The 82,727-nt window shown below is 70.1% G+C and carries 84 protein-coding genes (1 of these 84 running past the window's edge); 30 read left to right on the top strand and 54 right to left on the bottom strand.

Features of this window, described 5'->3' with window-relative positions:
• The 4 genes from QQZ13_RS12630 to QQZ13_RS12615 form a co-directional block, all read left to right on the top strand.
• Positions 1-1,003, top strand: a 1,003-nt coding sequence (locus QQZ13_RS12630) for an iron ABC transporter permease (RefSeq protein ID WP_284529590.1), incomplete at its 5' end; no start/stop codon positions are given.
• Positions 1,003-2,055, top strand: coding sequence for an iron chelate uptake ABC transporter family permease subunit (locus QQZ13_RS12625; protein ID WP_284529588.1), 1,053 nt, complete (start codon positions 1,003-1,005; stop codon positions 2,053-2,055). The genes QQZ13_RS12630 and QQZ13_RS12625, both read left to right, overlap by 1 nt.
• A complete protein-coding gene (locus QQZ13_RS12620) occupies positions 2,052-2,861 on the top strand; it encodes an ABC transporter ATP-binding protein (protein ID WP_284529586.1) in 810 nt (269 codons plus the stop codon). The genes QQZ13_RS12625 and QQZ13_RS12620 overlap by 4 nt, the downstream gene beginning before the upstream one ends.
• 55 nt (positions 2,862-2,916) lie before the next feature.
• Positions 2,917-3,825, top strand: coding sequence for a siderophore-interacting protein (locus QQZ13_RS12615; protein WP_284529585.1), 909 nt, complete (start codon positions 2,917-2,919; stop codon positions 3,823-3,825).
• Positions 3,826-3,828: 3 nt separating this feature from the next.
• Here QQZ13_RS12615 and QQZ13_RS12610 read toward each other — a convergent pair whose 3' ends face one another.
• The 7 genes from QQZ13_RS12610 to sufB all read right to left on the bottom strand — a co-directional run bounded on the left by QQZ13_RS12610 (position 3,829) and on the right by sufB (position 10,552).
• Positions 3,829-5,199 (bottom strand): MFS transporter, encoded by a 1,371-nt coding sequence (locus QQZ13_RS12610; RefSeq protein ID WP_284529584.1) that lies wholly within the window; start codon positions 5,197-5,199, stop codon positions 3,829-3,831.
• Positions 5,196-6,389 (bottom strand): MalY/PatB family protein, encoded by a 1,194-nt coding sequence (locus tag QQZ13_RS12605; RefSeq protein WP_284529582.1) that lies wholly within the window; start codon positions 6,387-6,389, stop codon positions 5,196-5,198. The genes QQZ13_RS12610 and QQZ13_RS12605 overlap by 4 nt, the downstream gene beginning before the upstream one ends.
• Positions 6,390-6,451: 62 nt before the next feature.
• Entirely contained in the window at positions 6,452-6,781 is a 330-nt protein-coding gene (locus QQZ13_RS12600) for a metal-sulfur cluster assembly factor (protein ID WP_284529580.1), read from the bottom strand.
• Between the two features lie 9 nt (positions 6,782-6,790).
• The gene (gene sufC / locus QQZ13_RS12595) at positions 6,791-7,576 is read right to left on the bottom strand and encodes a Fe-S cluster assembly ATPase SufC (RefSeq protein ID WP_284529579.1); all 786 of its coding nucleotides are present in this window, start codon (positions 7,574-7,576) and stop codon (positions 6,791-6,793) included.
• Positions 7,577-7,590: 14 nt separating this feature from the next.
• The gene (locus QQZ13_RS12590) at positions 7,591-7,920 is read right to left on the bottom strand and encodes a non-heme iron oxygenase ferredoxin subunit (protein WP_284529577.1); all 330 of its coding nucleotides are present in this window, start codon (positions 7,918-7,920) and stop codon (positions 7,591-7,593) included.
• Complete coding sequence (gene sufD, locus QQZ13_RS12585; RefSeq protein ID WP_284529576.1) at positions 7,917-9,134, bottom strand: Fe-S cluster assembly protein SufD; 1,218 nt, start codon at positions 9,132-9,134, stop codon at positions 7,917-7,919. The genes QQZ13_RS12590 and sufD overlap by 4 nt, the downstream gene beginning before the upstream one ends.
• Positions 9,134-10,552 (bottom strand): Fe-S cluster assembly protein SufB, encoded by a 1,419-nt coding sequence (gene sufB / locus QQZ13_RS12580; protein ID WP_284529575.1) that lies wholly within the window; start codon positions 10,550-10,552, stop codon positions 9,134-9,136. Before sufB ends, sufD begins: the two co-directional genes overlap by 1 nt.
• A 290-nt stretch (positions 10,553-10,842) precedes the next feature.
• On the opposite strand from sufB, the gene QQZ13_RS12575 reads away from it, so the two are divergent.
• Entirely contained in the window at positions 10,843-11,844 is a 1,002-nt protein-coding gene (locus tag QQZ13_RS12575; RefSeq protein WP_284529574.1) for a heme A synthase, read from the top strand.
• A 115-nt stretch (positions 11,845-11,959) separates the two neighbouring features.
• Positions 11,960-12,385 carry a dinucleotide-utilizing enzyme gene (locus tag QQZ13_RS12570; RefSeq protein ID WP_284529573.1) on the top strand — a complete coding sequence of 142 codons (426 nt, stop codon included), beginning with the start codon at positions 11,960-11,962 and terminating at the stop codon, positions 12,383-12,385.
• A gap of 117 nt (positions 12,386-12,502) precedes the next feature.
• Here QQZ13_RS12570 and QQZ13_RS12565 read toward each other — a convergent pair whose 3' ends face one another.
• Entirely contained in the window at positions 12,503-13,423 is a 921-nt protein-coding gene (locus QQZ13_RS12565) for a heme o synthase (RefSeq protein ID WP_284529572.1), read from the bottom strand.
• Between the two features lie 214 nt (positions 13,424-13,637).
• On the opposite strand from QQZ13_RS12565, the gene tkt reads away from it, so the two are divergent.
• Genes tkt through pgl form a run of 6 tightly spaced genes read left to right on the top strand, consistent with a single transcriptional unit; the run spans position 13,638 to position 21,775 of the window.
• Complete coding sequence (gene tkt / locus QQZ13_RS12560) at positions 13,638-15,737, top strand: transketolase (protein ID WP_284529571.1); 2,100 nt, start codon at positions 13,638-13,640, stop codon at positions 15,735-15,737.
• On the top strand, positions 15,734-16,858 hold the full coding sequence (tal, locus tag QQZ13_RS12555; protein WP_284529570.1) for a transaldolase: 1,125 nt from the start codon (positions 15,734-15,736) through the stop codon (positions 16,856-16,858). The genes tkt and tal overlap by 4 nt, the downstream gene beginning before the upstream one ends.
• The gene (locus QQZ13_RS12550) at positions 16,855-18,483 is read left to right on the top strand and encodes a glucose-6-phosphate isomerase (protein WP_284529568.1); all 1,629 of its coding nucleotides are present in this window, start codon (positions 16,855-16,857) and stop codon (positions 18,481-18,483) included. Before tal ends, QQZ13_RS12550 begins: the two co-directional genes overlap by 4 nt.
• Positions 18,484-18,496: 13 nt before the next feature.
• Positions 18,497-20,044 (top strand): glucose-6-phosphate dehydrogenase, encoded by a 1,548-nt coding sequence (zwf, locus tag QQZ13_RS12545; RefSeq protein ID WP_284529566.1) that lies wholly within the window; start codon positions 18,497-18,499, stop codon positions 20,042-20,044.
• Complete coding sequence (locus QQZ13_RS12540) at positions 20,041-20,988, top strand: glucose-6-phosphate dehydrogenase assembly protein OpcA (protein ID WP_284529564.1); 948 nt, start codon at positions 20,041-20,043, stop codon at positions 20,986-20,988. Before zwf ends, QQZ13_RS12540 begins: the two co-directional genes overlap by 4 nt.
• A 7-nt stretch (positions 20,989-20,995) precedes the next feature.
• On the top strand, positions 20,996-21,775 hold the full coding sequence (gene pgl / locus QQZ13_RS12535) for a 6-phosphogluconolactonase (RefSeq protein ID WP_284529562.1): 780 nt from the start codon (positions 20,996-20,998) through the stop codon (positions 21,773-21,775).
• A gap of 27 nt (positions 21,776-21,802) precedes the next feature.
• Here the strand turns inward: pgl and QQZ13_RS12530 are convergent, their stop codons facing one another.
• The 11 genes from QQZ13_RS12530 to QQZ13_RS12480 all read right to left on the bottom strand — a co-directional run bounded on the left by QQZ13_RS12530 (position 21,803) and on the right by QQZ13_RS12480 (position 33,688).
• Positions 21,803-22,159 carry an RNA polymerase-binding protein RbpA gene (locus tag QQZ13_RS12530; RefSeq protein WP_284529560.1) on the bottom strand — a complete coding sequence of 119 codons (357 nt, stop codon included), beginning with the start codon at positions 22,157-22,159 and terminating at the stop codon, positions 21,803-21,805.
• Positions 22,159-22,407, bottom strand: coding sequence for a preprotein translocase subunit SecG (gene secG / locus QQZ13_RS12525; protein ID WP_284529606.1), 249 nt, complete (start codon positions 22,405-22,407; stop codon positions 22,159-22,161). The genes QQZ13_RS12530 and secG overlap by 1 nt, the downstream gene beginning before the upstream one ends.
• A gap of 109 nt (positions 22,408-22,516) precedes the next feature.
• A complete protein-coding gene (tpiA, locus tag QQZ13_RS12520) occupies positions 22,517-23,305 on the bottom strand; it encodes a triose-phosphate isomerase (protein ID WP_284529558.1) in 789 nt (262 codons plus the stop codon).
• On the bottom strand, positions 23,296-24,510 hold the full coding sequence (pgk, locus tag QQZ13_RS12515) for a phosphoglycerate kinase (protein ID WP_284529557.1): 1,215 nt from the start codon (positions 24,508-24,510) through the stop codon (positions 23,296-23,298). The genes tpiA and pgk overlap by 10 nt, the downstream gene beginning before the upstream one ends.
• A gap of 9 nt (positions 24,511-24,519) precedes the next feature.
• The gene (gene gap / locus QQZ13_RS12510; protein WP_284529556.1) at positions 24,520-25,530 is read right to left on the bottom strand and encodes a type I glyceraldehyde-3-phosphate dehydrogenase; all 1,011 of its coding nucleotides are present in this window, start codon (positions 25,528-25,530) and stop codon (positions 24,520-24,522) included.
• A 105-nt stretch (positions 25,531-25,635) separates the two neighbouring features.
• The gene (locus tag QQZ13_RS12505; protein WP_284529555.1) at positions 25,636-26,271 is read right to left on the bottom strand and encodes a superoxide dismutase; all 636 of its coding nucleotides are present in this window, start codon (positions 26,269-26,271) and stop codon (positions 25,636-25,638) included.
• 134 nt (positions 26,272-26,405) lie between these two features.
• Entirely contained in the window at positions 26,406-27,383 is a 978-nt protein-coding gene (gene whiA / locus QQZ13_RS12500) for a DNA-binding protein WhiA (RefSeq protein WP_284529554.1), read from the bottom strand.
• A 60-nt stretch (positions 27,384-27,443) separates the two neighbouring features.
• Positions 27,444-28,313, bottom strand: a complete 870-nt coding sequence (gene rapZ, locus QQZ13_RS12495; RefSeq protein ID WP_284529553.1) for an RNase adapter RapZ — start codon at positions 28,311-28,313, stop codon at positions 27,444-27,446.
• 55 nt (positions 28,314-28,368) lie between these two features.
• On the bottom strand, positions 28,369-30,273 hold the full coding sequence (gene uvrC, locus QQZ13_RS12490; protein ID WP_284529552.1) for an excinuclease ABC subunit UvrC: 1,905 nt from the start codon (positions 30,271-30,273) through the stop codon (positions 28,369-28,371).
• 1 nt (position 30,274) lies between these two features.
• Entirely contained in the window at positions 30,275-33,169 is a 2,895-nt protein-coding gene (gene uvrA, locus QQZ13_RS12485; RefSeq protein ID WP_284529551.1) for an excinuclease ABC subunit UvrA, read from the bottom strand.
• Positions 33,170-33,241: 72 nt separating this feature from the next.
• A complete protein-coding gene (locus QQZ13_RS12480) occupies positions 33,242-33,688 on the bottom strand; it encodes a MarR family winged helix-turn-helix transcriptional regulator (protein WP_284529549.1) in 447 nt (148 codons plus the stop codon).
• Between the two features lie 31 nt (positions 33,689-33,719).
• On the opposite strand from QQZ13_RS12480, the gene QQZ13_RS12475 reads away from it, so the two are divergent.
• A complete protein-coding gene (locus QQZ13_RS12475; protein ID WP_284529548.1) occupies positions 33,720-33,956 on the top strand; it encodes a hypothetical protein in 237 nt (78 codons plus the stop codon).
• 7 nt (positions 33,957-33,963) lie between these two features.
• Here QQZ13_RS12475 and QQZ13_RS12470 read toward each other — a convergent pair whose 3' ends face one another.
• Together QQZ13_RS12470 and uvrB are read right to left on the bottom strand one after the other, a co-directional pair.
• On the bottom strand, positions 33,964-34,386 hold the full coding sequence (locus tag QQZ13_RS12470; protein ID WP_284529547.1) for a VOC family protein: 423 nt from the start codon (positions 34,384-34,386) through the stop codon (positions 33,964-33,966).
• A 25-nt stretch (positions 34,387-34,411) separates the two neighbouring features.
• Positions 34,412-36,481 (bottom strand): excinuclease ABC subunit UvrB, encoded by a 2,070-nt coding sequence (gene uvrB / locus QQZ13_RS12465; RefSeq protein ID WP_284529546.1) that lies wholly within the window; start codon positions 36,479-36,481, stop codon positions 34,412-34,414.
• A gap of 276 nt (positions 36,482-36,757) precedes the next feature.
• On the opposite strand from uvrB, the gene QQZ13_RS12460 reads away from it, so the two are divergent.
• Entirely contained in the window at positions 36,758-37,369 is a 612-nt protein-coding gene (locus QQZ13_RS12460) for a DUF4126 domain-containing protein (RefSeq protein WP_284529545.1), read from the top strand.
• On the opposite strand, the gene coaE is transcribed toward QQZ13_RS12460, so the two are convergent.
• Positions 37,351-37,983, bottom strand: coding sequence for a dephospho-CoA kinase (gene coaE, locus QQZ13_RS12455; protein WP_284529544.1), 633 nt, complete (start codon positions 37,981-37,983; stop codon positions 37,351-37,353). The genes QQZ13_RS12460 and coaE overlap by 19 nt on opposite strands.
• A 290-nt stretch (positions 37,984-38,273) precedes the next feature.
• On the opposite strand from coaE, the gene QQZ13_RS12450 reads away from it, so the two are divergent.
• The 5 genes from QQZ13_RS12450 to QQZ13_RS12430 all read left to right on the top strand — a co-directional run bounded on the left by QQZ13_RS12450 (position 38,274) and on the right by QQZ13_RS12430 (position 41,388).
• Positions 38,274-38,837 (top strand): hypothetical protein, encoded by a 564-nt coding sequence (locus QQZ13_RS12450; protein ID WP_284529543.1) that lies wholly within the window; start codon positions 38,274-38,276, stop codon positions 38,835-38,837.
• A gap of 64 nt (positions 38,838-38,901) precedes the next feature.
• Positions 38,902-39,432: a signal peptidase I gene (locus QQZ13_RS12445; RefSeq protein WP_284529542.1), complete on the top strand. Its 531-nt coding sequence runs from the start codon at positions 38,902-38,904 to the stop codon at positions 39,430-39,432.
• Complete coding sequence (locus tag QQZ13_RS12440) at positions 39,429-39,965, top strand: LPXTG cell wall anchor domain-containing protein (protein WP_284529541.1); 537 nt, start codon at positions 39,429-39,431, stop codon at positions 39,963-39,965. Before QQZ13_RS12445 ends, QQZ13_RS12440 begins: the two co-directional genes overlap by 4 nt.
• Positions 39,962-40,510: a hypothetical protein gene (locus QQZ13_RS12435; protein WP_284529540.1), complete on the top strand. Its 549-nt coding sequence runs from the start codon at positions 39,962-39,964 to the stop codon at positions 40,508-40,510. Before QQZ13_RS12440 ends, QQZ13_RS12435 begins: the two co-directional genes overlap by 4 nt.
• Positions 40,507-41,388 carry a response regulator transcription factor gene (locus QQZ13_RS12430; RefSeq protein ID WP_342395268.1) on the top strand — a complete coding sequence of 294 codons (882 nt, stop codon included), beginning with the start codon at positions 40,507-40,509 and terminating at the stop codon, positions 41,386-41,388. Before QQZ13_RS12435 ends, QQZ13_RS12430 begins: the two co-directional genes overlap by 4 nt.
• Here QQZ13_RS12430 and QQZ13_RS12425 read toward each other — a convergent pair.
• The 4 genes from QQZ13_RS12425 to QQZ13_RS12410 form a co-directional block, all read right to left on the bottom strand.
• Positions 41,378-42,571 (bottom strand): hypothetical protein, encoded by a 1,194-nt coding sequence (locus tag QQZ13_RS12425; protein ID WP_284529539.1) that lies wholly within the window; start codon positions 42,569-42,571, stop codon positions 41,378-41,380. The two genes, QQZ13_RS12430 and QQZ13_RS12425, sit on opposite strands and share 11 nt — an antisense overlap.
• On the bottom strand, positions 42,568-44,205 hold the full coding sequence (locus QQZ13_RS12420) for a cell wall metabolism sensor histidine kinase WalK (protein ID WP_284529538.1): 1,638 nt from the start codon (positions 44,203-44,205) through the stop codon (positions 42,568-42,570). Before QQZ13_RS12420 ends, QQZ13_RS12425 begins: the two co-directional genes overlap by 4 nt.
• Before the next feature lie 98 nt (positions 44,206-44,303).
• The gene (gene rpsA / locus QQZ13_RS12415) at positions 44,304-45,755 is read right to left on the bottom strand and encodes a 30S ribosomal protein S1 (protein WP_284529537.1); all 1,452 of its coding nucleotides are present in this window, start codon (positions 45,753-45,755) and stop codon (positions 44,304-44,306) included.
• A gap of 198 nt (positions 45,756-45,953) precedes the next feature.
• Positions 45,954-46,394, bottom strand: a complete 441-nt coding sequence (locus QQZ13_RS12410) for a YchJ family protein (protein ID WP_284529536.1) — start codon at positions 46,392-46,394, stop codon at positions 45,954-45,956.
• A gap of 82 nt (positions 46,395-46,476) precedes the next feature.
• On the opposite strand from QQZ13_RS12410, the gene QQZ13_RS12405 reads away from it, so the two are divergent.
• From QQZ13_RS12405 to QQZ13_RS12390, 4 genes are all read left to right on the top strand, one after another.
• Positions 46,477-46,998: a hypothetical protein gene (locus QQZ13_RS12405; protein ID WP_284529535.1), complete on the top strand. Its 522-nt coding sequence runs from the start codon at positions 46,477-46,479 to the stop codon at positions 46,996-46,998.
• 242 nt (positions 46,999-47,240) lie between these two features.
• Entirely contained in the window at positions 47,241-47,729 is a 489-nt protein-coding gene (locus QQZ13_RS12400; RefSeq protein WP_284529534.1) for a hypothetical protein, read from the top strand.
• Positions 47,730-47,785: 56 nt separating this feature from the next.
• On the top strand, positions 47,786-48,061 hold the full coding sequence (locus QQZ13_RS12395; protein WP_284529532.1) for a hypothetical protein: 276 nt from the start codon (positions 47,786-47,788) through the stop codon (positions 48,059-48,061).
• Positions 48,062-48,099: 38 nt separating this feature from the next.
• Complete coding sequence (locus QQZ13_RS12390) at positions 48,100-49,017, top strand: 5'-3' exonuclease (protein WP_284529530.1); 918 nt, start codon at positions 48,100-48,102, stop codon at positions 49,015-49,017.
• Between the two features lie 45 nt (positions 49,018-49,062).
• On the opposite strand, the gene QQZ13_RS12385 is transcribed toward QQZ13_RS12390, so the two are convergent.
• The 3 genes from QQZ13_RS12385 to trpD form a co-directional block, all read right to left on the bottom strand.
• Positions 49,063-50,055 (bottom strand): PHP domain-containing protein, encoded by a 993-nt coding sequence (locus tag QQZ13_RS12385; protein WP_284529529.1) that lies wholly within the window; start codon positions 50,053-50,055, stop codon positions 49,063-49,065.
• A gap of 62 nt (positions 50,056-50,117) precedes the next feature.
• A complete protein-coding gene (locus QQZ13_RS12380; protein WP_284529528.1) occupies positions 50,118-50,609 on the bottom strand; it encodes an aromatic ring-opening dioxygenase LigA in 492 nt (163 codons plus the stop codon).
• Between the two features lie 108 nt (positions 50,610-50,717).
• Positions 50,718-51,770: an anthranilate phosphoribosyltransferase gene (gene trpD / locus QQZ13_RS12375; RefSeq protein WP_284529526.1), complete on the bottom strand. Its 1,053-nt coding sequence runs from the start codon at positions 51,768-51,770 to the stop codon at positions 50,718-50,720.
• A 153-nt stretch (positions 51,771-51,923) separates the two neighbouring features.
• Between trpD and QQZ13_RS12370 the strand changes: the two genes are divergently transcribed.
• The 5 genes from QQZ13_RS12370 to QQZ13_RS12350 all read left to right on the top strand — a co-directional run bounded on the left by QQZ13_RS12370 (position 51,924) and on the right by QQZ13_RS12350 (position 56,807).
• Positions 51,924-52,559 carry a heme-copper oxidase subunit III gene (locus tag QQZ13_RS12370; protein WP_284529524.1) on the top strand — a complete coding sequence of 212 codons (636 nt, stop codon included), beginning with the start codon at positions 51,924-51,926 and terminating at the stop codon, positions 52,557-52,559.
• 21 nt (positions 52,560-52,580) lie between these two features.
• The gene (locus QQZ13_RS12365; protein WP_284529523.1) at positions 52,581-53,384 is read left to right on the top strand and encodes a cytochrome c; all 804 of its coding nucleotides are present in this window, start codon (positions 52,581-52,583) and stop codon (positions 53,382-53,384) included.
• Between the two features lie 36 nt (positions 53,385-53,420).
• Positions 53,421-54,500 (top strand): ubiquinol-cytochrome c reductase iron-sulfur subunit, encoded by a 1,080-nt coding sequence (locus tag QQZ13_RS12360; RefSeq protein ID WP_284529522.1) that lies wholly within the window; start codon positions 53,421-53,423, stop codon positions 54,498-54,500.
• On the top strand, positions 54,497-56,320 hold the full coding sequence (locus QQZ13_RS12355) for a ubiquinol-cytochrome c reductase cytochrome b subunit (RefSeq protein ID WP_284529521.1): 1,824 nt from the start codon (positions 54,497-54,499) through the stop codon (positions 56,318-56,320). Before QQZ13_RS12360 ends, QQZ13_RS12355 begins: the two co-directional genes overlap by 4 nt.
• 79 nt (positions 56,321-56,399) lie before the next feature.
• A complete protein-coding gene (locus QQZ13_RS12350; RefSeq protein WP_284529519.1) occupies positions 56,400-56,807 on the top strand; it encodes a rhodanese-like domain-containing protein in 408 nt (135 codons plus the stop codon).
• A gap of 26 nt (positions 56,808-56,833) precedes the next feature.
• Here QQZ13_RS12350 and QQZ13_RS12345 read toward each other — a convergent pair whose 3' ends face one another.
• From QQZ13_RS12345 to QQZ13_RS12320, 6 genes are all read right to left on the bottom strand, one after another.
• Positions 56,834-57,628, bottom strand: a complete 795-nt coding sequence (locus QQZ13_RS12345; protein WP_284529517.1) for a PP2C family serine/threonine-protein phosphatase — start codon at positions 57,626-57,628, stop codon at positions 56,834-56,836.
• 4 nt (positions 57,629-57,632) lie between these two features.
• Positions 57,633-58,067, bottom strand: a complete 435-nt coding sequence (locus tag QQZ13_RS12340) for a cytochrome c oxidase subunit 4 (RefSeq protein WP_284529516.1) — start codon at positions 58,065-58,067, stop codon at positions 57,633-57,635.
• The gene (ctaD, locus tag QQZ13_RS12335) at positions 58,068-59,831 is read right to left on the bottom strand and encodes a cytochrome c oxidase subunit I (RefSeq protein ID WP_284529515.1); all 1,764 of its coding nucleotides are present in this window, start codon (positions 59,829-59,831) and stop codon (positions 58,068-58,070) included.
• Positions 59,831-60,730, bottom strand: coding sequence for a cytochrome c oxidase subunit II (coxB, locus tag QQZ13_RS12330; RefSeq protein WP_284529514.1), 900 nt, complete (start codon positions 60,728-60,730; stop codon positions 59,831-59,833). Before coxB ends, ctaD begins: the two co-directional genes overlap by 1 nt.
• Before the next feature lie 127 nt (positions 60,731-60,857).
• Positions 60,858-61,223 carry an iron-sulfur cluster insertion protein ErpA gene (gene erpA / locus QQZ13_RS12325; RefSeq protein WP_284529513.1) on the bottom strand — a complete coding sequence of 122 codons (366 nt, stop codon included), beginning with the start codon at positions 61,221-61,223 and terminating at the stop codon, positions 60,858-60,860.
• Between the two features lie 113 nt (positions 61,224-61,336).
• A complete protein-coding gene (locus tag QQZ13_RS12320) occupies positions 61,337-62,731 on the bottom strand; it encodes a dipeptidase (protein WP_284529512.1) in 1,395 nt (464 codons plus the stop codon).
• Between the two features lie 48 nt (positions 62,732-62,779).
• Between QQZ13_RS12320 and QQZ13_RS12315 the strand changes: the two genes are divergently transcribed.
• Positions 62,780-63,346 (top strand): DUF3043 domain-containing protein, encoded by a 567-nt coding sequence (locus QQZ13_RS12315; protein ID WP_284529511.1) that lies wholly within the window; start codon positions 62,780-62,782, stop codon positions 63,344-63,346.
• Between the two features lie 21 nt (positions 63,347-63,367).
• Here the strand turns inward: QQZ13_RS12315 and QQZ13_RS12310 are convergent, their stop codons facing one another.
• From QQZ13_RS12310 to dnaE, 5 genes are all read right to left on the bottom strand, one after another.
• Complete coding sequence (locus QQZ13_RS12310; RefSeq protein WP_284529510.1) at positions 63,368-64,390, bottom strand: quinone-dependent dihydroorotate dehydrogenase; 1,023 nt, start codon at positions 64,388-64,390, stop codon at positions 63,368-63,370.
• A gap of 64 nt (positions 64,391-64,454) precedes the next feature.
• On the bottom strand, positions 64,455-64,922 hold the full coding sequence (gene nrdR, locus QQZ13_RS12305; protein WP_284529509.1) for a transcriptional regulator NrdR: 468 nt from the start codon (positions 64,920-64,922) through the stop codon (positions 64,455-64,457).
• Positions 64,923-64,934: 12 nt separating this feature from the next.
• Positions 64,935-66,248, bottom strand: coding sequence for a histidinol dehydrogenase (hisD, locus tag QQZ13_RS12300; protein ID WP_284529508.1), 1,314 nt, complete (start codon positions 66,246-66,248; stop codon positions 64,935-64,937).
• Positions 66,249-66,335: 87 nt separating this feature from the next.
• Positions 66,336-67,352, bottom strand: coding sequence for a hypothetical protein (locus tag QQZ13_RS12295; RefSeq protein WP_284529506.1), 1,017 nt, complete (start codon positions 67,350-67,352; stop codon positions 66,336-66,338).
• 59 nt (positions 67,353-67,411) lie between these two features.
• The gene (gene dnaE, locus QQZ13_RS12290) at positions 67,412-70,927 is read right to left on the bottom strand and encodes a DNA polymerase III subunit alpha (protein ID WP_284529505.1); all 3,516 of its coding nucleotides are present in this window, start codon (positions 70,925-70,927) and stop codon (positions 67,412-67,414) included.
• Positions 70,928-71,048: 121 nt separating this feature from the next.
• On the opposite strand from dnaE, the gene QQZ13_RS12285 reads away from it, so the two are divergent.
• The gene (locus tag QQZ13_RS12285) at positions 71,049-71,522 is read left to right on the top strand and encodes an NUDIX domain-containing protein (protein WP_284529504.1); all 474 of its coding nucleotides are present in this window, start codon (positions 71,049-71,051) and stop codon (positions 71,520-71,522) included.
• A gap of 2 nt (positions 71,523-71,524) precedes the next feature.
• Here the strand turns inward: QQZ13_RS12285 and QQZ13_RS12280 are convergent, their stop codons facing one another.
• From QQZ13_RS12280 to murD, 14 genes are all read right to left on the bottom strand, one after another.
• A complete protein-coding gene (locus QQZ13_RS12280; RefSeq protein ID WP_284529503.1) occupies positions 71,525-71,974 on the bottom strand; it encodes a hypothetical protein in 450 nt (149 codons plus the stop codon).
• Complete coding sequence (locus QQZ13_RS12275) at positions 71,971-72,540, bottom strand: GNAT family N-acetyltransferase (RefSeq protein WP_284529502.1); 570 nt, start codon at positions 72,538-72,540, stop codon at positions 71,971-71,973. The genes QQZ13_RS12280 and QQZ13_RS12275 overlap by 4 nt, the downstream gene beginning before the upstream one ends.
• A gap of 59 nt (positions 72,541-72,599) precedes the next feature.
• Positions 72,600-73,520 carry an RluA family pseudouridine synthase gene (locus tag QQZ13_RS12270; RefSeq protein ID WP_284529501.1) on the bottom strand — a complete coding sequence of 307 codons (921 nt, stop codon included), beginning with the start codon at positions 73,518-73,520 and terminating at the stop codon, positions 72,600-72,602.
• 1 nt (position 73,521) lies between these two features.
• On the bottom strand, positions 73,522-74,100 hold the full coding sequence (locus QQZ13_RS12265) for a signal peptidase II (protein ID WP_284529500.1): 579 nt from the start codon (positions 74,098-74,100) through the stop codon (positions 73,522-73,524).
• Positions 74,101-74,136: 36 nt separating this feature from the next.
• Positions 74,137-74,748 (bottom strand): DivIVA domain-containing protein, encoded by a 612-nt coding sequence (locus tag QQZ13_RS12260; RefSeq protein ID WP_284529498.1) that lies wholly within the window; start codon positions 74,746-74,748, stop codon positions 74,137-74,139.
• Between the two features lie 136 nt (positions 74,749-74,884).
• A complete protein-coding gene (locus tag QQZ13_RS12255) occupies positions 74,885-75,187 on the bottom strand; it encodes a YggT family protein (RefSeq protein ID WP_284529496.1) in 303 nt (100 codons plus the stop codon).
• Positions 75,188-75,189: 2 nt separating this feature from the next.
• Entirely contained in the window at positions 75,190-75,648 is a 459-nt protein-coding gene (locus tag QQZ13_RS12250; protein WP_284529495.1) for a cell division protein SepF, read from the bottom strand.
• A 32-nt stretch (positions 75,649-75,680) separates the two neighbouring features.
• Complete coding sequence (locus QQZ13_RS12245) at positions 75,681-76,367, bottom strand: YggS family pyridoxal phosphate-dependent enzyme (protein WP_284529494.1); 687 nt, start codon at positions 76,365-76,367, stop codon at positions 75,681-75,683.
• Complete coding sequence (ftsZ, locus tag QQZ13_RS12240) at positions 76,368-77,507, bottom strand: cell division protein FtsZ (protein ID WP_284529493.1); 1,140 nt, start codon at positions 77,505-77,507, stop codon at positions 76,368-76,370. It lies immediately after the preceding gene.
• Positions 77,508-77,711: 204 nt separating this feature from the next.
• Positions 77,712-78,707 carry an FtsQ-type POTRA domain-containing protein gene (locus QQZ13_RS12235; protein WP_284529492.1) on the bottom strand — a complete coding sequence of 332 codons (996 nt, stop codon included), beginning with the start codon at positions 78,705-78,707 and terminating at the stop codon, positions 77,712-77,714.
• Positions 78,708-78,710: 3 nt separating this feature from the next.
• Positions 78,711-80,123 (bottom strand): UDP-N-acetylmuramate--L-alanine ligase, encoded by a 1,413-nt coding sequence (gene murC / locus QQZ13_RS12230; RefSeq protein ID WP_284529491.1) that lies wholly within the window; start codon positions 80,121-80,123, stop codon positions 78,711-78,713.
• A 65-nt stretch (positions 80,124-80,188) separates the two neighbouring features.
• Positions 80,189-81,292, bottom strand: coding sequence for a glycosyltransferase (locus tag QQZ13_RS12225; protein ID WP_284529489.1), 1,104 nt, complete (start codon positions 81,290-81,292; stop codon positions 80,189-80,191).
• Positions 81,293-81,302: 10 nt separating this feature from the next.
• Complete coding sequence (gene ftsW / locus QQZ13_RS12220) at positions 81,303-82,589, bottom strand: putative lipid II flippase FtsW (RefSeq protein ID WP_284529487.1); 1,287 nt, start codon at positions 82,587-82,589, stop codon at positions 81,303-81,305.
• A protein-coding gene (murD, locus tag QQZ13_RS12215) for a UDP-N-acetylmuramoyl-L-alanine--D-glutamate ligase (protein WP_284529486.1) crosses the window boundary here: on the bottom strand, positions 82,549-82,727 show its final stretch. Its footprint extends 1,384 nt past the window's final position; 179 of the gene's 1,563 nt are visible here — the last part of the coding sequence; its start codon lies off the right edge, out of view; its stop codon occupies positions 82,549-82,551. Before murD ends, ftsW begins: the two co-directional genes overlap by 41 nt.

The raw sequence follows: 82,727 nt of genomic DNA, 5'->3' as shown, positions 1-82,727 counted from the left end.
CGGGCGCCGCGAGATCGTGCTCGCCGTCGGAGTGGCCGCGGTCCTGCTGTCGGTCCTCCTCTCGCTCGCGTTCGGCTCCCGCCCGGTCTCCGCTGCCGAGGTGGTCGAGGGCATCACGGCCTGGGTCCGGGGCGAGACGCCGACCGACATCGGCGCGCTCGCGGTGCAGAGCCGGGTGCCCCGCACAGTGCTGGCCCTGCTCGCCGGAGCCGCGCTCGCCCTCTCGGGTGCGCTCATGCAGGCCATCACACGCAACCCGCTCGCCGATCCCGGCATCCTCGGCGTCAACACCGGTGCGGCACTGGCCGTCGTCGTCGGCATCGCTTTCCTCGGCATCACGAGCATGTGGAGCTACCTCGGCCTCGCACTCGCCGGGGCATTCGTGACGGCGCTGTTCGTGTACTTCGTCGGCTCCGTCGGCCCCGGCGGCACCACTCCCATCAAGCTCGCCCTCGCGGGCGCCGCCACGACGGCCGCACTGTCGTCGCTGGTCTCCGCCATCCTGCTGCCCCGCCAATCCGTCATGGACGAGTTCCGCTTCTGGCAGGTCGGCAACGTCGGCCGTGCCGCCTGGGAGACGATGGCCGTCGTCACGCCCGTGCTGATCCTCGGCGCGGTCGTCGCGATCCTCTGCGCCAGCGCCTTGAACGCGCTCGCCCTCGGCGACGACCTCGCCGTGGGGCTCGGCGTGCGGGTCGGCCGCGTGCGGATCATCGCCGCGATCACCGGCGTCGCCCTCTGCGCCGCCGTCACCGCCGTCGCCGGCCCGATCGGGTTCGTCGGGCTGATGGTCCCCCACGTCGTCCGCCTGCTGTCGGGCGCCGACCAGCGCTGGCTCCTCCCCCTGTCCGCACTCGGCGGCGCGGTGCTCCTCGTCCTCGCCGACACCGTCGGCCGCGTGATCGGCTCACCCGGCGAGGTCGAAGCGGGCATCATCACGGCGTTCCTCGGAGCGCCCGTGCTCATCGTCATCGCCCGCCGCGCCCGGATGAAGGCGCTGTGATGCCGGTCCTCCCCGTCGCGACCACCGCGCAGCTCACCGGAGTGCGCGACGCCCGCCTCCGCCGCGAGCGCCGGCGTCGCATCGCGCTGTCGATCCTCGCCCTCACCGCTGTCGTGCTGACGGGCGCGATGCTGATGCTCGGGAACACGCTCTACTCCCCCGCCGAGGTCATCGGCGTCATCCTCGGTCAGGACGTCCCCGGCGCCTCCTTCACCGTCGGCACGCTGCGCATCCCCCGCGCCCTCACCGCGCTCCTCGCCGGCATCGCCTTCGGCGTCGCCGGCGCGACGTTCCAGACGATGCTGCGCAACCCGCTGGCCAGCCCCGACGTCATCGGCATCACCTCGGGAGCCAGCGCCGCCGCGATCCTCTCCCTCATCGTCCTCGGCTGGGGAGGGGGCGCGACCGTCACCCTCGCCCTCGTGGCGGGGATCGCCACGGCCGTCGTGATCTACGTCGCCGCCCGCGGCGGCGAGTCCACCGGCGGCCGTCTGATCCTCATCGGCATCGGCGTCGGCGCCATGCTGGACGCCATCGTCGCCTACCTCCTCGTGCGCGCCGACGTGTACGACGTCGCGGTCGCCGCGCGCTGGATGGCCGGCAGTCTCAACGGCACGCGGATGGAGCAGATCCCGCCCCTCGCGATCGCCGTCGTGATCCTCGTCCCCCTGGTCGTCGCCCTGGGCCGCGACCTGCGGGCTCTCGAGCTGGGCGACGCGTCGGCGACGTCGCTCGGCGTCCGCGTCGACCGCACCCGCGTCCTGCTGGTGATCGCCGCCGTCGCCCTGGCGTGCTTCGCCACGGCCACGACCGGCCCCATCGCGTTCGTCGCCTTCCTCGCGGGTCCGATCGCCGCGCGCATCGTCGGCCCGGGGTCCCCCGTCATCATCCCCGCCGCCCTCACCGGCGCCTGCCTCGTGCTCGCCGCCGACCTGCTCGGCCAGTTCGCATTCGACACGAAGTTCCCCGTGGGCGTCATCACCGGCATCCTCGGCGCGCCCTACCTCATCTACCTGCTGATCCGAACCAGCCGACGCGGAGGCTCCTCATGAACGCGCAGCACGTCATCCGCACCGAGGCACTCGTGGCCGGCTACGGCGGCGCCACCATCGTCGACGGGATCGACCTCGACATCCCCACCGGGCGCATCAGCGTGATCGTCGGCGCCAACGCGTGCGGCAAGTCGACCCTGCTGAAGACCATCTCGCGGCTGCTGCCGGCACGCGCCGGCGCCGTCCTGCTCGACGGCAAGCGGATCGAGGACATCCCGACGAAGGAGCTCGCCCGCACCCTGGGCCTGCTCCCGCAGCAGCCCGTCTCCCCCGAGGGCATCGTGGTCGCCGAGCTCGTGGGCCGCGGCCGCCACCCGCATCAGAAGCTCTTCCGCTCGTGGACGACCGACGACGACCGGGCGGTGACGGAGGCGCTCGCCGCGACGGGGATCCTCGACCTCGCCGACCGGGCGGTCGACGAACTCTCCGGCGGACAGCGACAGCGGGTCTGGATCGCGATGGCGCTCGCCCAGGAGACCGACATCCTGCTCCTCGACGAGCCGACGACCTTCCTCGACGTGTCGCATCAGGTCGAGGTGCTGGACCTCCTCGCCGATCTGAACGCCGCGCGCGGCACGACCATCGTCATGGTGCTCCACGACATCAACATGGCCGCGCGGTATGCCGATCACCTCTTCGCGCTGCGCGGCGGACGCCTCATCGCCAGCGGCGCGCCCGCCGACATCGTGGACGCCGAGCTCGTGCGCGAGATCTTCGACCTCGACTCCCTCGTCATCACCGACCCCGTCTCGCACACCCCCCTCGTCCTCCCGCGCGGACGACACCACGTCGCCGCCGCTGGCTGAACCCGACCGACTCACCCCGGACCGGTTCGCCCGGCCGACCCCACAAGGAGCGCACATGGCACGCACCGACCCGTACGACTTCTTCCGCGTCCGCGTGGGAGCCATCGCCGATCTCACGCCGAGCTTCCGTCGCTTCACCTTCGTGGGGGACGATCTCGAGTTCTACGGCGATCCCGGCTACGACCAGCGGATCAAGGTCGTGTTCCCCACCCCGGGCACGCCGCTGGACGCGATGCCCACGGGCGACGACTGGTACGAGCAGTGGCGCCAGCAGGACGAGTCGACCCGGCTGCCGTTCCGCACCTACACGACGCGTGCCGTGCGCCGGGAGCAGCGGGAGGTCGACGTGGACATGGTCGCCCACGACGTCGTCGGCCCCGCGTCGGCCTGGATCGCCCAGGCGCGCGTCGGCGACGAGGTGCTCATCCTCGCGCCGACCACCTCGCACGGCGACGTCAGCTTCGGCATCGACTTCGTCCCTCCGAAGCGCTCCGACGCCATCCTGCTCGCCGGCGACGAGACCGCCGCCCCGGCGATCGCCGTGATCCTCGAGCAGCTTCCCCCCGAGGCGCGCGGCGTGGTCGTGCTGGAGGTCCCCCATCCGGACGACCTCGCCTACCTTCCCGCCCATCCCGGGTTCCGCATCGAGGCCGCCGCCCGTCGCGACGAGGCCGCCCGCCACGATCATCTCGTCCCGGCCGTGCAGGCGGCCGCGGCCGCGCTCGCTCCGGCGGGGACGGGGGCCGCCGTCGAGGAGATCGACATCGACCGGGAGATCCTGTGGGAGGTCCCTCGCACCGCCAAGGGCGGCGCCGCGCTCAAGAGCGCACCGCTCTACTCGTGGATGGCGGGAGAGGCCGGCGCGATCAAGGCGCTCCGCCGCCACCTCGTCACCGAGGTCGGCGTCGACCGGCGTGCGATCGCCTTCATGGGCTACTGGAGGCTCGGCCGCGCGGAGAACTGACCGTCACGCGTCAGCGTCGGGCCGGTCCGCGCGGCCCAGCCGGAGCCCCGGCACGAGAGCGAGGAGCGACAGCGCCGTCGCGAGCAGGAACACCACCGGGAAGGCGGCGCCGGTGCCGGTCAGCGCGACGAACGTGAGCCCCATCGCCGCGATCGCCGCCGACGCGCCCACCGAGTCCGAGATCGACAGGGCGGACGAGTTGAACCCCTGGTCGCGCGGCGTCGAGTACGCCAGGGTGAGCACCGTCAGCCGCGGATACATGAGACCCATGCCGCCGCCGGCCAGAGCCCACCCGGCGATGACGACCGCAGCCGGCAGCGCGAACGCCGCGGTCGCCGCGGCGATCAGGGTCGCGGCCGCGAGCTGCGCGGTCCCGATCATTGTGATGCGGGTGCTCCCGAGCCGATCGCCGTAGCGACCCTGCACCTCGGCGCCCGCCGCCCACAGGAGGGCGGCCGCCGTGAGGCCGAGCCCCGCCCACGTCGAGGAGAAGCCGTAGCCGTCGATGAGCAGGTAGGGCACGTAGATCTCGGCACCGAACAGGGCGCCGGCGATCAGCCCGCGCATGAGGATGACGCTCGGCAGGCCCCGCGCCGCACGCAGGGTCCCCTCGGGCAGGAGCGGCCGCGCCGCCACGACGATGAGGACGAGAGCGGCCGCGATCACCGCGGGGGCCCAGGGGCCGGCCTCGCCCGCCAGGCTGAGTCCGAGCGCGCCCGTCGCGACCAGAACCGCCCAGACCAGGCGGCGCGCGACGGGTGCCGTCGACGGGCTCTCCGTCCGCAGCGGAAGACCGCGCAGCCGCAGGTAGACGAGCGTGAAGGCCGCCCCGGTGAGCAGCGCCACGCCCAGGAACACCCACCGCCAGTGCAGATAGTCCGCGATCGCGCCCGCCAGCACCGGGCCGACGATGGAGGGCACGACCCACGCGGCGGAGAACGCCGCGAACACGCGCCCGTGGAGCGCAGCCGGGTACACGCGCGCGACCACGACGTAGAGGGCGACGGTCTGTCCGCCGGTGCCGAGACCCTGCACCAGCCTGCCGACGACCAGCACGCCCATGTCGGCGGCCGCGCCGGCGACGACGAGACCCACGATGAAGAGTGCGACGGAGGTGGCCAGCGGCAGCACCGGGTCGGTCCGATCACACCATGCACCGACCGCGACCATCCCGATGACGCTCGTCGCCAGCGTTCCGGCGAAGGCGACCGCGTAGAGCCCTGCGCCGTCCAGGTCCGCACTCACGACGGGCATCACGGTGGTCACCGCGAGCGCCTGGGTCGCCGCGAGGAAGATCATCGCGACCGCGCCGGCGGTCACCCAGGCGTAGCGCGGATCCCAGATCCGCTCGGCGCCGCTCGTCGGCGCACTCACGATGACGCCGCGAGGGCTCCGATGCGCGTGACCGCGGTCTCGAGGATCTCAGCGGAGCAGCCGAAGTTCAGCCGGACGTGACCGACGCCCTGCGTGCCGAACAGCGGCCCATGATGCAGGGCGACCTTGGCCTCGGCGAGGATGCGCCGCGCCGGGTCCTCACCCCACCCGTACGCGGACACGTCGATCCAGGCGAGGTACCCGGCGGCGGGGAGGCGGTAGCGGGCGAGCGGGAGATGCTCGGTCAGGAGGTCGGCGAGCAGCCGGCGGTTGCCGTCCAGGGTCGCGTTCAGCCGGGCGAGCCAGGTGTCGGACTCCTCGCTGAACGCGGCCACGCCGGCGATCGCGCCGAACAGACCCGTCCGCCACTCGACCTCGGGCCACAGGCCCCTCAGGACCCGCGAGGTGCGGTCCGAGGCGGTGACCATGACCGCGCATTTGAGGCCGGCGAGGTTGTACGCCTTCGACGCGCTCGTGACCGCATAGCCCACCTCTGCCGCCGCGTCCGAGGCGGCGAGGAACGGCGTGAACGGGCCGTCGTGGACGAGGGGCGCATGGATCTCGTCGCTGATCACGACCGCGTCGTGCTCGCGCGCGATGTCGGCCAGCCGCGCCAGGCTCTCGCGGGTATGGACCGTGCCCGTCGGGTTGTGAGGGTTGCACAGGAGCACGGCGCGCGCACCGCCTGCCAGCGATGCGGCGATGCCGTCGAGGTCGAGCGACCAGCCGTCACCGTCGTCGACGAGCGGCACCTCCTCGACCACTCCGCCCGCCTCGGGGATGCACATCGAGAACGGCGGGTACACGGGCGGCGCGATGATGACGCGGTCGCCCGGCCGGATCGTCGCGCGCAGCAGCTCGACCACGCCCATCATGACGTCGCCCGTCGTCCGCACCCGCGTCGGGTCGACCTGCCACTGCCACCGGCGCGCCGCGTAGCCGGCGAAGGCGCCGCGGATGCCGGGGTCGGGCGAGGTGTAGCCGGTGTCCCCGAGGGCGACCGCCTGCTGCAGTGCGGCGGTGATGGGCTCGGCGAGGGCGAAGTCGGTCTCGGCCACGAACATCGGGATGACGTCCTCGCCGTACGAGCGCCACTTGGTGCTCGTCCGGCGACGCAGCGTCTCCAGCGGAAGCGGAGCCAGCGGCTCCACGACGACGGACGATGGGGCGGAGGACGGGACGGCGTTCACCCCTCGACCCTATCGGCGGTGTCGAAGGCTCCGGCCGTCCGTGACGCCCCGCGTCTGCCCGGTCAGATGGCGAAGCCGAGCGCGCGCATCATGTCGCGTCCGTCGTCGGTGATGCGCTCCGGACCCCACGGCGGCATCCAGACCCAGTTGATGCGGAACCGGTCCACGACGTTGTCGAGCGCCTGCGCGGTCTGCTCCTCGAGCACATCGGTGAGCGGGCATCCGGCCGACGTCAGCGTCATGTGGATGACGAGCGCGTCGTTCTCGTCGTCCCAGCTGAGGTCGTAGATGAGGCCCAGGTCGACGACGTTGATCCCGAGCTCGGGATCCATGACGTCCTTGAGCGCCTCGGTGACCTCGTCGTTCTTCTCCGGGCTGAGCGTGGCGGTCATGCGTCGATCCTAAGCCTCGACGGCGTCGGCCGGCTCGGTGGAATCCGCGTCGAGGTAGCGGTCGTAGCCCTCGTCCTCGAGGCGCTCGGCGAGCTCGGGCCCGCCCTCCTCGGCGATACGGCCCTTGACCATCACGTGGACGTAGTCGGGCGTGATGTAGCGGAGGATACGCGTGTAGTGGGTGATGAGCAGCACGCCGAGGTTGGTCTCGCCCTTCGCGCGGTTCACGCCCTCGGAGACGATCTTGAGCGCGTCGACGTCGAGGCCCGAGTCGGTCTCATCGAGCACGGCGATCGCGGGGCGCAGCAGTTCGAGCTGGAGGATCTCGTGACGCTTCTTCTCGCCGCCCGAGAATCCCTCGTTCACGTTGCGCTGGGCGAACTTCGGGTCCATGCGCAGATTCTTCATCGCGCCCTTGACGTCCTTGGTCCAGGTGCGGATCGCGGGCGCCTCGCCGTCGATCGCCGTCTTGGCGGTGCGCAGGAAGTTGGTGACGGTGACGCCGGGAATCTCGACCGGGTACTGCATCGCGAGGAACAGCCCGGCGCGGGCGCGCTCGTCGACGGACATCGCGAGGACGTCCTCGCCGTCGAGGGTGATCGAGCCCGAGGTGACGGTGTACTTCGGGTGACCGGCGATCGTGTAGGCGAGGGTCGACTTGCCCGAGCCGTTCGGGCCCATGATCGCGTGGGTCTCGCCGGTGCGCACCGTGAGGGTCACGCCGTTGAGGATCGGAGTCGTGCCGGCGTCGGTCTCGACCGTCACGTGGAGGTCGCGGATCTCGAGAACAGCCATGTCAGGTTCCTTCTTCAGTTCACTTCTTTGGTGACGGCCGGGTCGATGAGGATGTCATCGCCGTCGATCGTCACGTCGTAGACGGGCACCGGCTCGTACGCCGGAAGGTTGAGGGGACGGCCGGTCCGCAGGGAGAACGCCGAGCCGTGCGCCCAGCATTCGAGGGTCTCGCCCTCGACGAAGCCGTCGGACAGCGAGATGTCGCCGTGCGTGCACGTGTCGCCGATGGCGTGCACCTCGCCGTTGGCGTCGAGGACGACCGCCATCGGCACGCCGTCCACCTCCACGCGCACGGCGGTGTCCTGCTCGAGGTCGCTGAGGTTCAGCACCTTCTGGGCGGTCATGCCTGCGCTCCCTCGGCCAGTTCGGCCTCGATGGCGGCGATGAGCTCGTCCTCGAGGGCGGGGATGCCGGTCTTCTGCACGATCTCGGTCAGGAAGCCGAGCACGACCAGGCGACGCGCCTCGTCCTCCGCGATGCCGCGGGCCTGCAGGTAGAACAGCTGCTCGTCGTCGAACCGGCCGGTGGCGCTCGCGTGGCCCGCTCCCCGGATGTCGCCGGTCTGGATCTCGAGGTTCGGGATCGAGTCCGCCCGCGCACCGTCGGTGAGGACGAGGTTGCGGTTGGCCTCGTAGGAGTCCGTGCCCACGGCGTCGGGTCCGATGAGCACGTCGCCGATCCACACGCTCCGGGCGCCCGCGCCCTGCAGCGCGCCCTTGTACAGGACGTCGCCGACGGTCTGGGGCCCCTTGTGGTGGAGGTAGACCTGGCTCTCGAAGTGCTGCCCGGCGTCGGCGAAGGAGAGACCGTACAGCTTGCCGTCGGCGCCGGCGCCGGCGAGCTCGACGGACGGGTTGACGCGGACGACCTTGCCGCCGAGGGTGACGACCATGTGGGTGAGCGTGGCGTCGCGGTCCACGCGCGCCTGATGGGAGGCGAGGTGGACGGCGTCGTCGTCCCAGCGCTGCACGCTGATGACGGTGAGCGCCGAGCCGTCGCGGGCGATGATCTCGACGTTCTGCGCCTGCTGAGCGGTGCCCTCGTGCCGGAGCACGACCGTGCCGCGGGCACCCGCCTCCGCCTCGATCACGACGTGCGCGTGCGCGAGGCCGCCGGTGCCGGTGAGGCGCACGACCACGGGCTCGGTCAGCTCGACCCCGGCCGGGATGCGGATGAGCGGCGCGTCGGCCTCCTGCGTCCACGCGATCGCGCTGGCGATGTCCTCGGGTCGGAACACCTCGCCGCGCGGGGCCTCCCCCGGCGCGAGGCGGAGCTGCACGACCTCGTCGGGCGCGGTGACCTCGACCGAGATCACGCCGTGCGGGCCGGCCTCGTCGCGCAGCAGCGGCTGGACCAGGTCCATCGGCGTGTGCTTCCAGTTGACCTCACGGCCGGTGGGGGCGCCGAAGTCCGCCGGATCGAACGACGTCGGCCGCTCGGAACGGGTCTGCACCGGCACGAAGGCGGTGCCGGCCGCTTTGGCCGCAGCCAGTTTCGCCGCAGGGTCGATGTGGCCCTGGGACGCGGGGGCGCCGGGGGCCTGTGTCGCTGTCGTCATCAGCCGACGGATCCTTCCATGCCCATCTCGATGAGCTTGTTCAGTTCGAGGGCGTACTCCATGGGCAGTTCGCGCGCGATGGGCTCGATGAACCCGCGCACGATCATGGCCATCGCCTCGTCCTCGGGCATGCCGCGGCTCATGAGGTAGAACAGCTGCTCTTCGCTGACCTTCGAGACCGTGGCCTCGTGGCCGAGCTGCACGTCGTCGACGCGGATGTCGATCGCCGGGTAGGTGTCCGACCGCGAGATGCTGTCGACGAGGAGCGCATCGCACCGCACCGTGTTCGCGGAGTGGTGGGCGTTCGCGTCGACGCGGACCTCGCCGCGGTAGCCCGCGCGGCCGCCGCCGCGCGCGATCGACTTCGAGACGATCGAGGACTGCGTGTAGGGCGCCATGTGGATCATCTTGGCGCCGGCGTCCTGGTGCTGCCCGGGACCGGCGAAGGCGACGGACAGCGTCTCGCCCTTGGCGTGCTCGCCCATCAGGTAGATCGACGGGTACTTCATCGTCACCTTGGAGCCGATGTTGCCGTCGACCCACTCCATGGTCGCGCCCTCGTGGGCGACGGCCCGCTTCGTGACGAGGTTGTAGACGTTGTTCGACCAGTTCTGGATCGTCGTGTAGCGCACGCGGGCGTTCTTCTTGACGATGATCTCGACCACGGCCGAGTGCAGCGAGTCGCTCTTGTAGATCGGCGCCGTGCAGCCCTCGATGTAGTGCACGTAGGAGCCCTCGTCGGCGATGATCAGCGTCCGCTCGAACTGGCCCATGTTCTCGGTGTTGATGCGGAAGTACGCCTGCAGCGGGATCTCGACGTGGACGCCCGGCGGCACGTAGACGAACGAGCCCCCCGACCACACGGCCGTGTTGAGCGCGGCGAACTTGTTGTCGCCGGCGGGGATCACGCTGCCGAAGTACTCCTCGAAGAACTCGGGGTGCTCCTTGAGCGCGGTGTCGGTGTCCATGAAGATGACGCCCTGGTCCTCCAGCTCCTGCTGGATCTGGTGGTAGACCACCTCGGACTCGTACTGGGCGGCCACACCGGCGACCAGGCGCGCACGCTCGGCCTCGGGGATCCCAAGCTTCTCGTACGTGTTCTTGATGTCGTCGGGGAGGTCCTCCCACGACTGCGCCTGCTTCTCCGTGGAGCGCACGAAGTACTTGATGTTGTCGAAGTCGATGTCGGACAGGTCGGCGCCCCAGGTGGGCATCGGCTTGCGACCGAAGAGCTGGTGGCCCTTCAGCCGGGTCTTCAGCATCCATTCCGGCTCGGACTTGAGTGCGGAGATGTCCCGCACCACGGCCTCGCTGAGCCCGCGCCTGGCGCTGGCTCCCGCCGCGTCCGTGTCGTGCCACCCGAACTCGTAGACGCCGAGGCCCTCGAGCTCCGGACGGTCGATCAGCACATCCGACATGTTCTCCTCCTCTTCGGCCGCAACGGTGTCATCCGCCCCGGCATTTCCCCTGTCCTCGCCTGTCTCACGATGGAGGATCGTGGACGAGGTGGGGGTGCCGCTTCTCGGGCCGTTCATGGTGTCGTTCCGACCGGACGGGCCGGGCGGAACCGGCGCTGACGACGCGCCTAGACTTGGGGAGACGGACCGCGCACCGCGCGACCGTCTCAACCCCTCGAGTCTACAGGCAACGCCCGACGTGTGGCGTGGCCCCAGCCCCTTTCGGGGCCGCATCACAGGAGGCGACGCGCATGTCCCAGGCGACCAGCGACGCGGCGACCGAGCCGCAGACCGGCCGGCCGGGACCGTGGCGGCGACTGCTCGAGCGCCTCCCGCACCGCATCGGGCGGGGTACTCGCGTGCTGGCGTGGCTGGTCCTGGCCAGCAACATCCTGATCGTCGGCACGGGCGGCCTCGTGCGCCTCACCGGCTCGGGCATGGGCTGCGAGACCTGGCCGTACTGCACCGCCGACTCGCTCGTGCCCACGCGGGAGCTCGGCATCCACGGCCTGATCGAGTTCGGGAACCGCACCCTGACCGGCGTCCTGGTGATCGTGGCGCTCCTCGCGTTCCTGTCGGTGGCGCGTCTCACGCCGCGGCGCCCGGACCTCACCGGCCTCACGCTCGCGGTCGGCGGCGGGATCATCCTCCAGGCGGTCATCGGCGGGGTCACGGTGTGGATGCACCTCCACCCGAGCATCGTCGGCCTGCACTACCTCATCTCGGCCGCGCTCGTCGCCGTCTCCGCCGTGTACGTGCACCGCGTGCACGCCGTCCCCGGACCGCGTCGGCGGCTGGTGACGCCCGGGTACGCGGCGCTCGTGCACCTCACCAGCGCTGCCGTCCTCGTGACGGTGGTCGTCGGCATCCTGCTCACCGGAGCGGGCCCGCACGCCGGCGACGACGAGGCCGCGCGCAACGGACTCGACCCCGTCTTCTGGCAGCACGTCCACAGCTGGCCGGCCTATGCCACCCTCGCCCTCACGCTCGCGATCGTCGCCCTGTCCTTCCGCATGCCGCGGGAACTCGGCCTCCCCCGATGGACCGCCCTGCTGCTCGCCGTCGAGGTGGTGCAGATCGCCGTGGGCCTCTGGCAGGCGCGGACCGGGCTTCCCATCGTGCTCGTGAACATCCACATGGTGCTGGCGGTGTGCCTCGTCGCAGCGATGACGGCCGTGGTCCTCCACCTGAAGGCCCCGGTGACCACGCAGGAGCGTGCGAGCGCGGAGGAACGGCGCACAGCAGCCTCATAGGCGACGCATCGGACCCACACGGTTCGAGCCCGCACAGTGGCGGAGGCCGCGAAATCGCGGCGCCGTCGTCCGGGACCCCCGTCCCGTCGACGGTCTCGACACCCGAGGAGCATCAATGTCCACTCGTCCCCGTCTGACCCGCAGCGTCCCCTACTGGCTGCTGATCGCCGGATCCCTCGCATCCAGCGCCGGCGGCGCGTACCTGCTGCTCGACCGGCTCGGCGGAATGGACGCGCGCCTGACCGACGGCACCGCCACGAGCAACGACGTCTATGTCGGGCAGATCTGGGCGGTCCTCGGCGCGATCCTGATCGGTGCCGGCCTCGTGGGCCTCGCCCTGGCCCTCACCGTCGGCGCCCTGCGCTCGCTCGCGCCCGCACCGGCCGTCGACCTCGTCGAGCCGCCCGCGTTCGACGAGGACGACGCCCCGGCCGCGCAGCCCGCCGACTCCACCGATGAGTACGGCTACGAGCCGGAGCTCGGCTACGAGCCCAACGAAGCCGCCGACGCCGAGCGCGAGACCGCGCCGGTCACCCGCTGACCCGCTGACACCGCGGAGGAGCTCCGCACCGGGGAAGGCTCGCGTCCCTGCGCGCCCCTCCGTGTGCGGGTCTCCCCCGTCGCGGAATCGGCCGCGGCCGACGACCGGTCGGACCGGTCAGAAGGGCAGGAGCGGGTCGACCGCGATCGCCACGAACAGCAGCGTGAGATACGTGATCGACGCGTGGAACACACGCATCGGCCGCGGCTGCTCGCCCCGGACGGCCCGGTTGTAGAGCACGTGCGACTCGACGATGAACCATCCGCCGAACACCAGCGCCGACACGGTGTAGACGAGCCCCATGGGCGCGACCGGGATCAGCAGGAGGGACGAGGCCACCGTGGCCCAGGCGTAGAGGATGACCTGCAGACCCACCTGGGAGCCGCCGCGCGTGGCGCCGAGCATCGGCACGTCGACGTCGGCGTAGTCGCCCTTGTACTTCATCGACAGGGGCCAGTAGTGCGGCGGCGTCCAGAGGAACACGAGCAGGAAGAGGATGAACGGCGTCCAGGTGAGCGAGCCCGTGACCGCCGACCAGCCGATCAGCACCGGGAAGCACCCCGCGATGCCGCCCCACACGATGTTCTGCTCGGTGCGCCGCTTCAGGACGATCGTGTAGATCACCACGTAGAAGAAGATCGCGAAGACGCTGAGCGCCGCGGCGAGCCAGTTCGTCGTCAGCAGCAGCCACACGGTGGAGGCCACCGCCAGGGTCCATGCGAAGACGAGCGCTCCGCGCGGCGACACCTCGCCGGTCACCAGCGGCCGCTTCTCGGTCCGGTGCATGAGCGCGTCGATGTCGCGGTCGAGGTACATGTTGAAGGCGGCGGCCGAGCCGGCGCTCAGGGATCCGCCGATCACAGTGGCGAGCACCAGCCACAGGTCCGGCAGCCCGTCCTGGGCGAGGATCATCACCGGAACCGTCGTCACGAGCAGGAGCTCGAGCACGCGCGGCTTGGTCAGCTGCACGTACGCGCGGACCGTTCGGCCGAGGGAACGCTGCGGCGCCGTGCGCCCGCGCGTCGTCGTGATGTCCATCGCCCCCACTGTCCGGTCAGGTCCGCCCAGTCTATGGCATTTTCCCCGGCCCATCGGGCGGGGAAGGCGGCACGAAAGGCGTCACGGAGCGCGACACATGGCCTCCGGAGCATGCCGCTTCGATATGCTGGAGGCACCTGCGCGCGCGACAGCGCTCCTCCCCCTTCTCGAGGCTTCCGATAGGTCGCGCACGTGCCACGAAGAAAGGCGAAGAGTGTCAGAGCTGCTGTGGGACGAGATCGATCGGCGCGCGGTTGACACCGCCCGAGTGCTGGCTGCGGATGCGGTGGAGAAGGTCGGCAACGGCCACCCCGGCACCGCGATGAGCCTGGCGCCCGCCGCCTACCTGCTCTACCAGCGCGTCCTGCGACACGATCCGACCGACGTCGACTGGCTGGGGCGCGACCGCTTCATCCTCTCCGCCGGGCACTCCTCCCTCACCCAGTACGTGCAGCTCTACCTCGGCGGCTTCGGCCTCGAGCTCGACGACCTGAAGTCGCTGCGCACGTGGGGATCGCGCACCCCGGGCCACCCCGAGTACGGACACACCAAGGGCGTCGAGATCACCACCGGGCCGCTCGGCCAGGGTCTGGCCTCGGCCGTCGGCTTCGCCTACGCGGCCCGCTATGAGCGCGGCCTGTTCGACCCCGAGGCGGCCGCCGGCACCAGCCCGTTCGACCACTTCGTGTACGTGATCGCCGGCGACGGCGACCTGCAGGAGGGCGTCACGGCGGAGGCCGGCTCGCTCGCCGGTCACCAGCAGCTGGGCAACCTCATCGCGATCTACGACTCGAACCAGATCTCGATCGAGGACGACACCAACGTCGCCTTCACCGAGGACGTCCAGAAGCGCTACGAGGCCTACGGCTGGCACGTGCAGACGGTGGACTGGAAGAAGACGGGCGAGTACGTCGAGGACGTCGCCGAGCTGTTCGCCGCCGTCGAGGCCGCGAAGGGCGAGACCGACAAGCCGTCGCTGATCATCCTCAAGACGATCATCGGCTGGCCGTCGCCGGGCAAGCAGAACACCGGCAAGATCCACGGATCGGCGCTGGGCGCCGACGAGCTGGCCGCCACGAAGAAGGTCCTCGGCTTCGACCCCGAGCAGTCCTTCGTCGTCGCCGACGACGTGATCGCGCACACCCGCGCGCTCGCCGAGCGCGCAGCCGAGACCCGTGCCGCTTGGCAGGACTCCTTCGACGCCTGGGCGGCCGCGAACCCCGAGCGCAAGGCGCTCCTGGACCGCCTGGAGGCCGCGGAGCTCCCCGCCGACCTCGAGGCGCCGACGTTCGAGGCGGGCAAGGAGGTCTCCACCCGCGCGGCCTCGGGTCAGGTCATCAACGCGCTCGCCGCGCAGCTCCCCGAGCTGTGGGGCGGTTCGGCCGACCTCGCCGAATCGAACCTCACGACGATCAAGGACGCGAAGAGCTTCATCCCCGCCGAGTGGTCCACCCACGAGTGGTCCGGAGACCCCTACGGCCGCGTGCTGCACTTCGGCATCCGCGAGCACGCGATGGGCGCGATCGTCAACGGCATCAAGCTGCACGGCCCGACCCGCCCCTTCGGCGGCACCTTCCTGATCTTCAGCGACTACATGCGTCCCGCCGTGCGCCTGGCGGCGCTCATGGACATCCCCTCGATCTTCGTGTGGACGCACGACTCGGTCGCCCTCGGCGAGGACGGCCCGACGCACCAGCCGATCGAGCAGCTCGCCGCGCTGCGCCTCATCCCGAACTTCACCGTCGTCCGGCCCGCCGACGCGAACGAGACCTCGGCCGCCTGGCTCGAGATCGTCCGCCGCACGTCGGGCGGACCGGTCGGCATCGCGCTGACCCGCCAGAACATCCCGGTCTTCCCCCGCGGCGAGGAGGGGTTCTCGACCGTCGACGGGGTCGCCAAGGGCGCCTACGTCCTGATCGACGCCGCCGGCGATGCGCCCGACGTCATCCTCGTGGCCACCGGCTCCGAGGTGCAGCTGGCGGTGACCGCACGCGAGACCCTGGCGGCCGAGGGCATCGATGCGCGCGTCGTGTCGGCCCCCTCGCTCGAGTGGTTCGCCGAGCAGGATGCGGACTACCGCGAGTCGGTGCTCCCGTCCGCCGTCACCGCCCGCGTCTCGGTGGAGGCCGGCGCGACGCCGCTGTGGCGCACCATCGTGGGCGACCACGGCCGCTCGGTCGGCATCGACCACTTCGGCGCGTCGGCCGACTACAAGACCCTGTTCGAGAAGTTCGGCGTCACCGCCGAAGCGGTCGCTGCGGCAGCACGTGAGTCTGTCCGCGAGGTCCGCGCAACTGTCAAGGAGAACGCATGACCACCCCCACTCAGCAGCTCTCGGCCGCCGGCGTCAGCATCTGGCTCGATGACCTGTCGCGTTCGCGCATCACCTCGGGCAACCTGGCCTCGCTGATCGAGACGCGCACCGTCTCGGGTGTGACCACCAACCCGTCGATCTTCCAGGCCGCGATCGGCAACGCCGACGACGACTCCTACCAGGAGGCCCTCGCGGCGCTGGCCGCCGACGGCGCCGACGCGGACGCGGCGATCTTCGCGCTCACCACCGACGACGTGCGCAACGCGGCGGACATCTTCCGCCCCGTGTACGACGCCACGGGCGGCGTCGACGGCCGGGTCTCGATCGAGGTCTCCCCCGATCTCGCGCACGACACCGCCGCGACGATCGAAGAGGCCAAGAAGCTGTGGGCCACGGTCGACCGCGAGAACGCGCTCATCAAGATCCCCGCGACCAAGGCCGGCCTCCCCGCCATCACCGAGGTGATCGCGGCCGGCATCTCGGTCAACGTCACGCTGATCTTCTCGCTGGAGCGCTACGCGGAGGTCATCGACGCGTACCTCAGCGGTCTCGAGAAGGCCCGCGCGGCCGGCATCGACCTCGGCACGATCCACTCCGTCGCCTCCTTCTTCGTGTCGCGCGTGGACACCGAGGTCGACAAGCGCCTGACGGCGATCGGAAGCGAGGCGGCGCTCGAGCTGAAGAGCCTCGCCGGAGTCGCCAACGCCCGCCTCGCCTACGAGCTCTTCGAGAAGGAGTTCGCCCAGGACCGCGCCGCCGACCTGGTCGCCGCGGGTGCGAACGTGCAGCGTCCGCTGTGGGCGTCGACCGGCGTCAAGGACCCGGCGCTGCCCGACACCCTGTACGTCACCGAGCTCGTCGCCCCGGGAACCGTGAACACGATGCCCGAGAAGACCCTCGAGGCGACCTTCGACCACGGCGTCGTCTCCGGCGACACGATCACGGGCGCCTATGCCGGCGCGCACGACGTCTTCGACCGGCTCGCGGCCGTCGGCGTGGACTTCGCCGATGTGACGCAGGTGCTGGAGGACGAGGGCGTGGAGAAGTTCATCGTCTCCTGGCACGACCTCCAGTCCACCGTCTCCGCCGCGCTCGCGGCGACGCCGGAAGACGCGCGTTGAGCTTCGAGATCCACGTCTCCGGACACGTCAAGCAGGTCGTCGACGAGACCCTGCCGGGTCTGGTCGAGGACCTCGTCGCCAGCGGGATCACCGCGGGCGACGCCGACCTGTGGGGCGCCGAGGCGTCCGACGAGGCGTCACGCCGACTCGGCTGGGTGCAGGCGGTCTCCGTCTCGCGTCCCCTCGTTCCCGAGATCGAGGCGCTCCGCGACGACCTGCACGCCCGCGGGATCACGCGCGTCGTGCTGGCCGGCATGGGCGGCTCGTCGCTCGCGCCCGAGGTGATCGCCCAGACCAGCGGCGTTCCCCTGGTCATCCTCGATTCGACCTCTCCGGGCCAGGTTCTCGCGGCCATCGACGGCGACACCGAGACCGGCGGCCTCGCCGAGACCGTGCTCGTGGTGTCGTCGAAGTCGGGTTCCACGGTCGAGACGGACTCCGCGCGCCGCGCGTTCGCAGCGGCGTGGAGCGATCTCGGCATCGACCCCGCCGACCGCATCGTGGTGGTCACCGACCCGGGCTCGCCGCTCGAGGCCTCCGCGCGCGAGGCCGGATACCGGGTGTTCACGGCCGACGCCACGGTCGGCGGACGCTACTCGGCCCTCACCGCCTTCGGCCTCGTGCCCGCGGGCCTGGCCGGCGCGGACGTGTCGGAGCTGCTCGACGAGGCCGAGGCGACGCTGCTCGAGGTCGCCATCGACGACGTCCGCAATCCCGCACTGGTCCTCGCCGCCGCGATCGCCGGGACCGATGCGTCGGGGAGCCGGCGCGACAAGCTCGGGCTCGTGAGCGACGGCACGCACATCGTCGGGCTGCCGGACTGGATCGAGCAGCTCGTCGCCGAGTCGACGGGGAAGGCGGGCACGGGGATCCTCCCCGTCGTGCTCCTTCCCGTGTCGCCCGAGGTCGAGCAGACGCCCGAGGACTTGCAGATCCTGCGCATCGTGGACGATGCCGAGCACTTCCGCGTCCTGGAGCAGAACCCCGACGAGGTCCTGATCAGCGGCTCGCTCGGCGCCCAGTTCGTCGTCTGGGAGTACGCCACGGCGATCGCTGGCCGGCTGCTCGGCATCAACCCGTTCGACCAGCCCGACGTCGAGTCCGCGAAGGAGGCGACCCGCGGCCTGCTGGACGCGCGTCCCGACGCCGGTGCGCCGGCTTTCGTCGAGTCCGGCGTGGAGATCCGCGTGACCGACCCCGCCCTGGCATCGTCGGGCACGCTCGAGGGCGTCCTGGACGCCCTGTGGGCGCGTCTGTCGCCGAACGGCTACGTCGCGATCCAGGCGTACGTCGACCGTGGCGCACTGCCGCAGCTCGCCGGCCTCCGTGAGCTCGTGGCCGCCGACAGCGGACGCCCCACGACGTTCGGCTGGGGCCCGCGCTTCCTGCACTCGACCGGCCAGTTCCACAAGGGCGGACCGGCCGAGGGCGTCTTCGTGCAGATCCTCGAGTCGGCCGACGTCGACCTCGAGATCCCCGGCCGTCCGTTCACCTTCGGCGAGCTGATCCGCGCGCAGGCCGCCGGCGACGCGCAGGTGCTCGCCGCGCACGGTCGCCCCGTCGTCACCCTGACCCTGACCGATCCCCAGGTCGAGGTCCTCGCGCTGTTCGAAGCAGCCCAGTAGGAAGCACCCACCGATGACTGTCGAGATCTCGCGCGGACACAACCCGCTGCGCGACCCCGATGACCGCCGCCTCAACCGCATCGCCGGCCCGAGCGCTCTGGTCATCTTCGGCGTGACAGGCGACCTGTCGCGCAAGAAGCTCATGCCCGCCGTGTACGACCTGGCCAACCGCGGCCTGCTCCCGCCCGGGTTCGCCCTGGTGGGCTTCGCGCGCCGCGACTGGGAGGACCAGGACTTCGCGCAGGTCGTCTACGAGGCCGTGCGTCAGAACGCGCGCACGCCTTTCCGCGAAGAGACGTGGAAGCAGCTGCTGCAGGGCATCCGCTTCGTGTCGGGCGAGTTCGGCGACGCCGACGCGTTCCGCCGCCTGCGCGAGACGGTGGAGCGCCTGGACCGGGAGCGCGGGACGATGGGCAACCATGCCTTCTACCTCTCGATCCCGCCGCGCGACTTCCCCATCGTCGCCAAGCAGCTGAAGGACTCGGGACTCGTCGACGACGCCAACGACGACGACAGCTGGCGCCGGGTCGTCATCGAGAAGCCGTTCGGCAGCGATCTGCAGTCGGCTCGTGAGCTCAACGCCGCGCTGGAGGTCGCCTTCCCGGCCGACTCGATCTTCCGGATCGACCACTACCTGGGCAAGGAGACGGTCCAGAACATCCTCGCGCTGCGTTTCGCCAACGAGCTGTACGAGCCGATCTGGAACGCCAACTACGTCGACCACGTGCAGATCACGATGGCCGAGGACATCGGTGTCGGCGGCCGGGCGGGCTACTACGACGGCATCGGCGCGGCGCGCGACGTCATCCAGAACCATCTCCTGCAGCTGCTCGCGCTCACCGCGATGGAGGAGCCGATCTCCCTCGACGCGACGCATCTGCGCGCCGAGAAGGAGAAGGTGCTCGCCGCGGTGAAGCTGCCCGACGACCTGTCGACGGCGACCGCACGCGGTCAGTACGCGGGCGGATGGCAGGGCGGCGAGAAGGTGAGCGCCTTCCTCGCCGAGGAGGGCATGAACCCGCAGTCGACGACCGAGACCTACGCCGCGGTCAAGCTCGAGATCGCCACACGACGGTGGTCGGGCGTACCCTTCTACCTGCGCACCGGCAAGCGGCTCGGCCGCCGTGTCACCGAGATCGCGGTCGTGTTCAAGCGCGCTCCGCAGCACCTCTTCCTGCGCAACCAGACGACCGAGCTCGGCCAGAACGCGCTCGTCATCCGTGTGCAGCCCGATGAGGGCGTGACGATCCGCTTCGGATCGAAGGTGCCCGGCGCCGCGACGGAGGTGCGCGACGTCACCATGGACTTCGGGTACGGCCACGCGTTCACCGAGTCCAGCCCCGAGGCGTACGAGCGCCTCATCCTCGACGTGCTCCTGGGCGATCCGCCGCTGTTCCCGCGGCACGAGGAGGTCGAGCTGTCTTGGCGCATCCTCGATCCGATCGAAGAGTACTGGGCGGGCCTGGACGAGCCGCTGGAGCAGTACTCCCCCGGCTCGTGGGGCCCGACGTCCGCCGATGAACTCTTGGCCCGTGACGGCCGCGTCTGGAGGCGCCCGTGATCGTCGACCTGCCCGACACCACCGTGTCGAAGATCGCCCGCTCTCTCGTGAACGTCCGCGAGGAGGGCGGCGCGGTCGCCCTCGGCCGTGTGCTCACCCTCCTGATCATCACGACGCACGGTCTGGAGGAGGAGGCGATCGAGGCCGCGAACGATGCGTCGCGCGAGCATCCCATGCGCGTCATCGTCCTCATGACCCAGCCCGACGGGCCGTCCAAGCTCGACGCGCAGATCCGCGTGGGCGGGGATGCCGGGGCGAGCGAGGTCGTGGTGCTCCGCGCGTCGGGAGAGGCCGCGAGCAACGACGAGAGCCTCGTGACGGGCCTCCTGCTCCCCGACGCCCCCGTCGTCGCCTGGTGGCCCGACAACCCGCCGACCGAGCCGGCGGCGTCGCCCATCGGCCGGATGGCGCAGCGGCGCATCACCGACGCGGCGACCAAGCCGTATGCGAAGGACCGGCTCTCCAAGCTCGGCCCCAACCACGCGCCCGGCGACACCGACCTCGCATGGACGCGTCTGACGCACTGGCGGGAGCAGCTCGCCGCCGTCCTGGACCAGCCGCCCTACGAGCCGGTCACGGCCGTCGAGGTCGTCGGCAGCGGCAGCTCGCCGTCGACCGGCCTGCTCGCGGCCTGGCTGCGGCTCAAGCTCGACGTGCCCGTGGACTGGCGCTACGCCCGCCCCGAGGAGTGGGCGCACGGCATCCAGCGCGTGCGCCTGACGCGGGCGTCGGGCGACATCGTGCTGGAGCGCAGCAACGACCTCGACGCGACGCTCACCCAGCCCGGCCAGCCCTCGCACGACATCGTGCTGCCGCGCCGCACGCTCCGCGAGTGCCTCGCCGAGGAGCTGCGTCGTCTCGATCCCGACCTCCTGTATGGTCGAGTGATCACGGCAGGGTGGGAGCTCCTCGGACCGCCCGATTCGCCCGAGGGGACGACGTAGGAGTCGCATGTCAGTTTTCTCGACGGAGAAGCGGGTCGTCATCAGCCCCGACGCCGACAGCCTGGCGAGCGCGGTGGCGCGCCGTCTTCTCGACCGTCTCATCCGACGCTCCGCCGCCGGGAAGACCAGTCACATCGCACTGACCGGCGGGCACATCGGAACCGACGTCCTGCGCGCCGCAGGGACGGACCCGCGCCGCGCCGACGTGGACTGGTCGACGGTCCACTTCTGGTGGGGCGATGAGCGGTTCGTCGCGCGCGACGACGAGGAGCGCAACGAGAACGGCGCCCGGCGCGCGCTGCTCGACCGCATCGCGGTGCCCGCGGAGAACGTGCACGCGATGGCCGCGGCCGGCGAGGGGCTCGACCTCGACGCCGCGGCGGCCGCGTACGCCGACGAGCTCGCCCGCTATGCCGCGGACGGTCAGGACTGGCCGAAGTTCTACATCTGCTTCCTCGGCGTCGGACCCGACGGTCACATCGCCTCGCTCTTCCCGGACCGCGCCGAGATCCAGATCACGGATCAGGCCGTCGTGTCGGTGCGCGACGCGCCCAAGCCTCCGGCCGACCGCATCACGCTGACGCGCCCGGTGATCAACTCGGCGCGATGCGTCTGGATGGTCCTCTCGGGCGTCGACAAGGCCGCGGCGCTCGGTCTGGCACTGGCCGGGGCGAGCTACGACAGCGTCCCCGCCGCCGGGGCCAAGGGACTGAAGAAGACGATGCTCTTCGTCGACGAAGCGGCTGCGCAGCAGGTGCCGCCGGAGCTCATCGACCCCGAGTTCTGAGCCGGGCGCCGGAGACCGGCCGGAGAATCAGTCCTGGCCGCGGCGCTCGCGGAGCTGCTGCAGCGCGTCACCGAGGAGAGCCTCGGCCTCTTCGTCGGTGCGGCGCTCCTTCACGTAGGCGAGGTGCGTCTTGTAGGGCTCGGTCTTGGCGACCGCCGGCGGGTTGGCCTTGTCGCGGCCGGCGGGAAGTCCGGAGTGGGGCGAGTCGATGACCTCGGGGATCTCCTCCTCGGCGATCCCGGCCGCGAAGTAGCGGACGGTCTCGTTGCCGAGCGCGTCCCAGTAGGACACGGCGACGCGGTCGGCGTGGTGCCCGTGGTCCTGCTCGCCCATGGGGCCGGCACCCACCCGGGTGCCGCGGATCGCGTTGCCTCCGGTGGCCATCAGATGCCCTGGAACTTCGTGATGAGACCGAGAGCGACGATCGCGACGAACCAGACGAGGGCGAGCACGATCGTGAACCGGTTGAGGTTGCGCTCGGCGAGGCCCGAGGATCCGAGGGCGGAGCTCATGCCGCCGCCGAACATGTCGGACAGGCCGCCACCGCGACCCTTGTGCAGGAGGATCAGGAGCGTCAGCAGGAGGCTGGTGATCCCCAGCAGCACCTGCAGCACGAGCGCGATGATGTCCACAGTCGAGTTGCCTTTCGCGGCGCCCATGGAGGCGCACAAGGGTCGAGTATACCGGCTGGTGCGGCACGAGTCGGCGCCGCACCAGCCGGAACGTCGCGGGGTCTGCCTGTCAGACCCCGACGTGCTTCTGGTAGCGGATGATCGCCGCGAACTCGTCGGCGAGTAGACTCGCTCCCCCGACGAGGGCGCCGTCGACATCCGGCTCGCGCATGAAGCTGGCGATGTTGCCGGACTTCACCGAGCCGCCGTACAGCACACGGGTGCGCTCCGCCGCCTCGCCGCCGAGGACGTCGGCGATGACCTCGCGCAGGGCCGCGCAGACTTCCTGAGCCTGCTCGGGCGAGGCGACCTGCCCCGTGCCGATGGCCCACACCGGCTCGTACGCGACGACCACGTCCGCGTCGGCGGGGACACCCTGCAGTGCCGCGCGCAGCTGGGCGACCGAGACCGCCGTCGGCCCCGACTGCTCGCGCTGCTCGAGCGTCTCGCCGACGCAGACCACCGGTACCAGGCCGTGTCGCAGGGCCGCCTGCACCTTGGCCGCCACGAGCTCGTCGCTCTCGTGGTGGTACTCGCGGCGCTCGGAGTGTCCGATGATCACGTAGCCCACGTCGAGCTTCTTCAGGAACGCGCCGGAGACTTCGCCGGTGTAGGCGCCGGCATCGTGCGCCGAAAGGTCCTGCGCGCCGAGCGCGAACGGGATCTTGTCGGCGTCGAGCAGGGTCTGCACCGTGCGGATGTCGGTGAACGGCGGGAACACCGCCACCTCCACGGTGTCGTCCTCGTGCTTGGCGTCCTTCAGCGTCCAGTGCAGCTTCTGGACGAACGCGACCGCCTGCAGGTGGTCGAGGTTCATCTTCCAGTTGCCGGCGATGAGGGGCTTTCTGATCACTGCCATCCGAGGATCTCCAATCCGGGAAGCTTCTTGCCTTCGAGGAACTCGAGGCTTGCACCGCCACCGGTCGAGATGTGACCGAAGGCGTCGTCGGGGAAGCCGAGCTGGCGCACGGCGGCCGCCGAGTCTCCCCCGCCGACGACGGACAGCCCGTCGACCTCGGTGAGCGCCTGGGCCACGGTCTTCGTTCCCGCGGCGAACGCGGGCATCTCGAACACGCCCATCGGGCCGTTCCAGAAGACGGTCTTCGACCCGCGGACGGCCTCGGCGAACAGCGCCGCCGTCTCGGGTCCGATGTCCAGGCCCATGCCGTCGGCCCCGAACGGGGTGTCCTCCAGCGCGTCCGCGGCGGCGACCACGTGGTCGGCGTCGGCGGCGAAGCCGGCGGCCATGACCGCGTCCACCGGCAGGAGCAGCTCGACGCCGCGCTCCTGCGCGTCGGCGATGTAGCCCTTCACCGTGTCGATCTGGTCGGCCTCGAGCAGGCTCTTGCCCACCTTGTGACCCAGCGCCGCGAGGAAGGTGAAGAGCATCCCCCCGCCGACGAGGATCTTGTCGGCGCGCGGCAGCAGGTGCTCGATCACACCCAGCTTGTCGCTGACCTTGGAGCCGCCGAGGACGACGGCATAGGGACGCTCAGGCTTCTCGGTCAGGCGGTCGAGCACGTCGACCTCCTTCTCGATGAGGTAGCCCGCGGCCGACGGGAGCAGCTCGGCCAGGTCGTAGACCGATGCCTGCTTGCGGTGCACGACGCCGAACCCGTCGGAGACGAGCGCGTCTCCGAGCGCTGCCAGCTCCGCGGCGAAGGCGGCGCGCTCCGCGTCGTCCTTGGCCGTCTCGCCGGGGTTGAAGCGGAGGTTCTCGATGACGGCGATGTCGCCGTCCTCCAGGGCCGCGACCGCTTCCTGCGCGGAGGTGCCGACGGTGTCGCGCGCGAACGCGACGGGCTTGCCGAGCAGCTCGGACAGCCGCTGGGCGACCGGCTCGAGGCTGTACTTCGGGTCGGGCGCGCCGTCGGGGCGGCCGAGGTGGGAGCAGGCGATGACGCGCGCACCCTGGTTGATGAGGTGGTTCAGGGTCGGAAGTGCCGCCCGGACACGCCCATCGTCCGTGATGACGCCGTCCTTCAGGGGGACGTTGAAGTCAACACGGACGATGACGCGCTTTCCGGCCAGCGAACCCAGGGAATCGAGGGTGCGCAGCGCCATGGCTCTACCTCAGAGCTTTTCGGCGACGAGCTCGGTGAGGTCGACGAGGCGGTTCGAGTAGCCCCACTCGTTGTCGTACCAGGACGACACCTTGACGAGGTTGCCGCTCACGTTGGTCTGACCGGCGTCGAACACCGACGAGTGCGGGTCGAGCTGGATGTCGCTGGAGACGATCGCGTCCTCGTTGTACTTCAGGAAGCCGACGAGCTCGCCCTCCTCCGCGGCCTTCTTGTAGGCGGCGTTGATCGTCTCGGCCGTGAGGCCCTCGGTCGGCGTGATGATCGTCAGGTCGACGATGGAGCCGGTGGGGACGGGCACGCGGTACGACGAGCCGCTGAGCTTGCCGTTCAGCTCGGGGAGAACCAGGCCGATCGCCTTGGCGGCACCGGTCGAGGCCGGGACGATGTTGATCGCCGCGGCGCGAGCACGGTGGAGGTCGCTGTGCGGGCCGTCCTGCAGGTTCTGGTCGGCGGTGTAGGCGTGCGCCGTCATCATGAAGCCGCGCTCGATGCCGAAGTTGTCGTTGAACACCTTGGCGAGCGGAGCGAGGCAGTTGGTCGTGCACGACGCGTTGGAGATGACGTGCATCGTCTCCGGGTCGTACGAGCCGTCGTTGACGCCCATGACGAACGTGCCGTCCACGTCGGTGCCCGGCGCCGAGATGATGACCTTCTTCGCGCCGCCCTCGATGTGCTTCTTGGCGTCGACGGCCTTGGTGAAGCGCCCCGTGGACTCGATGACGATGTCGACGCCGAGCTCGCCCCACGGCAGGTTCGCCGGGTCGCGCTCTTCGAAGACCTTGATGGCCTTGCCGTTGACGGTGATCGAGTCCGCGTCGTACGAGACGTCGGCGTCGAGGCGACCGCCGACCGAGTCGTACTTGAGGAGGTGCGCGAGCGTCTTGTTGTCGGTGAGGTCGTTCACCGCCACGATGTCGAGGTCCGCGCCCTGCTCCAGCGCGGCGCGGAGGAAGTTGCGTCCGATGCGGCCGAAGCCGTTGATTCCGATCTTGACAGCCACGGAATGTCTCCTGAGTGTGTCGTGCGCGAATGCGCGGTTGTTGCGGTTTCGAACAGTGGACAACGGCGTCCTGCCCGGTCGTCTAAGAAGCGACGACCGAGACGATCATGACAGTACCAGCAGCCCCGAGGTCTTCTCGCGAGCCGTGTCAAAGCGGGCCTGGACGTTGCCCCAGTTGGCGATGTTCCACGCGGCCTTGACGTAGTCGGCCTTGACGTTCAGGTAGTCGAGGTAGAAGGCGTGCTCCCACATGTCGAGCTGGAAGATCGGGATGGTGCCCTGCGCCGTGTTCGACTGCTGGTCGAAGAGCTGCTGGATGATGAGCTGTGCCCCGATCGGGTCCCAGCTGAGCACCGCCCAGCCCGAGCCCTGGATGCCGGTGGCAGCGGCGGTGAAGTGGGCCTGGAACTTCTCGAAGCTGCCGAAGAACTCGTCGATCGCCGCCTTGAGCTCACCCTCGGGCTGTCCGCCGCCGCCGTTGCCGGCCGGGGCGAGGTTGGTCCAGAAGATGGAGTGGTTGACGTGGCCGCCGAGGTTGAACGCGAGGTCCTTCTCGAGTTTGTTGACGTTGGCGAGATTGCCCGACTCGCGAGCCTCGGCCAGCTGCTCGAGCGCCGTGTTGGCTCCGGTGACATAGGCCTGGTGGTGCTTGGAGTGGTGCAGCTCCATGATCTTGCCGCTGATGCTCGGCTCCAGCGCCGCGTAGTCGTAGGGGAGCTCGGGAAGCGTGTAGGTGGCCATGTTCTCTTCTTCCTGTCGGTGCCGCACCGGGGCGCGGCGTGGTGACATCGTGTCGGACGGGATCATCCCCATCCTATTGATCCCCAACACCGGACACAGGGGGTTGCTTCCCGTCGGAGGCCGGTGTTACCGGGTCAATCCTCGAGACCGGCGGGGACGGCGGACTCCGTGTCGGGGATGCCCTCGGCAGCGGCCTTCTTGTCGGCCATCGCCAGGAGTCGTCGGATGCGCCCGGCCACCGCGTCCTTCGTGAGCGGCGGATCCGCGTGATGCCCGAGCTCGTCGAGGCTCGCATCGCGGTGGGCCAGCCGGAGGTCACCCGCCTCTCGGAGGTGGTCGGGAACCTCGTCGCCCAGGATCTCGAGCGCGCGCTCCACCCGGGCGCACGCCGCCACCGCGGCCTGGGCCGACCGGCGGAGGTTCGCATCGTCGAAGTTGACGAGGCGGTTGACGCCGGCGCGCACCTCCCGGCGCTGGCGGAGCTCCTCCCACGCGCTGGCGGTGCGGGCGGCCCCCATCTCCGCGAGGGCCGTGCGGATCGCCTCGCCGTCGCGCACCACGACGCGCGGCGCACCGCGCACCTCCCGCGCCTTCGCCGCGATCCCGAGGCGGTGAGCGGCCCCCACGAGGGCCATCGCGGCTTCGGGCGACGGGCAGGCGATCTCGAGCGCGGCCGAGCGCCCCGGCTCGGACAGCGCGCCCGAGGCGAGGAAGGCACCGCGCCAGATCGCCGCGAGGTCGCCGCGGGAGCCCGTGGTGAGACGGTTCGGCAGGCCGCGGACGGGGCGGCGCCGCTGGTCGAGGAGGCCCGTCTGGCGCGCGAGGGTTTCGCCGCCGTCGATCACGCGGACTGCGAAGTGACCGCCGGCGCGTCCGCCGGAGGCCTGGACGTGGGCGAGTTCGGGCCGCACGCCGTAGATCTCCATGAGCTCGCGCGCCACCCGACGGGCCAGCGCCTCGGTCTCCAGCTCGGCTTCGACGGCCACACGACCGGCGATGGAGTGCAGCCCTCCGGAGAATCGGAGCAGCGCGGTCAGCTCAGCCACGCGGGCCGTGGGCCGGGGGTCACGCACCGCCGCCAACTCGATCTTCACGTCAGCGGTCAACGGCACGGCGGTCCTTCGGTCGGGGGCGGGGAGGTCACGCGGGGTGAGCCGCGGAGAGGTTCCAGCCTACTCGCGGCCCAGGTCTCGGTGTTTCACGCGGACGGCCACACCGGGCACGTCGGCGAGGCGGCGGGCGAGCTCGTTGACCGTCACGACGGACCGGTGCTTGCCGCCCGTGCAGCCGACGGCGACCACCGAGTGCTGCTTGTTCTCTCGCTGGTACCCCTCGAGCACGGGGCGCAGCGCCGCCGCGTAGGCCTCGATGAACTCGACGGCGCCCTGCTGCGAGAGGACGTAGTCGCGAACGGTCTCGTCCTCGCCGGTGTGCGGACGCAGCTCGGGGACCCAGAACGGGTTGGGCAGGAAGCGCATGTCGGCGACGAGGTCCACGTCGGTGGGGAGGCCGTACTTGAAGCCGAAGCTCATCACCGTGACCGTGTGCCGTGCCTCGCCCTGCTCGCGGAACAGGTCCAGGATCCGGGTGGCCAATTGGTGGATGTTGAGCTCGCTCGTGTCCACGATGAGGTCGGCGCCCTCGCGGATGGCGGCCAGCTGCTCGCGCTCGCGACGGATGCCGTCGAGGATCGTGCCGTCGCCCTGGAGGGGATGCGGGCGGCGCACCGACTCGAACCGGCGGACCAGCACGTCGTCGGAGGCATCCAGGAACAGCACCCGAAGGGGCCGCCCGGCGCGCAGCGCCTGGGTGACCGCGGGGAGGGCGCCGAACAGCTCTCGACCGCGCACATCGACGACGGCCGCGACCTTCGGCATCGCGCCGGCGGCGGCCTCGGACATCTCCAGCATGGGGCGGAGCATGAGCGGCGGGAGGTTGTCGACGACGTACCAGCCGATGTCCTCGAGGGCGTTGGCGGCGGTGGTGCGTCCCGCGCCGGACATGCCGGTGACGATCAGGACCTCGCCTGCCGCGTCCGTCACGTGATCTCCCGTTCTCGTCACCCCCAGCCTACCGACTGCCGGCGGGCGCTTCCGCTCAGCCGGCGGCGAGATGCCGGTGGATCGAGGCCGCCAGCTTGGGCCCGATGCCGGGCAGCTCGGCGATCTCCTCGGGGGACGCCTGACGCAAGGCCGTCACCGATCCGAAGTGCCGCAGCAGCGCTTTGATCCGGGCGTCCCCCAGACCCGGCACCTCGCTGAGGACCGAGCTGATGTCCCGCTTGCGCCGCTTGCGCTGATGCGTGATGGCGAAGCGGTGGGCTTCGTCGCGGAGCCGTTGGAGCAGGTAGAGGGCCTCGGAGGTGCGCGGCAGGATCACCGGGTACTCCTCCCCCGGCAGCCAGACCTCCTCCAGGCGCTTCGCGATCCCGCAGAGTGCGATGTCCTCGTGGCCCGCGTCGCGCAGCGCACGAGCGGCCGCCTCCACCTGGGGCTGCCCGCCGTCGACGACCAGGAGCTGCGGGCGGTAGGCGAATCGCGGGCGCTTGCGCGAGGTGACGACGGGGGCCTCTTCACCGTCGGCGGTCGGATCGGCCTCGGCCTCCTCGCGCTCGTCGGCGTCGACGTGAGCCAGCCGCCGGCGCAGCACCTGATAGATCGAGTCGGTGTCGTCGGTGGTCTCCGGCACGCCGAACGAGCGGTACTGGTCCTTGCGGGCCAGCCCGTCCTCGAAGACCACCATCGAGGCGACCACGTTCGTCCCGCTGAGGTGCGAGACGTCGAAGCACTCGATCCGCAGCGGCGCCTCGCTCATGCCGAGCGCCTCCTGCAGATCGGTGAGCGCGCGCGTGCGGGCGGTGTAGTCGCTCGTCCGGCGGGTCTTGTGCAGCAGCAGCGCCTGGCGGGCGTTGAGGTTCGCGGTCTTCATGAGTTCGGCCTTGCGCCCGCGCTGGGCCACCTGCACGGAGACCCGCTTGCCGCGTCGCGACTGCAGCCATGCCTCGAGCTCGGCGGCGTCCTCGGGGAGGGTCGGGACGAGCACCTGACGCGGGATGTCGGCGGCCGGCGCATCGCCGTAGGTGCGCTGCAGTACCTGATCGACCAGGTCCGCGCCCGAGATGTCGAGCTCCTTGTCGATGGTGGTGGCCCGCACTCCGCGCACCCGTCCGCCGCGGATCACGAAGTGCTGCACCGCGGCCGACAGCTCGTCCTCTGCGATGCCGAACAGGTCGGCGTCGGTGTCCTCGGCGAGCACGAGTGCGCTGCGGTTGAGGACGGCGTCGATGGCCTGGAGCTTGTCGCGGTACACCGCGGCCGACTCGTAGTCCATCGCGGCGGCCGCCTCGCGCATGCGCGCACTGAGCTCCCGCGTGAACCGCTGGTCTCCGCCGGACATGAACGCCACGAAGTCGTCGACGATCGCCCGGTGCTCCTCGATGCTGACCCGCATCGAGCACGGTCCGCCGCATCGGCCGATCTGGCCGGGGAAGCAGGGCCGCCCGGTGGACATCGCCTTCTTGTACGAGGCGTCACTGCAGGTGCGGATGGGGAAGACCTTGATCATCAGGTCGATCGTGTCGTGCACGGCCCAGACCTTCGGATACGGCCCGAAATACTTGGCCCCCGGAATGCGCCGGTTGCGCGTGACGATCACCCGCGGCGCCTCGTCGGCGAGCGTGACGGCCATGTAGGGGTAGGACTTGTCGTCCTTGTACCGCACGTTGAACGGCGGCGAGAACTCCTGGATCCACATGTACTCGAGCTGGAGCGAGTCCACGTCCGTCGCCACGACCGTCCACTCGACGGATGCGGCCGTCGTCACCATCCGGCGGGTGCGCTCGTGGAGCGTGCGCAGCGGGGCGAAGTAGTTGGACAGGCGAGCCCGGAGGTTCTTCGCCTTGCCCACGTACAGCACCCGGCCGTCGGCATCGCGGAAGCGATAGACACCGGGATCGGTGGGGATCTCCCCCGGCTTCGGCTTGTACGGCAGCGCCGAGGCCATCTCAGCCCGCCTTGCGCGCAGTCGCCGTCCTGCTCGCCGGGAGGATCTCGGCCAGGAACGCGCCGGTGTGGCTCTCGGGTACGGTCGCCACCTGCTCGGGGGTGCCCGTGGCGACGATCTGCCCGCCGCCGGCCCCTCCCTCGGGTCCCAGATCGATGACCCAGTCGCTCGACTTGATGACGTCGAGGTTGTGCTCGATCACGATCACGGTGTTGCCCTTGTCGACCAGCCCGCCGAGCACCTCGAGAAGACGGCTGACGTCCTCGAAGTGCAGACCCGTGGTCGGCTCGTCCAGCACGTAGATGCTGCGTCCGTTCGACCGACGCTGCAGCTCGGTCGCCAGCTTCACCCGCTGGGCCTCCCCACCCGACAACGTGGTCGCCGACTGTCCCAGCCGCACGTATCCCAGCCCCACGTCGACGAGCGTCTTCAGGTAGCGGTGGATGGCCTGGATGGGCTCGAAGAACTCGGCGGCCTCGGCGATCGGCATGTCGAGCACCTCGGCGATGTTCTTGCCCTTGTAGTGGACGGCCAGGGTGTCGCGGTTGTAGCGCTTGCCGTGGCAGACCTCGCAGTCGACGTAGACGTCGGGCAGGAAGTTCATCTCGATCTTGATCGTGCCGTCACCGGAGCACGCCTCGCAGCGCCCGCCCTTGACGTTGAAGCTGAACCGTCCCGGTTGGTAGCCGCGCGCCTTCGCTTCGGGCGTCTCGCTGAACAGCGTGCGCACGCGGTCGAACACGCCGGTGTAGGTGGCCGGGTTCGATCGGGGGGTGCGACCGATCGGCGCCTGGTCGACGTGCACCACCTTGTCGAGGTTGTCGAGGCCGGTGACCCGCGTGTGCTTGCCTGCGACCCGGCGCGCGCCGTTGAGCTTCGTGGCGAGCACTTCGTAGAGGATGCCGTTCACGAGCGTCGACTTGCCCGACCCGCTGACTCCGGTCACCGCCGTGAGCACTCCGAGCGGGAAGTCCACCGTCACGTTCTTGAGGTTGTTCTCGCGAGCGCCGACGACCGTGACCATGCGCTTCTTGTCGATCTTGCGCCGACGGGTGGGAGTCTCGATGGAGCGACGACCGCTGAGGTAGGCCCCGGTGAGCGAGCGCTCCTCCTGAAGCAGCGACGCGAGCGGTCCCGAGTGGACGACTTCGCCACCGTGCACACCCGCGCGAGGTCCGATGTCGACCACCCAGTCCGCCGCGTCGATGGTCTCCTCGTCGTGCTCCACGACGATCAGCGTGTTGCCGAGGCTCTTCAGCCGCACGAGCGTCTCGATGAGCCGCCGGTTGTCGCGCTGATGCAGTCCGATGGACGGCTCGTCGAGCACGTACAGCACGCCGGTGAGTCCCGAGCCGATCTGAGTGGCCAGACGGATGCGCTGCGCCTCTCCGCCCGACAGCGATCCTGCGGAGCGGCTGAGGCTCAGATAGTTGAGGCCGACCTGGATGAGGAAGTCGAGCCGGGCGCGGATCTCGCGCAGCACCGCCGCGGCGATGTGTGCCTCGCGGTCGGTCAGCTCGAGGTCGGCGAAATAGGCCTGCGCCTCGCCCAGGCTCATGCGCGAGGCGCCGGCGATCGACTGCCCGTGCACGAGCACCGCGAGGACCTCGGGCTTCAGGCGGTCGCCGTTGCAGACCGGGCACGGCACCTCACGCAGGTACTCCGACCAGCGCTGCCGCTGGGTGTCGGACTCGGCCTGGCTGTACTGGCGCTCGATGTAGGGGATGACGCCCTCGAAGCCGGAGGTGTAGCGCATCTCGCGGCCGTAGCGGTTCTTCCACCGCACCGTGACCTTGAAGTTCTCGCCGCGCAGCACCGCATCCTTCACACGATCGGGAAGGTCGCGCCACGGGGTGTCGAGCGAGAAGTCGAGGTCGTCGGCGAGCCCCACCAGCAGGCGCTCGTAGTACTGGAAGAGCCCCTTGCCCTGGGTCGTCCACGGCAGGATCGCTCCCTCGTTGATCGACAGTTCGTCATCGCCGAGCAGCAGGTCGACGTCGACGGACATCCGGGTGCCGAGCCCCGAGCACGCGGGGCACGCACCGAACGGGGCGTTGAACGAGAAGGTGCGAGGCTCGATCTCGGTCAGCTGCAGCGCGTGGCCGTTGGGGCACGCGAGCTTCTCCGAGTAGTTCTGCCACGCGGCGTCGCCCTCTTCGTCGACGAAGTTGACCTGCATGACTCCGCCGGCCAGACCCAGCGCCGTCTCGACGGAGTCCGTGATGCGGCCGAGCAGATCCGGAGCCGCCACCAGCCGGTCGACCACCACGGCGATGTCGTGCTTGTAGCTCTTCTTGAGCACCGGAGGCTCGGCCAGCTGGACGAGCTCGCCGTCCACGACCGCACGTGCGTACCCCTTCGCGGAGAGCTCCTTGAAGAGGTCGACGAACTCGCCCTTCTTCTGCGTCACGACGGGAGCGACGATCTGGTACCGCGTCCGCTCGGGCAGCTCCGCGAGCTGATCGGCGATCTGCTGCACGGTCTGACGCTGGATCCGCTCGCCGCACTCGGGGCAGTGCGGCACGCCGATGCGCGCCCACAGCAGACGCATGTAGTCGTGGATCTCGGTGATCGTGCCGACGGTCGAGCGCGGGTTGCGGTTGGTCGACTTCTGGTCGATCGAGACCGCGGGGCTGAGGCCTTCGATGAAGTCGACGTCGGGGCGATCGACCTGGCCGAGGAACTGGCGGGCGTACGAGCTCAGGGACTCGACGTAGCGGCGCTGCCCCTCGGCGAAGATCGTGTCGAAGGCGAGACTGGACTTGCCCGACCCGGAGAGTCCCGTGAAGACGACGAGCGAGTCGCGAGGGAGATCGAGGTCGACGTCCTTGAGGTTGTGCACGCGGGCACCACGGACACTGAGTTTCGACGGGGAGGCGACGGGGACGATGGGCACCGCACAAGTCTAGGTCGGGCCTGCGACATCGGCTCCGGGGTCAGCCCACGGCGTACGACATCGGCGCCGGCGTCAGCCCACGGCGTCCGAGCGGCGCCCGGCGAACCGGGTCAGCGCGTCGCGCAGGGACGCGACGGCGGCGGCATCGATCCCGGTCCTGGCGAGGATCTGCCCGGGCACCTCCAGCGCCTGTGCGCGCAGGGCGCGACCCTCGTCGGTGAGGCCGATCTCGAGCACGCGCTCATCCTCCGCGGCCCGTCGACGGACGACCCGCCCCTGCCCCTCGAGCCGCTTCACGAGCGGGGACAGGGTCGCGGGCTCCATGGCCAGCTCGTCCGCGAGGGCCGCCAGCGACCGAGGCTCCTGCTCCCAGAGCGCGAGCATCACCAGATACTGGGGGTGCGTCAATCCCAGGGGTTCCAGGACCGGCCGATAGATCGCGACCACGTTGCGTGCCGCCGTCACGAGCGCGAAGCACAGCTGGTTCTCCAGCGCGAGCAGGTCTTCCCGGGTCTCCACGCACCGAGCCTATCAATTAGTTAGTACACTAATGATCATGACACGAAGTGATGCGAAGCCGCTGCGTACCCGGGTGCGCGAGGCGGGCGGGTGGTATGCGTACCTGAACAGCCGCCTGATCCGCATCGCGGGGCCGGCGTCGGTCGGACCGTACGACACCGAGCCGGAGCCCGAGCGCACGGAGCGGGCTTGTCCGCTGTGCGGGGCGCCGATGTCGCAGCACACGTTCGACCGGTCCGGGCCGAAGCCGCTCATGCACTGTCCGTGACGCGCGTTCAGGGCAGCGTGACGGAACCGTCCGCGCCGATCTGCCATGCGGGGTTCACCGCCACCTCCCACGGGTGGCCGTCGGGATCGACGAACACCCCCGAGTAGCCGCCCCAGGCAGTCGGCGCCCCGACACGAGCGATCCGCGCTCCGGCTGCCTCGGCTGACGTGAGCACGCCGTCGACGTCGTCGGGAGCGTCCACGTTGTGCGCGAGCGTGACGCCGCCCCATCCCCCGGTGTCCGCCACTCCGGAGTCGGCGGCCAGCGCCGCCCGGGACCAGAGGGCGAGCACCATCCCGCCGCTCTGGAAGAACGCGACCTCGCCGTCGACGGACGAGGGATGCGGGGTCCACCCCATCGCCCGGTAGAACGTGATCGAACGGGCGAGGTCGTCGACGCCCAGCGTGATCAGGCTGATGCGCGGCTCCACGGGCTCCTCCTCGACGCGATCGCGGTCACGCGTGGCCCGCGCGCTCCATCGCTCGCAGCTCCTTCTTGAGGTCCTGGACCTCATCGCGGAGGCGCGCCGCCAGCTCGAACTTCAGTTCGCCGGCCGCGGCGAGCATCTGGTTGGAGAGGTCCTCGATCGTCGCCTCGAGCTGGTTCGCGCCCTCGGCGGCGATCCCCTCGCGGCGAAGTCGCGGGGTCGGGCTCTTCCCCTTGCCCGACTTGTTCTTCTTCGACAGCAGCTCCTGCGTGTCGGAGGCCTCCCGCGCCAGCACGTCGGTGATGTCCGCGATCTTCTTGCGCAGCGGCTGCGGATCGATGCCGTGCTCCGTGTTGTACGCGATCTGCTTCTCGCGGCGGCGATCGGTCTCCTCGATGGCCGCGCGCATGGAGTCGGTCATGTTGTCGGCGTACATGTGGACCTCACCCGACACGTTTCGCGCCGCACGGCCGATGGTCTGGATGAGCGAGGTTCCCGATCGCAGGAACCCCTCCTTGTCGGCGTCGAGGATCGCGACGAGCGACACCTCGGGGAGGTCGAGGCCCTCGCGCAGCAGGTTGATGCCCACCAGCACGTCGTAGACGCCGGAGCGCAGCTCGGTCAGCAGCTCGACTCGCCGGAGGGTGTCCACATCGGAGTGCAGGTAGCGGACGCGCACGCCGTGCTCCCCCAGGAAGTCGGTGAGCTCCTCCGCCATCTTCTTCGTCAGCGTCGTGACGAGCACCCGCTCATCCCGCTCGACGCGGATGCGGATCTCCTCGAGCAGGTCGTCGATCTGGCCCTTGGACGGCTTGAGCACGATGTGCGGGTCGACCAGCCCGGTCGGGCGGATGATCTGCTCCACCACGCCGTCGGCGATGCCCATCTCGTAGCGCCCCGGCGTCGCCGACAGATAGACGGTCTGCCCGATGCGCTGCTTGAACTCGTCGAAGCGCAGGGGACGGTTGTCGAGGGCGCTCGGCAGGCGGAAGCCGTGATCCACGAGGGTGCGCTTGCGCGAGGCGTCGCCCTCGTACATCGCCCCGATCTGGGGGACGGTGACGTGCGACTCGTCGATGACCATCAGGAAGTCGTCGGGGAAGAAGTCGAGCAGGGTGTGCGGCGGCTCTCCCGCCGCGCGGCCGTCGAGGTGCCGCGAGTAGTTCTCGATGCCGGAGCAGAAGCCGAGCTGCTGGAGCATCTCGAGGTCGAAGGTCGTCCGCATCCGGAGGCGCTGGGCCTCGAGGAGCTTGCCCTGGCCCTCGAGCTCCTTGAGCCGGTCGGCCAGCTCGGCCTCGATGGTGCCGATCGCGCGCTGAACGGTGTCGGTCCCCGCGACATAGTGCGACGCGGGGAAGATCGGGACGCTGTCGAGCTTCTGCACGACTTCGCCCGTGAGCGGGTGGAGCATGTACAGCGCCTCGATCTCGTCGCCGAACAGCTCGATGCGCACCGCGTACTCCTCGTACACGGGGATGATCTCGATCGTGTCGCCGCGCACGCGGAAGTTGCCGCGGGAGAAGTCCACGTCGTTGCGGTTGTACTGCATCGCGATGAACTTGCGGATGAGGGCGTCGCGGTCGTAGCGCTCGCCGACCTGCAGTGCCACCATGGCGCGCATGTACTCCTCGGGCGCGCCGAGACCGTAGATGCACGAGACGGTGGAGACGACCACGACGTCCCGCCTGCTCAGCAGGGAGTTCGTCGTGGAGTGGCGGAGCCGCTCGACCTCGGCGTTGATCGAGGAGTCCTTCTCGATGAACGTGTCCGTCTGCGGCACGTACGCCTCGGGCTGGTAGTAGTCGTAGTAGCTGACGAAGTACTCCACCGCGTTGTTCGGCATGAGGTCGCGGAACTCGTTGGCCAGCTGCGCCGCGAGCGTCTTGTTGTGCGCGAGCACCAGGGTCGGCCGCTGCACCTGCTCGATGAGCCAGGCGGTGGTCGCCGACTTCCCCGTGCCGGTGGCTCCCAGCAGAACGACGTCGGTCTCACCGGCGTTGATGCGCGCGGCCAGATCGGCGATCGCCTGCGGCTGGTCGCCGCTGGGCATGTACTCGCTGACGACCTCGAAGGGCCGGACGGATCGCGTGGTCTGCATCAGTCCAGCGTATGCCGGGCCACCGACACCGCGGCCGGTGTTCGCCGAGGGCGACGAGCGTCAGGCGTCCTCGTCCTCGCCCGACTCGAAGTCTCCGGTCGCGAAGTCGTCCCACTCGACGTCGGGGTCCGACATCCGACCGTTCCTGCTGCTCGTCGCCATGGGCCCGCTCCCCTCCACCCTCACGTGCTCCGAACGGTACGCCGGCCACGTGAACGGCGGATTGCGCCGCCGTATCCCGTCCGTGTCGCGGGCCCCGCCGCGTACCCTGGCATCGTGGTCGAACTCCTCGTCGGATCGGGACTGGCGGCAGCCGCGGGCTTGAACGCCTGGATGCCGCTGTTCCTGCTGGGCCTCGCCGACCGCTTCGTGGCGGCCGTCGAGCTTCCCGCCGCGTGGTCGTGGCTCTCCAGCGATGTCGCCCTCTGGATCACCGGCGTCCTCCTCGTGGTCGAGTTCGTGGCCGACAAGGTCCCGGCCGTCGACTCCGTGAACGACATCCTCCAGTCGGTCGTGCGACCCGCCTCCGGCGGCATAGCCTTCGGCGCGGGGGCCACCAGCGAGACCGTGCGCGTGGAGGACCCCGCCGCACTGCTGGTCGACAACGCCTGGGTCCCGATCGCCGTCGGCGTCGTGATCGCGCTCCTGGTGCACGTGCTCAAGGCGTCGATCCGCCCGATCGCGAACCTCGCCACCGCCGGCGTGGCGGCGCCGGTCGTGTCCACCGTCGAGGACGTGTCGGCGCTCGCCCTCATCCTCTCCGCGATCTTCCTGCCGGTGCTCGCCGGCGTGCTGCTCGTGGCCCTGCTGGTCACCGGCTTCCTGGTGCTGCGTCGCCGACGGCGAGGGCGCACCGCGGGCCCGGCCGATCAGCCGGCCGTCGGCTGAGAGGCACCCCCGGCCGACTCCGTCCGCAGCCTCTCCCACAGGCGGTCGGTCTGCGCGATCGTGTCCTCGAGCGATCCGCCGGTGTCGATAACGACGTCGGCGATCGCCAGGCGCCGATCGTCCGATGCCTGCGCGGCGATCCGCGCCTGCGCCTCCGTCTCGCTCATCCCCCGCAGCTCGACGAGTCGCCGCGATCGCACGGCCGCCGGCGCATGGGCCACCACCACGAGGTCCCAGGGGTCGTCGACCCGGGCCTCGACGAGCAACGGCACGTCGTACACGACGACGGCGCCGGGATCCGACGCGAAGACCTCGGAGAAGCGTCGTGCCGACTCGGCCCGGACGGCCGGATGCACGATCGCGTTCAGCCGGGCGAGCGCCTCGGGATCCTCGAACACGATCGCGCCCAGCGCCGCACGGTCCAGCTCGCCGTCACTGCGCAGCACCCGCTCACCGAACTCGCCGACGATCGCCGCGAGCACCGGCGATCCGGCGCGCTGGGTCTCCCGCACGAGCGCATCGGCGTCGATGACCACCGCCCCCCGCTCGGCCAGCCGGGCCGCGATGGTCGATTTTCCGGAGGCGATCCCGCCGGTCAGTGCGATGAGAGACATGGCTACGAGGATGCCATGACGATTCGCTGATGATGTGCTCTGACAAGGCGAAGGGACGGCTGAGGCGCACTTGAGCCAAACCTGAGGGTGGCCCCCTAACGTCAGTGATGCAGGCGACGAACCCGAATCGCAGCCCGCCGGGAAGGGCCCGAACCCGACTCGAACATCAACACAGTCCGGACTGCCCGAACAGCCCGATCTGCCCCCGCCCCGGCGCACCCGAAGCGCCGGGGAGGGAGGCCGGTCCGGCGTGCCCGCAGCCGGCAGGACAGCCTGAAAGGCCCCCCGAAATGACCACGCAGGACATCACCACCACCGCCACTCAGCCCGAAGAGCGCAAGAGCAAGCGCCGCGCCGTTCTGGCCTTCACCCTCGCCGCCCTCGCCGTCGGCGGCATCGGCGCCGCGGCCACCAGCGCCGCCTGGACCGACAACGTCTTCTTCTCGGCCAAGGCCGAGGCCGCCACCTTCAACCTGCAGGGCTCGCTCAACGGCACCACCTGGCAGGAGTCGGACAACAGCGGCTCCATCCAGCTGGTCGTGCCGGCCTCGAGCCTGGCCAACCTGCTGCCCGGCGAGACCCGCACCATCAACCTCTACGTCAAGAACCTCGGCACCGCGGCCGCGTCGCTGACCTCGTCGGTCGCCTGGGCGACCTCGCCCGCCTCGACCTTCACGGCCAACCCGGGCACCACGGTGGAGGGCCTCGCCACGACGCTCACCCCCGCCGGCGGAGCGACCGAGAGCGACCAGTTCCAGCTCAAGGTGACCACCGACAGCGCCTGGGCCGCGTCCAACCAGGGCAAGTCGGGCACGATCGTCGTCACGGTCGCCGGCACCGCCGTCGCGCCGTAATCGCCCACGCACCTCGCACTCACCGCAGACCCACCGCAGCACCCGGACCAGAAGGAGGAAGACGATGCAGCTCCTGCGCCGCCTCGCCGACATCGCCCTCTGGCTCCTCGCTGCGGTGGGTCTGGCCTGCGCCCTGATCTGGGGCGCCACGGCTCTCGGGATGATCAAGCCGCTGATCGTGATCTCCGGCTCGATGGAGCCCGGAATCATGACCGGTGACCTCCTCGTCGATGTGCCGGTCGACACCGCCGACCTGTCGGTCGGCGACGTGGTGAGCCTTCCGTCCGACCTGACGCACAACCTCGTCACGCATCGGATCGAGAAGATCGTCGATCTCGGCGGCGGCGAGTACCAGATCTCGCTGAAGGGCGACAACAACGCCGCCTCGGACGCCCTCGACTATTTCGTCGGCGACCAGGTGTGGCAGCCGGCGGTGCAGCTCAGCGGGTGGGGAACCGCTGTGCAGCGCCTCACGACGCCGGCTGTCGCCCTTCCGCTGGTGATCGGGCTCGTCGCGCTCCTCGGGATCGCGCTCCTCCTGCCGGCTCCCGCGCGCCGCACGCGCCGCCCGGCTGCGGACCCGGTGCTGCCATGATCGGCCTCCGCACGCGTCTGGTCGCGCTGGCCGGTGTGGTGGGCGCCGCGGTCGCCGTGGCCGTGGTCGGTCCGGCCGCCTCGGCCCAGACGCTGCCGCTCACCTACGACCTCGGCGTCGTGCTCCCCGGCGAGTCCCGGACGATGGAGCGCGAGATCGAGATCCCGCGTCACGCCTCCGTCGCGGCCGCCGACTTCGGGTCTGGCGCCAGCGCGGACGGGTGGGACGCGCGTCTGTGCGCCGACCGCTGCATCGCGGTCGACGCCCTGGCCGGCGAGACGCTGTCCGCCGGTCGCTATCGCCTCATCGTCACGCTCACCATGCCTGCCGACGGTGCGATCGCACTCGAGTCGTCGGCGCGGGGATCGCTGACGCTCATCGACGCCGGCGTGGGGGACGCCGACGCCCTCCCCAACACGGGTGGCACCCTGCCGGTCGCGAGCATGGCCGTGGGGGCGGCGCTCGCGTCCGGTGGGACCCTGCTGCTCATCGCCGGCCGCCGCCGGTCCCGCCGCCAGGAGGTCGGGTCGTGACCCGCGTGCGTCTGCGCGCGCGGGTGGCCGCCGTGGCCGCCGCACTGCTGATCGTCGTCGGGGCGGGCGCCGCCGCCGGTGCCGTTCAGGACACGCATGCCGCATGGAACGACAAGTCCTTCGCGTCGGCGGTCGCCACGGGCGGCACGTGGTCCGCACCCACCAGCTACGGCTGCACGGCGATGAACGCCGACGGCAGCGTGAAGAACGGCGGCCGCTGCACGGTCACGTCGGTGACGGCGGACGAGTGGGGCACCGCCCCCAACCGCCAGCGCGGCTACACCGTCGGCTTCAACACCAACGCCGGCAACGGATACGTGCAGTTCACCATCAGCCTCGCCGTCGCGGGCGCATCGTCGAACTTCTCGTGGAGCACGGCCGGTCTCGTCGGCAACGGGCAGGCCATCCCCACGAACGGCTGGACCTGCGCCCAGCTGCCGACGCTGACCGCGAAGACGCCCACGAACTGGGGATGGGGAAGCTCGAGCCAGATCTACTTCCAGGTGGTCGAGAACCGCTCGTCGACCGCCGTGAGCTGCGGATGAGCGTCCCGACACAGCCCGTCCCCGTCCCGTTCCGGCACGTCTTCTGGGATATCATCGCGGATGCCGGTCACGTGAACATGTTGCCCGACCGGCAGTCGGAGGGATTCCCGTTGCCGGACTCACAGGTCGCCGTCGTGATCGAAGACGATCCGGATATCCGTGCTCTCGTCACCGACGTCCTCGATCAAGCGGGCTTCCGCGTGTTCTCCGCCGGCAACGGCGTCGAGGGGCTGGACCTCATCAAGACGCACCAGCCGATCGTGACGACGCTCGATGTGAGCCTGCCCGGCATGGACGGGTTCGAGACGGCGCGCCGGATCCGGTCGGTGAGTGGCACGTACATCGTCATGCTGACCGCGCGCGCCGACGAGATCGACACGCTGCAGGGCCTTCAGGCGGGCGCCGACGACTACGTCACCAAGCCCTTCCGCCCGCGCGAGCTGCGTGCGCGGATCGAGGCCATGCTGCGACGCCCGCGCACCTTCGGGCTTCCCGACCTGCCGGCGGGCGTCGAGGCGACGGTCCCGAACATCCCCGCCCCTGCTCCGGACGAGGCGGGATGGCTGGAGCACAAGGGGCTCCGGCTCCACCCCGACATGCGCGTCGCGGTGGCGGACGAGGAGACGCTCGACCTCACGCGAAGCGAATTCGACATCCTGCACGATCTGCTCAGCGCCGGCCGCCGCGTCGTCGGCAAGAACGAGCTGGCGCTGATGCTCCGCGGCGAGAGCCACCTCGGCATCGGCTTCGTCAGCGAGCACGACACCCGGGCGATCGAGGTGCACGTCGCGAACCTCCGCCGCAAGCTCGGCGAGTCGGCCGCGCAGCCCCGCTGGATCGAGACGATCCGCGGCATCGGCTACCGCCTCACCCTCTGACGCGGCCCATCCCCTCCTCGGAGTCCGACTCGGCGACGATCACCGACGCGTCCGGGTCGGTCGAGGATCGCTTGGCCGCGCGCTGCGCAGCGTCCACGAGCGTCTTCGGGTCGTAGCCCAGGTCGTCGCTCAACGCGACGCCGATGCCGACGACCGGGATGACAGCGCTCCCTCGGGCGGCGAAGTCGTCGAGCAGCCGCCGCTGCACGCGGCTTGCGACCCGGGGGGCGTCGGCACGTGAGACGGGCTCGAACGCGATGAGCATCGCGTCGTCGTCGGCCGGCCCCACGAGCGAGAAGGTGGGCGCGTAGCGCCGCACGCCCGAGCGCCAGAGCTCGGAGATCGCCTCCTGCTCCCCCGTGCCGAACGCGAGACCGATCTGGGAGAGATCGTCGATGCGCAGCGCGACGACACCGAAGAGCTCGTCGGCCGCGCGCGCCCGCGACAGCACGCTCGGCAGCGCGGCGCTCAGCGACGCGGCGCTGAGGATCCCGTCCGGCGACACGTGCAGGGTCGAGTGTCCCCCGTCGTGCCGCACCGTGACCCGGCCGCTGCGCAGCATCGTCGCCGTCGTCAGGGCCACGATCGTGAGCACGATCGACACGAGTCCCGTGATGCTCGATGAGAACCAGGTGGTGAAGATCTCGCCCTGCGGACCCTCCGTCGCCAGCACGACGGCGCGGGCGTAATAGTAGAGCGCGACGAGTGCGAGCACGATCGTGAAGCCCATCGAGCTCAGGAGCGCCCCCATGGCGCCGCGGCGGGACTCGACGGCGGCCAGCAGAGCGAAGGACGCGACTCCGATGAACATCGTCACCGACCCCGCCCACTCGTCGGCATCGGGACCGGGGAGAAGCGTCGCGAGGAACTCGATGCCGACCGACACGGCGACGACGATCCCCGCGGTGCGGATGCGTCGGCCGTTGAAGGTGCGCGCCCCCAGCCAGAAGAAGCCTCCCGTCGCCACCAGGGCCGAGTTGCCGATGGCGATCGCCACCCACGGCTCGTCGGAGGCCTGCCACACGAGGTAGGCGGTGACGGTGAGCATGCCGCTCAGGAACGCCAGCGCCCACACCCGTCCGGCGCCGACTTCCCGGCGAAGCAGCGTCTCGACCAGGTAGAGCACTCCGGAGGTGATCGTGACCAGCGCCACGATCAGGTTCACGGTGAACAGATCGATCACGATCCCTCATCCTCTCTGGCCGAGGTGGCCGGAAGCCGCACGATGAAGGTGGCTCCTTCGTCGAGCGTGGTGCGCACGGTGATCTCCCCGCCGTGCGCCCGGACGATCTCGCGGCTGATGGCCAGCCCGAGCCCGCTGCCGTGGGTGGTGGAGTTGCGCACCAGTCCCGAGCGGAAGAAGCGCTCGAACAGGCGGGGCAGCTCGCTCTCGGGGATCCCCGGCCCGTTGTCGCTGACGGCCAGCCAGACGTGCGTGCCATCGCTGGTCAGCCCGACGTCGATACGGCCGCCCGGATTGTTGTACTTGATCGCGTTGGAGAGCAGATTGTCGATGACCTGACGCATCCGCAGCGGGTCCGCGAGGGCACGCACCTTCTCCACGGCGTCGAGCGCCACCGTCACACGGCGCTCGACCGCCCGCGGCATCGCCGCCTCCACCGCGGCCTCCACGACGACGGACAGATCCGTGGGCTCGGGTCGGAGCGTCAGCTCGACCCCGCGATGCGACGCCGCCGACGCCGTCAGGAGATCGGCGACGAGATCGAGCAGCCGGCTGGAGTTCCGCTCGACCACCTCCAGGCTGCGCCGGCTGACCGGGGAGAGGTTCGGGTCGTCGAGGGCCAGCTCGACGTATCCCATGATCGAGGTCAGCGGCGTGCGCAGCTCGTGGGAGACGGATGCCACGAGGTCCTCGCGCGCGCGCAGAGCGAGTTCCTCGGCCGTGACGTCGAGGGTGACGATGATCATGCCGGCGTCGGAGAGGTCCTTGTCGTAGAGCCGCCGCGCCGTCGACTTGAGCGCGCGCCGGCGCTCCTCTCCGGGATCCCCGTGCCACACCAGGGCGTTCTCGAACTCCTCGCCGCGCCGGGCGCGTGCCAGCGGGAGATCCTCGTCGCCGATCGGGGTGATGCCGTCGGCCGCGTACGCGCGCGAGGTGTCGGCGCGCGCCCGCTGCAGACGCCCGTGGGCCTCGTTGGTCACGACGAGGGATCCCTCGGGGGTGAGCCGGATCACCCCGAAGTCGACCGCCTGCAGCACCTCGGTGACCAGATCCTCCTGGCTGCGTGCGCGCTCCACCGAGCGCTGGAGGTACTGGGACTGCTTGTCCAGCAGCACGCGCTGGGCGAGGGTGCGCTTCGATGCGAGCGCGGCCACCGTCGCCAGGCCCGCGATCATGACCGGGAACAGGAAGGTCGTCGGACCGATCTCCTGCTGCGGGTCGGTCCAGACGAGGCTCCAGAACGAGACCGAGATGAGCGTGACGCCGAGCACCGCTCCCCAGCCGCCGAAGGCTGATCCGATCCAGATCGCGGGGAACGCCCACAGCAGCCCCAGCGAGGCCTCCGGCGCCGCGGCCCGCAGGAGCGTGATGGCGGCGATGTCCACGAGCGGCAGGATGAGGATCGCCAGCGCGGGAAACGTGTTCCACGGCAGGATGAAGGCGGCACCGGTCGCCACGAAGACGATCGCCACCCCCAGCATGAGCAGCGTGCCGTCGGCGACCTTGTCGAAGAGCACGACCAGCACAGCCGCCAGGAGCACGACCGCCCCGAGCAGGACCTGGTTCAGCAGGAGCGATCGGTCGCGACCGCGACCGATGAGGCTCGGTGCCGCCGCTGGTCCGGGGATGGTCACACAGAGACGTTACAGCCCGATCCCCCCGCATACGCGGAAGGGGGCCGTGACCTGACGGTCACGGCCCCCTTCGGAGCGATTCGGCTCAGCTGATCAGATCAGCGGCCGGAGAGCTTCTCGCGCAGCGCGGCGAGGGCCTCGTCGTCGGCCAGCGTGCCGCCGACGCTCGAGACGTCGGACGAGAAGGACGACCCACCGGCCTCGGCCGGCGCCGCAGCCTCGGCCTCGAGAGCCTTGGCGACAGCGGCCTTGTGAGCCTCCCAGCGACCCTGGGCAGCGGCGTACTCCTGCTCCCACTTCTCGCGCTGAGCGTCGAAGCCCTCGAGCCAGGCACCCGACTCGGGGTCGAAGCCCTCGGGGTACTTGTACTCGCCGTTCTCGTCGTACTCGGTCGCCATGCCGTACAGCGCCGGGTCGAACTCGGTGCCGTTGGGGTCGACCGACTCGTTGGCCTGCTTGAGCGACAGCGAGATGCGGCGACGCTCGAGATCGATGTCGATGATCTTGACGAAGACCTCTTCGCCGACCGACACGACCTGCTCGGCGAGCTCGACGTGCTTGCCCGACAGCTCCGAGATGTGCACGAGGCCCTCGATGCCGTCGGCGACGCGGACGAACGCGCCGAACGGGACGAGCTTGGTGACCTTGCCCGGAGCGACCTGACCGATCGCGTGCGTGCGGGCGAAGACCTGCCACGGGTCCTCCTGCGTCGCCTTCAGCGACAGCGAGACGCGCTCGCGGTCCAGGTCGACCTCGAGGATCTCGACGGTGACCTCCTGGCCGACCTCGACGACCTCGGACGCGTGCTCGATGTGCTTCCACGAGAGCTCGGAGACGTGCACGAGGCCGTCCACGCCGCCCAGGTCGACGAACGCACCGAAGTTGACGATCGACGAGACGACGCCCTTGCGGACCTGGCCCTTGTGCAGGTTGTTGAGGAACGTGGTGCGCGACTCGGACTGCGTCTGCTCCAGCAGGGCGCGGCGCGAGAGCACGACGTTGTTGCGGTTCTTGTCGAGCTCGAGGATCTTCGCCTCGATCTCCTGGCCGAGGTACGGCGTGAGGTCGCGGACGCGGCGCAGCTCGATGAGCGAGGCCGGCAGGAAGCCGCGGAGGCCGATGTCGACGATGAGTCCACCCTTGACGACCTCGATCACGGAGCCGGTGACCACACCGTCGTTCTCCTTGATCTTCTCCACGTCGCCCCATGCGCGCTCGTACTGGGCGCGCTTCTTGGACAGGATCAGGCGGCCTTCCTTGTCCTCCTTCTGGAGGACCAGGGCCTCGACCTCGTCGCCGACCTTGACGACCTCGTTCGGGTCGACGTCGTGCTTGATCGAGAGCTCGCGCGAGGGGATGACGCCCTCGGTCTTGTATCCGACGTCGAGGAGGACCTCGTCGCGGTCGATCTTCACGACGGTGCCTTCGATGAGGTCTCCGTCGTTGAAGAACTTGAGGGTCTTCTCGACCGCGGCCAGGAAGTCTTCAGCAGATCCGATGTCGTTGATGGCGACCTGCTTGGTGGCCGGGGCGGTCGTTGCGGTAGTCATGTAGTGGGTTGTCCTTGTTGGGTTGGGTGTCGGGCTGCGCGCCTGGGACGTGGTGCCCCGGCATCCGTCCGAGGACGAGCGGATGCCACGGTCGCAGCGATGTGGATGGGATTGCGTGTCACGAAGGCATGGCGAAACCGCCAGGTGAGTGACACTCCAGAGTATCAGAACGACCGCCGCCGTGGCAGGGGCGGTCGCCTAGCCGACCTCGCCGTCCACGTACCACCAGCGTCCCTCTTGGAAGACGAACCTGCTGCGCTCCGCGAGCTCCCCCGAGGATCGTCCGTCGCGCCACCGCGCACGGAAGGCGACCACGCCGCGCCGGTCACCGGGCTCTCCCCCGACGACCTCGTCGATGGTGAGCGACGACCACTCCAGGTCGTCGTCGAGGTCGAGCCTGGTCGGCCGGGTCGAGGGGTGCCACGTGTCCTCCAGGTGCCGGCGCGCCCCGAGCGCGAACGCGGTGTACCGCGAGCGCATGAGCGCGAGCGCCGTCGGCGCCGCGGCACCGCCGAGGACCGGCCCGCAGCAGTCGCCGAAGCGTCCCGCCCCGCACGGGCACGCGTCGGCGTCCGCAGGAGTGCGCCGGGCGCCGGCGCCGAAGGCGGATCCGGAGAGCGACGAGGAGCGGGCGGCCATCCTCCGACTCTACGGCGCCACCGCCCCTCGCCCTGTGGATAACCGCAGCAGGCGCCCGCAGCTCCTGACTACCGTGACGGCCATGGGGGAAAGGCATGCGGCGAAGGCGGCGGCGGGGCTCTGGTGCACCGCCGTCGCCGTCGCGTTGATCGGCTGCGCGCCGGACCCGACTCCGACTCCCCTGCCGACCGCGACCGGCTTCGCTTCGGAGGCGGAAGCCTTCGCCGCCGCCGAGGCGACCTACCGCGCCTACGTCGACGCGGTAAACGCACGACGTGCGGATCAGCGCGCGCCCGACCCGGTGTCGTATCTCTCCGGCGCTGCTCGGAAGTCAAGCCTGGAGGCGCGGCGTCGATTCTCCGCCGAGGGCATACGCCTCGTTGGCAAGACTTCGGTAACCGACGTTATCGGCCTCACTTCCACACACGACGAAGCGACGATTCAAGTATGCGTGGACAGCTCGGGGACTCGGCTTCTTGACTCGAGAGGCGTGGACATTACGCCCGCGGAGCGCTCGCCGTCCGGTTCTCTCGAAATCGACTTGGCTTGGCGAGCGGATCGATTCTTTATCGTCGACAGCCGCGAGAGCTCGGCATCGTGCTAACCGCGACGCTTCTGCTAGCCATCGCGACGGCAAGTGTCTGCTCGCTCGACGAGAAGGACGCAGGTCTCTGCGGATCGAAGTCGAGCATCAGCGAAGGCGAAGTGCATGTGTCAGCCGAGAAGCTGGGCGAATCCGACCGACCAGGTGACGGGGGCACCAGCGACCCCGTCTCGGATGTAGGTGAACCCGAGTCCGAGACGTGCGACAGTCCGCTGAACCGGTGCAGCACCTACGAGGTGGTGATGCGCCAGGAGACCACGCTCACCGACGTCGCGTCCTTCGCGCCGCGGCTGGCAGCCCCGGTCCCCGAGCCCGACGGTGTGGGCATCGCCGGACTCCCCCTCAACGTCGTCACGGTCGCCCGCACGCACACGCGCACCGGAGAACTGTTCGACATGCCCGTGACGGTCCGCTTCCGTCCGGTGTCGTTCACGTTCGACTACGGCGACGGAGCGACGCGGGAATCCCCGACCGGGGGCGTCACGTGGCGGCAGCTGGGTCTCGCGCAGTTCACTGCGACCGACACGAGCCACACCTACCGGGAACGCGGCGAGTACGTCATCACCAGCGTCGTGCACTTCGCCGCGGACGTCGACTTCGGCACCGGCTGGATCCCCGTCGACGGCCCCCTCGCCGTCCCCGCCGGGGCCACCACCGTGGATATCCTCGAGGCGCGGACCGCGCTCGTGGAGCGCACCTGCCACGAAGACCCGAACGGCATCGGGTGCTGACCGCCGAACCGGCGCCGCGCCGGACTCGCCAGGGTGCGATCTCCGCGCTCACGATCATGTCGGCTTCGCTGAGCGCGTCGGCTTTGCTGCTGTGGGCGCTCGCCTACGCCGGACCCATCGGGATTCTCATCAGCTTCCTCCTGATCCCCGTGCACGCCTTCCTCGCCGTCAAGCTCGTGGGCGACGTCGCCCTGTCGGCTCTCGCAGCCGCGCGACGATCGCGGCGGGCGATGTGGGCCAACGCGATCGTCACGGTGATCGACGCCGCGCTCGTCGCCTGGGGCCATGCCTACGGCTTCTCCGAGCTCGTCATGATGATCGCGCACGGGTGACGCCTCGCTCGCCAGACCGTCCGTGCCAGGATGACAGCGTGACCGACCGACTGATGCTGCTCGACACTGCCTCACTGTACTTCCGGGCCTTCTACGGCGTACCGGACACCGTGAAGGCCCCCGACGGCCGCCCGGTCAACGCGGCACGCGGTCTCCTCGACATGATCGCCAAACTCGTCGCCACCTACGAGCCGACGCACCTCATCGCCTGCTGGGACGACGACTGGCGCCCGCAATGGCGCGTCGACCTCATCCCCAGCTACAAGACCCATCGCGTCGCCGAGCTCGTCGAGACCGGCCCCGACGTCGAAGTCGTCCCCGACCCCCTCGAGGCGCAGATCCCCATCATTCGCGAAGAGCTCGGCGCGCTCGGGATCCCCATCGTCGGCGCCGCGGATCACGAAGCCGACGACGTCATCGGAACGCTCGCCACCGGCTCCCCCCTGGCAGTCGATGTGGTCACCGGCGACCGCGACCTCTTCCAGCTCATCGACGACGAGCGCAGCGTCCGTGTGATCTACACCGGCCGCGGGATGAGCAACCTCGAAGTCCTCACCGACACGGCGGTCGTCACGAAGTACGGGATCCTGCCGACCCAGTACGCCGATTTCGCCGTCATGCGCGGCGACGCCTCCGACGGGCTGCCCGGCGTCGCGGGCGTGGGCGAGAAGACCGCCGCCACCCTGCTCGCCGCCCACGGCGATCTCGCCGGCATCATCGCAGCCGCCGAGCGCGGCGACGGCATGAGCGCCGGCGTGCGGGCCAAGGTGCTCGCCGCAGCGGACTACCTGGCCGTCGCGCCGACCGTCGTCGAGGTCGTGCGGAACCTGCCGCTGGAAATCCCCGACAGCCGTATCGTCGCCCCCGATCCCGGCGCCGTCGCCGAGCTGAGCGAGCGGTGGAACCTCGGCAGCTCCGCCGAGCGCGCCGCGACGGCCCTGACCGCTCGCGCCTGATCGCTTCACCGGCGCCGCGCACCGCCGACCACGCGCCGACGCCTGTCAACGTGCGCGGGACGTCCACTCCCGCAGCCGGGCGAGCGGCCACGTGGTGACGATCCGCTCAGCGGGGACGCCGGCGCGCTCCGCGCGCGCCGCGCCCTCGTCGAGCAGCCCGAGCTGACCGGGAGCGTGGGCGTCTGAATCGATGGAGAAGAGGCAGCCCACGTCGAGGGCGAGCGCGATCAGCTCATCGGGCGGATCCTCCCGCTCGGGCCGCGAGTTGATCTCCACCGCCACCTCGTTCGCCGCGCAGGCCTCGAACACCGCACGCGCGTCGAAAGCGGACTGCGGCCGCAGGCCGCGACTGCCGCTCACGAGCCTGCCGGTGACATGCCCCAGGACGTCGACATGCGGTTGCGACACCGCCGCCACGAGACGCCGCGTCATCGGACCGGCATCCATGCGGAGCTTGGAGTGCGCGGAGGCCACCACCACGTCGAGCTGTGCGAGCAGCTCGGTCTCCTGATCGAGCGAACCGTCGTCGAGGATGTCGACCTCGATGCCGCTCAGCAGGGTGAAGCCCTCACCGGAGAACGCCGGGATCAGCTCCAGCTGTGCGCGCAGCCGCTCGGCCGACAGCCCCCTGGCCACCTTCAGCCGCGGCGAGTGATCGGTCAGGGCCAGATACTCGTGCCCGAGCGCGCGGGCCGCATCGACCATCAGATCGATGGGGGTCAGGCCGTCCGACCACTCCGAATGGCTGTGGAGGTCTCCGCGCAGTCGTGCGCGGAGAGCCGAGACCGGCGCGGCCTCGCTCCCCCGCAGCTCGGCCAGGTATCGGGGCACCTCACCCGCGAGCGCCTCCTGGATGACCGCGAAGGACGAATCCCCGATGCCCTTGCGGCGTCGAAGCGCGGCCGCATCGGCGAGCTGCTCGCGGGAGAGCCCGTCGATCGCCGCAGCCGCGGCCCGGAACGCCTTCGAGCGGTAGCGCGACGCGCGCTCCCGCTCGAGCAGCGTGGCGATCTCGTTGAGCGCGTCGATGGGCTCCACGGGGTCCCTTCGTCCGAAACGTGAGGCGGACTCGCGACCCTACCCGAGCCCGCGCGGTCGGATCAGCCGGCGACAGCCGAGCGGCGTACGACGACCGGAACGGAGGCGAGGCGTCTGATCGCCCAGCCGAACAGGATGGACAGGATGCCGATCCCGATCGCGAACGCTGCGACCCCGAACGACACGACCGAGGTGAACAGCGAGGCGCGCAGGAAGGAGGCGTTCATCATGACGGCGCGCACCGGGTCGTCCTGGTCGAGCTCGGCGTAGGTCTTGCCGCCCGAGATGCCGAGCGCGTGGTGCTGGATGATGTCCGCCTGCACGAAGGCGGTGAACGGGCCCGCGACCGTCTGGCCCTGGAAGGCCATGGCGTCGTCGGGGACGATGATGTTCTCGGCGCGCAGCTGGCTCGACACCATCACCCACACCACGACGCCGACGACGATCAGAGCGATGCCGCCGAGGATCCCGATGACGCCGATGGCCTTGACGAGGCCCACCTTCTTCTGCGGCGGCTCGACCGCGTCGGCGGTGACGACAGCTTCTTCAGACATGGGGGCGTTCCTCTCTGGGCATGTCGGATGGTGTGTTCACCGTAGCGTCCGGCTCAGAGCCCCCGCCAGGCACCCACGCCGGGGAAAACCCCTGCCGGAAGTGGGGATTCAGCGCGCCGTCGCAGCGACCCAGCGGTCGAGGGTGGCTGCCGCGGAGCCCGAGTCGATCGCCGCGGCGGCGCGGTCCTTGGCCGCCGACAGGCGCTCCACGATGGGCAGCTGCACCTGGGCGGCGTCCCGGAACAGCTCGTAGGACACGATCCCGGCCGCGGCGTTGAGAAGCACGATGTCGCGGACGGGTCCGGGATCCCCCGCGAGCACGCGGCGCACGACCTCCGCATTGTGCGCGGCGTCGCCCCCCAGCAGATCGGAGATGTCCGCCAGCGGGATGCCGATGTCACGCGGGTCGAGGTCGTGCTCGTGGATGTCGCCGCGCGAGATCTCCCAGACCCGGCTGTGGCCGGTGGTGGTGAGCTCATCCAGGCCGTCGTCGCCGCGGAAGACCAGGGCGGTCGCGCCACGGGTCTGGAAGACCCCGGTGATGAGCGGGACGCGGTCGAGCTGGGCGACCCCGACCGCGTTCGCCTCGGCACGGGCGGGGTTGCACAGCGGCCCGAGGAAGTTGAAGACGGTGGGCACGCCGAGCTCGGCCCGCGTCGGACCCGCATGACGGAAGCCCGGGTGGAACGCGGAGGCGAAGGCGAACGTGATCCCGACCTCGGCGAGCACCTCGGCGACGCGTTCAGGGCTCAGCGAGAGGTCGATGCCGAGCGCGGCGAGCACATCGGAGGACCCGGACGCGGAGCTCGCGGCCTTGTTCCCGTGCTTGACGACGGGGATACCGCTGGCCGCGGCCACGATCGCCGACATCGTCGACACGTTGACGGTGCCGAAGCGGTCGCCGCCCGTGCCGACGATGTCGAGCACGTCGGCGGGCACCGGAAGCGGGAGCGCCGCTTCGAGGATGGCGTCGCGGAAGCCGACGATCTCATCGACCGTCTCGCCCTTGGCCCGCAGCCCGATCAGGAAGCCGGCGAGCTGCGACGGCGTCGCCTCGCCGCGCATCACCCGGCGCATCGCCCACGTCGATTCCGACACGCTCAGGTCCTGTCGAGCCAGCACGCTGGTGAGGATCTCGGGCCACGAGTAGAGCTCCGCCATGAGCACCGATCCTATCGGCACTCTCCCGGCGCCTTCACGGCGCGCGCCTATCCGGCTCTCACCCCCTCCGAAAGTGGAAGGAGGAGCGCGAGAAATGCCGGGCGCACCTTCAGTGATGCGGAAACCACCCGCCGAATCAGCCATAATGAGACCGTGACAACCACTCCAGCGACCTATTCCCAAGCCTTGCGCTCCGTCAAGCGGCCGGATCCGGTCGCTGTCGGCACCATCGTGTGGCTGGGCAGCGAGGTCATGTTCTTCGCCGGTCTGTTCGCGATCTACTTCACCCTCCGCAACGCCTCGCCGGAGCTGTGGGCCGATCGCACCGAGCTGCTGAACATCCCGTTCGCCGCCGTCAACACCCTGATCCTGGTGCTCTCGTCCTTCACGGCCCAGGCCGGCGTGTTCGCCGCCGAGCGCTTCCAGCCGTACCGCCGGGGCTCGATCTGGCAGTTCCGCCAGTGGGGCATGGTGGAGTGGTTCTTCCTCACGTTCATCATGGGAGCCGTCTTCGTCTCCGGCCAGGTGTGGGAGTACGCCACCCTCGTCGCCGAAGGCCTTCCGATCAGCGCCGACTCCTACGCCTCCGCGTTCTACATCACCACCGGCTTCCACGCCCTGCACGTGACGGGCGGGCTCATCGCCTTCCTCCTCGTGATCGGCCGGGCCTACGCGGTGAAGAACTTCGGACGCAAGGAGATGACCTCCTCGATCGTCGTGTCCTACTACTGGCACTTCGTGGACGTCGTCTGGATCGTCCTGTTCATCGTCATCTACTTCGTCAAGTAAGAGAGCGGACCGAGAACCTCCATGGCATCGAAGACACCGCGCCGCCAGACCGGACGCCGCAGCAAGTGGGCCGCCGCCGCCCTCATCGGCATCGGACTGCTCGTCAGCGGCGGCATCTACGCCGGCGCCTCCGCCGCGATGGCCGCGACCGAACCCACCTCCGCGGCGACGTCCACGCTCACGGTCGAAGACGGCAAGAAGCTGTTCCAGGCCAACTGCGCGACCTGCCACGGCCTCAACATGGAGGGCACCGCCGACGGTCCCTCGCTCTACGGCGTCGGAGAGCTCGCCGTCGAGTTCCAGATGTCGACCGGCCGCATGCCGCTGCAGATGCAGGGCCCGCAGGCGCCGCAGAAGCCGGTGCAGTTCACCGAGGACCAGATCCGTGCCGTCGCCGCCTGGGTGCAGTCCACCTCCCCCGGCCCGACGTACCCGTCCGACGAGACGCTCGACGGCGGCGGCGACGTCGCCAACGGAGCCGAGCTCTTCCGCATCAACTGCGCGATGTGCCACAACGTGGCGGCCGCCGGCGGCGCGCTCACCGAGGGCAAGTACGCGCCGGCCCTGACGAGCACCAGCCCGCTCCACATCTACGCGGCGATGGTCACCGGCCCGCAGAACATGCCCGTCTTCAACGACATGACCCTCACCACCGACGAGAAGCGCGACATCATCTCGGCGCTGATGTGGATGCAGCAGAACGAGTCGGCCGGCGGGTTCTCCCTCGGCTCGCTCGGACCGGTCTCGGAGGGCCTGTTCATCTGGATCTTCGGCATCGGCGCACTCATCGCGCTGACCGTGTGGATCACGGCCAAGTCGAACTGATCGAAAACCTCACTGACGGAACGTACGAGGAGCACCATGGCACACGAGGAAGACGCGCTCGAGCACGAGAGGGCTTCATGGAAGCCTTCCCCCGGGCTCGCGGTCGCGGTTCCCGACCCCGTGCAGAACCCCGGCTTGCCGCCGCACCGGGCACGCACGACCGACAAGGACCCCGCCGCCATGAAGCGCGCGGTCCGCACGGTGTACACGCTCTTCTACCTCTCCCTCGCGGGCAGCATCTGGGCGATCGCCGCCTACATGCTCTTCCCGATCGAGAGCGGTCGGATCATCGACATCCGCCACAACAACCTGTTCATCGGGCTGGGCATCGCGCTCGCGCTCTTCGCCATCGGCGTCGGGGCCATCCACTGGTCCAAGGCGATCATGTCCGACAAGGAGTTCATCGAGCCGCGTCACGCGACCCGCGGACGCGACACGACGCGTGACGCTGCGGTGCAGGCGTTCCGCGAGGCGAACGAGGAGTCCGGCTTCGGACGTCGGACCGTCATCCGCAACTCGCTGATCGCCGCGCTCGTGGCCTCCGTCGCGCCGGGGATCGTGCTGTTCCGCGGCCTCGCCCCGGAGAGCTCCGAAGAGCACCCCATCGCCGGCGACCCGGTCGCGCTGCTGAGCCACACCATGTGGAAGAAGGGCATGCGCCTCGCGCACGACCCCAGTGGCGAGCCGATCCGCGCTGCCGACCTGACGCTCGGCTCGGCCGTGCACGTGATCCCGCAGCCGCTGGCCGAGCTGAGCCACCACGAGGGCTACCTCGAGGAGAAGGCCAAGGCGATCGTGCTGCTCATGCGCCTGCTGCCCGAGCAGCTCCCCGCCGAGCACAACAACCTCGAGTGGGCCTACGACGGCATCGTCGCGTACTCGAAGGTCTGCACGCACGTCGGCTGCCCTGTCGCGCTGTACGAGCAGCAGACCCACCACCTCCTGTGCCCGTGCCACCAGTCGCAGTTCGACGTGTCGCGGTCGGCCGCGGTCATCTTCGGCCCGGCCGCCCGGCCGCTGCCGCAGCTGCCGATCACCGTCGACGACGAGGGCTACCTCATCGCGCAGGACGATTTCCACGAACCCGTCGGCCCGAGCTTCTGGGAGCGCCATTGAGCACCGCGACTGTCCACCAGACGGACTCCGAGAAGACGCAGCCCGAGAAGCCCCTGGGCGGCCGCTTCGTCGCCGGTGCCGCGAACTACATCGATGAGCGCACGAGCATCTCCGGCTTCGTCAAGGAGCTCGGACGCAAGATCTTCCCCGACCACTGGTCGTTCATGCTCGGCGAGATCGCGCTGTGGAGCTTCGTCGTCGTCCTGCTGTCGGGGACGTTCCTGACGTTCTTCTTCCAGGCCTCCATGGTCGAGACGCACTACGAGGGCGCGTACCTCCCCATGGTCGGCGTGGAGATGTCGGCGGCGCTCGACTCGACGCTGCGGATCTCGTTCGACATCCGCGGCGGTCTCCTCGTCCGCCAGATCCATCACTGGGCCGCCCTGGTCTTCGTGGCCGGCATCGGCGTGCACATGCTGCGCGTGTTCTTCACCGGCGCCTTCCGCAAGCCGCGTGAGCTCAACTGGGTGATCGGCTTCGTGCTCTTCATCCTCGCGATGGGCGAGGGCTTCACCGGCTACTCGCTCCCCGACGACCTGCTGTCGGGCAACGGCCTGCGGATCATCGACGGCATGATCAAGGGCATCCCGCTGATCGGCACGTGGACCTCGTTCCTCCTGTTCGGCGGCGAGTTCCCGGGAACCGACATCGTCGGTCGTCTCTACGTGCTGCACATCCTGCTGCTGCCGGCGATCCTCGTCGCCCTGCTCGCCGTGCACCTCATGCTGATGATCGTCAACAAGCACACGCAGTTCGCCGGCCCCGGCCGTACGAACAGCAACGTCGTGGGCTACCCGATGATGCCCGTCTACATGTCCAAGATGGGCGGGTTCTTCTTCATCACCTTCGGCGTGATCGTGCTGATCGCCTCGCTGTTCACGATCAACCCGATCTGGAACTACGGGCCGTACGACCCCTCCCCCGTGTCGGCCGGCACGCAGCCCGACTGGTACATCGGCTTCGCCGACGGCGCGCTGCGCCTGGTCCCGCCGCATCTGGAGTTCGTGCTGTTCGACCGCACGTGGTCGTTCAACATCCTCATCCCGCTCGCCGGCCTGGGTGTCTTCATCGTGCTGGTGATGCTCTACCCCTTCATCGAGGCGTGGATCACGGGCGACAAGCGCGAGCACCACATCGCACAGCGTCCGCGTCACGCACCGACCCGGACCGCCATCGGCGTCGCCGGCGTGATCTTCTACGCCGTGCTGTGGGCAGCCGCCTCGTCGGACATCATCGCGACGCACTTCCATCTCACGATGGAAGGCGTGATCCACACGCTGCAGGCGCTGCTGATCCTGGGACCGATCTTCGGCTACTTCATCAGCAAGCGGATCGCGCTGGCCCTGCAGAAGAAGGATCGGGAGATCGCTCTGCACGGCTACGAGTCGGGTCGCATCGTCCGCCTTCCGGGTGGCGAGTACATCGAGGTGCACCAGCCGGTGGACCAGTACGAGCTCGTCAAGCTCGTCGACTTCGAGACGAACGCGCCCCTCGTCGTCCGCCCGGACGACCGAGGCCGGATCGCGTGGCACCAGAACCTCCGCTCCGCCATCTCGCGGTGGTTCTTCGAGGACCGTCTGGTGCCGCTCACGCAGGCCGACATCGACGACGCGCGCGCCCACCAGCACCACACGCTCGAGCACATCGCCGCCGAGGAGACTGCAGAGCTCCAGGGTGCCCACGAGCGCGCCGGCGTGCCCGACGCGCCGCTGCACCCGATCGACGACGGGCACAACGGGGAGACGGCCAACCGGCCCTCCAACGTGATCATCCCCGACGACGACGACAAGAAGAAGCCCAAGAAGCCGAAGGACGACTGAGTCCCACGCGGCAGAAAAGCGGCGAGGCGTGACCGTCGAGGTCACCCTCGCCGCTTCTGCGTTCCCGTAGCGTCGAGTCATGACGGATGCCATCGCCTACTTCAGCGCCAAGCTCGAGCACGAGACCGACCCCTCGGATGTCTACGCCGCCCAGCGGGCGGGCGACCGATTCACCCTCGTCGATGTCCGGAGCATCGAGGCGTGGAACCAGGGTCACGTGGCCGGGGCCGTGCACATGCCGTATCGCGACATCGCCGCGCGCGCGCCGCAGGAGCTCGACCCCTCCCTTCCCGTGGTCGTGTACTGCTGGAGCCCGGGATGCAACGCCGGCGCCAAGGGCGCCCTCGAGTTCGCGCACATCGGCTACCGAGTGCGGGAGATGATCGGCGGCTACGAGTACTGGGTGCGGGAGGGACTGCCGACGGAGAACGCCGCGGGTCCCGTCCCGCGCACGTTCGACCCGCTCGTGATGTACGTGCGCCCCTGACCCCGTCGACGCGGTGGCGGCCCTGATCAGCCGGCGAGGCCGCTGAGGTCGCCGGCGAACCGGTCGGCCGCGGCACCGGCCCACGACGGCTCCTCCACGCCCGGAGCGCCGCGTTCCACGTCGCACACCACGGCGGTGACGTTGTCGCGCGACCCCGCCTCCAGGGCCGCCGAGACGATGAGCTGCGCCGCCGCATCGACCTCGACGTCCATCCCGACGAGGTCGGCGATCACATCGTCGGGCAGATAGTCGCTCACGCCGTCGCTGCACAGCAGCCAGCGGTCGCCCTCCACGGGGAGCCTGTCCACGACGCGCACGTGATCGGTGTCGTCACCGCGGAGCGAAGCCGTGATGATGTTGCGGCGAGGATGGCTCATGGCGTCCGCGGCGCTGACGATGCCCTGGTCGACGAGCACCTGGACGTAGGAGTCGTCGCGCGTCTGGCGGATGAGGTGCCCGTCGCGCAGAAGGTAGGCCCGGGAGTCGCCGGTGTGCGCGAGCAGCAGACCGCCGTGGCGGTCGAGCCACAGGCATGTGAAGGTCGTCGCCATCCCGGCCAGTGTCGGATCGCGCCGTACGTGGGCGCCCAGGTCCCAGTTCGCTCCTCGGATGCGGACCTCGAGCTCGTCGGCGTCGCCGACGTCGCTGCCGCCCGCGACGAGACGATGCACGAGCGCCGCCGACGCGAGGTCTCCCGCCGGGCCTCCCCCGACACCGTCAGCGACCGCCGCCCCCCAGGACGCGGCGAACGCTGCATCCTGGTTGGCATCGCGATGCGGGCCGACGTCCGAGAAGACGGCGGCGCGAAGCCGGAACGTCATCCGGTCAGCGCGCGAAGTAACCGCGGTAGTACTCGTAGACCCAGCCGACGATGGCGACGAGGAACACCGCGACACCGATGGGCAGCAGGAAGGTGCCCACCGCGAGACCGACGATCGCCAGAGCCGCGGAGAAGGCCAGCACCAGCGGCCACCAGGACCAGGGGCTGAACTCGCCGAGCTCGGGGTCACCGTCGTCGATGTCGGCCGTCAGGATGTCCTCCGGCAGCTCACCACGCTGGGCGCGGTGCACGCGGTGCACGTAGAAGGCGATCATCGCGGCCATGAACACCGTGAACAGGAGGGCGGTCGTGCCCACCCACTCGATGGCGTTGTACCACGGCAGGCTGGAGTGCTCGATGATGTTCCACCACGTGTACATGACCGTGCACAGGAGGAAGAAGCCGGCGAGGATCCACCAGAGGTTGACGTTGGTCTTCACTTACTTCACCTCTCCCTCGGCGAGGTCGACGACGGGCGCATCGGGAGCATCCTTCGCCGGCCCCACGCCGACCGGGATTCCGGCCTCGGGGTGGTTCAGATCGAACGCCGGGCGCTCGCTGCGGATCCTCGGGATCGAGGTGAAGTTGTGCCGCGGCGGCGGGCAGCTGGTCGCCCACTCGAGCGACGCCCCGTAGCCCCACGGGTCGTTGACCGTGACCTTCGGCGCGGTGCGCGAGGTCAGCCAGACGTTCAGGAAGAACGGGATCATCGAGGCGCCGAGGATCATCGCACCGACGGTGGAGACCTGGTTGCCCAGCGTCCAGCCGTCGGCAGCCGAGTAGTCGGCGTAGCGGCGGACCATGCCGTCGACGCCCAGCCAGTGCTGAATGAGGAACGTCATGTGGAAGCCGATGAACAGCATCCAGAAGTGCACCATGCCGAGGCGCTCGTTGAGCATGCGCCCCGTCCACTTCGGCCACCAGAAGTAGAAGCCGGCGAACATCGCGAACACCACGGTGCCGAAGACGACGTAGTGGAAGTGCGCCACGACGAAGTAGGAGTCCGAGGTGTGGAACGTCAGCGGGGGCGATGCGAGGATCACGCCGGTGAGGCCACCGAAGACGAAGGACACCAGGAAGCCGAGCGAGAACACCATCGGCGTCTCGAAGGTCACGGAGCCTCGCCAGAGCGTGCCGATCCAGTTGAAGATCTTCACGCCCGTCGGCACCGCGATCAGCATCGTCATCAGAGCGAAGAACGGCAGCAGCACGGCACCGGTGACGTACATGTGGTGCGCCCACACCGAGACCGACAGGGCGGCGATCGCGATCGTCGCGTAGACGAGGGTCTTGTAGCCGAAGATCGGCTTGCGGCTGAACACCGGGAAGATCTCGGAGACGATGCCGAAGAACGGCAGCGCGATGATGTACACCTCGGGGTGCCCGAAGAACCAGAACAGGTGCTGCCAGAGGAGCACGCCGCCGTTGGCCGGGTCGTAGATGTGGGCGCCGAGCACGCGGTCCGCCGCGGCTGCGAGGATCGCCGCCGCCAGGACCGGGAAGGCCATCAGCACGAGGATGCTCGTGACGAGCGTGTTCCACGAGAAGATCGGCAGACGCCACATGGTCATGCCGGGCGCGCGCATCGTGATGATCGTCGTGATGAAGTTGACCGCGCCGAGGATGGTGCCGAAGCCGCTCATGCCCAGGCCGAGCATCCAGAGGTTTCCTCCCGCACCGGGCGAGAAGCTGGCGTTGGCCAGCGGCTGATAGGCGAACCAGCCGAAGGCGGCCGCTCCCTGGGGCGTGAGGAAGCCGGCGATCGCGATGAGCGAGCCGAAGATGAACAGCCACAGGGCGAACGCGTTCAGGCGCGGGAAGGCGACGTCGGGAGCGCCCAGCTGCAGCGGCAGGATGGCGTTGGCGAAGCCCGCGAACAGCGGCGTCGCGAACATCAGCAGCATGATCGTGCCGTGCATCGTGAACAGCTGGTTGTACTGATCCTTCGTCGGGATCACCTGCATGCCCGGCTCGAAGAGCTCGGCGCGGATGATGAGGGCCATCACGCCGCCGAGGAGGAAGAAGAGCACCGACGCGATCAGATACATGTACCCGATGGTCTTGTGGTCGGTCGACGTGATCCACTTGACGATCACGTTGCCCTTCTGCTCGACGCGCGAAGCGCTCAGCAACGCGGCCTGGCGAGGCGGAAGGGTGGAGGGACGGCTGTGCGTCTCGCCCTGGAGCGGAAGCGTCGTCGCCATCAGTGGTCTCCCTCGGAGTCGGTCGGGGCGCCCGTGCCCGGCAGGTTCTGCAGGCGGTCGTAGGCGTCGTTGATGTCACCGGTGTGACCGGCATCGCGCAGCGACGCGAGGTAGGCGTCGTACTCGGCCTGCTCGACCACCTTGACCTTGAACAGCATCATCGAGTGGTACTGGCCGCAGAGCTCGGCGCACTTGCCGTCGTACTCGCCCACGCGCGTGGGGGTGAAGGACCAGTAGTTGTCCTTGCCGATGTACATGTCCTTCTTGTACAGGAAGTCGATGATCCAGAACGAGTGGATCACGTCGCGCGAGACGAGCTTGATCTTCACCTCCTGGTCGACCGGGAGGTAGAGCGTCGGAAGCTCGCTGGTGATGTTGCCCTGCGCGTCGGTCTGAGCCTGGACGCCCATCGACCACACCGCGGCGTCGGCCTGCTCGCAGTCGCTCTCGGTGTACTGGAAGTCCCAGGCCCACTGCTTGCCGATGGCCGTGACGCAGACGTCCGGGTCCTCGTACTGGGTCTCGAGGATCGCCTGGTCGCGGGCGGTGAACGCGAAGAATCCGATGACCAGGATGAGCGGCACGATCGTGTAGAAGATCTCGATCGGCATGTTGTAGCGCATCTGCACCGGCAGGCCGCTCTGGCCCTTGCGCCGGCGGTACGCGACGGCGGCGAAGCCCATCAGCGCCCAGGTGACCACGCCGACCACGAGGAGGACGATCCACGAGTTGACCCAGAGGCCGGAGACCATCTCGGTGCGGTTGGTGGCCTGCGTGCCGTCTTCGGTGAAGCCCGGAAGGTAGCCGTTCAGCTCAGTCGGCGTGCAAGCCGCAAGGGTGATCGCGGTGGCGATCCCGAGCGGGATGACGGCCCAGCGGAGGCGACGTTTGACGCGCACGGTGCACCTTTCGGGGTCATGAAGGTCGAACACCAGCAAGTCTAGGGCAACCTCCTACCCGATTCAGGCCATCCGTCCAGGATGTCCCGACTCTCGGAGGGGGCCCGAGCCCCGCGGGGAGCGCGCCTCAGTGGAAGCTGTCGCCGCAGGCGCAGCTGCCGGCCGCGTTGGGGTTGTCGATGGTGAACCCCTGCTCCGAGATGGTGTCCTTGAAGTCGATCTTCGCGCCGTCGAGGTACGGCACGGACATGTCGTCGACGATGACCTCGACGCCGTCGAACTCCACGGCCTTGTCGCCGTCGAGGAAGCGCTCGTCGAAGTACAGCTGGTAGATCAGACCCGAGCATCCGCCGGGCTGCACGGCCACGCGCAGGCGCAGGTCGTCGCGGTTCTCCTGGCTCAGGAGACTCTTCACCTTTGCGGCGGCGGCATCGGTCAGCGCCACTCCGTGAGCGGGCGTGACGGCGGCGGGCGACGTGGCGATGTCGGTCATGACTCTCCCAGGATCTCGGGCCGTCAGTGCCCTTCAGGGGCCGGGACGGCGGATGCCACGATTCTACGCCCTCTGGGCGGGAGAGGCCCCGAGTCGCCGCCGCGTCGGGCGGTTCAGAGCGCGGTGGCGTCGAGGCTCTCCAGCAGCAGGGCCTCCGAGACGAGGGCGTGGCGGAAGGTGTCGAGATGCAGCGACTCGTTCGGGCTGTGAGCGCGCGCGTGCGGGTCCTCCACTCCGGTGACGAGGATCTGCGCCCCCGGGAACTCGCGGACCAGGTCGGCGATGAACGGGATCGATCCCCCCACGCCGATGTCCACGGCGTCCACGCCGTACCCCTCGGCCAGTGCGGCCTTCGCCCGCTCCACGGCCCAGCCGTCGGTGTCGACCAGGAACGCATCGCCCGAGTCCACGTCGCGGAACGACAGCTGGGCGCCGAAAGGGGCGTGCGCCCGCAGGTGCGCCTCGATGGCGGCGAAGGCGTCGGCCGCCCGCTGTCCGGGCGCCACGCGAGCGCTGATGACGACGGACAGCTCCGGCGTGAGCGTGTTGGAGGCGTTCTTGACGGACGGGAAGTCGATCCCCGTCACCGTGATGGACGGCTTGTTCCAGATCCGACTGAGGATGGTGCCCCGACCGACCGGGCTCACGCCCTCGGGAAGGCCCGCCTCGCTGCGGAGCGTCTCCTCGGAGTAGTCCGGGGTCTCCGCCGCGCGCTCGAGGAGTCCGGGGACGGCCACCGCGCCGTCTTCGTCCCACAGGGTCGAGAGGAGCTTCACGGTGGCGAGCATGGCGTCGGGCACCGCTCCCCCGAACATGCCGGAGTGGGAGGCGTGCTCGAGCGTCTTCACCCCGAGCGTGAAGCGGGTGTTGCCGCGGAGCGAGACCGTCAGCGCCGGGGTGACCGCGTCCCAGTTGCCGGAGTCGGCCACCACGATGACGTCGGCGCGGAGCGCATCGGCGTTGTCGCTGAGGAACTGGGCGAACGAGGCCGACCCGGCCTCCTCCTCCCCCTCGATGAACAGATTCACACCGAGGTCGAAGTCCGTGCCGAGCGCGGCGATGAGCGCACGGAGCGCCCCCACGTGCGCCATGACGCCGGCCTTGTCGTCCGCGGCCCCGCGTCCGTACACCCGGCCGTCGCGGACGGTGGGCTCGAACGGCGGCGACTCCCAGAGCGACTCGTCGCCCACGGGCTGCACGTCGTGATGCGCGTAGAGGAGGATCGTCGGGCGTCCGTTGCGGGCGGCGCGCGTCGCGAGGACCGCCGGCATCCCCTCCTGGCCCGTCTCCGGGACCACCGCCGTTTTCACCTCGACCCGGTCGAAGATCCCGAGTCCGTCCAGCAGCCCCTTGACCGCCGCCGCGCTGCGCTCCACCTCGCCACGGTCGAATCCGGGAAAGGCGACCGAGGGGATGCGCACGAGTGCGCCGAGGTCGGCGAGGGCGGCGGGGACGGCATCGGACGCGGCGGCACGCACGGCGTCACGCCGGGACAGTTCGGAGGTCATGCGGGTAATCTTATGGGGCACCTTCTCCGCTGATCCGAGGTTCCTCCCGTGGCCAAGACTCCCGCCGCCCCCGCTCCCGACACCGAGCCGGACGCCCCCGTCGGCGCCGGCAAGAACAGGCCGACGCCCACGCGCGCCGAGCAGGAGGCCGCACGGAAGCGTCCCCTGGTGGCCGACACGAAGGAGGCGCGCGCACGGGCGAAGTCCGACCTGGCGGCCCAGCGCGACAAGGCCCGCATCGGCATGGCCAACGGCGAGGAGAAGTATCTCCCGGCTCGCGACAAGGGTCCCCAGCGCCGCTTCGCCCGCGACTTCGTCGATGCCGGCTGGCACATCGGCGAGCTGATGATGCCGCTGATGGTGGTCGTCATCCTGCTGAGCCTGTGGCCCAACGCGGCCGTGGTCTACTACGGCTTCGTCGCCCTCTGGGTGTTCATCATGTTCGTCGTGGGCGACATGATCATCACGAGCATCCGCGTCAAGCGCGCCGCCGCCGCCAAGTGGGGAGACCGGCGCGAGAAGGGCCTCGGCTGGTACTCGGCGATGCGCACGATCCAGATGCGGTTCATGCGCCTGCCGAAGCCTCAGGTCAAGCGCGGTCAGCACCCGGCCTGACCCGCCGACGGGCAGACGCCGTCAGCCGGCGACGAGTCCGCGGTTGATCTGCCGCGCCCAGAGGGGTCCGCGGTAGATGAACCCGGTGTAGCCCTGCACCAGATCGGCGCCGGCCTCCAGCCGCTCGCGGACGTCGGCCGCCGTCTCGACGCCGCCGGCCGCGATCACGCAGAACTCGGGCGGAACCGCAGCGCGGACGATCCGCAGGACCTCCAGCGCGCGAACGCGCAGAGGCGGTCCGGAGAGCCCGCCGGCACCCGCGGCAGCGACCTTCGCGGCATCGGTCGCCAGTCCGTCGCGCGAGATCGTCGTGTTCGTCGCCACCAGGCCGGCCAGACCCGCGTCGACGGCCAGCCGTGCGATGGCGCCCACCTCGTCGTCGGGGAGGTCGGGGGCGATCTTGACCAGCAGCGGCGTCGCCCCCGCGGCCTCCCGCACGGCGACCAGCAGCGGGCGCAGGGTCTCGACCGCCTGCAGCCCCCGCAGCCCCGGGGTGTTGGGCGACGAGACGTTCACGACGAGGTAATCGGCGACCGGTGCGACCAGGCGCGTGCTCGTCACGTAGTCCGCGGTGGCGTCCTCGACGTCGACGACCCGGCTCTTGCCGATGTTGGCACCGATCACCGGCCGGCTCGCGCGGCGACGCAGCCGCGTCAGCCGCTCGGCGGCGGCGGCGGCACCCGCGTTGTTGAAGCCCATCCGGTTCACCAGCGCACGGTCCGGGATCAGCCGGAAAAGGCGGGGCCGAGGGTTTCCCTCCTGGGCGATCGCGGTGACGGTGCCGACCTCGACGTGACCGAATCCGAGCGCGTGGAGACCGCTCACCGCGACGGCGTTCTTGTCGAACCCCGCCGCCACCCCGAACGGCGAGTCGAAGACGAGGCCGAGCGCCTCGGTGCGCAGGCGCGGATCGGCACGCGTGAGCGCGCGCACGACCCACGACACGGGAGGCACGCCGAAGAGCCGGATGACCGGCATGACGAGGTGGTGGGCGACCTCGGGGTCCATGCGCGCGAAGAAGGTGCGGAAGATGAACGGATACATCGCCACTCAGCCTAGGGCGCCCGACCCGCGCGCGCTGTCCGGCGCGGACCGGAAGTAAGCGGGGTCAGTCCTGCGCCGGCGCGGCGGCGTGGTCGGCGCGCAGCTGCGAGATGGACGCCTCGAAGTCCTCGAGCGAGTCGAAGGCCTGGTAGACGCTCGCGAACCTCAGGTAGGCCACCTCGTCCAGATTGCGCAGCGGCCCCAGGATCGCCAGGCCGATCTCGTTGGTGTCGATCTGCGACGATCCCGTCTGCCGCACGGCCTCCTCGACCGCCTGTGCCAGCACCGCCAGGTCGGAGTCGGTGACGGGCCGGCCCTGACAGGCCTTGCGCACACCGGACATCACCTTCTCCCGGCTGAACGGCTCGATCACACCCGATCGCTTGATGACGTTGAGGCTCGCGGTCTCGATCGTCGAGAACCGGCCGCCGCATTCCGGGCACTGCCGGCGCCGGCGGATGCTGAGTCCGTCGTCGCTCGTACGGGAGTCGATGACGCGGGAGTCGGCGTGGCGGCAGAACGGGCAGTGCATGGTGCCTCCAGCCTACGCCGGGGACGGGTCTGCGAAGCGCGCCGTGACCGCCTCGCCGTGAGCAGGAAGCGCCTCGGCCTCGGCCAGCGCGACGATCCCCTCGCGGACGGCCTCCAGCGCGCCGCGGTCGTAGGCGATGACCTGCTGCGGACGGAGGAACGTCGACGCGGAGAGTCCCGACGCGTACCGCGCCTGGCCACCGGTCGGAAGCACGTGGTTGCTGCCGGCCAGGTAGTCGCCGAGACTGACCGGCGAGTGGTCTCCGACGAAGACGGCACCGGCGTTGACGAAGTCGTCGACGCGCGGCTCGGCCAGATGCAGCTCGAGATGCTCGGGAGCGTAGGCGTTGCTGAACCGCGTCGCCGCCTCGACATCGTCGACGAGCACGATCGCCGACTGCGGGCCGGTGAGCGCCTGGGCGACGCGAGCACGGTGACGTGTGAGGGCGCTGCGGCGATCCACCTCCGCGGCCACGGCATCGGCCAGCTCCGCCGACGGCGTGACCAGCAGTGCCGCGGCCTGCTCGTCGTGCTCCGCCTGGCTGATGAGGTCGGCTGCCACGAGCCCCGCATCGGCGGTGTCGTCCGCGACGATGAGGATCTCGGTCGCGCCGGCTTCCGAGTCGGTGCCGACCATCCCGGCGACGACGCGCTTGGCCAGGGCCACGAAGTTGTTGCCCGGGCCGGAGATGACGTCGACGGGCGCGAGGTCCAGGGACGGGATGCCGTGGGCGTAGGCGCCGATCGCGCCCGCTCCCCCCATCGCGTACACCTCGTTCACGTCCAGGAGCCGGGCGGCGGCGAGGATGACCGGGTGGATCCGGCCGCCGTGGTCCTGCTGCGGCGGCGAGGCCAGGGCGACCTCTGCCACGCCGGCGACCTGCGCCGGGACGACGTTCATCACGACGCTGGAGGGGTACACGGCCTTGCCGCCGGGCACGTAGACACCGACGCGCTGGACGGGGCGCCAGCGCTGCTCCACCCGCGCGCCCGGACCGAGCTCGGTCACGACCGCTGCCGGCACCTGCGCGGCCGAGGCGCGCCGCACGCGGCTGATGGCCTCGTCGAGTGCGGCACGGACATCGGGATCGAGCGAGGCGAGCGCCTCGTCGAGGTGATGCTGCGGCACGCGGATGGCGTGGCCGTCCACCCCGTCGAAGCGCGAGGCCTGCTCGCGGAGGGCGTCCTCGCCCCGAGCGGCGACGTCGGCGACGATCCGTGCCGCCGTCGCCAACGCCTCGTCTCGAGCCGCACCGGCCCGAGGGACGGCGGCCAGGAGCTCTGTCGGCGTGAGAGCGCGACCCCGCAGGTCGATCGTTCGCAGCATGCCTCCAGCGTACCGGCGCGTGGGCGCCGCCCGGAGCCGCCGGTCCCCGGCAGCCTCGCCGCCGGCACCGGCTTCACGCCGGTCCGCTCAGCCGCGCGTGACTCCCGAGATGTCGGTGAGGTACCCGACCCGTCCGTCCTCGTGGCGCACCACGAAGCGGTCGCCTCGGTCCTCGATCACGAGCGCCCAGGCCGTCGGCCCGACGGTGAACAGCGGCAGACCGTTCTCATCGACGACGTCGCGCTCCACCGGCGACAGGGCCCAGAACGCCTGGGTGGCCGTCACCGGCGCCTGCTCGGTGGGGTCCTCCTCGGCGGCGAAGGGGAACGCGGCGGTCTCGTCCAGTCCGGGCTCGTCGCGGGCGGGCTCCGAGTCCGCTGCCACGGGTGCGGCCTCGGCGGCGGGCACCGGGGCGAACGTCTCGGCGGAGCGGTCGGCAGCCGCGCGGGGCGCGGCGGGACGGGCCACGACCGGGCGCACCGGACGCGCGTTGCGGTGCGCGGCGGTCTGCGGACGGCCGGCGAAGTCCTCGTCGAACGGCTGGATGAACGGCGCCAGCACGGTGAGGAACACACCCGCGACCATCAGGAAGAACTCGACCCAGACGACCCAGCTGTTCAGCCACAGGCCCGTCTGGATGCCTCGGGAGATGTTGGTCCACAGCACGCCCAGCCACACGACAGCCGACACGGAGAAGGCCACCGAGGCGAACTGATCGACGGCCAGCGAGCCGACACGGCGGATGCCGTCGGGCGAGAACCGGCGCAGGACGACCAGGAAGACGGCGACGGTCGGGACTCCGATCGTCAGGACCCAGTCGATGCCCGTGCTCCAGACCGACCCCGAGGGCAGCAGGACGGACGACACCGGCGCCTCCACCCAGACGGAGAAGAACGACACCAGGAAGGCGATCAGCCACACCCCGAGAAGGGACACCTCGCGGATCGTGAAGGGCCCGACTCCGTACTGCGCGGCGCGCTCCTCACCGGTCGGCGATTCCTCGCCGGAGACCTCGGAGGCGGGAGCGTCGACGTCGGCGGCCGCGGGGTCGGTTGCTGAGCCTGCTGAACGTGCTGACGCAGGGGGGAAGTTCTCGTCGCTCACGACATGGTCCTTTCGGCTTCGCAGATCGATCCTCCGATCCTACCCACCCCGCACCGGGGTCACCCGAGGCACTGCGGTCCGAGCAGCCCCTTCAGCTCGCCGTAGAGGTCGACGGTGATCGCCACCGGGTGCGGCACCTCGAAGACCTTGGCGGAGCCGCCCTTGTGGAGCTTGAGGGTCACCTCGGTCGCGCCGGGGTGGCGCCCGAGCACCTCTGCCAGCTGCGAGACCGTCGACTCGGTCGCACGATGCTCGGGCATCACGAGCACGAGCGGTCCGGACGCGTCGACCGCGCCGAGATCGGGGGTGAACGCGGACTGTCCGTGCAGGTTCAGTCCGTCGTCGCGGCGGGAGACCCGACCCCGCACCACGAGGATCGCGTCGGGCTGGAGCATCGACTGGAACTCGGTGTACGTCTTCCCCATGAACATGACGGTGACCTCGCCGTCGAAGTCCTCGACGGTGATCATCCCGTAGGGATTGCCACTCTGCTTGGCGACGCGGTGCTGCACGCTCGTGACGAGGCCGGCCACCGTGACCTGGTCGCCGTCCTGCACGTCCTCTGAGGCGAGGAGATCGTGGATCGACGTGGAGGCGTGCTTCGCCAGCGGCATCTCGAGCCCCGCGAGCGGGTGGTCCGAGACGTAGAGCCCGAGCATCTCGCGCTCGAAGGCCAGCTTGTCCTTCTTGGTCCACTCGGGTCGCTCCGGCACCTTCTGGACCTGCTGGGGCTCGTCGTCGCCCCAGAGGCTGTCGAAGTCGAACCCGACCTCCCCGTTGGCCTCGCGGCGCTTGTCGAGGACCGCCTGCTCGGTCGCGTCCTCGTGGATCTCCATGAGCGCACGCCGCGTCGAGCCGAGCGAGTCGAAGGCGCCCGCCTTGATGAGCGACTCCACCGTGCGCTTGTTCGCGACGTGGGCCGGCACCTTGGCGAGGAAGTCGTGGAAGCTCGTGTACGGCTCGGTGCGCGCTGCCACGATGCCGTCGACCACGTTCGCGCCGACGTTGCGCACCGCGCCGAGTCCGAAGCGGATGTCCTCGCCGACGGCCGCGAAGTAGCGGATCGACTCGCCGACGTCGGGTGGGAGCACGCGGATGCCCATACGGCGGCACTCGTTGAGATACACCGCCATCTTGTCCTTCGAGTCGCCGACGCTGGTGAGCAGCGCGGCCATGTACTCGGCCGGGTAGTGGGCCTTGAGGTAGGCGGTCCAGTACGAGACGAGTCCGTACGCGGCGGAGTGCGCTTTGTTGAAGGCGTAGTCGGAGAACGGCAGCAGGATCTCCCACAGCTTCTGCACCGCACCATCGGAGTATCCGTTGGCGTGCATGCCGGCCTGGAAGCCCTCGAACTGCTTGTCGAGCTCGGACTTCTTCTTCTTGCCCATCGCACGACGCAGGATGTCGGCCTGGCCGAGGCTGAAGCCGGCGACGCGCTGGGCGATCGCCATCACCTGCTCCTGGTAGATGATCAGGCCGTAGCTGGTGTCGAGGATGTCGGCGAGGGACTCCTCGAACTCGGCGTGGATCGGTGTGATCTCCTGCAGCCCGTTCTTGCGCAGCGCGTAGTTGGTGTGCGAGTTCGCGCCCATCGGGCCCGGGCGGTAGAGCGCGATCACCGCGGAGATGTCCTCGAAGTTGTCGGGCTTCATGAGGCGCAGCAGCGAACGCATCGGTCCGCCGTCGAGCTGGAAGACGCCGAGGGTGTCACCGCGTGAGAGCAGCTCGTACGAGGCCTTGTCATCGAGGGTGAGGTCCTCGAGCACGAGCTCCTCGCCGCGGTTCGCCCGGATGTTGTCGAGGGCGTCGTCGATGATCGTCAGGTTGCGAAGCCCCAGGAAGTCCATCTTGATGAGCCCGAGCGCCTCGCATGACGGATAGTCGAACTGCGTGACGATCTGGCCGTCCTGCTCGCGCTTCATGATCGGGATGATGTCGATCAGCGGCTCGCTGGACATGATCACGCCCGCGGCGTGGACACCCCACTGGCGCTTGAGGTTCTCGAGCCCGACCGCCGTGTCGAAGACCGTCTTGGCCTCGGGGTCGGTCTCGATGACGGCGCGGAACTCGCCGGCCTCCTTGTAGCGGGGGTGCTGCGCGTCGAACATGCCGCCGAGCGGCATGTCCTTGCCCATCACGGCGGGAGGCATCGCCTTGGTGAGCTTCTCCCCCATGCTGAACGGGAAGCCGAGCACGCGGCCGGCGTCCTTCAGCGCCTGCTTCGCCTTGATGGTGCCGTACGTGACGATCTGGGCCACGCGCTCGTCGCCGTACTTCTCCGTCACGTACTGGATGACCTCGCCGCGGCGACGGTCGTCGAAGTCGACGTCGAAGTCGGGCATCGAGACGCGGTCGGGGTTGAGGAAGCGCTCGAAGATCAGGCCGTGCTGCAGCGGGTCGAGGTCGGTGATGCGCATCGCGTACGCCGCCATCGAGCCGGCACCGGAGCCGCGCCCCGGCCCCACGCGGATGCCGTGGTCCTTGGCCCAGTTGATGAAGTCGGCGACGACGAGGAAGTAGCCCGGGAACCCCATCTGGACGATGACGCCGGTCTCGTATTCGGCCTGCCGCCGGACGTCGTCGGGGATCCCTCCCGGATAGCGGTACTCGAGACCCTTCTCGACCTCCTTGACGAACCAGCTCTCCTCGGTCTCGCCCTCCGGCACCGGGTAGCGCGGCATGTAGTTCGCCGACGTGTTGAACTCCACTTCGCAGCGTTCGGCGATGAGCAGCGTCGAGTCGCACGCCTCGGGGTGGTCGCGGAAGACCTGTCTCATCTCGGCGGGCGACTTGACGTAGTAGCCGTCGCCGTCGAACTTGAAGCGCTTGGGGTCGTCGAGGGTCGACCCCGACTGCACGCACAGCAGGGCGGCATGACTCGTGGCGTCGTGCTGGTGCGTGTAGTGGAGGTCGTTGGTGCCGACCAGCGGGATCGAGAGGTCCTTCGCGATCTTGAGCAGGTCGCCCATCACGCGGCGCTCGATGGAGAGCCCGTGGTCCATGATCTCGGCGAAGTAGTTGTCCTTGCCGAAGATGTCCTGGAACTCCGCGGCGGCCGCCCGCGCGGCGTCGTACTGCCCCAGTCGCAGACGCGTCTGCACCTCGCCGGAGGGGCATCCGGTGGTCGCGATCAGCCCCTTGGAGTAGGTCTGGAGAAGCTCGCGGTCCATGCGCGGCTTGAAGTAGTACCCCTCGATCGACGCCTTCGAGCTCAGCCGGAAGAGGTTGTGCATGCCCTCGGTGGTCTCGGACAGCAGCGTCATGTGCGTGTACGCGCCCGAACCGGACACGTCGTCGTCGTTCTGGTCGGGACTCCCCCAGCGCACCCGCGACTTGTCGCTGCGATGGGTGCCGGGAGTGACATAGGCCTCGATGCCGATGATCGGCTTGATCCCGGCGTCCTCCGCGGCGCGATAGAACTCGAACGCGGCGAAGGTGTTCCCGTGGTCGGTGACGGCGATGGCGGGCATGCCCAGACGCACCGCCTCCTGCACCATCGGCCCGATCCGCGCGGCGCCGTCGAGCATCGAGTATTCGCTGTGCACGTGCAGATGAACGAAGGAGTCGGATGCCACGGATCGAGTCTACGAAGGCCGCCGACATCGGCGGCGCCGGACCGCGGCATCGGCGCGAGGTCGCCTCACCCTCATGTCGAGGATGAAGGTTCGGCACCGGGTGCCCGCCTACCCTGGAGGCATGAGCACTCCCGAATTCGTCCTGTCCCTCCGCGAGCGGATCGGGCATGCGCCGCTCCCCCTCGTCGGCGTCACGGCCGTCGTCTTCCGCGACGAGAAGGTGCTCCTCGGCAGGCGGGCCGACAACGGCGCCTGGCAGTGCGTGTCGGGGATCGTCGACCCCGGCGAGGAGCCGGCCGACGCCGCCGTGCGCGAGGTCCGGGAGGAGGCGGGCATCGTGGTGCGGGCGACCCGGCTCGCCCTCGTCCAGCAGCTGCCGCGAACGACCTACGCGAACGGCGATCAGGTGGACTACCTCGACCTGGTCTTCCGCTGCGACTGGGTGTCCGGCGACCCGCACCCCGCCGACGGCGAGCTCACCGAGGTCGGCTGGTACGGCTTGGGCGAGCTGGTCGATGTCGAGCAGTTCCACGTGCGCAAGATCGCCCTCGCGCTCGCTGAGGACGATCCGGCGGTCTTCGCCGGCGGACGCTGACCTCAGGCCTCGTCGAGCGCGTACTGCTCGACCCAGGAGCGCGGGATCGGAAGCGGGACGCCGTAGAGGTAGCGGATGAGCTGACCGTGGTGCTGCGCCTCGTGCTCGAGCAGGTGGAGCGCCCACTCGATGCCGGACTCGTCGTCGTCCGCGAGCCCGCCGAGCCACTCGGCGACGAGGGTCCCCGTCCTCTCGAGCGCGGCGCGCACCGCCGCGGGATCGTGGTCGTCGGCGAGCGAGCTCGCGAACCCCTGCCAGCCGCCCGCGCGGGCCGCGCGCACGTAGCTCTCTCTCGCGCCCACGACGCACCAGAAGTGCGTGCGCACAGGACTGGATCGCACGCCCGGCAGCCGTGCGCTGAGCTGCTGCTCGTCGAGCAGCACGACGAGGTCGCGGTACAGGCCGTCGGCCGCCGCGTGCCGGCGTCGGAGCAGGTCCGGCAGGACGCTCACGTCAGCTCCTTCCGCATGATGACGCGGGGGAACCCGTTGAGCACCGAATCGGTGCGGCCCGCCAGCACGAAGCCGGCGCGCTCGAACAGGCGACGGGTGCCCACGTAGGCCATCGTGAGATCCACCTTGCGCCCCTCGTTGTCCACCGGGTAGCCCTCGACGGCGGGCGCTCCCTCGCTCGCGGCGAACGCCACCGCTCCCTGCAGCAGAGCATGCGAGATGCCCCGGCCGCGGTGGCCCGGGCGGACGCGGATGCACCAGACGCTCCACACGTCGAGATCGTCGAGGTGCGGGATCCTGCGGTTGGTCGCGAAGGTCGTGTCGGCTCTGCGGTGCACGGCCGCCCAGCCGACCACCTCGTCGCCGTCGTAGGCGAGCACGCCCGGAGGCCCCTCATCGAGCAGCCGACGCACGCGGTCACCGCGAGCGGGCCCCGCCAGAGATCTGTTCTCCGCGCCGGGGATGCGGTAGCTCAGACACCAGCACACGTTCGACGTCGGGTTCTTCGGCCCGACCATCGTCGCGATGTCGTCGTACCGTTCGGCCGGTCGCACCTCGATGCCCATGCCGACATGGTGCCGCATCGCACCGACATCGCACCGACATCTTCGGGCGGCGCAGTCGATCAGTCGCCTCGGAGCACGTCCAGGGCATGGGCGAGGTCGGCGGGATACGGCGAGGTGGTCGTGAGGCGCTCGCCGGTCACCGGATGGTCGAACGAGAGCCGATGGGCATGCAGCCACTGCCGCGAGAGCCCGAGCCGAGCGGCGACGGTGGGGTCGCCGCCGTACAGCGGATCGCCGACGCAGGGGTGGCGGTGGGCGGCCATGTGGACGCGGATCTGATGAGTGCGCCCCGTCTCGAGGTGGATCTCCAGGAGCGAGGCCCCGCGGAACGCCTCCAGCGTCTCGTAGTGGGTGACCGAGTTCTTGCCGTCGGGCGTGACCGCGAACTTCCACGAATGGGACGGGTGGCGCCCGATAGGCGCGTCGATCGTGCCGGCCAGCGGGTCGGGGTGACCCTGGACGACGGCGTGGTAGACCTTGTCGACCTCGCGCTCCTTGAAGGCCCGCTTGAGCGCCGTATACGCGCGCTCGCTCTTGGCGACCACCATGAGCCCGCTCGTGCCGACGTCGAGGCGGTGGACGATGCCCTGCCGCTCGGCGGCACCGGACGTGGCCACGCGGAACCCCGCCGCGACGAGGGCGCCGAGCACGGTCGGGCCCTCCCAGCCGACGGAGGGATGCGCGGCCACCCCGAACGGCTTGTCGACGACGACCAGATCGTCGTCGTCGTAGACGATGCCGAGGTCGGGCACGGCGATCGGCACGATCTCGGCCTCGCGGCGCTCCTGCCACTCGACGTCGAGCCAGCCGCCGGCGCGCAGCCTGTCGGACTTGCCGAGCGCACGCCCGTCCATGCGGACACCACCGGCGTCGGCGACCTCCGCCGCGAAGGTGCGGGAGAAGCCCAGCATCTTCGCCAGCGCCGCGTCGACCCGGACGCCGTCGAGCCCGTCCGGAACGGGCAGCGTGCGCGAGTCCACGTCAGGCCTCGGAGCGGCCGTCGGGACCGCCGTCCGCGGTCGACTCGGCCGGGCGGTCGCCCCTGCGCGACTCGCGGGTGCCGTCCAGGCGCAGGCCGAACAGGACCAGCAGGGCGACCGCGATCATCATCGTGACGATGAAGATGTCGGCCACGTTGTAGATGGCGGGCATCATCCACGGTGTGTGGATGAAGTCGACCACGTGCCCCACCGGGAAGCCGGGATCACGGGTGAGCCGGTCGGTCAGGTTGCCGAGCACCCCGCCGAGCAGCAGCCCGAGCACCGCGGCCCAGCGCAGGGATCGGACGCGGGTGACGCCCAGGACGACCACCGCCACCGCCGCACCCGCGAGCACGATGGTGAAGATCCACGTGACCTCCTCGCCGAGCGAGAAGGCCGCACCCGGATTGAAGGTCAGATAGAACTGCAGGAAATCGCCCCAGACGCGCACCGGCGTCCGCTCCGGCAGCTCTGCCAGCGCGAGGTTCTTGGTGAACTGATCGGCGGCCAGCACCACACTCGCGAGGATCGCGATGAGGGCACCGGCCGCCACAGCGCGACCCGCCGCGGAACGAGCCACGACGGGTCGCAAATGCAGATCGGTCAAAGGCGCGGCCTAGTGTCCGGCCGACGAGACCGACGACGCGCCGGACGAGGTGCCCGTGACGTCGAGGTCGCGGAGCTTCTCCTCGATGAAGCCGCGCAGCTGCGAGCGGTAGTCGCGCTCGAACGTGCGCAGCTCGCTGATGCGCGTCTCGAGGATGGCGCGCTCGCTCTCGAGCCGGGCGAGCTCGTCGCGGCCCTTCGCCTCGGCCTCGGCGAGGATCGACGCGGCCTGCGCCTGAGCCTCGGAGATGAGCTTGTCCTTCTGAGCCTGACCCTCGGCGACGTGCTCGTCGTGCAGTCGCTGCGCGAGCTCGATGATCCCGGCCGATGCGGCGGCAGGAGCGGCGTCGGCGGCGGGAGCGGCCTCGGCGGCCGGCTCGGGGGCAGGAGCCGCCTCGACGACGGGCTCCTCGGCGGCCGGAGCCGGCGCGCTCTCCACCGGTGCGGAGCCGGACTCGTAGGCGGCCAGCTTGGCCTTGAGCTCTTCGTTCTCGGCGATCGTCTTGCGCCACTCGACGACGATCTCGTCGAGGAAGTCATCGACCTCATCCGGGTCGAAACCCTCCTTGAACCGGACGTGCTGGAACTGCTTGGTGACGACGTCTTCGGGAGTGAGAGCCATGGTGTTGTCCTCTTTCAGAGCTTCACGACGGGACCGTTACGGGGTGACCCGCGGTCGGCGAGCCGTATCCGAACAGCATAGTGCGCCCTCCACGAGGGCGCGAGAAACGGTGCCGCCCGCGCGGGGCGGCCGGGGGTCAGGAGCGCAGGATGACGCCGGTGATCGACAGGAGCACGAAGCAGCAGAGCATGGTGAGCGGGAACGCGAGGTCGATCGCGACCGGTCCCAGCCGCAGCGGAGGAATGAATCTGCGGAAGAACTTCAGCGGAGGATCGGTCAGGGTGAAGACCACTTCGGCCACGATCAGCATCGCCCCACGCGGTCGCCACTCACGGTTGAACAGCGGGATGTACTCGAGGATGACGCGCGCGAGCAGCACGAGGATGTAGAGCACCAGCACCGTGTTGACGATGCCGGCGAGAAGTCGGACGACCTCCACGACTACTGCGCGAAGGGTGCGGCCTCAGGGTCTGCCTGAGCCACGGCACCGTCGCCGGAGACCGCGATGTTCTCGGGCGAGAGCAGGAATACCTTGCTGGTCACGCGCTCGATGCGGCCGAAGAGGCCGAGCGAGAGCCCGCTCGCGAAGTCGACGAGACGCCGCGCGTCCGCATCGCTCATCTGGGACAGGTTGATGATCACCGGAACGCCGTCGCGGAACGCCTCGGCGATGCCCTGCGCGTCACGGTACTGCTTGGGGTGCACCGTGAGGATCTCGCTCACCGTGCCCGCAGCGGGCTGGCGCACGACGGCCGGGCGGTGCAGCGGCGTGACCGGAGCGGTCTTCTCGACCGGCTTGTCGGCACGGCGCGGCGCTGCCGCGGCGGGCTGCTCCTCGAAGACTTCCTCTTCGTCGGCCAGGCCCAGGTACACCATGGTCTTCTTGAGCGGATTCGACATCGCATTCCTCCGTTTGCTCGTCTTGTTCGAGGTTAACCGGGCACCGCGCGCGGACCCGTGATTGCCGTCCCGATCCGCAGGTGTGTCGCGCCCGCGGCGATCGCTTCGGCGAAGTCGCCCGACATCCCGGCCGAGATCCAGGTGGCGTCCGGCACCACCGTGCGGACCGCGTCCGCCGAGGCGGCGAGTCTCGTGAAGGCCTCGGCCGGCGCGGCCGCCAGTGGCGCCACGGCCATCACCCCGCGCACCCGCAGCGACGGGCAGTGCTCCACGACGTGGTCGGCAAGCGCCTGGACCTCCGCCGGCCGCACGCCGCCGCGCTGAGGATCGTCCGTGAGATTGACCTGCAGGAGCACGTCGAGCGGGGTGGCCGCCTGCGGGTCCGCGGTGTGGAGCGCGTCCGCGAGCCGCTCGCGGTCCAGCGAATGCACGACGGACGCGGCGGCCCGGATCGCGCGCGCCTTGTTGGTCTGCGCCTGACCGATGAAATGCCAGGTGAGGTCGCCGGGGACGGTCGGGTCCGCGCGCTTGGCCGTGAGCTCCTGCTGCCGGTTCTCACCGACATCGCGCACGCCGAGCGCGCGCAGCCGTGCGACCAGCGCGGCCGGATGGAACTTCGTGACCACGATCCGGGTGAGCTCGGAAGGGTCACGGCCCGCCGACCTCGCCGCCTGCGCGATGCGGGCGTCGACGTCGGCGAGCCGTTCGGCCAGATCCACCTACTTCAGGAAGTCGGGGACGTCGAGGTCGTCGTCGCCGAAGACCGACTCGTTGGAGGTCGAGACCACAGACATCGAGACGGCCTGCTTCTCGGGCGCCTCCGCATGGTCGCGCGCCGCCTCGTCGGCCGGGACCGAGGGCACCAGCGGAGCGCTCAGCTGCGCGGCGATCGGCTCGATGCGCGTCTGGGGCTCGCCGCCGTCGAATCCGGCCGCGATGACGGTCACGCGGACCTCGTCGCCCAGCGTGTCGTCGATGACCGTTCCGAAGATGATGTTCGCCTCGGGGTGCGCGGCCTCCTTGACGAGCTGCGCCGCGTCGTTGATCTCGAAGATGCCGAGGTTCGACCCGCCCTGGATCGACAGCAGGACGCCGTGGGCGCCTTCGATCGAGGCCTCCAGCAGCGGGGACTCGACGGCCAGCTCGGCGGCCTTGATGGCACGGTCCGCGCCGCGCGCCGACCCGATGCCCATGAGCGCGGAACCGGCACCCTGCATCACCGACTTGACGTCGGCGAAGTCGAGGTTGATGAGACCCGGCGTGGTGATCAGGTCGGTGATGCCCTGCACACCGGCGAGCAGCACCTGGTCGGCGGTGGCGAACGCCTCGATCATCGAGATGCCGCGGTCGCTGATCTCGAGGAGCCGGTCGTTGGGCACGACGATGAGGGTGTCGACCTCTTCCTTCAGCTTCGCCACGCCGTCCTCGGCCTGGCTCTGCCGACGGCGGCCCTCGAACGAGAAGGGCTTGGTGACGACACCGATGGTGAGGGCGCCGATGGACTTGGCGATGCGGGCCACGACCGGCGCGCCGCCGGTGCCGGTGCCGCCGCCCTCACCCGCGGTCACGAAGACCATGTCGGCCCCGGCGAGGGCCTCTTCGATCTCCTCCGCGTGGTCCTCGGCTGCGCGACGTCCGACCTCGGGGTCCGCGCCGGCGCCGAGACCGCGCGTCAGCTCCCGCCCGACGTCGAGTTTGACGTCGGCGTCGCTCATGAGCAGGGCCTGCGCGTCGGTGTTCACGGCGATGAACTCCACGCCGCGCAGTCCGAGCTCGATCATGCGGTTGACGGCGTTCACGCCGCCACCGCCCACACCGACGACCTTGATCACCGCGAGGTAGTTCTGGTTCTGGCTCATGCCGGCCTCCGTTATCGTCCCGAACCGCGTCTCTCGACGTGCTGTCTAAACCTTCAACCTCAACCAGAGGTTTAAAGAATTGCCGAGTATGCAATTCCCGATCTCGAAGGTATGCGGCGGCCGCGCCCGTTGCCGCGAGGCGGCGGGCGTGTCGCGAATCAGGCGTGAGAAGTCGTGCGGAGCGTCGCGCCGGGACGAGCTCGCTCAGCGGACCACGACAGCGCCCGGGGACGACACGTCGTACTCCGAGACCTCGGCGGGCGGCCGCGAGGTCATGATCGACTCCAGCACCACCGCCTTGCGCGCCGACTCCGACGCGTCGCCCCAGACGACGTCGGTGCCGGTCTTGCCGAGCGTCAGTGTGACGTCATGGGGCGAGGTGGCCGACATCGCCGTCACCTGCTCGCGGATGTCGTCCGGGAGGCTGCGGAACACCATCCCGAGCGCCGCGAACGCCCGCGAGGTGATGCCGCCGGGGACCGTGATCTCCGGGTAGCCCTTGGGCCGCTCCGGCGTCGTCGACAGCGCGACACCGGCCGCATCGACGAGGGTGTATCCCGCCGCGGACGAGATGGTGCCGATGGGCGTCCGCTCTACGATGCGGACCACGAGGTCGTGGGGCGGCCTCGCCTCGAGCGTGTACGACTCGACCAGCGGGAACGCGACGAGCGCCGCCTTCACCTCACTGGAGTCCACCAGCGGCAGCGGGCGGCCGAGCTGAGCCGACAGGGCGTCCTCCACGGCCGCCGCGGGCAGCTGCGAGGTGCCGACCACGCGGACCCGCTCCACGGCGAACAGCGGGCTGTAGGCAGCGCCCACCGAGCCCAGCACGAGGAGGAGGAGGGCGGCGGCCGATCCGGCCCAGACGATCCGACGGCGGCGCTGCCGGGCGGTGAAGCGGCGCACCTCGGCGCGCAGTGCCCGGCGACGGGCCCGGGCGGCCGCCCAGACGTCGCGCGCCCGGAGCATCGGCTCCTCATCCGGTCCCCCGCCGGCGGTGTCCGGCTCGGCGTGCTCCCCCGCTCCACGACGGGAGGGCTCGGCGGACGCCGGCTGCGCGATCGGGACGACCGGGGCGGTCACCCCGTCGACGTCGTCGCTCCCGCGCGGGGCCACGACGGGGAGGAAGACCTCGATCGGCTCCTCCGGCTCGCGCTCGTCCCGCGACGGAGGAGGCGGAAGCGGCGACGGCCGGCGCACGCGTCAGCCCCGCTCCGCCGCCGGCGGCGCCTTCAGCGCGTCCAGGACCTGCGGGATGATGAGGTTCACGTTGCCGCACCCCAGCGTGATGATGAAGTCGCCGTCGCGTGCGACGGACGCCGTGTAGTCGGCGGCCTCCTGCCAGTCGGCGACGAAGTGCACGCGGCTCGGGTCCTCGAAGGCTCCCGACACCAGGGCGCCGGTGACACCGGGCACCGGGTCCTCCCGCGCGCCGTACACGTCGAGGACGACGGTGTGGTCCGCGCGCGTCTCGAGCACCTCGGCGAACTCCCGGAACATCTCGCGCGTCCGCGAGTAGGTGTGCGGCTGGTGGAGGGCGATGAGCCGGCCGCCGCCGACGACGGTGCGGGCGGCGTCCAGGGCGGCGGCGACCTCGGTGGGATGGTGCGCGTAGTCGTCGTAGACGCTCACGCCCCGCTCGCCGCCGTGCAGCTCGAACCGTCGCGCCGTGCCGCCGAAGGTCTCGACGGCGCGGACCGCGGGCTCGAGCGCGTACCCGAGGGTCAGCAGGACGGCGACCGCTCCGGCGGCATTGATCGCGTTGTGCACGCCCGGGATGGCGAGCTGCGCGGTGACGCTCTCGGCGCCGTGGACGAGGGTGAAGGCGACCGGACCGTCCGTGGTGATGCCGACGACGCGGACATCGGCCTCCTCGGACTCGCCGAAGCTCAGCACGTTCGGATGCGACAGGGCGGCCGCGACGCGGCGCGCTCCCTCGTCGTCGGAGGAGATCACCACCGCCTCGCGGGCTTCGTCGGCGAACCTCACGAAGCCGTCGTAGAACGCGTCGCGCGTCTGCCAGTGGTCGAGGTGGTCGGGGTCGACGTTCGTGATGAGCGCGACCGACGTGTCGTACAGCAGGAACGTGCCGTCCGACTCGTCGGCCTCGATGACGAACAGCTCGTCCGAGCCGGTGCCGCTGGAGGTCCCCAGGTCGGCGATGACTCCTCCGTTGACGAATGTCGGCGCGGTGCCGAGCTGGCGGAGCGCCGTGACCACCATGCCGGTGGAGGTGGTCTTCCCGTGCGCGCCGGCCACAGAGACCAGGCGGCGTCCGCCGATGAGCCAGTACAGCGCCTGCGAGCGGTGGATGACGGCGAGCCCGCGCTCCTTCGCTCGCACGTACTCGGGGTTCTCGGGCCAGATCGCACCCGTGTGGATCACCGCGTCCACGTCGTCGGGCAGGTGTGCGGCATCGTGTCCGACGTGCACGTCCGCGCCGCGGGCGGCCAGCGCGCGCAGCGCCCCGCTGTCGGCCCGGTCGGAGCCCGAGACCCGCATGCCTCGATCGAGGAACATGCCGGCGAGGCCGGACATGCCCGATCCGCCGATGCCGATGAAGTGCGCCGCGGTGATGTCCGCGGGGATGGGCAGGCTGAGATCGGGTCGAATCATGGCCCGTCAAGTCTAGGTCGCCGTGCTCCGACCACGCGCCGCGGCACGCTGGCGGACGGGCCCGGTCAGCGGCCGATGGCCGCGTCGATCATCTCGATGACGTTCTCGGTGCCGCGACGCGTGCCGACACCGGACGCCCGCTCTCTCATCTGTGCAAGAGCCGAGCCGTCCTGCAGCAGAGGCACGACCTCCGTGCGCAGCCGGTCCGCGGTGAACTCTGCGTCGGGGATGAGTCGCGCCGCGCCGGCGCGCACCGCGGACGCCGCGTTCAGCGCCTGCTCGCCGTTGCCGACCGCGTAGGGCACGTAGACGGCGGGGATGCCGAGCGCGCTGATCTCGCTCACCGTCGCCGCACCCGCGCGCGACACGATCGCGTCCGCCACGGCGAACGCGTCGTCCATGCGATCCAGGTAGGGCACGATCCGGTAGTCGGGGTGCTGCGGGTCGACCAGCTCGTTGCGCTCCCCCGCAGCGTGGAGGATCTGCCACCCCGCGTCGGTCACGGCCTCCCAGCCGCCGGCGAGGGCCTCGTTGAGCCGGCGCGCCCCGAGGGAGCCGCCGAAGACGAGCAGCACCGGGCGATCGGGGTCGAGACCGAAGGAGGCGGCCGCCCCGGGGCGGCGCGATGCAGCGTCGAGGGTCACGATCTCGCGCCGCAGGGGCATGCCCACCACGCGCGCGCCGCGCAGGGGCGTTCCCTCGAACACGATTCCCGCGCCCCGCGCGCCCCGCGCTCCCAGGATGTTGGCGAGGCCCGGCTTCGCGTTGGCCTCGTGCACCACGTACGGGACGCGCTGGCGCGAGGCAGCGACATAGGCCGGTGCCGACGCGTAGCCGCCGAATCCGACGACGACGTCGACCTGCCGGTCGCGCAGATGGGCGCGCACCTGGGCGACCGCGCGCGCGAATCGCGCCGGGAACCGCGCCGCCGCAGCGTTCGGGCGTCGCGGGAAGGGCACCTTGTCGACGAAGAGGAGCTCGTAGCCGCGCTCGGGGACCAGCCGCGTCTCCAACCCCTCGCGGGTGCCCAGCACCAGGATCTGCGCCTCGGGGTCGCGGGCGCGCAGCCCGTCGGCGACGGCCAGCAGCGGGTTGACGTGACCGGCCGTGCCGCCGCCGGCGAGGAGATAGGTGGTCGTCGCGCGCTGGGGTACCGGGTCGATCGTCACCGGATCGAGATTACCGGCCGACCGGGGTCGACCGGACGCGGGCGCGGTCGGGCCGGGTGGCGACGACGGGGCCGCGCAGCGCGTCGGACGCCGGCAGCGTCCGCGCGAACGACAGCAGCACGCCGCACGCCATGAGCACGGACAGCAGCGAGGTGCCGCCCTGCGACATGAACGGCAGCGGCACGCCCAGCACGGGGAACACCCGGAGAACCACGCCGATGTTCACGAGCGCCTGACCGACGATCCAGACGGTGATCCCGCCGGCGGCGATCCGGATGAACGGGTCGTGCGTCTTGCGGATCACGTGGAACGCGCCGACCGCGAACAGGGTGAAGAGCCCGAGGACGACGATGCATCCGATGAGGCCCAGTTCCTCGCCGACGATGGCGAAGATGTAGTCGTGCTCGGCGGCGGGCAGCCAGTCGTACTTCTCGCGGGAGTTGCCGAGGCCGAGGCCGAAGATCCCGCCGCCGGCGAGACCCCAGACCCCGTGGAGCGCCTGGTAGCAGTCGCCGGTGGCGGCGAGGTAGCAGTCGGAGGAGTCGACGTTGAGGAAGCTCATGATGCGGCGCATGCGGTCGGGACTCGTGACCGCGAACACCAGTGCCGCGGCGAGCACCCCCAACAGCGGCAGCACGAAGATCCGGAGCTTGACGCCGGAGAAGAACAGGCACCCCAGGAGGATCGCCATGAGCACGAGTCCCGTGCCGAGGTCGCCACTGCCGACGGCCACGAGCCCGATCACCAGCGCCCCGACCGGCACGACGGGGATGAAGACGTGCCGCCACAGTCCGAGCAGCGTCTGCTTGCGGTACAGCACGTAGCCGAGCCAGAGGGCCAGGGTGAGCTTGAGGAACTCGGACGGCTGCATCTGGGTCCCCGCGATCGAGATCCAGTTCGTGTTGCCGTCGTTGTAGACGCCGATGCCGGGAACGAAGACGAGCATCTGGAGGGCGATCGCGGCGATGAGCGCCGGCCACGCCATGCGCTTCCAGAACGTGACGGAGAAGCGGCTGAGGACGAACATCAGCGGCACGCCGAGGACCGCGAACAGCGACTGCTTGAGCACGACCTCGAACGGACTGTCACCGCGCGCCACGGAGGCCGCCATGGTGGCTGAGAGCACCATCACCAGCCCGAAGAGCGTCAGGATGAGGGCGGTCGATGCGATGAGGAGGAACTCGCTCGGCACGGGCGCGAACACGCGGCCGAGCGAAACGCGGGCGGAGAAGCCGCCGCCGTGGGTCGGAGCGTTCTCAGTCGTCGCCGAGCGGGGTCGATCGGTGCTCGCTGTCACCGTTCCCCCTCTCGATCCTGTCCCGCACCGCGGCGGCGAAGCGACGGCCGCGATCGGCGTAGGACGCGAACTGATCGAAGGATGCCGCTGCCGGAGCCAACAGGACGGTGTCTCCGTCACCGGCGACGTTCGCCGCCA

It is taken from the genome of Microbacterium sp. T2.11-28 (genome assembly GCF_950097975.1).
GTDB lineage: Bacteria > Actinomycetota > Actinomycetes > Actinomycetales > Microbacteriaceae > Microbacterium.
This window is presented reverse-complemented; position numbering and strand designations above follow the sequence as displayed.

Excerpts from the sequence above, each read along its gene's own strand:
- QQZ13_RS12405 (WP_284529535.1), top strand. The coding sequence starts at position 46,477 with ATGGGGGAAAGGCATGCGGCGAAGGCGGCGGCGGGGCTCTGGTGCACC.
- QQZ13_RS12440 (WP_284529541.1), top strand. The coding sequence starts at position 39,429 with ATGATCGGCCTCCGCACGCGTCTGGTCGCGCTGGCCGGTGTGGTGGGC.
- ctaD (WP_284529515.1), bottom strand. The coding sequence starts at position 59,831 with ATGGCGACGACGCTTCCGCTCCAGGGCGAGACGCACAGCCGTCCCTCC.
- tal (WP_284529570.1), top strand. The coding sequence starts at position 15,734 with ATGACCACCCCCACTCAGCAGCTCTCGGCCGCCGGCGTCAGCATCTGG.
- rpsA (WP_284529537.1), bottom strand. The coding sequence starts at position 45,755 with ATGACTACCGCAACGACCGCCCCGGCCACCAAGCAGGTCGCCATCAAC.
- QQZ13_RS12320 (WP_284529512.1), bottom strand. The coding sequence starts at position 62,731 with ATGACCTCCGAACTGTCCCGGCGTGACGCCGTGCGTGCCGCCGCGTCC.
- nrdR (WP_284529509.1), bottom strand. The coding sequence starts at position 64,922 with ATGCACTGCCCGTTCTGCCGCCACGCCGACTCCCGCGTCATCGACTCC.
- sufD (WP_284529576.1), bottom strand. The coding sequence starts at position 9,134 with ATGACGACAGCGACACAGGCCCCCGGCGCCCCCGCGTCCCAGGGCCAC.
- QQZ13_RS12345 (WP_284529517.1), bottom strand. The coding sequence starts at position 57,628 with ATGACGTTCCGGCTTCGCGCCGCCGTCTTCTCGGACGTCGGCCCGCAT.
- uvrB (WP_284529546.1), bottom strand. The coding sequence starts at position 36,481 with ATGCAGACCACGCGATCCGTCCGGCCCTTCGAGGTCGTCAGCGAGTAC.
- QQZ13_RS12620 (WP_284529586.1), top strand. The coding sequence starts at position 2,052 with ATGAACGCGCAGCACGTCATCCGCACCGAGGCACTCGTGGCCGGCTAC.
- QQZ13_RS12575 (WP_284529574.1), top strand. The coding sequence starts at position 10,843 with ATGTCCCAGGCGACCAGCGACGCGGCGACCGAGCCGCAGACCGGCCGG.
- QQZ13_RS12275 (WP_284529502.1), bottom strand. The coding sequence starts at position 72,540 with ATGGGCATCGAGGTGCGACCGGCCGAACGGTACGACGACATCGCGACG.
- pgk (WP_284529557.1), bottom strand. The coding sequence starts at position 24,510 with ATGGCGCTGCGCACCCTCGATTCCCTGGGTTCGCTGGCCGGAAAGCGC.
- QQZ13_RS12310 (WP_284529510.1), bottom strand. The coding sequence starts at position 64,390 with ATGTATCCGTTCATCTTCCGCACCTTCTTCGCGCGCATGGACCCCGAG.
- erpA (WP_284529513.1), bottom strand. The coding sequence starts at position 61,223 with ATGACCGACATCGCCACGTCGCCCGCCGCCGTCACGCCCGCTCACGGA.
- hisD (WP_284529508.1), bottom strand. The coding sequence starts at position 66,248 with ATGCTGCGAACGATCGACCTGCGGGGTCGCGCTCTCACGCCGACAGAG.
- tpiA (WP_284529558.1), bottom strand. The coding sequence starts at position 23,305 with ATGGCAGTGATCAGAAAGCCCCTCATCGCCGGCAACTGGAAGATGAAC.
- sufB (WP_284529575.1), bottom strand. The coding sequence starts at position 10,552 with ATGTCGGATGTGCTGATCGACCGTCCGGAGCTCGAGGGCCTCGGCGTC.
- pgl (WP_284529562.1), top strand. The coding sequence starts at position 20,996 with ATGTCAGTTTTCTCGACGGAGAAGCGGGTCGTCATCAGCCCCGACGCC.
- QQZ13_RS12570 (WP_284529573.1), top strand. The coding sequence starts at position 11,960 with ATGTCCACTCGTCCCCGTCTGACCCGCAGCGTCCCCTACTGGCTGCTG.
- QQZ13_RS12260 (WP_284529498.1), bottom strand. The coding sequence starts at position 74,748 with ATGGCTCTCACTCCCGAAGACGTCGTCACCAAGCAGTTCCAGCACGTC.
- QQZ13_RS12530 (WP_284529560.1), bottom strand. The coding sequence starts at position 22,159 with ATGGCCACCGGAGGCAACGCGATCCGCGGCACCCGGGTGGGTGCCGGC.
- QQZ13_RS12285 (WP_284529504.1), top strand. The coding sequence starts at position 71,049 with ATGAGCACTCCCGAATTCGTCCTGTCCCTCCGCGAGCGGATCGGGCAT.
- QQZ13_RS12625 (WP_284529588.1), top strand. The coding sequence starts at position 1,003 with ATGCCGGTCCTCCCCGTCGCGACCACCGCGCAGCTCACCGGAGTGCGC.
- QQZ13_RS12380 (WP_284529528.1), bottom strand. The coding sequence starts at position 50,609 with ATGTCTGAAGAAGCTGTCGTCACCGCCGACGCGGTCGAGCCGCCGCAG.
- QQZ13_RS12600 (WP_284529580.1), bottom strand. The coding sequence starts at position 6,781 with ATGACCGCCACGCTCAGCCCGGAGAAGAACGACGAGGTCACCGAGGCG.
- sufC (WP_284529579.1), bottom strand. The coding sequence starts at position 7,576 with ATGGCTGTTCTCGAGATCCGCGACCTCCACGTGACGGTCGAGACCGAC.
- QQZ13_RS12410 (WP_284529536.1), bottom strand. The coding sequence starts at position 46,394 with ATGGCCGCCCGCTCCTCGTCGCTCTCCGGATCCGCCTTCGGCGCCGGC.
- murC (WP_284529491.1), bottom strand. The coding sequence starts at position 80,123 with ATGATTCGACCCGATCTCAGCCTGCCCATCCCCGCGGACATCACCGCG.
- QQZ13_RS12475 (WP_284529548.1), top strand. The coding sequence starts at position 33,720 with ATGATCATGACACGAAGTGATGCGAAGCCGCTGCGTACCCGGGTGCGC.
- QQZ13_RS12350 (WP_284529519.1), top strand. The coding sequence starts at position 56,400 with ATGACGGATGCCATCGCCTACTTCAGCGCCAAGCTCGAGCACGAGACC.
- QQZ13_RS12450 (WP_284529543.1), top strand. The coding sequence starts at position 38,274 with ATGACCACGCAGGACATCACCACCACCGCCACTCAGCCCGAAGAGCGC.
- QQZ13_RS12430 (WP_342395268.1), top strand. The coding sequence starts at position 40,507 with ATGAGCGTCCCGACACAGCCCGTCCCCGTCCCGTTCCGGCACGTCTTC.
- zwf (WP_284529566.1), top strand. The coding sequence starts at position 18,497 with ATGACTGTCGAGATCTCGCGCGGACACAACCCGCTGCGCGACCCCGAT.
- coaE (WP_284529544.1), bottom strand. The coding sequence starts at position 37,983 with ATGTCTCTCATCGCACTGACCGGCGGGATCGCCTCCGGAAAATCGACC.
- QQZ13_RS12365 (WP_284529523.1), top strand. The coding sequence starts at position 52,581 with ATGGCATCGAAGACACCGCGCCGCCAGACCGGACGCCGCAGCAAGTGG.
- QQZ13_RS12565 (WP_284529572.1), bottom strand. The coding sequence starts at position 13,423 with ATGGACATCACGACGACGCGCGGGCGCACGGCGCCGCAGCGTTCCCTC.
- QQZ13_RS12395 (WP_284529532.1), top strand. The coding sequence starts at position 47,786 with ATGTCGGCTTCGCTGAGCGCGTCGGCTTTGCTGCTGTGGGCGCTCGCC.
- QQZ13_RS12615 (WP_284529585.1), top strand. The coding sequence starts at position 2,917 with ATGGCACGCACCGACCCGTACGACTTCTTCCGCGTCCGCGTGGGAGCC.
- trpD (WP_284529526.1), bottom strand. The coding sequence starts at position 51,770 with ATGGCGGAGCTCTACTCGTGGCCCGAGATCCTCACCAGCGTGCTGGCT.
- QQZ13_RS12360 (WP_284529522.1), top strand. The coding sequence starts at position 53,421 with ATGGCACACGAGGAAGACGCGCTCGAGCACGAGAGGGCTTCATGGAAG.
- uvrC (WP_284529552.1), bottom strand. The coding sequence starts at position 30,273 with ATGGCCTCGGCGCTGCCGTACAAGCCGAAGCCGGGGGAGATCCCCACC.
- QQZ13_RS12590 (WP_284529577.1), bottom strand. The coding sequence starts at position 7,920 with ATGACCGCCCAGAAGGTGCTGAACCTCAGCGACCTCGAGCAGGACACC.
- QQZ13_RS12445 (WP_284529542.1), top strand. The coding sequence starts at position 38,902 with ATGCAGCTCCTGCGCCGCCTCGCCGACATCGCCCTCTGGCTCCTCGCT.
- QQZ13_RS12250 (WP_284529495.1), bottom strand. The coding sequence starts at position 75,648 with ATGTCGAATCCGCTCAAGAAGACCATGGTGTACCTGGGCCTGGCCGAC.
- QQZ13_RS12505 (WP_284529555.1), bottom strand. The coding sequence starts at position 26,271 with ATGGCCACCTACACGCTTCCCGAGCTCCCCTACGACTACGCGGCGCTG.
- QQZ13_RS12400 (WP_284529534.1), top strand. The coding sequence starts at position 47,241 with ATGCGCCAGGAGACCACGCTCACCGACGTCGCGTCCTTCGCGCCGCGG.
- ftsZ (WP_284529493.1), bottom strand. The coding sequence starts at position 77,507 with ATGAGCCAGAACCAGAACTACCTCGCGGTGATCAAGGTCGTCGGTGTG.